This is a genomic window from Arcobacter caeni (assembly GCF_003063245.1).
Taxonomy (GTDB): domain Bacteria; phylum Campylobacterota; class Campylobacteria; order Campylobacterales; family Arcobacteraceae; genus Aliarcobacter; species Aliarcobacter caeni.
Genome location: NZ_MUXE01000003.1, coordinates 115,344 through 215,460 on the forward strand (window position 1 = coordinate 115,344; position 100,117 = coordinate 215,460).

General features: G+C 27.9%; 97 protein-coding genes and 1 tRNA gene (1 of these 98 running past the window's edge). 42 read left to right on the forward strand and 56 right to left on the reverse strand.

Features of this window, described 5'->3' with window-relative positions:
* Both B0174_RS03055 and rsmA read right to left on the reverse strand, forming a co-directional pair.
* Positions 1 to 807 carry the start of a ribonuclease J gene (locus B0174_RS03055; RefSeq protein ID WP_108558180.1) on the reverse strand. It extends 1,116 nt beyond the left edge of the window, so 807 of the gene's 1,923 nt are visible here — the first part of the coding sequence; the start codon lies at positions 805 to 807; its stop codon lies beyond the left edge, outside the window.
* Positions 794 to 1,588 carry a 16S rRNA (adenine(1518)-N(6)/adenine(1519)-N(6))-dimethyltransferase RsmA gene (gene rsmA, locus B0174_RS03060; protein WP_108558181.1) on the reverse strand — a complete coding sequence of 265 codons (795 nt, stop codon included), beginning with the start codon at positions 1,586 to 1,588 and terminating at the stop codon, positions 794 to 796. Before rsmA ends, B0174_RS03055 begins: the two co-directional genes overlap by 14 nt.
* Before the next feature lie 73 nt (positions 1,589 to 1,661).
* Here rsmA and hisF point away from each other — a divergent pair, with 73 nt between their 5' ends.
* From hisF to B0174_RS03130, 14 genes are all read left to right on the forward strand, one after another.
* Positions 1,662 to 2,423, forward strand: a complete 762-nt coding sequence (gene hisF / locus B0174_RS03065) for an imidazole glycerol phosphate synthase subunit HisF (protein WP_108558182.1) — start codon at positions 1,662 to 1,664, stop codon at positions 2,421 to 2,423.
* Position 2,424: 1 nt separating this feature from the next.
* Entirely contained in the window at positions 2,425 to 3,108 is a 684-nt protein-coding gene (locus tag B0174_RS03070; protein WP_108558183.1) for an SIMPL domain-containing protein, read from the forward strand.
* The gene (locus B0174_RS03075; protein ID WP_108558184.1) at positions 3,105 to 3,641 is read left to right on the forward strand and encodes a phosphorylase family protein; all 537 of its coding nucleotides are present in this window, start codon (positions 3,105 to 3,107) and stop codon (positions 3,639 to 3,641) included. The genes B0174_RS03070 and B0174_RS03075 overlap by 4 nt, the downstream gene beginning before the upstream one ends.
* Before the next feature lie 22 nt (positions 3,642 to 3,663).
* The gene (gene rlmN / locus B0174_RS03080; protein ID WP_108558185.1) at positions 3,664 to 4,746 is read left to right on the forward strand and encodes a 23S rRNA (adenine(2503)-C(2))-methyltransferase RlmN; all 1,083 of its coding nucleotides are present in this window, start codon (positions 3,664 to 3,666) and stop codon (positions 4,744 to 4,746) included.
* A 92-nt stretch (positions 4,747 to 4,838) separates the two neighbouring features.
* Positions 4,839 to 6,248 carry a glutamate--tRNA ligase gene (gene gltX / locus B0174_RS03085; protein WP_108558186.1) on the forward strand — a complete coding sequence of 470 codons (1,410 nt, stop codon included), beginning with the start codon at positions 4,839 to 4,841 and terminating at the stop codon, positions 6,246 to 6,248.
* Positions 6,249 to 6,301: 53 nt separating this feature from the next.
* Entirely contained in the window at positions 6,302 to 6,568 is a 267-nt protein-coding gene (locus B0174_RS03090) for an RNA recognition motif domain-containing protein (RefSeq protein WP_108558187.1), read from the forward strand.
* Between the two features lie 105 nt (positions 6,569 to 6,673).
* Positions 6,674 to 7,336 (forward strand): response regulator transcription factor, encoded by a 663-nt coding sequence (locus tag B0174_RS03095; protein ID WP_108558188.1) that lies wholly within the window; start codon positions 6,674 to 6,676, stop codon positions 7,334 to 7,336.
* A complete protein-coding gene (locus tag B0174_RS03100) occupies positions 7,311 to 8,465 on the forward strand; it encodes a sensor histidine kinase (protein ID WP_133174785.1) in 1,155 nt (384 codons plus the stop codon). The genes B0174_RS03095 and B0174_RS03100 overlap by 26 nt, the downstream gene beginning before the upstream one ends.
* Positions 8,466 to 8,533: 68 nt before the next feature.
* Positions 8,534 to 8,917, forward strand: a complete 384-nt coding sequence (locus B0174_RS03105) for a FixH family protein (protein ID WP_108558189.1) — start codon at positions 8,534 to 8,536, stop codon at positions 8,915 to 8,917.
* On the forward strand, positions 8,917 to 10,107 hold the full coding sequence (locus B0174_RS03110) for a TolC family protein (protein WP_108558190.1): 1,191 nt from the start codon (positions 8,917 to 8,919) through the stop codon (positions 10,105 to 10,107). Before B0174_RS03105 ends, B0174_RS03110 begins: the two co-directional genes overlap by 1 nt.
* Positions 10,104 to 11,108, forward strand: a complete 1,005-nt coding sequence (locus B0174_RS03115) for an efflux RND transporter periplasmic adaptor subunit (protein WP_108558191.1) — start codon at positions 10,104 to 10,106, stop codon at positions 11,106 to 11,108. The genes B0174_RS03110 and B0174_RS03115 overlap by 4 nt, the downstream gene beginning before the upstream one ends.
* Positions 11,109 to 11,110: 2 nt before the next feature.
* Entirely contained in the window at positions 11,111 to 14,209 is a 3,099-nt protein-coding gene (locus B0174_RS03120; protein WP_108558192.1) for an efflux RND transporter permease subunit, read from the forward strand.
* Between the two features lie 48 nt (positions 14,210 to 14,257).
* Positions 14,258 to 14,836, forward strand: a complete 579-nt coding sequence (locus B0174_RS03125) for a YceI family protein (protein ID WP_108558193.1) — start codon at positions 14,258 to 14,260, stop codon at positions 14,834 to 14,836.
* A gap of 40 nt (positions 14,837 to 14,876) precedes the next feature.
* On the forward strand, positions 14,877 to 15,179 hold the full coding sequence (locus tag B0174_RS03130; protein ID WP_228156407.1) for an HvfA family oxazolone/thioamide-modified RiPP metallophore: 303 nt from the start codon (positions 14,877 to 14,879) through the stop codon (positions 15,177 to 15,179).
* A 26-nt stretch (positions 15,180 to 15,205) separates the two neighbouring features.
* Here B0174_RS03130 and B0174_RS03135 read toward each other — a convergent pair whose 3' ends face one another.
* The 9 genes from B0174_RS03135 to B0174_RS03175 all read right to left on the reverse strand — a co-directional run bounded on the left by B0174_RS03135 (position 15,206) and on the right by B0174_RS03175 (position 22,837).
* Complete coding sequence (locus tag B0174_RS03135; RefSeq protein ID WP_108558195.1) at positions 15,206 to 16,564, reverse strand: MATE family efflux transporter; 1,359 nt, start codon at positions 16,562 to 16,564, stop codon at positions 15,206 to 15,208.
* An 18-nt stretch (positions 16,565 to 16,582) separates the two neighbouring features.
* A complete protein-coding gene (locus B0174_RS03140) occupies positions 16,583 to 17,845 on the reverse strand; it encodes a homoserine dehydrogenase (RefSeq protein ID WP_108558196.1) in 1,263 nt (420 codons plus the stop codon).
* Positions 17,846 to 17,854: 9 nt separating this feature from the next.
* Positions 17,855 to 19,069: an LL-diaminopimelate aminotransferase gene (locus B0174_RS03145; RefSeq protein WP_108558197.1), complete on the reverse strand. Its 1,215-nt coding sequence runs from the start codon at positions 19,067 to 19,069 to the stop codon at positions 17,855 to 17,857.
* Between the two features lie 3 nt (positions 19,070 to 19,072).
* Positions 19,073 to 19,885 (reverse strand): hypothetical protein, encoded by an 813-nt coding sequence (locus B0174_RS03150; RefSeq protein WP_108558198.1) that lies wholly within the window; start codon positions 19,883 to 19,885, stop codon positions 19,073 to 19,075.
* A gap of 14 nt (positions 19,886 to 19,899) precedes the next feature.
* A complete protein-coding gene (rlmB, locus tag B0174_RS03155) occupies positions 19,900 to 20,589 on the reverse strand; it encodes a 23S rRNA (guanosine(2251)-2'-O)-methyltransferase RlmB (RefSeq protein WP_108558199.1) in 690 nt (229 codons plus the stop codon).
* Between the two features lie 66 nt (positions 20,590 to 20,655).
* A complete protein-coding gene (gene rsmI / locus B0174_RS03160; RefSeq protein ID WP_108558200.1) occupies positions 20,656 to 21,468 on the reverse strand; it encodes a 16S rRNA (cytidine(1402)-2'-O)-methyltransferase in 813 nt (270 codons plus the stop codon).
* A 9-nt stretch (positions 21,469 to 21,477) separates the two neighbouring features.
* Positions 21,478 to 21,681: a 50S ribosomal protein L31 gene (rpmE, locus tag B0174_RS03165; RefSeq protein WP_108558201.1), complete on the reverse strand. Its 204-nt coding sequence runs from the start codon at positions 21,679 to 21,681 to the stop codon at positions 21,478 to 21,480.
* 80 nt (positions 21,682 to 21,761) lie between these two features.
* On the reverse strand, positions 21,762 to 22,637 hold the full coding sequence (gene miaA / locus B0174_RS03170) for a tRNA (adenosine(37)-N6)-dimethylallyltransferase MiaA (protein ID WP_108558202.1): 876 nt from the start codon (positions 22,635 to 22,637) through the stop codon (positions 21,762 to 21,764).
* The gene (locus tag B0174_RS03175) at positions 22,634 to 22,837 is read right to left on the reverse strand and encodes a hypothetical protein (protein WP_108558203.1); all 204 of its coding nucleotides are present in this window, start codon (positions 22,835 to 22,837) and stop codon (positions 22,634 to 22,636) included. Before B0174_RS03175 ends, miaA begins: the two co-directional genes overlap by 4 nt.
* An 89-nt stretch (positions 22,838 to 22,926) precedes the next feature.
* Here B0174_RS03175 and mqnP point away from each other — a divergent pair, with 89 nt between their 5' ends.
* Both mqnP and B0174_RS03185 read left to right on the forward strand, forming a co-directional pair.
* Positions 22,927 to 23,787 carry a menaquinone biosynthesis prenyltransferase MqnP gene (gene mqnP / locus B0174_RS03180; RefSeq protein WP_108558204.1) on the forward strand — a complete coding sequence of 287 codons (861 nt, stop codon included), beginning with the start codon at positions 22,927 to 22,929 and terminating at the stop codon, positions 23,785 to 23,787.
* 57 nt (positions 23,788 to 23,844) lie between these two features.
* Positions 23,845 to 23,921, forward strand: a tRNA-Arg gene (locus tag B0174_RS03185).
* A 222-nt stretch (positions 23,922 to 24,143) separates the two neighbouring features.
* Here the strand turns inward: B0174_RS03185 and B0174_RS03190 are convergent.
* The 6 genes from B0174_RS03190 to B0174_RS03215 form a co-directional block, all read right to left on the reverse strand.
* Positions 24,144 to 25,580, reverse strand: coding sequence for a catalase (locus B0174_RS03190; RefSeq protein ID WP_108558205.1), 1,437 nt, complete (start codon positions 25,578 to 25,580; stop codon positions 24,144 to 24,146).
* 78 nt (positions 25,581 to 25,658) lie between these two features.
* Positions 25,659 to 28,310, reverse strand: coding sequence for a sensor domain-containing diguanylate cyclase (locus B0174_RS03195; protein WP_108558206.1), 2,652 nt, complete (start codon positions 28,308 to 28,310; stop codon positions 25,659 to 25,661).
* Between the two features lie 96 nt (positions 28,311 to 28,406).
* A complete protein-coding gene (gene purT / locus B0174_RS03200; RefSeq protein WP_108558207.1) occupies positions 28,407 to 29,576 on the reverse strand; it encodes a formate-dependent phosphoribosylglycinamide formyltransferase in 1,170 nt (389 codons plus the stop codon).
* Positions 29,577 to 29,605: 29 nt separating this feature from the next.
* Positions 29,606 to 30,346: a diaminopimelate epimerase gene (gene dapF, locus B0174_RS03205; protein ID WP_108558208.1), complete on the reverse strand. Its 741-nt coding sequence runs from the start codon at positions 30,344 to 30,346 to the stop codon at positions 29,606 to 29,608.
* Positions 30,343 to 30,933 carry a dephospho-CoA kinase gene (gene coaE, locus B0174_RS03210; protein ID WP_108558209.1) on the reverse strand — a complete coding sequence of 197 codons (591 nt, stop codon included), beginning with the start codon at positions 30,931 to 30,933 and terminating at the stop codon, positions 30,343 to 30,345. The genes dapF and coaE overlap by 4 nt, the downstream gene beginning before the upstream one ends.
* Positions 30,934 to 30,991: 58 nt before the next feature.
* Entirely contained in the window at positions 30,992 to 31,540 is a 549-nt protein-coding gene (locus B0174_RS03215) for a spermine/spermidine synthase domain-containing protein (protein WP_108558210.1), read from the reverse strand.
* A 98-nt stretch (positions 31,541 to 31,638) separates the two neighbouring features.
* Here B0174_RS03215 and purM point away from each other — a divergent pair, with 98 nt between their 5' ends.
* Positions 31,639 to 32,634, forward strand: a complete 996-nt coding sequence (gene purM / locus B0174_RS03220; RefSeq protein WP_108558211.1) for a phosphoribosylformylglycinamidine cyclo-ligase — start codon at positions 31,639 to 31,641, stop codon at positions 32,632 to 32,634.
* A 40-nt stretch (positions 32,635 to 32,674) separates the two neighbouring features.
* Here purM and B0174_RS03225 read toward each other — a convergent pair whose 3' ends face one another.
* From B0174_RS03225 to B0174_RS03245, 5 genes are all read right to left on the reverse strand, one after another.
* Positions 32,675 to 33,703, reverse strand: coding sequence for a glyceraldehyde 3-phosphate dehydrogenase NAD-binding domain-containing protein (locus B0174_RS03225; RefSeq protein ID WP_108558212.1), 1,029 nt, complete (start codon positions 33,701 to 33,703; stop codon positions 32,675 to 32,677).
* 46 nt (positions 33,704 to 33,749) lie between these two features.
* On the reverse strand, positions 33,750 to 34,454 hold the full coding sequence (locus tag B0174_RS03230; protein WP_108558213.1) for a pirin family protein: 705 nt from the start codon (positions 34,452 to 34,454) through the stop codon (positions 33,750 to 33,752).
* Positions 34,448 to 35,230, reverse strand: a complete 783-nt coding sequence (locus B0174_RS03235; protein ID WP_108558214.1) for a DODA-type extradiol aromatic ring-opening family dioxygenase — start codon at positions 35,228 to 35,230, stop codon at positions 34,448 to 34,450. Before B0174_RS03235 ends, B0174_RS03230 begins: the two co-directional genes overlap by 7 nt.
* A gap of 20 nt (positions 35,231 to 35,250) precedes the next feature.
* Positions 35,251 to 35,817, reverse strand: a complete 567-nt coding sequence (locus B0174_RS03240) for a YceI family protein (protein ID WP_108558215.1) — start codon at positions 35,815 to 35,817, stop codon at positions 35,251 to 35,253.
* A 62-nt stretch (positions 35,818 to 35,879) separates the two neighbouring features.
* Positions 35,880 to 36,332 (reverse strand): MarR family winged helix-turn-helix transcriptional regulator, encoded by a 453-nt coding sequence (locus B0174_RS03245; protein WP_108558216.1) that lies wholly within the window; start codon positions 36,330 to 36,332, stop codon positions 35,880 to 35,882.
* Between the two features lie 169 nt (positions 36,333 to 36,501).
* Between B0174_RS03245 and B0174_RS03250 the strand changes: the two genes are divergently transcribed.
* From B0174_RS03250 to carA, 5 genes are read left to right on the forward strand one after another with little or no spacing between them, the layout of a single operon-like run.
* Entirely contained in the window at positions 36,502 to 37,608 is a 1,107-nt protein-coding gene (locus B0174_RS03250; protein ID WP_108558217.1) for a pyridoxal-phosphate-dependent aminotransferase family protein, read from the forward strand.
* 5 nt (positions 37,609 to 37,613) lie between these two features.
* On the forward strand, positions 37,614 to 38,459 hold the full coding sequence (locus B0174_RS03255; RefSeq protein ID WP_108558218.1) for an ATP phosphoribosyltransferase regulatory subunit: 846 nt from the start codon (positions 37,614 to 37,616) through the stop codon (positions 38,457 to 38,459).
* A gap of 2 nt (positions 38,460 to 38,461) precedes the next feature.
* Positions 38,462 to 39,712 carry an adenylosuccinate synthase gene (locus B0174_RS03260; RefSeq protein ID WP_108558219.1) on the forward strand — a complete coding sequence of 417 codons (1,251 nt, stop codon included), beginning with the start codon at positions 38,462 to 38,464 and terminating at the stop codon, positions 39,710 to 39,712.
* A 6-nt stretch (positions 39,713 to 39,718) separates the two neighbouring features.
* Positions 39,719 to 40,270, forward strand: a complete 552-nt coding sequence (locus B0174_RS03265) for a DUF507 family protein (protein ID WP_108558220.1) — start codon at positions 39,719 to 39,721, stop codon at positions 40,268 to 40,270.
* Complete coding sequence (gene carA / locus B0174_RS03270; RefSeq protein ID WP_108558221.1) at positions 40,271 to 41,389, forward strand: glutamine-hydrolyzing carbamoyl-phosphate synthase small subunit; 1,119 nt, start codon at positions 40,271 to 40,273, stop codon at positions 41,387 to 41,389.
* Positions 41,390 to 41,448: 59 nt separating this feature from the next.
* Here carA and B0174_RS03275 read toward each other — a convergent pair whose 3' ends face one another.
* The 5 genes from B0174_RS03275 to B0174_RS03295 are packed head-to-tail and all read right to left on the reverse strand — an operon-like array spanning position 41,449 to position 46,809.
* On the reverse strand, positions 41,449 to 41,925 hold the full coding sequence (locus tag B0174_RS03275) for a phosphatidylglycerophosphatase A family protein (protein ID WP_108558222.1): 477 nt from the start codon (positions 41,923 to 41,925) through the stop codon (positions 41,449 to 41,451).
* A gap of 9 nt (positions 41,926 to 41,934) precedes the next feature.
* Positions 41,935 to 42,825, reverse strand: coding sequence for a DNA-binding transcriptional response regulator (locus B0174_RS03280; protein WP_108558223.1), 891 nt, complete (start codon positions 42,823 to 42,825; stop codon positions 41,935 to 41,937).
* Positions 42,822 to 43,943 carry a bifunctional 2-C-methyl-D-erythritol 4-phosphate cytidylyltransferase/2-C-methyl-D-erythritol 2,4-cyclodiphosphate synthase gene (locus tag B0174_RS03285; protein ID WP_108558224.1) on the reverse strand — a complete coding sequence of 374 codons (1,122 nt, stop codon included), beginning with the start codon at positions 43,941 to 43,943 and terminating at the stop codon, positions 42,822 to 42,824. The genes B0174_RS03280 and B0174_RS03285 overlap by 4 nt, the downstream gene beginning before the upstream one ends.
* Before the next feature lie 59 nt (positions 43,944 to 44,002).
* A complete protein-coding gene (locus B0174_RS03290; protein ID WP_108558225.1) occupies positions 44,003 to 44,824 on the reverse strand; it encodes an HDOD domain-containing protein in 822 nt (273 codons plus the stop codon).
* 5 nt (positions 44,825 to 44,829) lie between these two features.
* A complete protein-coding gene (locus B0174_RS03295; protein WP_108558226.1) occupies positions 44,830 to 46,809 on the reverse strand; it encodes a hypothetical protein in 1,980 nt (659 codons plus the stop codon).
* 150 nt (positions 46,810 to 46,959) lie between these two features.
* Here B0174_RS03295 and thiC point away from each other — a divergent pair, with 150 nt between their 5' ends.
* Positions 46,960 to 48,312, forward strand: coding sequence for a phosphomethylpyrimidine synthase ThiC (gene thiC, locus B0174_RS03300; RefSeq protein ID WP_108558227.1), 1,353 nt, complete (start codon positions 46,960 to 46,962; stop codon positions 48,310 to 48,312).
* A gap of 96 nt (positions 48,313 to 48,408) precedes the next feature.
* Entirely contained in the window at positions 48,409 to 49,581 is a 1,173-nt protein-coding gene (locus B0174_RS03305; RefSeq protein ID WP_108558228.1) for an Mrp/NBP35 family ATP-binding protein, read from the forward strand.
* Between the two features lie 37 nt (positions 49,582 to 49,618).
* Here the strand turns inward: B0174_RS03305 and hisIE are convergent, their stop codons facing one another.
* From hisIE to B0174_RS03320, 4 genes are read right to left on the reverse strand one after another with little or no spacing between them, the layout of a single operon-like run.
* Positions 49,619 to 50,302 carry a bifunctional phosphoribosyl-AMP cyclohydrolase/phosphoribosyl-ATP diphosphatase HisIE gene (hisIE, locus tag B0174_RS03310; RefSeq protein ID WP_108558229.1) on the reverse strand — a complete coding sequence of 228 codons (684 nt, stop codon included), beginning with the start codon at positions 50,300 to 50,302 and terminating at the stop codon, positions 49,619 to 49,621.
* Between the two features lie 11 nt (positions 50,303 to 50,313).
* Positions 50,314 to 50,577 (reverse strand): hypothetical protein, encoded by a 264-nt coding sequence (locus B0174_RS12160; protein ID WP_133174786.1) that lies wholly within the window; start codon positions 50,575 to 50,577, stop codon positions 50,314 to 50,316.
* 31 nt (positions 50,578 to 50,608) lie between these two features.
* Positions 50,609 to 51,691 (reverse strand): SPFH domain-containing protein, encoded by a 1,083-nt coding sequence (locus B0174_RS03315; RefSeq protein WP_108558230.1) that lies wholly within the window; start codon positions 51,689 to 51,691, stop codon positions 50,609 to 50,611.
* Positions 51,692 to 51,736: 45 nt separating this feature from the next.
* Positions 51,737 to 52,657 carry a branched-chain amino acid transaminase gene (locus B0174_RS03320; RefSeq protein WP_108558231.1) on the reverse strand — a complete coding sequence of 307 codons (921 nt, stop codon included), beginning with the start codon at positions 52,655 to 52,657 and terminating at the stop codon, positions 51,737 to 51,739.
* A 138-nt stretch (positions 52,658 to 52,795) separates the two neighbouring features.
* Between B0174_RS03320 and B0174_RS03325 the strand changes: the two genes are divergently transcribed.
* The 4 genes from B0174_RS03325 (at position 52,796) to B0174_RS03340 (ending at position 58,494) form a co-directional block, all read left to right on the forward strand.
* Entirely contained in the window at positions 52,796 to 53,410 is a 615-nt protein-coding gene (locus tag B0174_RS03325; RefSeq protein WP_108558232.1) for a hypothetical protein, read from the forward strand.
* A 9-nt stretch (positions 53,411 to 53,419) separates the two neighbouring features.
* Complete coding sequence (locus B0174_RS03330) at positions 53,420 to 54,019, forward strand: SAM-dependent methyltransferase (RefSeq protein ID WP_108558233.1); 600 nt, start codon at positions 53,420 to 53,422, stop codon at positions 54,017 to 54,019.
* An 89-nt stretch (positions 54,020 to 54,108) separates the two neighbouring features.
* Positions 54,109 to 57,585 carry a methionine synthase gene (gene metH, locus B0174_RS03335; protein WP_108558234.1) on the forward strand — a complete coding sequence of 1,159 codons (3,477 nt, stop codon included), beginning with the start codon at positions 54,109 to 54,111 and terminating at the stop codon, positions 57,583 to 57,585.
* A gap of 54 nt (positions 57,586 to 57,639) precedes the next feature.
* On the forward strand, positions 57,640 to 58,494 hold the full coding sequence (locus B0174_RS03340) for a DMT family transporter (RefSeq protein WP_108558235.1): 855 nt from the start codon (positions 57,640 to 57,642) through the stop codon (positions 58,492 to 58,494).
* A 9-nt stretch (positions 58,495 to 58,503) separates the two neighbouring features.
* Here the strand turns inward: B0174_RS03340 and B0174_RS03345 are convergent, their stop codons facing one another.
* Entirely contained in the window at positions 58,504 to 59,103 is a 600-nt protein-coding gene (locus B0174_RS03345) for a DUF2238 domain-containing protein (RefSeq protein WP_108558236.1), read from the reverse strand.
* 101 nt (positions 59,104 to 59,204) lie between these two features.
* Between B0174_RS03345 and B0174_RS03350 the strand changes: the two genes are divergently transcribed.
* From B0174_RS03350 to B0174_RS03365, 4 genes are all read left to right on the forward strand, one after another.
* Positions 59,205 to 62,240 carry an Eco57I restriction-modification methylase domain-containing protein gene (locus B0174_RS03350; protein WP_108558237.1) on the forward strand — a complete coding sequence of 1,012 codons (3,036 nt, stop codon included), beginning with the start codon at positions 59,205 to 59,207 and terminating at the stop codon, positions 62,238 to 62,240.
* Positions 62,237 to 62,461 (forward strand): hypothetical protein, encoded by a 225-nt coding sequence (locus tag B0174_RS03355; RefSeq protein WP_108558238.1) that lies wholly within the window; start codon positions 62,237 to 62,239, stop codon positions 62,459 to 62,461. Before B0174_RS03350 ends, B0174_RS03355 begins: the two co-directional genes overlap by 4 nt.
* A gap of 151 nt (positions 62,462 to 62,612) precedes the next feature.
* The gene (gene rhuM, locus B0174_RS03360; RefSeq protein ID WP_108558239.1) at positions 62,613 to 63,473 is read left to right on the forward strand and encodes a virulence RhuM family protein; all 861 of its coding nucleotides are present in this window, start codon (positions 62,613 to 62,615) and stop codon (positions 63,471 to 63,473) included.
* 65 nt (positions 63,474 to 63,538) lie between these two features.
* Positions 63,539 to 64,678: an iron-containing alcohol dehydrogenase gene (locus B0174_RS03365; RefSeq protein WP_108558240.1), complete on the forward strand. Its 1,140-nt coding sequence runs from the start codon at positions 63,539 to 63,541 to the stop codon at positions 64,676 to 64,678.
* A 94-nt stretch (positions 64,679 to 64,772) separates the two neighbouring features.
* On the opposite strand, the gene B0174_RS03370 is transcribed toward B0174_RS03365, so the two are convergent.
* The gene (locus B0174_RS03370) at positions 64,773 to 65,927 is read right to left on the reverse strand and encodes an Opr family porin (protein WP_108558241.1); all 1,155 of its coding nucleotides are present in this window, start codon (positions 65,925 to 65,927) and stop codon (positions 64,773 to 64,775) included.
* Positions 65,928 to 66,063: 136 nt separating this feature from the next.
* Here B0174_RS03370 and B0174_RS03375 point away from each other — a divergent pair, with 136 nt between their 5' ends.
* From B0174_RS03375 to B0174_RS03395, 5 genes are read left to right on the forward strand one after another with little or no spacing between them, the layout of a single operon-like run.
* The gene (locus B0174_RS03375) at positions 66,064 to 68,472 is read left to right on the forward strand and encodes a molybdopterin-dependent oxidoreductase (RefSeq protein ID WP_108558242.1); all 2,409 of its coding nucleotides are present in this window, start codon (positions 66,064 to 66,066) and stop codon (positions 68,470 to 68,472) included.
* Between the two features lies 1 nt (position 68,473).
* The gene (locus B0174_RS03380; protein WP_108558243.1) at positions 68,474 to 69,040 is read left to right on the forward strand and encodes a hypothetical protein; all 567 of its coding nucleotides are present in this window, start codon (positions 68,474 to 68,476) and stop codon (positions 69,038 to 69,040) included.
* Between the two features lie 24 nt (positions 69,041 to 69,064).
* Positions 69,065 to 69,751, forward strand: a complete 687-nt coding sequence (locus B0174_RS03385; protein WP_108558244.1) for a response regulator transcription factor — start codon at positions 69,065 to 69,067, stop codon at positions 69,749 to 69,751.
* The gene (locus tag B0174_RS03390; RefSeq protein WP_165790382.1) at positions 69,744 to 71,396 is read left to right on the forward strand and encodes an ABC transporter substrate-binding protein; all 1,653 of its coding nucleotides are present in this window, start codon (positions 69,744 to 69,746) and stop codon (positions 71,394 to 71,396) included. The genes B0174_RS03385 and B0174_RS03390 overlap by 8 nt, the downstream gene beginning before the upstream one ends.
* A 52-nt stretch (positions 71,397 to 71,448) precedes the next feature.
* Entirely contained in the window at positions 71,449 to 73,077 is a 1,629-nt protein-coding gene (locus B0174_RS03395; RefSeq protein WP_165790383.1) for a sensor histidine kinase, read from the forward strand.
* On the opposite strand, the gene B0174_RS03400 is transcribed toward B0174_RS03395, so the two are convergent.
* Positions 73,074 to 75,623 carry an ABC transporter substrate-binding protein gene (locus tag B0174_RS03400; protein WP_108558247.1) on the reverse strand — a complete coding sequence of 850 codons (2,550 nt, stop codon included), beginning with the start codon at positions 75,621 to 75,623 and terminating at the stop codon, positions 73,074 to 73,076. The genes B0174_RS03395 and B0174_RS03400 overlap by 4 nt on opposite strands.
* A gap of 91 nt (positions 75,624 to 75,714) precedes the next feature.
* Between B0174_RS03400 and B0174_RS03405 the strand changes: the two genes are divergently transcribed.
* Positions 75,715 to 76,209: a hypothetical protein gene (locus B0174_RS03405; RefSeq protein WP_108558248.1), complete on the forward strand. Its 495-nt coding sequence runs from the start codon at positions 75,715 to 75,717 to the stop codon at positions 76,207 to 76,209.
* 16 nt (positions 76,210 to 76,225) lie between these two features.
* On the opposite strand, the gene B0174_RS03410 is transcribed toward B0174_RS03405, so the two are convergent.
* From B0174_RS03410 to B0174_RS03440, 7 genes are read right to left on the reverse strand one after another with little or no spacing between them, the layout of a single operon-like run.
* Complete coding sequence (locus B0174_RS03410) at positions 76,226 to 76,975, reverse strand: tRNA (5-methylaminomethyl-2-thiouridine)(34)-methyltransferase MnmD (protein WP_108558249.1); 750 nt, start codon at positions 76,973 to 76,975, stop codon at positions 76,226 to 76,228.
* 3 nt (positions 76,976 to 76,978) lie between these two features.
* Positions 76,979 to 77,422, reverse strand: a complete 444-nt coding sequence (locus B0174_RS03415; protein ID WP_108558250.1) for a methyltransferase domain-containing protein — start codon at positions 77,420 to 77,422, stop codon at positions 76,979 to 76,981.
* 3 nt (positions 77,423 to 77,425) lie between these two features.
* Positions 77,426 to 77,941, reverse strand: a complete 516-nt coding sequence (gene luxS / locus B0174_RS03420) for an S-ribosylhomocysteine lyase (RefSeq protein ID WP_108558251.1) — start codon at positions 77,939 to 77,941, stop codon at positions 77,426 to 77,428.
* A 42-nt stretch (positions 77,942 to 77,983) separates the two neighbouring features.
* Positions 77,984 to 79,078 carry an ABC transporter permease gene (locus B0174_RS03425; protein WP_108558252.1) on the reverse strand — a complete coding sequence of 365 codons (1,095 nt, stop codon included), beginning with the start codon at positions 79,076 to 79,078 and terminating at the stop codon, positions 77,984 to 77,986.
* On the reverse strand, positions 79,078 to 80,190 hold the full coding sequence (locus tag B0174_RS03430; RefSeq protein ID WP_228156404.1) for an ABC transporter permease: 1,113 nt from the start codon (positions 80,188 to 80,190) through the stop codon (positions 79,078 to 79,080). Before B0174_RS03430 ends, B0174_RS03425 begins: the two co-directional genes overlap by 1 nt.
* Complete coding sequence (locus tag B0174_RS03435; protein WP_108558254.1) at positions 80,177 to 81,877, reverse strand: ATP-binding cassette domain-containing protein; 1,701 nt, start codon at positions 81,875 to 81,877, stop codon at positions 80,177 to 80,179. The genes B0174_RS03430 and B0174_RS03435 overlap by 14 nt, the downstream gene beginning before the upstream one ends.
* A 5-nt stretch (positions 81,878 to 81,882) precedes the next feature.
* Positions 81,883 to 82,842 (reverse strand): HlyD family efflux transporter periplasmic adaptor subunit, encoded by a 960-nt coding sequence (locus B0174_RS03440; protein WP_108558255.1) that lies wholly within the window; start codon positions 82,840 to 82,842, stop codon positions 81,883 to 81,885.
* A 188-nt stretch (positions 82,843 to 83,030) separates the two neighbouring features.
* On the opposite strand from B0174_RS03440, the gene B0174_RS03445 reads away from it, so the two are divergent.
* From B0174_RS03445 to B0174_RS03460, 4 genes are read left to right on the forward strand one after another with little or no spacing between them, the layout of a single operon-like run.
* On the forward strand, positions 83,031 to 84,143 hold the full coding sequence (locus tag B0174_RS03445; RefSeq protein ID WP_108558256.1) for an MlaE family ABC transporter permease: 1,113 nt from the start codon (positions 83,031 to 83,033) through the stop codon (positions 84,141 to 84,143).
* Positions 84,143 to 84,886, forward strand: a complete 744-nt coding sequence (locus tag B0174_RS03450; RefSeq protein WP_108558257.1) for an ABC transporter ATP-binding protein — start codon at positions 84,143 to 84,145, stop codon at positions 84,884 to 84,886. Before B0174_RS03445 ends, B0174_RS03450 begins: the two co-directional genes overlap by 1 nt.
* The gene (locus B0174_RS03455; RefSeq protein ID WP_108558258.1) at positions 84,886 to 85,788 is read left to right on the forward strand and encodes an MlaD family protein; all 903 of its coding nucleotides are present in this window, start codon (positions 84,886 to 84,888) and stop codon (positions 85,786 to 85,788) included. The genes B0174_RS03450 and B0174_RS03455 overlap by 1 nt, the downstream gene beginning before the upstream one ends.
* Position 85,789: 1 nt before the next feature.
* A complete protein-coding gene (locus tag B0174_RS03460) occupies positions 85,790 to 86,362 on the forward strand; it encodes an ABC-type transport auxiliary lipoprotein family protein (protein ID WP_108558259.1) in 573 nt (190 codons plus the stop codon).
* Here B0174_RS03460 and B0174_RS03465 read toward each other — a convergent pair.
* The 15 genes from B0174_RS03465 to pstB form a co-directional block, all read right to left on the reverse strand.
* The gene (locus B0174_RS03465; RefSeq protein WP_228156405.1) at positions 86,357 to 87,394 is read right to left on the reverse strand and encodes an AbrB family transcriptional regulator; all 1,038 of its coding nucleotides are present in this window, start codon (positions 87,392 to 87,394) and stop codon (positions 86,357 to 86,359) included. The genes B0174_RS03460 and B0174_RS03465 overlap by 6 nt on opposite strands.
* 48 nt (positions 87,395 to 87,442) lie before the next feature.
* Positions 87,443 to 89,080, reverse strand: coding sequence for a phosphoglucomutase (alpha-D-glucose-1,6-bisphosphate-dependent) (pgm, locus tag B0174_RS03470; protein WP_108558260.1), 1,638 nt, complete (start codon positions 89,078 to 89,080; stop codon positions 87,443 to 87,445).
* Positions 89,081 to 89,343: 263 nt separating this feature from the next.
* Positions 89,344 to 90,312, reverse strand: a complete 969-nt coding sequence (locus B0174_RS03475; RefSeq protein WP_108558261.1) for a thiamine pyrophosphate-dependent enzyme — start codon at positions 90,310 to 90,312, stop codon at positions 89,344 to 89,346.
* A gap of 2 nt (positions 90,313 to 90,314) precedes the next feature.
* Positions 90,315 to 91,550, reverse strand: a complete 1,236-nt coding sequence (locus B0174_RS03480) for a 2-oxoacid:ferredoxin oxidoreductase subunit alpha (protein ID WP_108558262.1) — start codon at positions 91,548 to 91,550, stop codon at positions 90,315 to 90,317.
* Positions 91,550 to 91,963, reverse strand: a complete 414-nt coding sequence (locus B0174_RS03485) for a 4Fe-4S dicluster-binding protein (RefSeq protein ID WP_205663487.1) — start codon at positions 91,961 to 91,963, stop codon at positions 91,550 to 91,552. Before B0174_RS03485 ends, B0174_RS03480 begins: the two co-directional genes overlap by 1 nt.
* A gap of 10 nt (positions 91,964 to 91,973) precedes the next feature.
* On the reverse strand, positions 91,974 to 92,537 hold the full coding sequence (locus B0174_RS03490; RefSeq protein WP_108558263.1) for a pyruvate flavodoxin oxidoreductase subunit gamma: 564 nt from the start codon (positions 92,535 to 92,537) through the stop codon (positions 91,974 to 91,976).
* A 309-nt stretch (positions 92,538 to 92,846) separates the two neighbouring features.
* Entirely contained in the window at positions 92,847 to 93,500 is a 654-nt protein-coding gene (locus B0174_RS03495) for an HAD family hydrolase (RefSeq protein ID WP_108558264.1), read from the reverse strand.
* Between the two features lie 26 nt (positions 93,501 to 93,526).
* Positions 93,527 to 95,029, reverse strand: a complete 1,503-nt coding sequence (locus tag B0174_RS03500; RefSeq protein WP_108558265.1) for a peptide-binding protein — start codon at positions 95,027 to 95,029, stop codon at positions 93,527 to 93,529.
* Positions 95,030 to 95,133: 104 nt separating this feature from the next.
* Positions 95,134 to 95,523, reverse strand: a complete 390-nt coding sequence (gene rpsI, locus B0174_RS03505; protein WP_108558266.1) for a 30S ribosomal protein S9 — start codon at positions 95,521 to 95,523, stop codon at positions 95,134 to 95,136.
* Between the two features lie 5 nt (positions 95,524 to 95,528).
* Positions 95,529 to 95,948 (reverse strand): 50S ribosomal protein L13, encoded by a 420-nt coding sequence (rplM, locus tag B0174_RS03510; RefSeq protein ID WP_108558267.1) that lies wholly within the window; start codon positions 95,946 to 95,948, stop codon positions 95,529 to 95,531.
* A gap of 75 nt (positions 95,949 to 96,023) precedes the next feature.
* On the reverse strand, positions 96,024 to 97,409 hold the full coding sequence (locus tag B0174_RS03515; RefSeq protein ID WP_108558268.1) for a sensor histidine kinase: 1,386 nt from the start codon (positions 97,407 to 97,409) through the stop codon (positions 96,024 to 96,026).
* Positions 97,403 to 98,077 (reverse strand): response regulator transcription factor, encoded by a 675-nt coding sequence (locus B0174_RS03520; RefSeq protein WP_205663488.1) that lies wholly within the window; start codon positions 98,075 to 98,077, stop codon positions 97,403 to 97,405. The genes B0174_RS03515 and B0174_RS03520 overlap by 7 nt, the downstream gene beginning before the upstream one ends.
* Positions 98,070 to 98,519 (reverse strand): phosphate-starvation-inducible PsiE family protein, encoded by a 450-nt coding sequence (locus tag B0174_RS03525; protein WP_108558270.1) that lies wholly within the window; start codon positions 98,517 to 98,519, stop codon positions 98,070 to 98,072. Before B0174_RS03525 ends, B0174_RS03520 begins: the two co-directional genes overlap by 8 nt.
* Before the next feature lie 21 nt (positions 98,520 to 98,540).
* Positions 98,541 to 99,209, reverse strand: a complete 669-nt coding sequence (locus B0174_RS03530) for a phosphate signaling complex PhoU family protein (RefSeq protein WP_108558271.1) — start codon at positions 99,207 to 99,209, stop codon at positions 98,541 to 98,543.
* Positions 99,209 to 99,982, reverse strand: coding sequence for a phosphate ABC transporter ATP-binding protein PstB (gene pstB / locus B0174_RS03535; protein ID WP_108558272.1), 774 nt, complete (start codon positions 99,980 to 99,982; stop codon positions 99,209 to 99,211). Before pstB ends, B0174_RS03530 begins: the two co-directional genes overlap by 1 nt.
* Positions 99,983 to 100,117 lie beyond the last annotated feature (135 nt).

Genomic DNA, 100,117 nt, shown 5'->3' on the forward strand with positions numbered 1-100,117 from the left:
ATAATGTGCAATTCTATGTAAATCTGTTGGAAAACCATCAATTGGAGTATGATCTATTTTAAAATCTCCCGTATGAATCATAGTACCAGCTGCTGTTTTAACAGCAATACATGATGAATCAATGATAGAGTGAGTAACATGCATCCATTCAACTTCAAACTCATTTCCAATTTTTATAGGAGTTCTTTTTTGAATAGCTCTAAAATAACCTCTGTGTTCTCTCATTTTATGTTCATCAAATTTTGAACCAATCATTTCTAAAGGTAAAGAAGTTCCATAAACAGGAAATTGCATTTCTTTAAATAAATATGGCATTGCCCCAATATGATCTTCATGCCCATGAGTAATAATAATACCAACGATTTTTTCTTTTATTTCTCTAATATAAGTAAAATCTGGAATTAAAATATCAACACCATGCATATTTTCATCAGGGAAACTCATTCCAACATCAACAATAATTGCTTCGTTTTCAGTTTCAATAACCATCATATTTCCACCAATCTCACCTAATCCTCCAAGTGGAGTAATTTTAAGTTTGGCATTAGTATTTAGGTTTAATTTATAATGAGGATTTAATCTATCTCTATGTATTTTTTCGTTGATTAAATAAGCTTTTTTTAGATCAGTAATCCAACCTTCACCTTTTACTTGTTGTATTGCATTAGGATCTCTTGCTACTTTTGGTTTAGGCTTTCTTTTTTTGAAAGGTTTTTTAATTTCGCCCTCTATATTTTCTGGAGCAGTTTCATTTTGATTAGCTTCATTGCTAACAACAGCTTGTTCTTCTTTGTTAATTTCTTCCATCTTTTACCCTTGTATGCATTTGGCTATACAAAGATGAACTTACTTCATGAGGTCTAACATTATCATTAATATTTAATTCTTTATAAATCTCAAAGATTGTATCTTTTGATAATACAGAAGTAAGATTTTTAGAAAGTTTTTTTCTAGGCTGTACGAAACAGGCTTTCAAAAACTTATTAAAATCTTTATCAAGGTATTTATCCATATCTTTTTTGATATAAAGAATTGAAGATATTATCTTTGGAGGTGGATCAAAAGATTCAGGTGGAACATCAAAAAGTATTTTTGAATCAACGCTAATTAATTCTGTAATAATACCTAATGATGAATAGTCTTTATCATTAACTTTCGCAGTAAATTTTTCTGCTACCTCTTTTTGAACCATTACAATAATGTGTTCACAATTTTTATCTTCAAATGCTCTTAATATAATGTTTGTTGCAATATAGTATGGTAAATTTGCAATTAAGTCATATTTACCATCATGTAAGGTTTTTTGCTTATCCCAAGCAACTAAAACATCTGTGTGAATCAGTTTTAGTTTACCCTCTTCTATTTGTATTGCGAACTTAGACTTTAAGACACTAATTAAATCAGTATCAACTTCATAAGCAGTCATATCTTTGTACTTGACTAAATTTTTGGTCAAATCACCTAATCCAGGCCCAATTTCAACCATATAATTATTGTTGTTGGGCATCGATTGGATGATTTTATCCAAAATAGTTGTATCTCTTAAAAAGTTTTGTCCGTATTTCTTTTTTGCTTTTACTTTTTCCATAATTGCAAGGAGTATATCTGCTTTTAACTTACAATTAGATAAGATAATATTTAGTTATTAAGAAGGATTATATTTGAGTAGTTTTGCAAAAAGAATAATACCGTGTTTAGATGTTGATAATGGAAGAGTTGTAAAAGGTGTAAATTTTGTTGGATTACGAGATGCAGGTGATCCTGTTGAAGTTGCAAAACGATATAACGCTGAGGGAGCTGATGAGCTTACTTTTTTAGATATTACAGCTAGTCATGAAAATAGAGGGACTATTGTTGATATTGTAAAAAAAGTTGCTCAAGAAGTTTTTATTCCTTTAACTGTTGGTGGAGGAATTCGAAAACTAGAAGATATTTATGCCCTACTTAATGTTGGTTGTGACAAAGTTTCTATTAATTCATCAGCTGTTTCAAATCCAAATTTAATAAATGAAAGCTCAAAAAGATTTGGTTCACAATGTATCGTGGTTGCCATTGATGTAAAAAGAGTTGCTGATGGTTCATATCATGTTTTTGTAAAAGGTGGACGAGAAGATACAGGACTTGATGCACTAACTTGGGCAAAAGAAGTTACAAATAGAGGTGCTGGTGAAATACTTTTAACTTCTATGGATACAGATGGTGCAAAAACTGGATTTGAATTAAATATTACTGGACAAATCTCAAAACTTGTAGATATTCCAGTAATCGCAAGTGGAGGCGCTGGAACTATGGAACATATAAAAGAAGCTTTTGAATGTGGTGCCAGTGCTGCGTTAGCTGCTTCAATTTTTCACTTCAAAGAAATAGATATTATGGACTTAAAAAGATATTTAAGAGCAAATAATATTCCAGTTAGGATATAAAATGAAAAAGTTATTACCAATACTACTTTTACCAATTTTAGGATTTTCTTATGAATTAAATTTTAATAAAAACTTTTCAAAAGTTGTAAATCCTGATTTACTAACGACAAATATAACAATTAGTGTTGAAAAAAAAGATGAAAATAAAGTTAATATTGAAATTGAAAAGTTTAATGATTTTATAAAAAAAGCGAATGATATAGTTCTAAAAAATGGAAGTTTTACATTAAGTCCAAAATATAAATATCATGATAACAAACAAGAATTTGCAGGATATATTGGAAATTTAAGATATTTAGCTGAATCAAAAAATGCAAAAGATTTAAACAGTTTTATGGATAAATTAATTTCAATAAAAGATAATATAAAATCAGATGATGTAAACCTGAATATTTCAAATGTATCATGGAACACAAGCGATGATTTACAAAATAAAAGCTTTGATGATTTAAGATTAGAGGCTATAAATTGGATAGATAGTTATTCGAAATCTTTATCAAATACTATTACAAAACAATGTGAAGTTTCAAAAATAAATATTTTTGAAACAAATACTGGAAATGTAGTTTATGCAAGAACTGAAATGGCATATTCAAGTATGCAAAAATCAATAGCAGATGTTACACCAATAAGTAGTGAACAAAACATAACTATAAACCCAAATTTTATTTTGGAGTGTAAATGATTATATGTGCTGGAAGAAATGAAACATTTGCTTTTGCTCACCCTATTGGGGTGGGTTTGATTGAATCTGCTATAAACCTTACAAGAATGTGTTTATTTGATAAACCAGATTTTTTACTTTTTGTTGGAAGTGCTGGCTCTTATGGTGAGCATCAAATATTTGATATTGTTGAATCAAAAAGAGCATCAAATATTGAGCTTGGATTTTTAAGTCAAAGTGCATATACTCCACTTGATAATGTTTTAGAATCTGAAAATAAATTTGCAAGAAATGATACTATTGTAAACTCTTCAAACTATATATCAACAAATGAAGAATTATGTAAAGAGTTTAAAGAGTATGGAGTAGGAATTGAAAATATGGAATTTTTTTCAATTTTAAGTGTTGCAAAAGAGTTTGAAATACCAGTTGCTGGAATATTCGTAATAACAAACTATACAAATGAAAATGCCCATGAAGATTTTATGAAAAATCATGAAGAAGCTATGGAAAAATTAACAAAATATTTACTTGAAAAAAATATAATAAAATAAATAAAATACTGGATAAATTATAATGGCAAAAGAGGGATTACCATCTATTTACGATTACACATTAGATGAATTAAAAGAAAGATTAAAACCATCATTTAGAGCAAAACAAGTTTATAATTGGCTTTATAAAAAGTATGCAAACTCTTATGATGAGATGAAAAATATACCAAAAGAATTAAAAGAAGATTTAGAGGCAAACTATCCAATTGATGTAATGCAAATCATTAAAAAAGAACAAAGTAGTGATGGAAGTATAAAATATCTTTTTAAATTAAGAGACAATTTAACTGTTGAAGCTGTTTTACTTTTAATGAAAGAAAAGAAAAAAGATGAAGATGGAAATATAATTAGAAGTGAAAAATACACAGTTTGTGTTTCATCTCAAGTTGGATGTAAAGTTGGATGTAGTTTTTGTTTAACAGCAAAAGGTGGATTTGTACGGAATCTTACAGTTGGAGAATATATAGCTCAAATTGTAAATATAAAAAGAGATAATGATATAGCTGAAAACAAAGCTCTAAATATCGTTTATATGGGAATGGGTGAACCTTTAGATAACTTTGATAACTTTGTAAAAGCTGTTGAGATTTTCTCTGAACTTGATGGTTTAGCAATTAGTAAAAGAAGACAAACTGTTTCAACTTCAGGAATTGCAAGTAAAATCAAAAAGCTAGGTGAAAAAGATTTAGGAATACAACTAGCTATTTCTCTTCATGCTGTTGATGATGAGCTTAGAAGTGAACTTATTCCTATGAATAAAGCTTATAATATTGCAACAATTATTGAAGCTGTTAAAGCCTTTCCAGTTGATACTAGAAAAAAAGTTATGTTTGAATATCTTGTAATTAAAAATAAAAATGATTCACTAGAAGCTGCTAAAAAACTTGTGAGCTTATTAAATGGAATACAAGCAAAAGTAAATCTTATTTATTTTAATCCATATCCAGGAACAACATACGAAAGACCTACTGTTGAAGGAATGTTACAATTTAAAGACTTTTTAAACCAAAAAGGTGTTATCTGTACAATAAGAGAGTCAAAAGGTCTTGATATTAGTGCTGCTTGTGGGCAGCTAAAGGAGAAAGAAGCAAATGGGAATTCTTGAAATTTCATTACTTGTATTTATAGCAATTGTAGCAATAGTAACAGGCGTAGGATTTTATATACAAAACAAAAAAGAAGAGGAGAAATAATTTAATGGCAATTACAAGATTTGCACCAAGTCCAACAGGATATTTACATATTGGTGGGCTAAGAACATCACTTTACAACTATTTATGGGCTAGAAAAACAAATGGTGAATTTAGATTAAGAATTGAAGATACAGATACAGCAAGAAACAATGAAGAAGCTATGAAAGCAATCATTAGTGCATTTGAATGGGTTGGGTTAAATTATGATGGTGAAGTATTTTATCAATCAAAAAGAACAGATATTTATAAAGTTTATATTGATAAGCTTTTAGAAAATGGGAATGCATATAAATGTTATATGAGTAGAGATGAACTGGATAGCTTAAGAGCTTCTCAAGAAGCTGCGAAACAAAATCCAAGATATGATGGAACATGGCGACCAGAAGCTGGAAAAATCTTACCTAAAATCCCAGCAGATGTAGAACCTGTAATTAGAATCAAAGCTCCAACATCTGGAACTATTGAATTTGAAGATGGTGTAAAAGGTTCTATGAAATTCGATGCTAATCAAGTAGATGATTTTGTAATTGCAAGAAGTAATGGAATGCCAACATATAACTTTGTTGTGGCTATTGATGATGCTTTAATGAATATGACAGATGTAATCAGAGGTGATGACCACCTTTCAAATACACCAAAACAAATTGTTGTTTATAATGCTTTAGGATTTAAAGTTCCTAAGTTTTATCATGTGCCTATGATTAATAATCCATCAGGGAAAAAACTATCAAAAAGAGATGGTGCAATGGATGTTATGGATTACAAAAATCTAGGATATTTACCAGAAGCATTACTTAACTTTTTAGTAAGACTTGGTTGGTCAAATGGTGACCAAGAAATTTTCTCAATGGATGAAATGTTAGAGTTATTTGATCCATCAAATATCAATAAATCATCATCTTCTTATAATGGTGAAAAATTATTGTGGTTAAATAGTGAATATATAAAAGCTGTTTCAAATGATAGATTAATTGAAGAATTAAAGTTTTTTGATTTAGATTTATCTCATCACCCTAAAAAAACAGAACTTTTAGATTTATCAAAACAAAGAGCTCAAACTGTTGTTGAATTAAAAAAATCTATTACTGATATTTTAGATATTCCAACTTATTATGAAGAAAATGGCGTTAAAAAATTTGTAAAAGAAGATACAAAAGATTTCTTAGAAAAATATCTTGAATTGTTAGAAAAAAATAAGGAAGACTTATACAATATTGAAAATGTAGAAGCAATTACAAAACCATTTATTCATGAGTTTGGCTTAAAATTTCCACAACTATTTCAACCTATAAGAATAGCCTTAACAGGTGGAACACAAGCACCTTCTGTTTATGATATTATCGCAATATTAGGTTTCAATGAAGTTTCTTCTAGGCTAAAAGAAGCCTTAAAAAGAAATTTCCAAAATACTTGATTATTTAATAATAATCTGGCATAATAACTATACATTTACAAAGGACAGAATAGATGAATATTTATGTAGGTAATTTATCATATAGAATGAATGATAAAGAGTTAGAAGAAGTTTTCACAAAGTTTGGTGCAGTAAAAAGTGCAAAAGTTATCATGGATAGAGAAACAGGAAAATCTAAAGGTTTTGGTTTCATTGAAATGGAAGACTCAGCAGCTGGAACTAAAGCAATCGAAGCTTTAAACGGAAATGAAAATGAAGGTAGAACTTTAAGAGTTAATGAAGCACAACCTAGAGCTGAAAAACCAAGAAGACAATTCTAATCTAAAAAAGTAGTGGTTTACTTTATAATCACTACTTCCTTTTTATACAAATAAAATAATCAAAAACACTTTCTTTTTTATGTTATAATTTTTTCAAGGATTATTATGAAAATATTATTATTAGAAGATGATTTAATACTTAATGAAATTATAGAAGAACATCTGAAGTCTCAAGAATATGAAGTTATAACCGTTTTTACGGGATTAGAAGCACAAGATTTATTATACAGCCAAAAATTCGATTTATTACTTTTAGATGTAAATGTTCCTATTCTTAGTGGTTTTGAATTATTAAAAGAATTAAGACAAAAAGAGATTTATACTCCAGCTATATTTTTAACCTCTCTAAATCAAGTAGATGATATTGAAAAAGGATTTAAATCTGGTTGTGACGACTACATAAAAAAACCCTTTGAACTTAAAGAGTTAGATATTAGAATAAATAATATCAAACGACTCTTTTTGATAAATCCAAATAACTTAATTGAAATATCAAAAGATATATTTTTAGATAAAAAAAATCTTATGATTAAAAAAGAACAAAATCACATACATATAACCAAAAAAGAGTGTGAAGTTTTAGAATATTTAATGAATAATAACACTAAAGTAGTAAGTATTAATGAACTTAGTTTAAATGTTTGGGCTTATGAAGAAACACCGATTTCATCAACAATTAGAACATATATTAAGAATCTTCGCAAGATATTAGGCGATGAATATATAATAAATTTAAGAGGAGTTGGTTATCGATTTAACAAGCAGTGAAAAAAGCACATATCTTAGATTTTTATTATTATATTTAGGTTCTTCTTTTGTTTTAATGGTATTTATTGCTATTCTTTATTACCAAAATGAAAAGATACTTTATTATGATTTAACTAAATCAAATATGCAAAATGAAGTCTCAAAAATCTCATCTTCAATTATACTTTCTCACATGAGTGGAAATGAATTTAATAAAAATGAATTATTAAAAAAGAAAGATTATAAAATCTCATTTTATGATAAAAATAAAAATAAAATATTTGGAAATCTTGATGAAGATATTGATTTTTCAAATAAGATTATTGAAACAAAAAATAGTTTTATTTTAGTTGATGATTCTGTTTTAGGGCATTTGGATATATATTATATTGCTTTAAAAGAGAATAGATATTTTAAAGCAATAGAAAAATTAGAATTAAATATCATAGGTATATTTTTTGTTATTTATTTAATTATTGCAATTATTGGGTTCTATTTAGCAAGGTTATTTTTAAAACCAATAAAAGATGAAAGATTAAAACTAAATAACTTTATAAAAGATACAACTCACGAATTAAATACTCCAATAAGTGCTATTTTAATGTCAACTGAAAATGAAAATTTAAGTGAAAAACAAATAGAAAGAGTAAAAATAAGTGCAAGAAGAATCTCAGAAATTTATAATGATTTGACCTATTTATTTTTAGAAAATAAAGAAGCAATTAAAAATATTCAAGAGTTTAATTTGAAAGATTTGATAAGTGAGCAAATGCAATATTTAGAACTTATGTCATCAAAAAAGAAAATTATTATAAATAAAAAAATAGAAGATTTTGATTATAAAATCAATAAAGATGATTTTATTAGGATTTTCAATAACCTAGTTTCAAATGCGATAAAATATAATAAAATAGCAGGGGAAATAGATATTTCACTAAAAAATAATATTTTAAAAATAACAGATTCTGGAATAGGAATAGAAAAAGATAAAATAAATGATATTTATAAACGATATTTTAGAGCTACAAATGAACAAGGTGGTTTTGGAATAGGTCTAAATATTGTAAGTCATATTTGCAATTTTTACAAAATAAAAATCACAGTTGAATCAAAAATAAATGAAGGAACAACTTTTACTTTAATCTTTTAGTTTTCTACACACAAACTCCCCACAAAAAAAATAAAATACTCTTAATTTAATATCCAAGGAGTATTTCAATGCAAAAAATAATCAAAATAGTTTTAGGACTTTTCCTTACATTTACTTTTCTAAATGCAGAACTTTTAGAGCAAAATGGGCAAAAAGATGGATACGAAGTAATATTAAAATCATCAAAAGCTTTAGTTGTAGGAAGTAATGAACTTGTGATTTCATTATCAAAAGATTCAAAAGTTGTAGAAACAGCAAAAGTAAAAGCAAAGTTTTTTATGCCTGAAATGCCAGGAATGCCTTATATGGAATCTGAGGATAATGCAACTTTTGTTGATGGAATTTATAAAATGAATATTAATATTCCAATGGGTGGAACATGGCAATATCAATTAAAATTTAAAACAAATGATGGCGTTGTTCATACTGTTAAAGGTAGTGTGAATTTATAATGTTAAAAATATTACTAAGCACATTTTTTGTGAGTTCACTTTTAAGTGCTGTTACAATTGATGAGTTGGTAAAAAATAGTTTTGAAAAAAACTATGATTTGAAAAGTATAAATAAATCAATAAAAGTAGCAGAAGAACAAATAAAAGTTTCTAAAAATTGGGAAAATCCAATGCTTGCTTTTAAAGTAAATAATATTGGATTTAATAAACCTTTATCAAATCAAAAAGAGTATGGAGTTGAACTTTCTCAAGTTATTCCTATTGGGAATAAACTTGATATTGAAGAGAATATTGCTATAAAAGATAAAAATATCGAGATATTTAATCTAGAAGATAAAAAACTGGAGTTGGAATCAAAAATATATGAGTATTCATATAATATTTTGATTTTAGAAAAACGATATAAACTTATAGAAAATTATCAAAAAAACATAGAGAAACTAGAAGAGTTAAATACTTCTTTGTATAAATACCAAAAAACTTCTTTAAATGAAGTTCTAAAAACAAAAATATCATATTTGGATTTGAAACTTGAACTTGAAAATTTAAAAACAAAAATTGATAATTTATATTTGAATTTAGAACAAATAACATATGAAAAAATCCAAAATATAGATGAATTTCTGAATATAAAAGAGATAAATAAAACTCAAATAAATCAAGAACTTTTTAATACTCATCCAAAAATAAAAGTGTTAGAAGAAAATAGTTTAAAATACAAAAATATGGCATCTCTTGAAGAAGCAAAAAAATACTCAAATATAACTTTAAGTGTTGAATATATGCAAAATGATGAACAAGATTATGGAAATTTAACGGTTGGTATTCCACTTCCTTTATATAAAACTGAAAATACAAATGCTTTAAAAGCCAAAATGAACTCAAATGAAACAAACGATAGATTAGGTAGTTATTTGCATAATTTATCTTTGCAAACTGATGTTTATTTAAATAATTTAAATCAAAGTGTTAGAAATTATAAATTAATTCAAAAAGAGATAATTCCTCTTAAACAAAAAATCCAAGAAAATATAGAAAATTACAATAGTTTTGAGCTGATAAAACCACAAGAAAGCATAGAAAATCTAAATGAATTAATAATTTATGAAACAAAAGCTTTGGATGAAGCTTTGAAATATTATGAAAGTTATTCACAACTTTTATATTTTACAAATAAAGGTATAAAATGATTAAAAATATAGTTTTTATCGCCCTACTTTTTAATGGGTTTTTACAAGCACAAATTATAGATGCAAAACAGTTATTTAATAAAAAAATGACAAAAGTAACAAAAGAAGAAGTTGTTGTAAACAAAAGTTTTTATGGAATTACAAAAATAGATGAATCATCTTTGGTTGATATTGTAAGTAGATTTGATGGATATGTCACAAAACTAAATGCTAATAAAAAATATATGACTATAAAAAAAGGTGAACCTTTATATTGGGTATATTCCCAAGAAATTTTAAGTATTCAAAATGAACTTCAAGTTGCAAAAAATTTTAATCAAAATATTTATCAAAGTACATTATCAAAACTTGATAATTTGGATATTTCAAAAAGTGAACAAGAAAAAATAAAAGCTGGAAAAATAAATTCAAATGGTGCGGTGGTTACTTCTTCTATAAATGGTTTATTAATGGAAAAAAATATAAACCAATCAAGTGCTATAAATAAAGGAAATATGCTTTTGCAAATGGCAAGTTTAGACAAAATCTGGTTTATAGCATCTGTTTATCAAAGTGATTTAGAGTATATAAAAAAAGATAAAGAAGCAAATATAAATATAGATGGAATTAATGAAAAGCTAAATTCGAAAGTAGATTTTGTTTACCCAATTTTTGATGAAAAAACAAAAACAGTTGATGTTAGATTTGTTTTAGAAAATAAAGATTTAAAACTACTTCCAAGTATGTTTGGAAAAGTTGATATAAGTGTTAAAAAAGATGTTATGTTGACTCTACCAAAAACAGCAGTTCTAAAAAAAGCGGATAGTTTTTATGTTTTTATAGCTTTAGAAAATGGAGATTTTGAACCTAAAAAAATAGATGCAAAAAGAATTTCTTCAAACAAATATGAAATAATAGGTGGTTTAAAAGAAAATGATGAAGTTATAAATAACGCCCTATTTTTACTTGATTCTGATGCTGTAACAAATGCACTTTATGAATCTGATAAAGAGGATTGGTAATAATGGTTGAAAGTATAATCTCATATAGTATAAGAAACAAATTTTTAGTACTATTTTTAATCGCTATTTTAACAATAGCATCTTTTTGGGCTGTAAAAAATACAAATTTGGATGCCCTTCCAGATTTGTCACCTCCTCAAGTTATTCTTCAAGTTGAATGGAGTAATCAAAGTCCTAAAACTATTGAAGAACAAATATCTTATCCTTTGATTTCGAATTTAATGAGTTTGCCAAATATTCAAACAGTTCGTGCGATGACATCATTTTCAAGTGCAATGATTTATATTATATTTAAAGATGGAACAGATAATTATGATTCAAGAAGTAGAGTTTTGGAGCAACTTTCAACGCTTCAAGGAACATTTCCTGTAGGTTCAAGTGTACAATTAGGTCCTGATGCTTCAGGTGTTGGTTGGGCTTATGAATATGCTTTGAAATCTAATACTAAAAGTTTAGAAGAATTACGAACTTTACAAGATTATTATTTTAAATATGCGCTTTTGGGTGTTGATGGAGTTAGTGAAATAGCGTCAATTGGTGGATATGTAAAAAACTATGAGATAACTCTAAATCAAGATAAATTGGTTCAATATGATTTAAATATAAATGAAATAAAAGAGATTATTCAAAAAAACAATAGTGATAACGGTGGAAGAATTATTTTAGAAAATGGTTATGAACAAATTATCACTGCTCGTGGTTACTTAAAATCTGTAAGTGATATTGAAAATATCACTATTAAAACTCTAAATAATATCCCATTAAAAATAAAAGATATAGCTGATGTTAATATAACTTCAAAAGATAGACGAGGTATGGCTGAATTAAATGGTCAAGGTGAGACGATAGGAGGGATTGTAATAGTTCGGCAAGGAGAAAATCCTTATTCAGTTATAAAGGCTGTAAAAGAGAAATTAGCCACATTAAATGTTCCTGATGTAGAAGTTGTAGAAGTTTATGATAGAAGTTCACTAATAGATAAAGCAATTGATACTTTAAAAGGTACTTTATTTGAAGAATCAATTATTGTAGCTATTATTGCAACGCTATTTTTGTTTCATTTTAGATCTGCTTTGATTATTATAATAACTCTTCCAATAACGGTGTTAATTAGCTTTTTACTTATGAAAGCTTTTGGAATTGGCTCAAACATTATGAGTTTAGGTGGAATTGCAATAGCAATTGGAGCAATGGTTGATGCAACAATTGTAATGGTTGAAAATGCCCATAAATATCTGCAAGGAAAAGAAAATATTTCAAATGAAGAAAGAATTGAAATAATCATAAAATCAGCAAAACAAGTAGGTCGTCCAATATTTTTTGCTTTAGTTTTAGTTGTTGTTTCATTTTTTCCTATTTTTGCATTAACAGGTCAAGAAGGAAGACTTTTTACTCCTTTAGCATTTACAAAATCTTTTGCGATGTTAACGGGAGCTATTTTATCTATCACTTTAGTTCCTATTTTGATGATTTTTTTAATTCGTGGCAAAATCATGGCTGAAGATAAAAATATCTTAAATAAGTTTTTTATAAATATATATTCGCCATTTCTAAAAATGGCTTTGAAATTAAGATATTTAATCGTAGGTATTTATCTTGTTGTAATTGTTTTTGCTTATAGTGTTTATGAAAAACAAAATTGGGAATTTATGCCCATGATGAACGAACAAACTTTTATGTATATGCCAGTAACTCCTTATGGAATTAGTATTGATATGGCAAAAGAGTTGGCTTTGAAAACAAATATTGTAATCAAATCATTTCCAGAAGTACAAACAGCTTTCGCAAAAGTTGGACGAGCTTTAAGTGCTACAGATCCTGCTCCTCTTGCGATGATTGAAACAATAATTACATTTAAACCTCAAAATGAGTGGAGAGAGGGAATGACATATAAAAAATTAATGGAAGAAATGAATGAAAAACTTCAAATTCCAGGACTTATAAATTCATGGACTTATCCAATACGAGGTCGAATAGATATGCTTTTAACAGGTATTCGGACTCCTTTAGGAATAAAACTTTATGGAAATGAACACAAAACATTAGAAGAAACAGCAAAACAAATAGAGCAAAAATTAAGAAAATATGAGGGAACTTTATCAGTTTCATCTGATAAAGTAAATTCTGGATATTACTTGAATATTCAAATAAATGATGAAATGATTTCAAGATATGGAATAAATAAAAATGATGTTTTAGAAACCATTTCTTTAGGAGTTGGTGGAACTCAAATCTCAACTTTTTTGGATAAATTAGAAAGATACCCAATAACTCTAAGATTTGAAGCAAATCAAAGAGAAGATTTAACTGTATTAGAAAATCTTCAAATCAAAACAAATCTAGGTTTTCAACCTTTACGATTATTTGCAAATCTAAAATATGAAGAAGGACCATCTGTTATATCGTCTGAAAAAGCATTAAATGTAAATTTCATTTATATAACTCCCAAAGAAAATATTTCTATAAAACAATATAAAGATGAAGCAAACAAATTATTAAAAGAGATAAAGTTACCAAGTGGTTACTATTTTGAATGGTCTGGACAAAGTGAATATTTAGAACGAGCAATGGAGAGATTACTTTATATTATTCCTTTAACTTTTATGCTTATATTTATTTTGATATATTTAGCTCTAAAAAATATGACATATACATTGATTATATTTTTCACTTTACCATTTGCATTAAGTGGTGGAATAATATATTTAGATTATTTAAATTTTAATATATCAATTGCTGTTGTTGTAGGATTTTTAGCCCTTTTAGGAGTTGCCTCTGAAACTTCTATTGTAATGCTTGTTTATTTAAATGAAGCAATGATTGAATTAAAACAAAATTGTTTAAATATAACAAAAGAAGAAATAGCAAAAGCTATTTATAAAGGTGCTGTTTTGAGACTTCGTCCAAAACTAATGACTTTGTTTACAATTTTAGGTGGATTAATTCCTATTATGTATATTCACGGGGTTGGAAGTGAAGTTATGCAAAGAATTGCAGCACCAATGATTGGAGGAATGGTTACTTCAACTTTTTTAACTCTTATAATAATTCCAGCAATATTTTATATTGTTAGTATAAGAAATAACATTTCTACACAGTAATTAAACAAAAATGATATAGAATTAAGTAATTTAAAAAAAGGATTCAAAATGAAATTCATAACAAAAATAACAAGTGCTTTGATCTTAAGTGTTGGTTTAGCAAATGCCGCTTCTTATAGTGTTGATAATTCACATACAAATGTAGGATTTTCTGTGAAACATATGATGATTACAAATGTAAAAGGTGAGTTCAAAACTTATGATGCACAAATTGATTTTGATGAAGCTACAAAAAGTTTTAAAACATTTAGTGCAAATGTAAATACAGGTTCTGTTGATACTGGAATTGAAAAAAGAGATGACCACTTGATAAGTGATGATTTTTTTGCTTCAGAAAAATTTCCTAAAATGACTTTTGTTATGAAATCTTACCAAGCAGATGGTAATGAAGGAAAAATGAAAGGTGATTTAACTATTAGAGGTATAACTAAACCTGTAGTTTTAGAAGTTGAAGATATTGCTAGTATAAAAGATTTTCAAGGAAATAAAAGAGTTGGCTTTTCTTTAAAAGGAAAAATCAATAGAACAGATTATGATTTAAAATGGAATAAAGCCCTTGAATTAGGTGGTGTTGCAGTATCTGAGGAAGTAAAAATTATAGTTGATGTTGAAGCTGTACAAAAATAGTATATAATTAAATAAATAAAAAAAAGGAAACAAATTGAAAATGAAATTATCAGGATTATTATTAGGATTTTTACTTGCAAGTACATTAGCATTTGCAGCACAAGGTTCATGCGGAGCTGGAAAATGTGGTGCTGAAATGAAAAAAGAGATGAAATGCGCTTGTAATATGAAAGACAAAAAAGATAACAAATGTACTTGTGAAAATAAAGAAAAATGTACATGTGATATGAAAAAAGAGATGAAAGGTTCATGCGGAGCTGGGAAATGTGGCGCTGAAATGAAAAAAGAGATGAAAAATGAAATGAAAGGCTCTTGTGGAGCTGGAAAATGTGGTTCTAAATAATCACTTATAAGAGGTCTTTTGACCTCTTATAAACTCTTATTTAAAATCTCTTTTAATAGTTTATTCGTATAAATATAAGCAAAAATAGCCGCACTATAAATCATAAATAAAACCCCAACCCATAAATAAATAAAATCAAGTTCAAAATACTTCACTATTAAATATGCAATTATTAATTTTGCAAAGATCTGTCTATAAATCCCGATATAAAGAATCATCTTAGGTCTTTTTATGGCTTGAAGAGTTGAAATACAAACAAATAAAATAACATAAGCGTAAAATATCCAAATTTCAATAAGCAAATAACTTATCCCAAAATCAACTACAATTGGATTAGAATCAAATAATGAAATTATTAATCGTCCTAAAATTGTTAAAAAAATGATTCCAACAGTTGCTATAATAAATCCATATTTAAGAGATACTTTTAAAGTTTCAATCACTCTATCATATTTTTTAGCACCGAAATTATTTGATACAAGGGCTAATACAGCAGTACTAAGACCAAGTGCTGGTAAAAGCATAAGTTGTTCAACTCTGTACCCTATTCCATAACCAGCAACTGCTTGAACACCATAGTGTGAAACAAAATATGTCAAAATTAGTGAACCAATTGCCATTGTAAGCATATTTAGGCTTGATGGTATTCCATGAGAAAAGAATAATTTGTAAACTCTAAGATTTGGAATAAAATATTCTAATTTTTCAAAATGAATAAGTTTTGTTTGCAGAACTTTGTAAGATAGATAACACATATTTATTACTTGGATTAAAACAGTAGATAATGCAATTCCTTTTATTCCCATTGCAGGAATAAATAAAAATCCATACATAAATAAAGGATTTAAAACTAAGTTAGCAAAAAAACCAAATATTAAACTATTTCTATATGTTTTTGTATCTCCTGTGGCTATCAAAATAGCGTTTAGCGAAAAGTTAAACATAAAAAATATTGCACCAAATAAAATAGGATTTATATAATCAAGTGAGATTTGCAAATATTCATCTTTTGCACCTAAAAACATAAAAAGGGAAGGTGCAAAAAAATATCCAATAATACTTAAAATAAGACCAGTAAAAGGAACAAAAAGAAGTCCTTTATGGGCATAAATTGAAGCTAATTTATATCTCTTTTTACCAAGAGCATTTCCTAAAAGTGCTGTAATTGCTGAACTAAAACCATATCCAAAACCAATAATTAAGAAAAAAATCATAAATGATAAAGTTAATGCTGATATTGCTTGTGTTGAAATAAGTCCTGCATAAAAAGTGTCAACAACATTGTACATGGTATTAAAAAACATTCCAACACTAGCTGGAATTGCTAATTGTTTTATTAATGTTGGGATATTTTGTGTGGTTAGTGTTTGTGAATTTTTTCTCAAATGAAACTGAATAGAGGACTATTCTTCTATTCTTATCATGGCAGGTTTAGTTAAAATTACACCTGAATTTTCTAGTTCATTCATAGCTTTTATAATATCTTTTTCAATAGATATATGTGTAGTTAAAAGTAAATTAGCACTTCCATTTTTTAATGGTTTTTGTAACATTGCTTCAATTGAAATTGAGTTATTTCCTAAAATTGTTGCAATCTTTGCCAAAGTTCCAGATTTGTCTGCAACTTCAAGTCTTAAATAATATTTAGTTTGAATATTGTCTTTTGACATTAAAGTGATTTTTTCGCCAGGTTGATTTTCAAAACCAAGCATTGGTGAACCTTTCCCTTTTCTTGCAATGTCAATTATGTTAGCTACAACAGCAGATGCTGTTGCATCTCCACCTGCTCCTGCTCCATAAAACATAGTTTCACCAACTTTATCTCCAACAACAGAGATACCGTTCATAACACCATCAACTTTAGCAATCATTTTATCTTCTGGAATTAAAACAGGATGAACTCTTAATTCAATTTCATTTCCTACTTTTTTTGCAATTCCTAATAATTTAATAGAATATTCAAACTCTTTTGCAAATTCAATATCTGCTTTTGAAATATTTTGAATTCCCTCAATTAAAATATCTTCAGGTTTAACATCAATTCCATAAGCAATAGAACCTAAAATTAGGAGTTTATGTGCTGCATCAAATCCACCAACATCAAAAGTTGGATCTGATTCTGCGTAACCTAAATCTTGAGCTTCTTTTAAGATTTCATTATAATCAACACCATCATTTATCATTCTTGTTAACATATAGTTACAAGTTCCATTCATAATACCTTGAATAGATTTGATATGATTTGCACTTAATCCATCTCTTAAAGCATTGATAATTGGAATTCCACCAGCAACTGCTGCTTCAAATTCAAAAGGAATATCACCTGCTAGTTCTTGAAGTTCATATCTATGATATGCCAAAAGAGCTTTATTTGCAGTAACCACTGCTTTACCTTTTAATAAAGCTTTTCTAACTATCTCATTTGGTTTATCGATTCCACCCATTAATTCAACAACCACATCAATAGAATCATCATTTAAAACATCATCAATATTATCTGTTAATTTAATATCAACATCTCTTAATTTATGTAAGTTTGAAACTACCCCAAGAGTTACTACAATTTCTTTACCAGCTCGTGCTGTTATAATATTTTTATTGTCTCTTAAAATATTTGCAACACTGGCTCCCACTGTACCAACTCCGATAATTCCAACTCTTAACATATTATTTTCCTATTTCTCTAATGATTTTAAATATTTCTTTACATTTTTTGCAGCTTGTCTAATTCTTTTTTCATTTTCAATTAGAGCAATTCTCACATACTGGTCACCATAATGACCAAACCCAATACCAGGACTAACAGCTACATGAGCTTCTGTTAATAATTGTTTTGAGAATTCCATGCTTCCTAAATGAAGAGCCACTTCTGGAATTTTTGCCCAAATAAACATTGAAGCATTAGGTTTATTCATTTTCCAACCAGCTTCTTCAAATACTTCAAGCATTAAATCTCTTCTTTTTCTATATTTTTCAACATGTTCAGCAACACAATCTTGTGGACCATCAAGTGCAACAGTAGCTGCAATTTGAATTGGAGTGAACATTCCATAATCAAGCCATGATTTAATTCTTTTTAAAGCACCGATTAGTTTTTCATTTCCAACTATACAACCCACTCTCCATCCTGCCATATTGTATGATTTACTTAAAGTAAAACATTCAACCGCAACATCTAAAGCACCCTCGGCTTGGAAAATTGAAGGAGTTTTATATCCATCAAAAGTAATATCAGCATAAGCAATATCTGAGATAATATAAAATCTTTCTCTTTTTGCCATTGCTACTAATTTTACATAAAATTCAGGTGTAACAGTTGCACATGTAGGATTATGTGGGAAGTTTACAACAACAAATTTTACTTTTGGAATTGATTCATCTATTGTTTTTTGTAATCTTTGAAAGAAAATATCTTCATCAACTTTAAATACATCATCAAATGCTAATTCAAATTTATGAACAGCAGCTCCATTTAACATAAATGCGTATGAATGAATAGGATAAGTTGGATCCGGAACAACAGCCACATCTCCTACATTTACAATTGCTTGAACTAAATGAACATAACCCTCTTTTGAACCCATTGTTGCACATATATGTTTATTTGGGTCTAAAAAGTCAACATCATATTTTCTTTTATACCAGTTGCTAATTGCAAGTCTTAATTTAAAAATCCCAGCACTTACGCTGTAACCATGATTTTTTGGTTTTGCAGAAGCTTCGATTAATTTGTCTGTGATATGTTGAGGCGCTGGACCATCAGGATTTCCCATAGAAAAGTCAATTACATCTTCACCAGCTCTTCTCGCTTCCATTTTAATATTATTAACTTCTGCAAACACATAGTTTGGAAGTCTTTTCATTCTCTCAAATTCAATTTCTGGAAACACTATTTACTCCTTAGTAATGTTAATTCCTTGCTTCATATTAGCAAGTGTATATAAATCATCAATTTTAATATATTTTGTATTGTTAGGCACTTCAAGTCTTAAACTTTTATGCAAACTATTTTCGTCATAAATTCCAATTATATTTAAAGCTTCATCGTAAAAAACCACATTTGGATACCAAATATTACCACTTGCTGATTTTATTGTAATTACTTTTGCATTTGATATTTTAATCATATACGGTTTAAGTGTATTTTTTAAAGATAACTGCTTATTGTTTATTAAATCTTCTGCTCTATAAATTGAAGAATTACTCGTGTCTATTGAATAACTCCAACTATAGTCACCCTCTCTTTTAATATCAACAATTCTACAATTTATTGATTGTAGTTCTTGTGATAATCTGAGAGGGCTTATGGCGGCTGCGGTTTTTACCTGAATAGTCCATTTTAGGTTATTATTAACAACTATTTCTTCTTTTATAACAAAATTATGTTGCCCTAAAGCTTTTAAAATATCAGTAAGATTTTTTGATGATTTTTTAGGATATTTATTAACATTAAATGTAATAGTAACATTTTGAGTTGATGGAAAGTTTAGTTTTAATACGCCATTATTTGATAATTCTTGAATAATTTTAGTGTAGTCAATCTGATTATTTGTATAAAAGTTATCTTCATTGCTAAAAATATGTGTAATTAGATTTTTATGAGTGTTATAATCACTATTTCCCAATAAGTCTTTTATTTTCATATCTAAGTTTGCACTTAACAATAATACATTTAATGCGATTATTAAAATCAGGTTTCTTATCACTATGTTCTCTTCTTTTATCTTTTTAAGTTATAAATCAAAATACCAGCAGCAACAGATACATTTAAAGAATCAAATTCATGTTCCATAGCAATTGCAACTTTTAAATCTAGTTTTTTTGCAACTTTTGGAGAAATTCCTGTTCCTTCACTTCCTAAAAATAGAGCTACTTTGTCAGATTTTTCGATTTTCCCATATTTTTTTAAATCAATTCCATCTGTTGTTGCACCAATTAGTGTAAAACCAGCATCTATTAATTCACTTGCTAAATCAACCGATCTTGGATGTATTGAAAATGGTAAATCAAGTAAAGCGCCTGAACTTGTTCTTAAAATTCCTGAATCATTTACAGTTTTAATATCAGCTGCAATTAACCCTTCAATCCCTAAAGAATAAGCAGTTCTAGCAATGGCTCCAATATTTCCAACATCAGTTACACCATCTAATACAAGAATAAAATTCATTTTTTTAAATTCTTTAATATCTGTATATTCAGCATGGGTAAGTTTTAAAATGAAACCTTGGTGGTTCCCGCCTTTTGCTAATGCTTGAGCTTTTTGATTATCTACTTTGTAGATTTTTTTGTCAAGTTTGGCAAATCTTGTAAAAAGTTTTGAATCAATTTCTTTTGAAAGAAAAATTTCTTCAATTAAATGAGGGTGTTTTTCAAGTACATAAAGTACGATTTGTTTTCCATATATTATCATTCGGGGATTATATCTAAAAAATGTTATAAAACTCTTTTGTTTTTTGAGAAAGTATTTACTAAAAAATTAATTTTCTAAAAGTTTTTGATACACATCTTTTATTGATTGTCCTGTGATTTTTGCTATTAATTTAGCTTTTATTTTTGGAGCAATATCTAAAGATAAAATATCATCTAAATCAAGATTAAAACCAACAGTTTCTTTTGGTTCTATAATTACAACCCATTCACCTTTGATATTTATATCTTTAAATTTTTCAAATAGATTTAAAGCGTTATCTTTATAGCTATTTTGGTGAAGTTTTGAAATTTCTTTTGCTAAAAATATTGTTCTATTTGCATCTTTTATACTTAATTCTTCAAGTAATTTTAAAAGTCTGTGAGGTGATTCATAAAGGATTGCTAGTTTATTATCATTTAAAACATCATTTAATTTTGAAGCACGACTTACACCTTTGTGGTCTAAAAAACCATAAAAAGAAAAAGTAGTATGAGGAAATCCACTCATTGCATAAGCTGTTAAAATGGCATTTGCACCAGGTAAAACATCATAAGCAATATCATTTTTTATGCAATAATCCACAAGCGAGGCACCAGGATCACTAACGCAAGGCATTCCTGCATCACTTACATAAACAACATTTTTAGTAAAAGTTTCTTTTGTTAAAGATTGTAGAATATTATTTTCGTTGTGAGAATGAAAAGATTTGTATTCTTTGTTTGAAAAGTCTAGATTTTGTTTTTCACCTAAAAGATTTAGAAGTTTTTTTGTGACTCTTGTGTCTTCACAAAAAATAAGTTCCGCCTCTTCAAGGATTCTTAAAGACCTTATTGAAATATCTTCAAGATTTCCTATTGGAGTTGGAACTAAGCACAGCACAATAGTGTACTATTTAGCCATGTTATATTTGTTTTTGAATTTCTCAACTCTACCAGCAGCATCAACAAGTTTTTGCTCTCCAGTAAAGAATGGGTGACAAGAAGAACAAATATCAATTTTTAATGTTTCAACATTTGATTTTGTTTCAAACGAGTTACCACAAGCACAAGAAATTGTACAAACTTTATAATCTGGATGAATTTCTTTTTTCATACCATAATCCTTAATGTAATTATTGTTAAATAAAAGGTCAAGTCTATTGCAAGCCCTTTATAAAACTCTTGGGAACGGGATTATAACGAAAAATACTTAATAATATCTGAATTTAAGTTTTCTATTATATTGGATGTTTTATCTAAAAATTGAGACTTATTAAAAGTATTTTGTCTTTTTGCAAGTTTAGTTGTATTTAACGATATTTTTTCTTCTAATTCTTTCTTTGAAAGTTTTCCGTCTAAATACTCTAATGTTTCAAGAATACCAATAGAAGCCATACAATTTGGACTTCTTGCGTATTTTTTTTCTAAAAATATAACTTCATCAATTAATCCTGAATTTATCATAATTTTAGTTCGTAAAGAAATTCTATTTTTTAATTTTTCTTTATCCCACAAAATTTCAAAAATTTTCAAATCTTTTGCAAGTGCAATTTTAGGATTTTTTTCAAAATAAGAAGTAGGGCTAAGTCCAGTTTGTTTATAAATGGCATAAGCTTTTTCTATTCTATATCTATCATTTTTTTCGATTTTTTGCATATAAGCATTATCTATTGAATAAAGAAGTTCATAAGCTTCAAGAGGCGTTATATCAAGTTTGATTTTTGTTTCAATACCTAATGATAAACCATCAATCAAGGCTTTTAAATAAAATCCAGTTCCACCAACAATGATAAGATTTTTTTTATTTTCTAAAGCATAATCTTTTGCTTTTTTGTAAAGTTCAATAAATTTAATTACATCAAATTCTTGATTTGGATAAACTTCATCTATTCCAAAATGAATAATTTCTCCTCGTTCTTTTAATGTTGGTTTTGCAGATGCAATATCAATTTCTTTATAAACACAAAGGGAATCAAGAGATAAAATAATAGAGTTTGTTTTTAATGCAATTTCCAAAGATAGGGCTGTTTTACCAGAAGCTGTTGAGCCAATTATTGCTATTTCTTTCATTTTTTTACTTTTGAGTTATTACAATCTTCTAATTTTTGATTTAATTCATTTATCTCTTTTTCTTTTTGAATTAAGATTCTTAACAAATCTGAGACATCTTTTGAACCTGAATCTTTAACTTCCATCTGAGTTTTAGAAGTACATGCACTTAAACCAAAAATTAAAAATAGGGCGCTTAAAAGTAGGGCGAATTTAGACATTTGTAACTTTCATAATAAAATAAAATTGATTATAACGAGAAAAAGGTTAATTCTAATTTTTTAATAATATCTTAGATACAATCATTTTTATGAATAAGCTTATACAAAAACTAAACGACTTTAATGAACTTGTGATGTTCAAACATTCAATCTTTTCACTTCCTTTTATTTTTATTGCGATGGTAGTTGCTGCAAATGGTTGGTTTGGATTTAAACTTTTGATTCTTGGAATTTTTGCAGCACTAACAGCTAGAAACTTTGCCATGGGATTTAATAGATTTATGGATAGAGATATTGATGCTCTAAATCCTCGAACAATAAATAGACCAAATGTTGATGGAAGAATTTCTGATACACAAATGTTTCTTTTTGTAATGGCTAATGCTTTAGGATTTATAGCTGTTGCATATTTTGTAAATGCTTTGGCTTTATATTTATCAATACCAATTTTAATAATAATTGGTTCATATTCATATTTTAAAAGATTTTCATATTTAGCTCATGTAATTTTAGGTATTTCTTTAGGATTAGCCCCAATCGCTGGGGTTGTGGCTGTTAGTGAAACGATTCCTTTTTGGGCAATATTCTTAAGTATTGGAGTTATGTTCTGGGTTGCTGGATTTGATTTACTTTACTCTTTACAAGATATTGAAGTAGATAAAGAACTAGGACTTCATTCAATTCCATCAAAATTTGGTGTTGAAAAAACAATGCAAATTTCAAAAATATTTCATGCTTTAACAGTAATTTTTTGGCTTTTATTTGTGATTATCTCTGATAGTTCATATTTTGCATATGTTGCAGTAATCTTAAGTGCTTTGATGTTGTCTTATGAACATTATTTAGTAAATAAAGATTTCAAAAAAATAGATAAGGCCTTTTTTACGGTAAATGGTTACTTAGGAATAATATTTTTTGTATTGATTGTTTTAGACAATATTTTCTTTTAATTAAGTTTTTAAGTAAGGTCGTGATATAATCTCGACCTTATTTTTATAATAACAAGTGCGTCTGTGGCTCAACTGGATAGAGCTTCGGGTTTCGGCCCCGGCGGTTGTAGGTTCGAATCCTACCAGGCGTACCATTTCCTCACTAAAATCATTTATTTAACCCTTAAATCATCAAACAATCAAATCTTTTTAAATATAAAACCAAATTGATGTAGATGGAACAGTAAGATATGCAGTAATTAATGACTTACCATTATGAAGAAATATTGATAAGATAACAAGAATGGTAGATACAATGCTGTTAAAAAATATTATCTATATGCAAAGAAATTCTTTGCATATAGATTTTTTTATTTTTAAGACTTTACAGTCATTCCTAATGCTTTTGCAACACCAGCACCGTAAGCTGGATCTGCTTTTGAGCAGTTATCAATATGTCTTTGTTTGATAAACTCTGGTGCATCACCCATCGCTCTTGCTGTATTTTCAAAAAGAACTTGTTGTTGTTCTTTACTCATAATATCAAATAGCATTTTAACTTGTGTAAAGTTATCATCATCCATTTCCCATCTGTTTGCTCCACCATCAATATCAAGTGTTGGCTCAGCGTGCTCTTTTTGCTCTTGCCACTTCTCAAAAGAGTTTGGTTCATATCCAATTGTTGCACCTGCATTTCCATCAACTCTCATTGCTCCGTCTCTATGGTAACTGTTAACTGGACACTTTGGTGCATTTACTGGAATTAAATTATGATTAACTCCAAGTCTATATCTTTGTGCATCACCGTATGAGAAAAGTCTTCCTTGAAGCATTTTATCAGGTGAGAAACTAATTCCTGGAACTACACTTGCTGGATTAAAGGCAGCTTGCTCTACATCTGCAAAGTAGTTTTCAGGGTTTCTATTTAATTCAAACTCTCCAACTTCAATAAGTGGATAATCTTTTTTCAACCAAACTCTTGTTAAGTCAAATGGATTAAATCTATAATGTTTTGCATCTTCTTCACTCATTATTTGTATAAACATTTTCCATTTTGGGAAATCACCTTTTTCAATACTTTTAAATAAATCTTCTTGATGTGACTCTCTATTTTTACCAACTAATTCTTGTGCTTGCGCATCTGTTAGGTTTTTAATACCTTGTTGAGTAACAAAGTGGAATTTAACCCAATTTCTTTTATTTTCTGCATTAATAAAACTAAAAGTATGACTTCCAAAACCATGCATATGTCTGTATGAATAAGGAATTCCTCTATCACTCATTGTAATTGTAACTTGGTGTAAAGCTTCAGGTAAATTTGTCCAAAAATCCCAGTTATTTGTAGCACTTCTTAGGTTTGTTTTTGGATCTCTTTTTACTGCATGATTTAAATCAGGAAATTTTAGTGGATCTCTTAAGAAAAATACAGGAGTATTATTTCCAGCTAAATCCCAGTTTCCTTCTTCTGTATAAAATTTAAGAGCAAAACCTCTAATATCTCGCTCAGCATCAGCAGCACCTCTTTCTCCTGCAACTGTTGAAAATCTTGCAAACATCTCTGTTTTTTTACCGATTTGTGAAAATATTTTAGCTTTTGTATATTTTGTTATATCGTGAGTTACTGTAAATGTTCCAAATGCTCCAGAACCTTTTGCATGCATTCTTCTTTCAGGAATAACTTCTCTATCAAAATGTGCCATTTTTTCTAGATACCAAACATCTTGCATTAACATAGGACCTTTTGGACCAGCTGTTAATGAATTATTATTATCAGCAACTGGTGCTCCAAATGCGGTAGTGAGTTTTTCTTTCATTTTTTCTCCTTTAATACATTTACATATTCACAGGTTAATAAAACTATAGAATATATACCATTATTATAGCAGACTTAATTATTTTAGTATCACCTTATTTTTCCCATTTTCTTTTGCCACATATAAGGCTTCATCTGCTCTTTTGATTGTATCGTTTACTGGTTCATTATTTTTATATAGTGTTCCACCAAAACTACAAGTAATTACAGGAAGATCATCTATTTTAGATTCTTCAATAGTTTTTCTTATATTTTCAAGTGCAATATTAAGTCCATTTTCTGAAGAAATTTTTAATATCATAATAAACTCTTCCCCACCCCAACGAATTAATATATCGTCATTTCTTGAAGTTTTCCCTATAATTGATACAAGATTTATTAGAATTTCATCTCCTACATTGTGTCCAAATGAATCATTTATATTTTTAAAATTATCTATATCAATCATTGCCAAACCAAAATACATATCTTCACTTTCAAAAGTTTCAATGAGTCTTTCATAATTGTTTTCAAAGAACTCTCTATTATAAGCATTTGTTAATTTATCTCTTAATGTTTTTTCTTCTAATTTTATATTTTCAAGCATAGTGTCACTAATATCTGTAAAACTAACTATGTAAATAGCATCTTCAAATTTATTTATTGTTACTGAAAAAGCATGAGTTAATCCGTTTATTCCTCTAATTGCAACGACTCTTTTTCTATGACTTAGTGTTTGAATTATGTTAACCCAATTTTCATTTTCTTTTACTAATGAAAGATTAAAGAATTTTTCATCTTCTGTGAATAAATCACTAATACATTTATGATTTATTTTGTACTCTTCAATAGTTTTAAATCCCAAAAATTGGAAAAACTTTTTGTTTGCAAATTCGATATTTTTTCCAGTTGTTAAAATTACCATATTATCTTGAGTATCTATAAATTTGTAGAGTTTATCATAAGCAACTTTTTGTGCTGTTATATCACTAATTACACCTTCAAAATAAGAGTGATGTTCATCATTTATTAATTGAATATTGTCATTTATCCAAATAATTCTCCCATCTTTTGAAATAATTCTATATTCCAAATCGATATTTAAAGTATTATTTTTAAGCATTAGATTTATATTTTTACGAACCATTGTTAAGTCATTTATATGAATAATACTTGCAAATGATACAACACGATTAAATCTTATTTCATCAATTTTATAGCCTGTAATTGTTTCTATTGCATTATTTACATAAAGCATCGTAAAGTTATCATCTATTTTACATCTGTAAATCATATCAGGAATATGAGAAACTAAAGATTCAAATTGTTCTTTAGTTTTTTTGATTTTTAATTGGTAAAGTTTAATGCTTGTAAGGTCATGAATTGTTCCTAATGATTGGATTACCTCACCATATTCATCAAAAGTGTGTCGACACTCTTCTTCTACATATTTTATTTCACCATTTTTAGTAATAATTCTATGTTCAACTTGATAATTTGTTTTATTTTTTATTGAATCATCATATGCTTTACTTACTTTTTCTATATCTTCAGGATGAGTATATTTTATAAAATTCTCATAACTAGCTTCAAATTCTTTAGGTTCAAATCCAAAGATGTGATAAACTTCATCACTCCATCTAAGTTTCTTTTTCACAACATCAAATTCCCAATAACCAAGTTGAGCAATCTTTTGTACTTCTTTTAGCACTTTTTCTTTTTTGAAAAGTTGGGTTTTTGTTCTATCAATTCTATAAACAAAATAAATTACAAATAGTGTTAAAAATATTAAAATTGCTAAAAATAAGAAATATTGCACTATAAAATCATGTAAATCATTATGTTTATTTAAAACTATAATATATGCGACGGTTTGATCTGAAACTACATTTTTTATGGGTAAATAAGTTGTTATGTAATAATTATTCTCATAAAAACTGTAAAAATTAAAAATCTCTCCAGAATGAAGATTTTTTTTACTTTGGGTAGGATTTTTTTCAAAATATTCTTTTAAAATAGCGCCCATAGTTTCATTTTCATTTTCTGAAATACTTCTTTCATGATAAAAATCTTCATTAATAGAACATGAAATATAATTATCTTTTTCTTCTTTAAATACAGTATTATCAACAACAGATTTTTTTATTATAAATGATAAGTCACTTGAAAGTTCTTTTCGTAAATCATTCATAATTGATTCCATTGAAACAGAAGTTTCAACACTTCCTAGATATTTATCTTTGTATATTAAAGGATAAACAAATCTATAACCATTATAAATTCTACCTTCTTCAAAACCACTAATAGGTTTTTGATATTCATTTACAAAAGCAACTGTGTGTCTTACTTCTGCTAAATTATCTCCATATTTTGTGGGTCTATGAAATCTTAAAAAACTATCGTTATTTTTTAAATGAAAGTGGAGTTGTTTGAGTTTATAATCTTCCATATTGTTATACATATCAATAAGATGTTCATATAAATTTTTTCTTATTGTTTCTTGTTCTTCTATTGATGATGTATAAACATTTTCTAAAATACTTTTTGTTTCTTTCGTATTTAATTTATTAAAATAAATGATATTTGAATAAACTTTGTATGCTTCAATTATTGTATTGTAAGTAACTTCAATGATTTTCTTTTCTGCATCTAAATGCTCTTTTTTTCTATTTTCAATAAGTGTGAAAATTACATATGTGAAAAATAAGCAGATGAAGAAAAAAGAGAGTATAAAAATGAACTTTTTCTTCAAAATGGAAATCCTATAAAATAATAGAGATAATTATATCTAAATGTACTTGTGTAAGAGCTAAGTATGTTTATACATATTTAGCTCTTTATTTTGTGATTAATTGTCTTTAAAATTTCCAATAATTTCTTTTGCTTTTTGTAAAGCTTTATCACTTGAATCTTTATCAAAAGTAAGTGCCACAGCCATTCTTCTTCCCACATGACTTTGAGGTTTTCCAAATACTCTAATAATTGAATCTTTTGTAAATGATGAATCATAAATATCAATAGTTGGATTGAAACTATCTTCTTTTGCTTTATAAGCAGCACTAGCTCCCGCTCCATAAGTAACATATTCAATTGGAAGTCCCAAAACAGCTCTTACATGAAGTGCAAATTCACTAGCACTTTGAGTAATCATAGTAACCATTCCAGTATCATGTGGTCTTGGGCTTACTTCACTAAAATAAACATGATCACCTTTTACAAATAATTCAACTCCAAAAATTCCACGACCACCTAAACCATCAGTGATTTTTTTTGCAATTTCTTGAGATTTCTTGATAGCAACTTCACTCATGTTCATAGGTTGCCATGAGAAAATATAGTCACCATCTTTTTGAATATGTCCTATTGGTTCACAAAATACAGTATCAACACCGTTTCTAACAGTTAACATAGTGATTTCATAATCAAAAGTAATAAACTCTTCAACTATTAATTCACTTGCATCTCCTCTTGCTTCTTTTGCTAATTCCCAAGATTTTTCCAAATCATCAACACTTCTTGCAACACTTTGTCCATGACCAGAACTACTCATAACCGGCTTAATAACACAAGGAAAACCAATTTTTGAAGCTGCTTTTTGTAAAGCTTCAAAAGTAGTTACAAACTCATATTTACTTGTTGGCAGTCCTAAATTAAAAGCTGCAAATTCTCTAATATTTTTTCTATTCATAGTTTTATTTACAGCATCTGCATTTGGAATTACATGAAATCCTTCTTTTTCAGCTTCAAAAAGTGCTTGAATATTTATAGCTTCAACCTCAGGTAAAATAAAAGTAGGTTTTTCTCTTCTTATTACATCAAGAATTTCATTTTTATTTTTCATATTAATTGTGTATGATTTATTTGCTACAAGTTGAGCAGGAGCGTTGTTATAACTATCAACTGCAATTGTTTCAATTCCTAATCTTTGAGCTTCAATTATAACTTCTTTACCAAGTTCTCCACTTCCAAGAAGCATAATTTTAATAGAATCAGATTTTAAAGGTGCAGGGAATTTCATATTTTTTATCCTTATTTATTAGTTTTAAATTATATTGTTGTTGTAAAAACTTTTTTTACAGCACCTTTGAAATAAATAGTGCCATTTCTTAAAGAAAGAGTTAACTCTTCACCACTTTTTGGGTAAACAAAAGTTGTATTTTTTACAAGACCCAATTCATTTGCTCTTAAAAAACATGCAGCCATTCCAGTTCCACATGCAAGTGTTTCACCCTCAACGCCTCTTTCGTAAGTTCTTACTTTGATAATTCCATTTTCTATTTTTGCAAAATTAACATTTGCATTGTGTTCATATCTCATTTTTGCACATAAATCATGGTTGTAAAGTTCTAAATCATCTACAATGGTTACCAAATGAGGAACGCCAGTGTCAACTAAATGCCAAAGAAATCCACCTTGAATAAACTCTTCATTTATTACTTTTGGAGCAGTTAGTTGTGTTTCAACAATATCATTTTCAACAAAAGATTTAATAAGTCCAGCACCTGTTAAAAATTGCATTTCATTTGAAGATACAAGATTATTAAAAAATGCATAATGTGAAACTGCTCTTGTGGCATTTCCACACATAGCAGCATTACTTCCATCACTATTGTAAAATAACCATTTAAAATCAGCTTGAGAAGATGGAATTATTACAACTAATCCATCAGCTCCAATTCCCTCTGTTCTATTACATAATTTTATAGCATCCAGCGAATAATCTTTTTCTATAAAAGTGTGAAAAATGATAAAATCATTTCCACTTGCGCTGTATTTTGTATATGTCATATTATTTCTCCAATTATTCTTTCAACTTCTGCTTGTAAATGTTTTAGATTTTGTGAATTATCAATTACCATATCAGCTAATTTTCTTTTTTCTTCAATATCCATTTGATTTGAGATTTTTAGTTTTGCTTCATTTTCATCGATATTATCTCTTTTCATAAGTCTTTGGATTTGTATCTCTTTTGGAGTATAAATTACTAATGACTTTGAAATCGGATAATTCATTTTTTCAAAAAAAAGTGGAATATCAACAAAATAAGGTTTATTTTGTTCTTCAAATATTTTTGATTCTTTGATAATTTGTTCTTTGATTAAAGGATGAAGTAGGGCTTCTAGTTTTAGTTTATTTTCTTCATTTGAAAATATAATTTTACCTAGCTCTTTTCTTAAAACTTTTCCATTTTCCACATATTGTTCACCAAACATAGAAGCTATTTTATTTGAATTTTCATCCAATAATTTATGAGCAATCAAGTCAGCATCAATTGTTAGAAAACCGTGAAGTTTGAAGAGGTTACAAACAGTGCTTTTGCCTGTTGAAATTCCGCCAGTTAAGGCGATTGCGTTTTTAAATAAATCATTACTCATGGTAAATATTTTACAATAATAATGATTTATTTATATTTAATAGCAGCAGGAAGTAGAGTTATCTTTTTGCAATACCAGTTAAAGCTCTATGCTCTGCTGCTGGAAATACAAAAGAAGCCAGTTGAATTTCAGCTGAATAATAATCTAATCCATCAAGTAAATCAGCTCTTTGTAGGTTTATATCAGCAGTTGGATGGTATCTTTTTGAAGCAAGAATAGAAGTGTTATGACCAAATTTAAATGGCATAGCAATCCAGAATTTTGTTCCAACAAGTTTTAAATCGGCAAATAATTGGTCTTCATCTCTTGAAAAAGCTTTTGATGCAAAAGCGATTAAACCATCATCTTTTAAAATTCTTTCAATATTTGCCAATAACAATTCATCAATTTTAACATCAGTTAAAATTATTACATCAATATTTTTTTCATTCTTTGATGTTAATAAAGATACATCTCCAAATTGGATATTTGATACTTTTGAATGTTTAGTAGCTTGATTTTTTAAACTATCATTCGTAGTTCCAATAATTAGAACATTCGAAGCTTCTTTGTGTGTACACAATGGTAAATGCACCATCATTTCATTAAACGCGTTATTATCTTTCATTATATATAGTCCTTAATATTTATAAACATTTTGCTATAATACCAAAAAAAATTTAAACTAATAGTAGATTAGAAAATAGAATATGAAAAAGGTGAATAATGGCAACAGTTAGTTACAAAGATGCAGGTGTTGATATTGATGCTGGAAATCAGTTTGTAGAAAATATCAAACCTTATGTAAAATCAACAATGATTCCAGGAGTTCTTGGTGGAATTGGTTCATTTGCAGGTGCATTTGAATTACCAAGTGGTTACAAAAAACCAGTAATTCTATCAGGAACTGATGGAGTTGGAACGAAACTAAAACTTGCAATTGATGCAAAAAAATTTGACACAGTTGGAATTGACTTAGTTGCTATGTGTTCAAATGATTTATTATGTAACTTTGGAGAACCATTATTTTTCCTAGATTATTATGCAACAGCAAAACTAAATGTTGAAGAAGCTACTCAAGTGGTAAAAGGTATTGCTGAGGGATGTATTAGAAGTGAATGCGCACTTGTTGGTGGAGAAACTGCTGAAATGCCAGGAATGTACAAAGAGGGTGATTTTGATTTAGCTGGTTTTTGTGTTGGAATTGCTGAAAAAGATGAGTTAAATAGAATCGATAAAATCAAAGCAGGTGATACTTTAATTGCATTACCATCTTCTGGTGTTCATTCAAATGGTTTTAGCTTGGTACGAAAATTACTTTTAGAAAAATTAGGAATGTCTTTAGATGATGATTTCCAAGGAAAAGCACTTAAAGATGTATTACTTGAACCAACTAGAATTTATGTAAAAGAGTTCAAAGCAAACAAAGATAAAATCAATGCATTAGCACATATTACTGGTGGTGGAATTACTGAGAACTTACCAAGAGTTTTACCAGATAATTTAAAAGCTGTTGTAAAAAGAGCAGATGTTAGAGTTTTACCAATTTTTGAATTTATGGGACAACATGTAGAACTAGAAGAGATGTACAGAACATTTAATATGGGTGTTGGTATGGTTTTAGTTGTAAGTGCTGAAAATGTAGATTCAGTTTTAGCAAACACTGATGGATATGTAATAGGTCATATAGCTGATGGTGCTAAATGTGTTGAATTTATCTAGTATTTTTTAGATAAGAAGTAAAAAGGGTGAGGTTAAGAACTTACCCTTTTTTTATGTCTTTATAATATTTTAAAATCTCCACAACTTTTGAAGCATATCCCCATTCATTGTCATACCAAACTAAAAGTTTTATCATATTATTTATTGTGTTTGTGTATCTATGATCAATTATAGTTGTAAAATTCTCTTTTTTAAAATCACTTGAAACCAAAGGTTCAAAATTATTTAAAACTATGGGAAATTTTTGCGTTTTTTCAAAATCTTTAAATAAATTAATAATCTCTTCTTTTGTTGATTTTTCTTTTGTAAATAAAGTTACATTTATAGCTCCAACCGTATCTGTGGGAACTCTTAGAGAACTTGAAGTGATTAGATTTTGATTTATATTTGGAAGAACATAAGAACAAGCATTTATAGTAGTTGTTTTATTTGGAATAATATTTTGAGTAGAAGATCTACCTAATTCAAAGTTACAATCAACATTTCTTGTGGCACTTCCCACAAAACTTCCATCTAAAACCCTTTGATGATTTAATAAAGGATGAATTGTAACAATATCACCACATAAAATCTCTTTTTTTTCATTAATTAGTTTTAAAGCTGGAAGTAAAGCTGTTGCATTACATGAACTGGTCGAAATTATTTTATGAATTTTTGGATTAAGTTCTTCTTCATTTGCACCTAAAATTATGTTTATATCAGCTTCATTATTTGGATGAGTTAAAAAAATAGCATTTACAGGCAAACTTTTTAGGAAATTTATATCTTCTTTTTTGCCACTTGAATCAATGATTATATCAATATTTGTTAAATCAATTTTATTTAAAGAATCAAAGTTTGTGATTTTTATTTTTGATGTTGAATTTTGAATATAATCTTCTTCAACTATTCTAAACTTATCATCATATTTTCCATATGTTGAATCATAGTTTATAGAATAAACTATATTTTCAACATATGGATTTATTTCATTTATAATAACTATTTCAAAATCTTTATTGGTAAGTAACTGTTTTAAAACAGCTTTACCGATTCTTCCTACACCATTTAAAAGAACTTTTATTTTCATTATCTAACCTATACTTTTTAATTGAAGAAGTATAGTTAATTTATAATTATAGTTTAGCCATTTCAATAAATAAAAAGTGTGAATTTCCCAAAGCTTTTATCTCTATTTTTTCAATATCAAGGATTTCCATTGCATCACCATCATTTAAAGTGATTTCATTTACAGAGGAACTTCCCTCAATTTGTACAAAATAAACTTGTCGATTTTTTTCTATTTTAAAATCTAAAGTTTTATTTGTTTCTAGTTCACTAACATAAATATTTATATCTTGATAAATTTTTATATCAGCAGTTCCATTTTGACTTGATACGATATTTAAAAGTCTGTTTTTTCTATCAATTTCTTCAAATCTTTTTGAACCATAAAGTCTAGGAAGTCCAACTTTTGGTGGAACTATCCAAATTTGTAGAAGCCTTAAATCTTCTGTTTTATGAACATTATGTTCACTATGATATATTCCATCTCCAGCGCTTAAATATTGAACTTCACCTCTTTTTAAAGTCTCAGAATTTCCCATTGAATCTTTGTGGGTAATTTCACCTTTTACAACATAAGAAATTATTTCCATATTTGCATGGGGATGAGTATCAAATCCACTATTTGCATGAACAATATCGTCATTTAAAACTCTTAAAACTCCAAAATTCATATTATTTGGATTTCTATATTCTGCAAATGAGAAATGAAAACGGCTTTCTAACCAACCTAGATTTGATGTTCCCATATTTTCTTTTGGTAATTTTTTTAACATTTTATATCCTTTTTATTATCAAAAATAAAACTCTCCATTGAGATATTTGAATAAAGCATCTCACTATTAAACGACTTTCCTTTTTTATTTATTGCATTTCCATAGGCAATAAATAGTGGTAAAAAATGCTCTGTTGATGGATGATTTTTATAAAAATTAATATTTTTTTGAATATTTTTTAGTTCATCTTCTTTTGCATTTTCTATGATATTTACAATATCGTCATTAAATTTTTTTGCATAATCTTTTATATTTTGACTCATTCCTGAATCAGCCAAATTATGGGTAATCCCACCACTACAAATAACCAAAGCTTCATTTTTAAATTGTTGAAGAACAACTCCTAAATTTATTAGTTGTTCAATACTATATGAACTAGGAATACTTATTTGTAGTACTGGAATTTTAAGATGTTCATATATCAAAGCTAAAACATTCCAAACACCATGATCATAACTTTTTCTATTTTCATCTATTGAAATATCGATATTTTGTTTTTTTAATTTTTCAATTAATTCAAAAGTTAATTTTTCATCACTATTTATCTCATATTTTACTTTATATAATTCATCTTCAAAGCCATAAAAGTCGTACATTATTTTGTTTGTATCTGGATTTATAATTTTTAAATCTTTTGTTAAATAATGTGCTGAGAATATAATAATATATTTTGGCATTTCTAATTTTTTTGCTAACTTTTTAATACTTTTTTTAGATTTAATATCACTCAAAATTATATTTGGAGCACCATGTGAAATAAATAGTGTTGGATTCATTGTTGTAAAACTTTAGCTAATTACTTAGCTAAAATTCCTTCCATTGCTATTTGAAGTTTAATCTCTTCACCAACTGCAACACCACCTGTTTCTAAGACTTTATTCCAAGTGATACCAAAATCTTTTCTATTGATTTTTCCCTCAAGTTCAAATCCAGCTCTTTGTTTTCCCCAAGGATCAGTAATAACTCCACCATTTTCTAAACTAAGTTTGATGTTTTTTGTTACACCTTTCATTGTTAAATCACCATAAACAGCATCTTTTTCAATTTTTGTTGCTTTAAAGTTGATTTTTGGAAATTTTACAGCAGAAAAAATATCTTCAGATTTTAAATGCGTATCTCTTTCTTCATTTGCTGTATTAATTGAAGCTACAACAATTTCACCACTTAATGATTTTAAAGTATTTGTTTTTTCATCATATTCAAAACTTCCAGAAACATCATTAAACTTCCCAGTTACATTTGAAATCATCATATGTTTTACAGAAAAACCTGCATTTGAATGTCCTGCGTCGATATTATAATTTCCTGCGAATAATGCAGTTGAAACTGCAAGTGAAGCTAAACCTAATTTAAAAATTTTCATGTGTATCCTTTTTTATTATTAATTTTATTGTACTAATTAGTACTTTTTAAGCAAAAAAATATCTAATTTGCTTTGTAAACTTTATTTAACAAATCATATAAAGTATCTAACTCAACATCACTTAAAACCTCTAAGGATTTTGTTAAATTATTTGCATGATTTGGAAATACCTCTTCAATAATATCTTTACCTTTTTGAGTAATTGATAAAATTGACGCTCTACTGTCATTTGGATCTTTTATGGAAGTAATCCACTCATCTCTTTTTAAATTTTTTACTACAACTGTTATATTTCCAGGTGTACTCATAGTCAATTTTGTAATTGAGCCAATATTTAAATCACCCAAGTGATACAAAACTTCTAATACTTTAAATTGATTAAATGTGAGATTATGTTTTGATAAATAATTAACAGTTAAATTAGTGATTTTTAAAGATGCTTTCTCTAACCTAACAACTATTTTCATAGATTTATCAGTTCTTTCACCATAAGTTTTTAACGATTTTTTATTCATTTACATACTCCTGTCGAAATTATATTACTAATTAGTAATAATGTCAAGAGTATTTTGATTAAATTATAAAAAAAGCTTTTTAAATAAAAAATGATTAACCTTTTCATAATGATTTTTTGGGTAAAATAATTCGTTTTGCTATAAAGAATGAAAAAATAAGGATGTTAAAATGCTATTGACGCCAGGTCCAACTCCAGTACCAGAATTTGTAAGAAAAGCGATGGCTGATATTACGATTCACCATAGAACTGAAGAGTTTGAAGCAATTTTTAAAAATACTAGAGAATTATTAATTGAATTATATGATATGCCTGAGGTTGTAATGTTGGCTTCAAGTGGTACAGGCGCAATGGAAGCTTGTGTTACTAACTTGACATATAAAAAAGCACTTACAATTAATTCAGGAAAATTCGGTGAGAGATTCGGAAAAATTTGTGCTGCTTTTGGTATAGATTACACTGAAATAAAAAATGAATGGAATACTCCTGTGAGTGTTGAAGCGGTTGTAAATGCAGTGAAAGCTGATTCTTCAATAGATGCAATTTTTATTCAAATATGTGAAAGTGCAGGAGGATTGAGACATCCAGTTGAACTTATTGCTGCTGAGGTAAAAAAAATCAATAAAGATATTATGATTATCGCAGATGGAATCACAGCAATTGGTGTTGAAAAAATCGACACAACAAATCTTGATGCTGTAATTACAGGAAGCCAAAAAGCTTTAATGTTACCACCAGGTCTTGCAATAATTGGATTATCAAATGAAGCAGTTGCTAAAATAGAATTAAAACCAAGAGGTTACTATTTTAATTTAGCTACTGAAATTAAAAATCAAAGAAAAAATACAACAGCATGGACAGCTGCTACTACTTTAATCATTGGTTTAGGTGCAATTTTAGAAAAACTAAAAGCTGATGGATTTGATAAATTATTTACACAAACAGCATTAAGAGCAAATGCTACAAGAGAAGCTTTAAAAGCTATTGGATTTGATATTTATCCAAAAACTCCAGCAAATGCCATGACTACTGTTTATACTGAGCAATCAAGTGCAATTAGAAAAATATTAGAAAATAAATATAATGTAAATATTGCAGGTGGACAAGATCACTTAGCTGGTAAAATCTTTAGAATTAATCACATGGGATTAGTTGAAGATTTCGAAGCATCTTGGGCTGTAAATGCTGTTGAATTAGCATTAGATGATTTAGGTATTAGAACATTTGATGGAACTGCTAATAGAGTTTTTGCATTAAATATGTTTAAAGGAAACTAAGAATAATGATTTTTGAACACGAAATTCCAAAAGGAAGTCGATTATACTTTGGTTCAATGGCAAAAGCTAAGAGAAGATTAGAAAATCAAGTTTGTGATATTTTAGATGATTGTGGATTTGAAGAGATATTAACTCCAAATTTCTCGTATTCTCAACATCAAGCAATCGTAAATGAGAAAAAACTAATAAAATTTTCAGATGAACAAAATGAACAAGTATCTTTACGAGCCGACTCTACTTTAGATGTGGTAAGAATAATAACAAAAAGATTAGGTAGAACAACAGCTCATAGAAAATGGTTTTATGTTCAGCCTATTTTTTCTTACCCTTCAAAAGAAGAGTATCAAATTGGATGTGAGTGGATAGATCATCATAATATTTCTGATATTATGAATTTAACAGCAAATATTTTTAAAGCTTTAAAAATAGAGCCAATTTTACAAATATCAAATATTAATGTTCCCGTTCTTGTTTCAAAAGAATTAAATATTGATATCTCTTTATTTAAAAATGGTGAAATTGCTACACTATTTAAATTAAATTGTGAGTGGTTAAATAAACTTTTAAAAGTAAAAGATATAAAAAGTTTAGAAAATGTAATAAAAATTGTTCCTGAATCTATTAAAGAAGAATTAGAAAAACTTCTTTCAAAAGCAAAAGAAGTTGATTATGGAAATATTATTATTGCACCACTTTATTATGGGTCATTAAAATATTACGATGGCATTTACTATCGAGTAATAAATGATAATTTAACTTTATGTAAAGGTGGAATGTACTCAAGTGAAGGAATAAGCTCACTAGGTTTTGCACTGTATACAGATAATTTATTAAAAATTTTAGAGGATTAAGAATGAGCGCAGATATAATAGTTGGTATCCAATGGGGAGACGAAGGAAAAGGTAAGATAGTTGATATGCTTGCTCAAAAATATGACATGGTTTGTAGAAGCCAAGGTGGACATAATGCTGGTCATACTATTTGGGTTGATGGTGTAAAATATGCACTTCACTTAGTTCCATCAGGAATTTTAAATCCAAAAGCTGTAAATGTAATTGGAAATGGTGTTGTTTTATCACCTGAAAATATCATCAAAGAAATGAGTCAATTTCAAAATTTAGAAGGAAGACTTTTTATTTCTGATAAAGCACATTTAAATTTACCATATCATGCATTAATTGATCAAGCAAAAGAGAGATTAAGAGGTGCAAAAGCTATTGGAACAACTGGAAAAGGAATCGGACCTGCTTATTCTGATAAAATAAATAGAGTTGGACATAGAGTTGGTGAATTACTTAATCCTACAAAATTAACTAAATCTATTTTAGAATATTTTGAACAAAATAGAGCGATTTTTGATGTATTAGAAATTGCAACTCCTAATGAAAAAGAGTTATTAGAAGAGTTAAATTCTTATAAAGAAAAATTAGCACCATTTATTACAAATACAACAAATATGGTTTGGAAAGCACTTGATGAAAATAAAAGAATTTTACTTGAGGGCGCTCAAGGAACGATGCTTGATATTGACCATGGAACATATCCTTATGTAACTAGTTCAAATACAGTAAGTGCTGGTTCTTGTACAGGTTTAGGATTGAGTCCTAAAGATGTAGGAATGGTTACTGGTATTACAAAAGCTTATTGTACACGAGTAGGAAATGGACCTTTCCCATCAGAAGATTTTGGTGATGATGGTGAAACTATGGCTCAAGTTGGTAAAGAGTTTGGGACAACAACAGGAAGAAAAAGAAGATGTGGTTGGTTTGATGCCGTTGCAGTTAAACACGCTTCTAGATTAAATGGTTGTGACCAATTAGCTTTAATGAAACTTGATGTTTTAGATGGTTTTGCTAAAATAAAAATCTGCGTAGCTTATGAATTAGATGGACAAAAAATAAATTATGTTCCAACTTGTTTAGAAAATGTTAAAGCTATTTATGAAGAGATTGATGGTTGGGAAAGTGTTGTTGGAATTAGAGATTATGATAAATTACCAGCAAATGCAAAAAAATATATAGAGAAAATAGAAGAAGTTACTTCTGTTAAAGTTGGAATCGTTTCAACATCTCCTGAACGAGATGACACAATTATAAGGGGGTAAAAACGCATGAGAATGAAATTACATCATACACCGTATGTCTCAAGAAGAATTACAAGAGATTTGATTAGTTGTGACTTTGTTGAGGTTAGAAAAGAGAAGCACAGTATTGAAGCAGAAGTTGAAAGAATATTAGATGCTGATTTAGAAAAAGAGTTTGGTCTAGATGAAAAAGTTCAAGAAATTTTAGAAGCTCAAGAAGAAGAAATCGAGTATTTAAATGCAGATAGAAGACAACTTTTTTGGATGACTAAAAAAAGATTAGCTAATGATTTTGGCGTAATTTTAAATAATGAAGATAGATTTTCAGATATTGCCCACCAAATATTAGATTATTTATGGGAAGAAGATTTTATACATTATACATGTTCTGATAATCAAATCAAAAATGTAATTTTCGCTTCTTTAGATGACTTTATGAAAGGCTTTGAAAAAGCTGACCATGAAGTTATGGCTAAATTAAAAAATTATAAAAGAAAATTAATACCAGGAACTGATGATTATGATCTTGTATATCATAGATTATATGAAGAGGAATTAACAAAAAGAGGATTGATATAAATGCAAAAAGTATGGATATATTTAGAAAATGGGACTTTTTTAGAAGCGAAATCTTTTGGTGCAACAGGAACATCTGTTGGAGAAATAGTTTTTAATACATCATTAACTGGATACCAAGAAATTATTTCAGATCCTTCTTATGCTGGTCAATTTATTACTTTTACAATGCCAGAAATTGGAAATGTTGGAGTTAATGATAATGATATGGAAAGTAGAAAGTGTCATTGTAAAGGTGTATTAGTTAGAAATTATCATAGTGAATATTCAAATTACAGAGCTCAAAATGATTTAGATTCTTTATTAAAAGAACATGGAGTTTTGGGGATTTGTGATATTGATACTAGATATTTAACAAAAATGATTAGAGATGAGGGAGCTATGATGATGATAGCTTCAACTGAAATTTCTTCTAAAGATGAATTAGTAAAACAATTAAAAGCAAGTCCACGAATCGAAGACATAAATTATATTGAAATTGTATCAACAAAAGAGTCTTATGTTCATAAATCAGGTGCTTGGAATCATGCTATCAAAGCTTATGATAAAGCAGTTATGAGTGATAAAAAAGTTGTTGTTATTGACTTTGGAGTTAAAAGAAATATTTTAAATGAACTTGTTAACTCAGGTTTAGAAGTGGAAGTTGTACCATCAACTTTTAAAGCAGATGATTTAATCGCAAGATTTGAAGCAAAAGAAATAGGTGGGATTTTCTTATCAAATGGTCCTGGTGATCCACTTACTTTAATAGCTGAAAAAGAACAAGTTCAAAAACTTGTAGAGACAGATATTCCAATTTTTGCAATTTGTTTAGGTCATCAAATGTTATCAATCGCCCATGGATATGATACATATAAACTAAAATTTGGACAACATGGTGGTAACCATCCGGTTGCAAATAATGGAGTTGTTGAAATCACAGCACAAAATCATAACTATAATGTTCCTGATAATATTGTAGAAATTGCAGATGTAACACATTTAAATTTATTTGATAATACTATTGAAGGTGTTAAGTACAAAAATAAAGAGATTTTTTCAGTTCAACATCACCCAGAAGCAAGTCCTGGTCCTCATGAGTCAAAATATATCTTTGGCGAATTTGCAAAGATTGTAAAATAGACTTTTTAATAAAAAAAGGGGAAGTTTAGATAAACTTCCCCTTTTTTAATGAATTAAATTTATAATATAAACTTAGAAATCAACTGATAAACTCCAGCACTAGCGATTCCTGCTGCGATTCCGGCAACAATATCATCACCCATAACACCTAATCCACCTTTTACATCTCTGTCGATTTTTCCTATAAATGATGGTTTCCAAATATCAAATAATCTAAAAAATAAAAATGCTATTGGTGCCATGTATAAGATATTTGAACTATTAATTCCGCAAATAGATAGTGTAATCCACATTCCTGCTAATTCATCTATTACAATCTCTTTCCCATCATGCATACCTACTTCTTTTTCATAAATATCAATTTGTTTTATTGCAATTACGGTAATTAATAAAGACAATAAAAATAGAGTTGATACATGCAAAAATTCAAGTAAAAATAATCCAATAATCAAAGATACAAATGAACCCACTGTTCCTGGTGCTTTTGGGCTTAATCCACTAAATCCAACTGTTAAAAAGAATTTTCTTAAATTCATAATTTATCCTTATTTTTTCTTTTCAATATCTAGTTTTTTTCGTTTTTCCCAAAGAGATTTTCTTGAAATTCCTAGTTTTTTTGATAGTTCCGTATCTGGATATTTATTTTGATAAGAAACAACCATCATTTTCACATAATCATTTATTGTCATAATATTTGAGTTTCCGATCAGTTGATTTTCATTATTAAACTCTATTTTTCTATACGGAAATTCTAATTCAGTTTCTAAAGTTGAAACAACACAATTTTTGTCTTCGATAAATTTTATAACAGTATCTTTTGCATTCTTTTTTAAAGTATGAAAATCAGTAAGATAAATGATTGATTTACCTTGAATAACATTTACTTGTTTTTGCCATGATGTTGAAGTCAAAGAGACAAAATTAATAGGTAAATCCATTTTTCGTGAAAGTTCAAAAACTAACTTATCTGCAAATTTTTGAGAATTAGATTCGATTAAAGTTGGAAATGACGGAGGCAATAAAACATCTGTTGTATCAATTTCAGCCATTGTAAATTCAAAATATTCTTTTAATGTTTGTAACTCTCTTTTTAAACTTCTGCAATCTTTATAGTGATAAATTTTTCTAATTAATTCATCCATAATAAATGGTTTCATAATATAATCTTTTGCACCATCTTTAATAGGATTGGTAACCGTTTCATCTGAAATATAAGAAACTAAAAGCAGTATAATTGAATTTTCTGAATATTTTTTTATAATATTTTTGCATAAAGCAGATGGCAATGATGTTGATAAAAGAATAGTGTCGTAATCTTTTGTTAGATTATCAATATTTGGTGATTCAATATAATCACAACTATGTCCATCATCAAGCAATCTTGACACAACTTTTTGTGCTAGATAAATCTCATTTTCAATAATTAATATATTCATTTTTGCTTCCAATTATAATATTTCAGTGTAGCTATACTTTGAACAGCTACTCCCTCTGCTCGTCCTATAAATCCCATTTTTTCAGCAGTTGTTGCTTTTACATTAATAAATTGTTTTTCAATATTCATTAACGCAGCTAATGAACTTTTTATTTCATGTTTAAATGGATTTATTTTTGGTTTTTGTGCGATAATTGTTGTATCTATATTTACAATTTCATAACCAACATTGTAAATAAATCTAACAATATGTTCTAATAAAAGTTTTGAATCAATACCTTTATACTTTTCATCCGTATCAGGGAAAAATTCTCCAATATCTCCAGCTCCACAAGCACCTAAAAGTGCATCAATAATTGAGTGAATTAAAACATCTCCATCACTGTGAGCTTTAAATCCATATTCGTAAGGAAGTTTAACTCCTCCTAAAAACATCTCTTTGTTATCTTCAAAGGCGTGAATATCAAAACCTGTTCCTGTAAAAAAATTGTTTGATGGTGACTTTAAAGGAAGTTCATCTAATTCATTTCCTAAAGTTAGTTTTTTGCTTTCAATACTTCCTTGAATATATTTGATTGTTCCATTTATTGCTTTTATAGCTGAACTTTCATCTGTGAATTCAATTTGAGTATTTAAGGCATTTTTTAAAGTTTTTGTTAGGGAAAGTTGTGGTGTTTGGATTAATTTTACTTCATCTCTATTTATCGTAGTTGTTTCATAAATTACTGTATCAGTCACATTTAAAACAGGAACAATACAATCTGCATTTTCTTTTTCATCTAAAAGATTTTTAATTACACTTTGGGGAATACAAGCTCGTGCTACATCACTTATCATTACATATTTTGTTGTTACAAACTCTAAGCAGTTTAAAATAGATTTTTGTCTAGTTTGTCCACCTTTTACAAAAGTAAAATCATCTGTGAAATTTTTCATATAATTTAATTCATCTTCATGGGAAGCAACAATGATTTTATCAAATTGTGAAAATGAAGCTAATCTTTTAGTGACACTTAGCCATAAAGGAATATTTTCTATTCTAATCCATTGTTTTTTTGTTTTATGTTCAAACCGTGAAGAATTACCCGCGCATAAAACAATGAGTGTAACATCTAACAACAAAAACCCCTTTGTGTAAAAAAGTTACAAATTATAGTATATACTTACTTATGCATAAGTTAAGAATTTTGATTAATTACCTCTTTTATGACATCAATAGAGTTTACAAAATGTTCAATATCAAAACCATATAAACTTACTTTTTCTAAAGCTTTGTGAATATTCTCATCACTTAATGGATAACGAATATCACATAGGATTTTGATGATTTCTAAAATTTGAGCTTTTGTTTTAAATTCATTAGGACAAGATTCGATATTTTCTGTAAAGGCAATAGGAATAATTATATTAGGGCTTATGTTCCATTGTTTAAAAATATTAGCAGTAATTCTTGCACAACTATATCCTAGGAACTCTTTTTCACAAAAAGTCGTATCTTTAGTCTCTTCTAATTCCATTAGAAATTCTTCGGATTTTCTATTTTTTTGGATTACTTCTGAAATGATAAATTTGCCAACTTCTTGTAAAAATGCAGGTAAAAGTAACTCATTTCTCAAATCAAGATTTATATTTGAAACCCAAGTGTTTACAATATTACTTGCTAATGCACTAACAAAAAGAAAGTCTTCATTTTTTACAGCATATGCTAATAAATTGCTATTTATTGTATTTTGAATTGCACTGCCAATAGCAATTGAAATTGTAAAATTAATTCCAAGTAGGTTTATTGCTCTACTTAAAGTCTCGATTCTACTTTTAAATCCAAACATACTAGAGTTTGCAATTTTTAAAATGGTTACTATCATTAAAGGATCTTCTTCAATAATAGAAATCAATTTTTTAATATCGTTATTTCCAATACTTTTATATTTTTCAAGTTCAATTACACTTGATGGAAGTTGTGGTAAAGAGTTTATCTCTTCTAGTAAATCTTTTTTCATAAATATCAATACTTTATATTAATTTCATCATCTTCATTAATTAGAAGATTGTATTTTGTATCTTTTTCTTTAAAATTATCTAATACTTTGTAAATGTTTTCTCTAATAAAAACTTCATTTTCTTCTAAAACTAATAAAAAACTTGCTTTATATATAGTTGTAAAAATGAATCTAATCGTATATCTTGATAAAATAAGTTGATGATCTTCAAAACCTGTTTCTAAAGTAGTTAATTCTTGAGTTGTTTCAAAAATTTCAGTTTGACACAATCCATGAAATATATTATTTGAAATAAAACTTTCTAAAGAAGATTTAATCTCATCTATTAAAGTAGTCTGCTTAATTTTGTTTTTTATTATTGAAAATTCGTTTTCTAAACTTTTATGTTTAGTTTTTAAAAATTCATCTAAAATCAAATCTGTTGAGAGTTGAATATTATTTAAAATCTTAGAATTTAGCTCATTATATTCATTTAAAAGAATTTCTAAACCATTAATTTGTATAAAAGTAGCATATAATTTTTTTGCTTTTTCTAAATCAATTTGATTTGTTGAATAAAACAAAGAGATACTTAAATATATTTTTGAATAAATGCATAATAAATGAGATGCTATTTTATAGTCATTTACATAGGCATGAATTTTAGTCAAAACATCTTCAATTTCTGAATTATATTTGTATTTAATTGATTTATTTATACATAAATCAAAAATTGCTAATTTAAAATATTCATGATAATCATTTTTTATAGGATTATATTGTGTAAGTATTTGAGCAATATGATAATACTTATAAATAGGAATATTTTCATCAAAATATAAAAGTTGAAAAATTATCTCAATATTTGTACTTGTTAAATTATCTTGTGAAAAAATAAAATCATTAATAACTGAATTATAATCAAGCTTTTTCATAAAATCTTTATGTACTTCATAAGTAGTTAAAAGTGAATTTAAAAGATTATTTTGAAACTCTTCTAGGTTTGTTGCAATCACTTCACTTGGGAGATATAAACTAAAATTTTTATAATAAAACCTTAAAATCTTTTGAAAATATTCTGAATCAAAATATAAATTTTCATCAAGATTAGATTTTAAATCTTTTATTAGCGTTAAAATAAGAACTGAACAATTCTTTTTAAATATTAAAAATTCAAAAGAATCTATATTTTCATTTCCAAAATTACTATCTTTTGATAAAATATAACCATCTTCATATCTTTCAAGAACTAATAAATATTTTTTAAAAGTAGTTTTTAAATTATTTATATCTATTTTAATATCGTCATAAGAAAAGTAATATAAATATTTTCCTTGAATGTTATTTAGTTTGTTTAATTTATTTTTATCAAGTAAAATAGTAAATTTTATTATATTTATAGATTCTGTCATTAAATCAATAAAAAATTGAATAGATTTTTTTTCAATAAAATCAATAGCATTAAAACTACATATTAATGTAATTGTTTTTAATAATAGAATGTATGAATCAAAAGTTAGAGAAAATAGTTTTTCATCTTTTGAAAATAATTCTTGTAATTTTGTTTCATAAAACCTAAATATATTGGAAAGCGCATCAAAATCGTAGTTATTATATGACTCTAAAATCTTTTGATTTGTTCCAATACTTAAGATATGCAAAATAATATTAATGTCTTTAAAAAAATAAATAGAGTCTTTTTTTCTAATATTAAAAATCTTTTTTTCAATATAAAAATTTATATTTTCTTTAAATGTAAGATTTTTTAAAAATAAATCTTCTAAATCTTCTGGAATTTTTTCTTTTTTTATAAATAAAGTTTCGATGTAATTAATAGTATATAAGATGTTTTTTTCAATAGAACTTATTAGTTGGTTGTCATTTTCTAAGATATTATATTTTTCTAATATGAAATCTATTTGTTTTATACAATCTTGTTGTTCTAATTCTTTATTTGTATAAAAAGAAAAAGAAGCGGAGTTTATAGAATTTTTATCAATAATCATTTCTACTCCTATTGTATATTTGCTTTTATTATATAGAAAAGAAACTTATACAAATAATAATTTAAAAATAAGGGAAGAATTAAGGTTCTCTAAATATTTTTAGCTATAATCGATTTACATTTCAAATATAATAAACTATAGGATTTTAAAATGAGAACTTGGTTAGACAATCATAAAAACGACAAAATTAGAACTCAAATGTATTATGCAAAACAAGGAATTATTACGCCAGATATGGAATATGTGGCAAAAATTGAGAAACTTGAACCTGAGCTTATACGAGCTGAGATTGAAAGAGGAAGATTAATAATCCCTGCAAATGTTAACCATAAACATCTAGTTCCAATGGCAATTGGAATTGCATCTTCATGCAAAATAAACGCGAACATTGGTTCTTCTGCACTTGCTTCAAATGTTGAAGGTGAAATAGAAAAAGTTGATGTTTGTTTAAAATATGGTGCTGATACAATCATGGATTTAAGTACAGGTGGTGACTTAGATATGATTAGAACAGCTGTAATAAAACACTCAACTGTGCCTATTGGAACAGTTCCTATTTATCAAATTTTACACGATGTAAAAGACAAAATTGAAGATTTATCTATTGAAGTTATGTTAAAAGTTATTGAAAAACAGGCTCAACAAGGGGTTTCATATTTTACAATTCATGCTGGATTCTTACTTGAATTTATGCCTCATGTTGCAAAAAGAAAAATGGGAATAGTTTCAAGAGGTGGTTCTTTAATGGCTGCTTGGATGATGCATTATCATAGAGAAAATCCATTTTATGAAGCATTTGATGAGATTTTAGATATTTGTGCAAAATATGATGTTTCTTTATCTTTAGGAGATTCATTAAGACCTGGATGTTTAGCTGATGCGTCTGATGAAGCACAATTGAGAGAATTAAAAGTTCTTGGAGAATTAACTTTAAGAGCTTGGGAAAAAAATGTTCAAGTTATGATTGAAGGTCCAGGACATGTTCCTTTAAATCAAATTGAAAGAAATATGAAACTTGAAAAAGAGTATTGTCATGAAGCTCCTTTTTATATCTTAGGACCACTTACAACTGATATTGCTGCTGGTTATGATCATATTTCATCTGCTATTGGTGCAGCTGTTGGTGGATGGCATGGAGCATCAATGCTTTGTTATGTAACACCAAAAGAGCATTTAGGTTTACCAAATGCTGAGGATGTTAGAAATGGAATCATTGCATATAAAATTGCAGCACACTCGGCTGATATTGCAAGAGGAAGAAAAGGTGCAAGAGATATTGATGATGAAATGAGTGATGCTAGATATGGTTTTGATTGGAATAGACAATTTGAATTATGTTTAGATCCGGAGAGAGCAAAAGAGTACCATGATGAAACACTTCCTCAAGATGTATTTAAAGAAGCAGAGTTTTGTTCTATGTGTGGACCAAAATTTTGTTCATATAAAATAACTCAAAAAATTGTAAAAGAGCACGGTCAAGCAATGCTTGATATTGCAAACTAAAATTTAATAAAAATAGGATTAATAGCTATCAATTAAGACAAGAATTATCCTATTTTAATTATAATATTCAAAATATAAATATTAAAGGATTTTTCTATGGCAAATGTTGAAGATATTAAAAAAGAACTAGAAAATGTTAAGTATCCAGGTTTTGCAAAATCAATTGTTGAATTTGGATTTGTAAAAGATATTCAAGTAAATGGAACAAATTGTTTAGTTTCACTTGATATTACATCTACAGCTCCTGAAGTTGAAGCTCAATTAACAAAAGAAATCAATGCCTGTTTAAGTGCTATTGGAATGAATTTAACTCTGAATTTTAACAAACCTCAAGAAGCAAAACAATCAAGTAATAGTGTAAGTGGAAAAAATATTGCACCACAAATTAAAAAAATTGTAATGGTAAGTTCTGGAAAAGGTGGAGTTGGGAAATCAACTACAACTGTAAACTTAGCAGTTGCAGCTGCAATGCAAGGTAAAAAAGTTGGTATTCTTGATGCTGACATTTATGGACCAAATATCCCTCGTATGATGGGTTTAAATGGTAAAGAAGTAGAAGTTGTAGGAGACAAAGCAAAACCATTAAATGCTTATGGTGTTGATGTTATGTCTATGGGAATGCTAATGGAAGAAGGTCAAGCTCTTATTTGGAGAGGGGCTATGATTATGAAAGCCATTCAACAATTATTAAGAGATATTTTGTGGGAAGAATTAGATATATTATTTATTGATATGCCTCCAGGAACTGGTGATGCTCAATTAACATTGGCTCAAAGTGTACCTGTAAGTGCTGGAATTAATGTTACAACTCCTCAACATGTTGCCCTTGATGATTCAAGAAGATCTTTAGATATGTTTAAAAAACTTCATATTCCAGTTGCTGGAATTGTTGAAAATATGAGTGGATTTATTTGTCCTTCTTGTAATACAGAATCTGATATTTTTGGAATGGGAACTTGTGAAGCATTAGCAGTTCAATATGATACGCAAGTATTAGCAAATTTACCAATTGAACCAGCTATTAGAGAGGGTGGAGATATTGGAAAACCTATTGTTTACTTTAATCCTGAATCTATTTCAGCAAAAAGATATATGATTGCTGCTGATAAATTAATTGCATTTTTAGAAAGTGTTGATGATAATATTAGTAATTCAGCAATTCAACCAACAACACCTCCAGGTGTTAGTGCATGCTCAACGGCTGCTAAACCAAAAGAAGAGCCAAAAAAGAGTGATGAAAGTTGTGGTACTGGATGTGGTTGCCACTAGTAGTATTTAGATAAAAAGCCTTTTGGCTTTTTTCTAACTATTTTTCACTTCTTGAGTTTTTTTCTTCAATCCCAGAAATTCCAAATCTTCTAGCTAATTCTTGTTTAACTCTATCAGGACTAATATTTTTAGATGCAAGTGCTACTAAAACATGATATGTTATATCAGCAGCTTCATAAATAATTTCATCAGTATCGTTATCTTTTATAGCAAAAGTAAACTCACCTGATTCTTCAACTATTTTTTTAAGCATAGAGTTTTGTTTGCCTTGAAGAAGTTTTGCTGTGTATGATTTACTTGGATCATCATTTTTTTTCTCTTGGATAGTGTGATATAAAGTATCAATTATTCCATAAGCATTAGCTGTATTTATTTCTACATCACTTATTGTTTCATTTGTATTAAGGTTTGTAAAAAAGCAAGATTTTCTTCCTGTATGACATGCAACTCCTGATTGATTTACTTTTAAAAGTAATGTATCATTATCACAATCAATCAAAATTTCTACTATTTCTTGTAAGTGATTTGAACTTTCACCTTTTTTCCAAATTCTTTGTTTACTTCTGCTGAAATAGTGAGCAAACGAAGTTTTTATTGTTAATTCAAGTGCTTCTTGATTCATATATGCAAGCATTAAAACTTCATTTGTAGTTGCATCTTGAGTAATTACTGGAATTAAATTATCCATCTTTTCCCAATCTATTTTATTCAGTTGTTCCATAATCTTTTCCTTTAAAAATTTGTTTTAACATCGACTTTCCAGTAATCGATAGTTCTTTCTTCTTTATTAATATTCATATCAAATCCAAAATCATATTTTTCTTTATGTGCTTTTTCTTCTTCTTTTCTAAATTCTTTAGTTTCTTCATATTTAATAGTTTCATCATATTTTATTTCAGGTTTTATTATTACAACAGATTTTACCTGTTTTGCAGAAACAGTATTTGTTAGGATTAGAGAAGAAATGAAGATTAATAAAAAAGAGACTTTTCTCATGGTTTTAAAAGAAGTAGTTTCCTACTTCTTTTTATTTACTTATAATAGCATCTCTTGATTTGTCTTTTGTATCAACCCAAATATTTGGAGTTGAACCACCAGGAGTTAAGAAAATTTTTGCATCTTTGTTTTCTCTTAATGCTTCGTTGAATTTCCCTTGAACTTCAATTTGTTGCATATTTAATAAACTAGGAGTTAAAGATTCAGCTATAGATTTATTAGCAACAGCTTGTGCTTTTGCTTCAATAGTTACAGCATCAGCTCTACCTTGTGCTTCAATTCTTTTAGCTTCTGCTTCTCCAGTTGCTTGTGCAGCTCTTTTTTCAGCTTCTTGTTTTGCTCTTAAAACTTCGTATCTTACTCTTTCAGATTCTTGATTTGCAATTTGAACTCTTTCAATCTGCTCTTTAATTTTCTCAGGAAGTACGATTTCTCTTAATTGAACAGATTCAACTGTAACAGATGCATCTGCTAAATCAGTAACTTGTTGTTTAATTAAACTATCAAGCATTGTAGCAATTTCATTTCTTTTCATTGGAAGTTCTTCTGCATTGAATCCACCAACAACATTTCTTACAACATTTCTTACAACTGGATTTACTATCTTATCTTCCCAAGATAATCCCCATGTAGCAATAGTAGCAGGTGCTCCTGAAGCTGTAAGTCTATATTGAACTGTAAGTTCAATAGAAACAGGTAAACCTCTTGAATCAAGAACACTAATTGCTGGATTTATTTTAATACTTGCATCAAATCCACTCATTTCTTCAATACTTCTATAGTTTAAAAGTCTTACTTTAGTATCAACAATTATAACTTTTTGAAAAACTGGCATATAAAAATGGAAACCAGGATTTAATGGAACTTCATCATATTTACCTGTTGTTGCTTTAATCCCAACTTGTCCTGATTCAATAATTACAAATGGTTTAAACATAAAAAGTGCAGCAATAACAATAATAACCACATAAAACATTCCTGCTTTTTTACCAAAATTTTTGAAAAATTCAGGTGTCTCAAATGGAGGTTGAAAGTTTCCTCCCCCACTATTGTTGTTATTTCCACCACCGTTATTCTGTTGTCTGTTTTTAAAATAGTCGTTATCTATTGGCATAATTTCCCTTGATTTAATTATTTAGTTAGCTAATAATAATTAAGATTAGTTAACATATGTTAAATACTTAACATACTTTTCGTTTTTACCAGCTACTACATCAAAGTATGCTGATTGTATTTTTTCTGTGATTGGACCTCTTGATCCACAACCAATAATTCTTGCATCTACATCTCTAATTGGAGTTATTTCAGCAGCTGTTCCTGTGAAAAATGCTTCATCAGCAATATAAACTTCTTCTCTTGAAATTCTTCTTCTAATAACTGGAATTCCTAAATCAGCAGCTAATTCAATAACAGTTGCTTGTGTAATTGATTCTAAAGTATTATCATTTGGAGGAGTGATTAATGCACCATCTCTTACAATAAAGAAACAAGCACCTGAAGCTTCTGCGATATACCCTTGGTCATCTCTTAATAATGCTTCATCATATCCAGCTTCAACAGCTTCATATTTTGCCATTTGAGAATTTAGATAATTTGCAACTGCTTTTGCTTTTCCCATACCTGAAGTATTTGGAGTTCTTGTAAATGATGAAATTTTTACTCTTACACCTTTTTTAAGACCTTCTTCTCCTAAATAAGCTCCCCATTCCCATGCAGAAACTGAAACTTGTACAGGTGCATCTTTGTGATATAATCCCATAACTCCGTAACCTAAGTATACTAATGGTCTTATATAAGCACCCTCAAATAATTCATTTTTTTGCAATAATTCAACTTGAGCCTTATTTAATTCTTCAAGTGTAAAAGGTACATTCATTAGTGTCATTTTTGAAGAGTTTAATAATCTTTGTGTATGTTCATTTAATTTGAAAATAGCACATCTTCCATCAACAGTTTTGTATGCTTTTGTTCCTTCAATTGCACCATTTCCATAATGAAGAGTATGGCTTAATACATGTACTTTTGCATCATTCCAATTTACAAATTCTCCATCCATCCATATATATTTTGACTCAGTCATTTTATTAATTCCTAATAATTAAATTTTAATGATTATTCTAGCCAAGATAATATTAAAGTAAACTCTTAAGAATGGGATTATAAATTATTTAAGAGATATAAATGTAATATAAAAGAAAAAAATAGGAAAACAAAAAAGATGTTTTTAAAAAGAGCTTTTAATTTTTTAATTTTTATGAGTATTTCTCTTTTTTTAACAGCTTGTTCGGTTAGTAACAGCCAAGTACAAGTAAATCAAAAGAAAATTTATGAAAAAGAGCCAGTAACTCAAAATCTAAAAAATGAAATAAATGAAATTTTACAGTTGATAAAACAAAATAATTTAGCTTTGTTAAATAGCAAATATATTCATCCAATTAATGGTTACTATGAGGTTACAAAATTTGAACATAGAAATATATTTGAAATAAAAAATAATATTTCAAATATAGATAATCAAATTGATTCTTTTGAAATAAAAATAGAAAAAGTAACTTTTAATTGTAGTCCCTTAGATGATAGTTTATACGGATGGGATAAAGAAGGTGTGTTTTTAAATCCACAAACAATACCATATATTACAAAAATCATGGAAGAATCAAATCTCTTACAAGCAAATAGATTTAAAAAAGAAGAGATTGAAAAAGCAGATTTTATTGAACAAACAAGTTATGAAGTAACCATCCCTTACAGCCTAATATTTTATATTACAAAAATAGATAATAAATGGTATATAACTTTAATAGATAATGTAACAACAGATTGTAGTGAATAAAGGACAAAAATGAGCCAACAAATATTTTGGAATGGGAAGTTTTCAAAAGCTGATTATTTTTATGGAACAAAAGCAAATGAATTTTTAGCTTCAAAAATAAAGTTAATAAAAAATAAGAAAAAACTTTTGTGTTTAGGTGAGGGTGAGGGCAGAAACGCTATATTTTTTGCAAAAAATGGCTTTGAAGTTAGTGCCATTGATACTTCTGATGTAGGTTTATCAAAACTTGAATTGAGAAGTAAAGAAGAAAATCTAAATGTTAAAACTTTTTGTATGGATTTAAATCATTGGGAAACAAGTGAAAAATATGATGTTATTGTAGCTTCATATTTGCATATGTTTAAAGAAGAAAGAGAAAAATTATTTAGGAAAATTGAAGATTCTTTAAATCCAAATGCTTACTTTATTGCTGAATTTTTTTCTACAAAACAACTAGATTTTACTAGTGGCGGACCAAAAGATTTAGAGCTTTTATATACTATTGAAGATTTCAAAAATCATTTTTTATCTTGTAAAAAAGAGCTAAAAGAAGAGCTTGTAACTTTAAATGAGGGAATTGGTCATCAAGGTGAGGCTTGTGTTATTAGAGTAGTTATTCAGAAATTATAAACTTCTATTAACAAATTTTAACAAGAATTAAAGTACACTATCTAATAATAAATATCAAAAATAAATACGAAAAGAATATAGAGAAAATAATGTTAGAAACACTAAAAGAAACAATAAAAAACAGAGTTTTAATAATAGATGGAGCGATGGGAACACAGCTTCAAATTGCAGATATTAAAAAAGAACAGTGGATATATGAGGGTAAGGACTTAGAAGGTTGTAACGAACTTTTAAATCTAACAGCTCCCCATATCCTTGAAGATATTCACAATAGATATGCCCTTGCTGGTGCTGATTTATTAAGTACAAATACTTTTGGTTCAATGCCTTGGGTTTTAGAGGATTATGATATTCCTGAAACTTCATATGAGTTATCAAAATTAGGTGCACAACTTGTAAAAAAAACTGCTTTAAAATATAGTACGCCTGAAAAACCAATATATGTTTTAGGGTCTATTGGCCCTGGAACAAAACTGCCTAGTTTAGGACATATCAAATATGATGATATGTATGAGGGTTACAAAATTATGGCTCAAGGTTTAGCAGATGGTGGAACTGATGTATTCTTACTTGAAACTTGCCAAGATCCACTTCAAATAAAAGCAGCACTTCATGCTCTAACAGATACAGCTCCTCATATTCCTATTATGGTTTCTGTTACTATTGAGTTAAGTGGAACTATGCTAATTGGAACGGATGCTATGACGATTGCAGCTATTATGGCTCCTTTTAATATCTTATCTTTAGGATTTAACTGTGGAACTGGACCAAAACAAGTTCATAAACATGTTAAGACTTTAAGTGAAGTTTGTAAATTCCCAATATCAGTTCACGCAAATGCAGGACTTCCTCAAAATAGAGGTGGAAAAACTTATTATCCAATGGGACCTGATGAATTTGTGGAACTTCAAAAAGAGTTTTTAAATATAAATGGAGTTTCATTTTTAGGTGGTTGTTGTGGAACAACACCTGAACATATCGCTGCTTTAACAAAAGCAGTTGAGGGAATAACTCCTTTAAAACCTTGTGGATTTTTAAAAGCTTCATTGGCTTCACTTTTTGGAACAATGCCATTAAAACAAGAACCAGCACCACTTTTAATTGGTGAGCGTTCAAATGCAACTGGATCTAAAGCTTTTAGAGAATTATTAAAAGCAAATGATTATGAGGGAACTCTAAGTGTTGGGCAACAACAAGTGCGAGCTGGTGCTCATGTAATTGATGTTTCTGTTGGATTTGCAGGTCGTGATGAGAGAAAAGATATGGATGCGGTTGCTGCACTTTATTCTCAAAAAGTTGCGCTTCCTTTGATGCCAGATTCTACTCAAATATACGCACTTGAAGCTGCACTTAAACAAATAGGTGGAAGATGTATTATTAACTCTGTAAACCTTGAAGATGGTGAAGAAAAATTTGATGCTGTTTGTAAGCTAGCTAAGAAGTTTGGAGCAGCTTTAGTTTGTCTTGTAATTGATGAAGTTGGAATGGCAAAAACAAAAGAAGATAAACTAAGAATTGCGGAGCGAATTTTTGATTTATGTGTAAATAGACATGGATTTGATCCAGCTGATTTAGTGTTTGATATGCTTACATTTACAATAGGTTCTGGAGATGATGAGTATAGAACAGCTGGTGTTGAAACTATGGAAGCTATTCGTGAGTTTCAGATTTTACATCCAGAAGCTGGAACAACTCTTGGGCTTTCAAATATCTCTTTTGGACTTGATCAAAAAGCTAGAATTTATTTAAATTCTATTTATCTTGATCATTGTGTAAGAGCTGGATTAACAAGTGCTATTGTAAATGTAAAACATATAATTCCCTTAAATAAAATAAGTACAGAAGATAGAACAGCTTGTGATAATTTGATTTTTAATAATCATGAAAATGGTGACCCTTTATTTGCTTTTATTGAACATTTTTCAACAGTAGAAGCACAAGAAGAACAAACAGATGAAGAGTATCAAAATATGCCAGCACTTGAAAAAGTACAAATGCTTTTACTTGATGGTGACAAAGATAGACTTTTACCTTTAGTTGAAGAATTACGACATACCGTTCCACCTGAAACAATCGTAAATGAGTGGCTTATTGATGGTATGAAAATCATTGGGGAATTATTTGGAAGTGGACAAATGCAGTTACCATTTGTACTTCAAAGTGCCGAAACTATGAAAGCAACGGTTGATGCTTTAAATCCATATTTACCAAAAGAAGAAAAAGCTAGTGAAACAACGCTAATTATTGGAACTGTAAAAGGTGATGTTCACGATGTTGGTAAAAATCTTGTTGATATTATTCTTTCAAATAATGGATTTAAAGTTGTAAATGTAGGAATAAAAGCTGGTCTTGATACTTTTGTTGACAAATTACAAGAACACAATGCTCATGCTCTTGGAATGAGTGGATTACTTGTAAAATCAACAGCAGTTATGAAAGAAAATCTTGAAGAACTTCAAAAAATGGGAATAAAAATTCCTGTTCTTTTAGGTGGTGCTGCTTTAACTAAAAGTTTTGTTGATGAGTATTGCCGACCATTTTATGATGGACCGATTTTTTATTGTAGAGATGCTTTTGATGGTGTTATTTCTATGCAAAGAATCGAAAAAGGTGATGCAAATAATACAGCATTACCAGCAGATTTAATAAAAATTATTGATACAAGTGATAGAGTAGAAGAAGAAGTGGTTGTAATTCCACCTTATGAAGAGATTCCACTTCCTACAAAAAATACATTTATTATTCCTCCAATATGGGATAGAGTTGCACGAACAAGTGAACAACTCGATAAAGAACTTATTTTTAAATGGATAAATCATAGAGTTTTATTTAGACAAAGATGGGGATATAAAAGAGGAAAACAAGATTCTGCTAAGTTCTTAAAATATGAAGAAGATGTAGTTGAACCTACATATCAAGCTTTAAAAGCAGAATTAGTAAACAAAAATATTTTTGAACCAATTGCGATATATGCATATTTTCCTTGTATTTCATGGGATAATAAAATCTATATTTTTGATAAAAAATATTTATACAATTCTTTAGAAGAAGCAAAAAATGTACCACCTTTGAGTGAAGCTATAAAAGTTTTAGAGTTTCCACGACAAAAGAGAAAACCATTTAGATGTATTGCTGATTTTTTTGCAAATGATAGACTTGATGTTATTGCGTTTACACTTGCAAGTGCTGGACTTAAAATCAGTGATTATGAAAGAAGCATATATGATAAAGGTGAATTTGCAAAATATTACCAAGTTCACGGACTTGGAGTTGAGTTAGCAGAAGCTTTAGCTGAGGTTTTACATAAACAAATTAGACTTGATTTAGATATTGTGCCAAAAGAAGGACATACTTTAAATGATGTTCAAATGAAACAATATGTTGGTTGTAGATATTCTCCAGGATTTGCAGCTTGTCCTGATTTATCAATGAACAGAGATATTTTCGATTTATTAAAACCAGAAGAGTTTGGACTAGAATTATCAGAAACTTTCCAAATGCATCCAGAACAAACTACTTGTGCTATTGTGGTTACTCACAAAGAAGCAAACTACTATAATATTTAATTATTTTTACTAAGGATGTTTTTACATCCTTAGAATTTTCCATAGGATTTCATTTTGACAAACAACGCTAAAGGATTAGCTCTTACATCTTTGGGTGTATTTATAATGAGTTTAGAGTCATTATTTATAAAATTTACTACTGTTTCACCTTTTCTTTTTTCATTTTATATAGGAATATTTATGTTTGTTTCTATGGCTTCAACTTTAATTTTTAAGAAAAAAGAGTTTATACAAAAAGCTTTAAAAACATCTTTTCCTATGTTAATAGTTTGTGCTACTTTAATGGGAACTTCAAATATCTTTTTTATAACAGCTGTAAAAACGACGACTGTTGCGAATGTGGTAATTATTTTTAGTACAGCTGCACTTTTTTCTGCTTTATTTGCATATTTATTTTATAGAGAAAAAATCTCGAAAAATATAATTTATGCATCATTTTTTATGTTTGTAGGCCTGTTTATAATATTTAATGACAAACTAGAAATTGGAAGTATTAAAGGGAATATTTATGCACTTTTATGTACAGCTTTTTTTGCTACTTCTTATGTGATTTTATCAAAATATAAAGAGATGAACAGGGTTGTTTTAACAGCATTTAGTGGAATAGCCCTGAGTTGTATATCAATATTTTTTTGTGAAAACTTGGTAATTGATTTAAAAACATTGACAATTGTAATGACTATGGGATTATTAATAAGCCCGATTTCAAGGGTTTTAATAGGTAATGGTGCGATTTATATAAGTGCTAGTGAAGTAAGCCTTTTAATGATTATTGAAACAATGATGGCACCTATTTGGGTTTGGATATTTTTAAATGAAGTTCCTAGTTCTTATACATTTATTGGTGGAAGTATAATAATTGCTACTTTAATTGTAAATTCTATTTATACTTTAAAAAAAGGGGAATAAATTCCCTTTTTATTTTCCTTTTAGCTTAGTTAATTGAATATTGTGATAATTTCGCAATAAAATCAAAGCCAAAATAGAACCAATCAAAGCCCAAGCCATATCACTTTGAGTATCCCAAATATATCCTTGTGTTCCTAAAAAATCATCTGCACCATCTCCTGAAAAAATGGCAACCCACCACTCTACAAGCTCATAAAATGCTGAAAAGCCAAGACAAAAACATATTATGAAAAAGTTTCTCCAAACTTCTATTGTAATTATACTTTTTCTTATGATAATCTCTCTTGCCACCATAGCTGGAATAAAACCTTGTGCAAAATGTCCCAACTTATCGTAGTTATTTCTATCTTGATTAAAAAATTCTTTTATAAAATCAAAGGCAGGAACTTGGGCATAAGTAAAGTGACCACCAACCATTAAAATAATGCAATGAATTAAAATAAGCGTATAAACTAAAGGTGTAAGTTTAAATCTTTTGTAAGTAAAAGCCAAAATAACAAAAGCAATCATTGCTGGAGTTACTTCTAAAAACCAAGTAAACAAATCTTTTGGATTAATAAGTGACCAAATAAAAACACCAAAATATATAAATAACCAAACTCTAAACATTGTAATCCTTTTGAAATTGCTAATAAGTTTATTTGCAAGGAATATTTTATATGATAAAATCTAATATATCAGTAAATTATTTTTTATAAGGTTAAGTTTTTATGTCTATGTTTCAAAGTTCAGTATTAAAAAGTTTTTCTCAAGATGAGAGTTTAGTGGCTCTTAGATGGTTGCAGTTTCAAAAGTATTTGGCAAAAGTTGAATATATCAAAACAGTAAAAGAAGAAAAATATCAAGATGGATTTCTAAAAGATATTTTTGAAAACTGTTTAGGTTACACACTTGATATGACAAATCCCTCAGATTTTAATCTTGAACGAGAAAAGAAAAATGAAACCGATGGTAAAAAAGCGGATGGTGTTATTTATGTAGATGGCAAAATCATTGGAGTAATCGAACTAAAAGCTCAAGATACAAAAAATTTAGACAAAATAGAAACACAAGCATTTAACTATCACGCTTCTCACTCAAATTCTAAATATATTATTATTTCAAACTTTGATGAACTAAGATTTTATATAGATAAAAAAACAGCTTATGAGAAATTTTCTCTTTTTTCTTTGACTTATGAAGAGTTTAAAAAACTTCATTTATTAATATCATTTGAAAGTATCAACGAGAATATTCCCTTAAAAATCAAAGAAAAATCAGCAAATTTTGAAGCACAAATCTCAAAAGAACTATATAAAGATTTTTCAATATTTAGAAATCATTTGTTTGAAAACATCATACAAAACAACGATAATACAGACAAATCAACACTTCTTCGACTCACTCAAAAACTATGTGATAGAATCATATTTATTTTATTTGCAGAAGATAGAGGACTTTTAACAGCGAATACTATAAAAGAAATAAGAGAAGAGTTTAAAGCTCAAAAATTCACAGATTATAAACTTTATGATATTTATAAATTTTATTTCAAAGCAATAAATGAGGGAAATGAAAAACTAAATATTCCAAAATATAACGGTGGATTATTCGCCCTTGATACTGAACTTGATAGTTTAAAAATAGATGATTCTTTCCTTGATATGGAAGCTCAAAAACTAAGTGATTATGACTTTGATAGTGAAATATCTGTAAATATCTTAGGACATATTTTTGAGCAAAGTTTAACAGACCTTGAAGAACTTCAAGCAAATATTGATAATGTAGATTTTGACAAAACAAAATCAAAAAGAAAAAAAGACGGAGTTTTTTATACACCTGAATACATCACAAAATATATAGTTGAAAACACTCTTGGAAAAATGTGTAGTGAAAAAAGAGAAGAGCTAAATATCACAAATGTAACAGCACCACAAAATCCAAAAAAACTAAATAAAACAGAACAACAAATAAAAGAGAATCTTGAAATATATAAAAACTGGTTATTCGATTTGAAAATCCTAGACCCAGCGTGTGGAAGTGGAGCATTTTTAAATCAAGCCTTAGAATACTTAATCAAAGAACATACTCAACTTCAAAATGATTTAGCACTTATGGGCGATTTATTCGCATCTTACACAGTTGAAGAAAGTGTTTTAGAACACAATCTTTATGGTGTAGATATAAATGAGGACGCAGTTGAAATAGCGAAATTATCGCTGTGGTTAAGAACGGCTAAAAAAGGAAGATGTTTAACTAATCTTGCGGATAAAATAAAATGTGGTAATAGTTTAATAAGTGATAAATCTGTTGTAGATAATGCTTTTGTATGGGAAGAAGAATTTAAAGAAGTGTTTGAAAATGGTGGGTTTGATGTGGTTATTGGGAATCCACCGTATGTATCTACAAAACAAATAGATAAATTTTATCGTGATTATTTTTGGGATAAATATTCAGAACTATTAATATCCGAAATGGATTTATATGAAATTTTCCTATATGATAATTTAGTGTACAAGCTAAATGATGGAGGAATATTAGGTTTTATAACACCTAATTCTTATTACACAAGTAAAAGTTTTGAAAATCTTAGGAAATATTTAATTGATAATACTCATATAATTGAAATAATAGATTTTCCGTATAGATTTTTCCCTTTTGAAGATGTTAATACTGAAACATCTATTTCAATATTAAAAAAAGCAAAATTATCAGATACACAGATTACAAAAGTTTCTATAGCTTCTAAAGAAAATATTAATAAAAGTTTATTAATTGATAATAATGCAAAAATAAATGAAAAGGAATTTTCTCAAAATAACTTAAAAACTTTTTTTGATAATAAAATTATTATCAATCAAACAGATGTATTAATAAAATTACTGAAAAATGAAAGAATATTTGGAAATTATTTAGAATTACATAAAGGTTGGATGAGTATTCCTACTAAAACAAATATAAATGGACAAGTTATTGATAAAGGAATATTTGTAAAAGAAGAATTAGACATTTTTCAAATAGGAAACCTATGTCATAAATATATAGAAGGAAGAGATATTCATAGATATAATATAGATAAAGTAGAAAAATATGTAAATATAGAAAATATTGATAATAAAACTAAAAATTGGCATTTTTCAAATAAAATAATTCTTCAAAGAATTGTAGGACAAAATAAAAATAAGATATTTGCAACTTATGATAATAGTTATTATATAGTATTTCCAAATGCAAACTTAGTAAATATTATAGATGAAACTCTTGATATTAGATTTTTTTTATCAATATTGAATTCAACATTAATTAGTCATTTTTATAATGTATATTTTGGAGAGTCTAATACAAATCTCACAAAACTTGCTTTTGAAAGTATTCCTATTCCTGATATTTCAAATATTATAAAAGAGCCATTTATCCAAAAAGCAGATTTAATGCTAGAACTAAATAAAAAGCTCCAAGAAACAAAACAAAACTTTCACAATGAATTAAAACTAGAAAAACTAACAAAGAAACTACAAAATTTCGAAGAACTAGAATTTGATGACTTTGTAAAAGAATACGCAAAAGCAATAAAACTAAAATTCACAGACAAACTAGAAGAAAGAAATTTCAAAAACAACTGGAAAGCTCTTTTTGAAAATGATAAAAAAGAAGTCCAAGAACTACAATCACAAATCAATAAAACAGACAAAGAAATCGACCAAATGGTTTATAGACTTTATGATTTAACGGAAGATGAAATTAAGATTGTGGAGGGTGTTGAATGACTGAAGTTTTTAAAAAGTATTGGTTATGGTTTTTATTACCATTAAGTATTATTATAATTTATAGTATTTTCTTGTATCTAGTTTTCCCAATTAAAACACTTGAAAATACAGGGCAATTAGGGGATAGTTTTGGTATTTTTAATTCTTTATTTTCAGGATTTGCATTTATTGCACTTGTAATAACTATTCGTTTACAGCAAAAAGAAAATAAATATGATTAAAACCCCTAATTTAAGGCTTTTTTAGAAGTAATTTTATTTTATAAAATAAATAAAAATCAAAAATAAGAAAACAAAAATAACAAACTGCAATATTTTCAAGTTCAAATCAAAAAAGTTTATATAATTCTTCTATAAATTTCAAAGGCTAAAAATGCAAGAAAATAAATCAAATATTATAGTTTATAATGATGGGGAATTAGAACTAAAAGTTTCTCTTGAAAATGAAACGGTATGGTTAAACAGAAACCAAATAGCTGAACTTTTTGGAAGAGATGTAAAAACCATAGGAAAACATATTACTAATGTTTTTAATGATGGTGAGCTAAACAGAATTGCAGTTGTCGCAAATTTTGCGACAACTGCAATAGATGGAAAAATATATAATATTGAATACTATAATTTGGATGTTATTATTTCTATTGGTTATCGTGTAAAATCACAAAAAGGTGTGAGATTTCGACAATGGGCGACATCAGTTCTTAAAAACTATATTCAAAACGGCTTTGTTATCAACTCTGATAAGATTACAAATGATAGGTTTGTATCTTTGGAAAATGAAGTGAGATTTTTAAAATCAAAGGTAGAAAATATTTCAAATACCCTTGAAAATAAAACACTAAAACCAAAACAAGGAATATTTTATGATGGACAAATATTCGATGCTTATGTTTTTGTAAATGATTTAATAAAAACAGCAATTAGTGAAATAATCTTAATTGATAACTACATTGATGAAACAGTTTTTACAATATTCTCGAAATATCCAAATATTAAAATCAAAATTTATACTCAAAATATTTCAAAACAACTCAAACTTGATTTTGAGAAATATCAAAAGCAATACAAAAATATAGAATTAAAAGAGTTCAAAAATTCTCATGATAGATTTCTGATTATTGATAAAAAAGATATTTATCATTTAGGAGCAAGTCTCAAAGATTTGGGTAAAAAGTGGTTTGCTTTTTCTAAATTTGAGATTGAAAATCTAAAAATATTGGGAAAATTAGAATGATTAAAATCCTTTAGAAATGTTAATTATCCTATAATAAGTCTTCAAAATTATTATAAAGGCATATTATGAATTATACATATTTTAATCCAACTGCAATAGAGTTTGGAAGTGGCAAAATTAGCTCGATAGTTAATTATATTGATAAAAAATTAAAAGTATTAGTTGTTTATGGTGGTGGAAGTATCAAAAAAAATGGTGTTTACGATCAAGTAAAAACAGCACTTGAGGGTTACACTTGGTTAGAATTTAGTGGAGTTGAACCAAATCCATCTCTTGAGACTTTAAATAAAGCAGTAAAAATTATCAAAGATGAAAAAATCGATTTCGTTTTAGCTGTTGGTGGTGGTTCTGTTATTGATGGAAGTAAATATTTAGTAGCAGCCGCACTTTATGATGGTGATGGTTGGGATTTTTTAGATGGTTCAAAACAAGTGCAAAAAGCTCTTCCTTTGGGAGCTATTCTAACTCTTCCAGCAACAGGAAGTGAATCAAATGCAACTGCTGTTATTTCAAAAAAATCAACAAATGAAAAAAGATATTTTGGCTCACCTTTGGTTTATCCAAAATTTGCAGTTTTAGACCCAAGTGTTATGATTACTTTAGATGATAGACAACTAGCAAATGGTTTAGTTGATGCTTTTGTTCATACATGTGAGCAATATTTAACATATCCAAATAGCTCACTTTTGCATGATGGTTATTCACAAACTATTTTAAAGGGTTTACATAACTTATCATTAAATTGGGAAAATAGAAGAACAGCTTTATGGCAAGAAAATCTTATGCTTTTAGCAAATCAAGCACTAAATGGCTTTATTGGTTCAGGTGTTCCTCAAGATTGGGCAACACATATGATAGGACATGAAATTACAGCATTTTATGGACTTGACCATGCACAAAGTTTAGCAGTTGTTCAACCATATCTTTTAAGAGTGATGATAGAAGATAAAAAAGAAAAATTGCTTCAAATGGGAAAAGAAGTTTTTAATATGCCTCAAAATTATGAAATAGTAATTGAAGCAATTGAATTTATGTACCAAAGTATCGGAGTTCCTACAAAACTAAGTGCATATAAAACAGATAATAAAGTAATACAAAATATCACAAAAGCACTAGAAACACATGGTATGACAGCCCTTGGTGAAAAAGGAAATATTACTTTAGATAAAGTAGCTAAGATTTTAGAAATGTCTATAAAAAATTAAATTCTAAAAAGTAAATTTTTATAGAAAATACCCCTAAGTCGAAATTTTAGGAGAGTCTTTATTTTGACACTTAGGGGTATTTAAATTTTATAGATTAAAATATATATGCGATTGTTGTATTTAATTGTTGTAAGTTTGTAGTGTTCGCATCACTATTATCTTCATTTGTAAATGCATAACCGATATTTAAATCTAAATTTTTAACAAGTTCATAAGTTCCCCATAGATTAAACTCAGATTTTTTGAATTCTTCATATTTTGTGATTCCATAAAGTGCTGTAAGTTTAACATCTACGATTTTTTTACTTAACATTAAATATGTAGTTCTCGCATCTTTTAAATAAATTTGATCACCTTCTTCAAAAGGATTTATAGTTTCACCTGCAATATATTTAAACTCAGCGTCTTTATCAACTTGGATATAACCTAAAGTTGTTTTAAAACCTGAAATTGTTGCAAAGGTTGTAAGTTCTGTGATATTACTATTTTCAACATTATTCACATCTTCATTTGTTTGTGCATAGTGTGCCATTGCTCCAAAATCAATATCATTAACTTTATTTTTAAAGTTTAATTTTCCACCATAAATATCTTTTAATGAGGGTGCTGTTAATCCATAAGCTTTTGCAGAGATATTATCAGTGAAGTTTTGTGTGATTCCTAGTTTATATAAACCACCATTTTCTGGGTTTACTTGTGTCATTGGTCTGTAATCTCTTGAGCTTACTCTTCCTTGTCTATTTGTCCAAATCATCTCAACATCTGTATCATTTAACTTTGTGAATAAACTAACTGCATCTTGTGTTTTATCTATCCATTCAGTAGAAAGTGCTTGACGACCTGCTTTTATATGAAGATTTTCTAAATCATAAGAGATATAAGCATTTTCTAAATCAGCATTTCTATTTTTCCCTGTTTCATAAAATCTTTCACTTGCATCACCAAAACCTGTACTTGTTTCTTTATGAGAGTCCCCTTCAAATAAAGTTTTATATGCTCTAAATCCTACTACTGCACCAAAATTATAAAAATCTGCAGTTTTATAATTAAGTCCAATTGAACCAACGCTATATTGTGTATCATGATAATAAGCATTTAAATCTTTTTTTAAATCTCTTCCCTCATAAGTAGCACTTAAATCACCTGATACTTTTCCATTACTTAAAGCTTCACCTAATGTATTTGCACTTAATACACTTGATAATGATATAGTTGCCATCACAACCAAACTTAGACTAATTTTTTTCATATTAACTCCTTTAATATTGGGAAGCATAACTCAAAAAAAAAGCAAAATAATCGAAAAAAGAAATTTATTTATTCGATTATTTTGCTCTTTTTTCTTGTTACCATTCTCTTATAACAATCCAATAAAGGAAAAGAAAATGACAAATTCAAGAAGAGACTTTCTTAAAAAAGGCGCTTTGGGAACAGCCGTTTTAGCAATAAGTGGAACTACAAGTAGTGTAGTTGCAGGTATTTTAGAGTCAAAAACTATAAAAATTCCCCACGCTTCTCACTTTGGAGCATTTTATGCCCATGTTAGAGATGGAAAGATTGTAGATATTACTTCACAATTAGATTCAGACGCAAACCCAACAGTAATGACAAGAGCATTAGCAGATAGAGTAACAAGTGATTCAAGAGTGAAATATCCAGTCGTACGAAAATCTTACCTTGAGGGGAAAAGAAATGGTGCTTTAAGAGGAAAAGAAGAGTTTGTAAGAGTATCTTGGGATACAGCTCTTGATTTAGCTGCAAATGCAATTAAAAAAGCACAAAAAAATGGTGGAAACGAAGCTATCTATAATGCTTCTTATAGTGTTTGGTCACATCCAGGTGCTTTTAAACCAAATGTTCTTGCAGGAAGATTTTTTAACCAAATTGGTGGTGCTGTGGCAACTGCTGGAGAATATAGTAATGGTGCCGCTGGTCCTGTAAACACAACGGTTGTTGGAGACATGGAAGTTTATTCTATTCAAACAGCCCATGAACAAATCATTGCAAATACAAAAGTAATGGTTTTATGGGGAGCTGATTTATATAAAACAAATAGAGGTGGATATTCTGTACCAAACCACAGATGTTATGATGCCTATGAAGAGTATAAAAAAGCTGGAATTAAAATGGTTTTAATAGATCCTATTTATACAACAACAGGACAAGAATTCAAAGCTGATTGGATTAAAATAAGACCAGGTTCAGATGTTGCTATGATGATGGGAATGATGAACTACTTATATAAATCAGGTAAATATGATAAAGAGTTTTTAGAAAAATATACACATGGGTTTGATCAATTTTTACCGTATCTTTTAGGTAAAACGGATGGTATTGATAAAACTACTGCATGGGCTGAAAAACTAACAGAAGTTCCTGCAAAAACTATGGAAGATTTAGCAGACCTAATGGTATCAAATAGAACTTTCATAGCTGGAAACTGGGCAATGCAGCGAGCTGAACATGGTGAACAAGTGGATTGGTCTATTATTACCCTTGCATCAATGATTGGTCAAGTTGGACTTGCAGGTGGTGGATTTGGATTTTCTATGCACTATGAAGGTGGAGGAGATGCTGCTTCTGGAAAAAGAACTGTTGGAGGACTTAGTCAAGGAAAAGGTGGAGCTGTAAATCTTACTATTCCAGCTTCAAGAATGAGTGACTTGATTAATAAACCAGGTCAAACAGTTTCATATAAAGGTAAAACAATTACTTATCCAAAAGTTGAATTTATGTTAAGTGCTGGAGGTTCTCCAATAGGACACCAACCAAATGTAAATGAACTAATTGAAGCTATGAGAAAACTTGATACTATTGTTGTTTTAGAGCCTTGGTGGACACCAACAGCTAAAATGGCTGATATTGTATTTCCAGCAACTACAACACTTGAAAGAGATGATATAGCTTCTGGAATGTCATATTCAAATGATAGAATTTATGCCATGAAACAAGTAGTAAAACCAGCATATGAAGCAAAAGATGATTATGAAATATTTACTTTATTGGCACAAAGATTTGGAACTGAAAAAAAATATACAAGAGATAGAAGTGTAAAAGATTGGATAGAAGGTCTTTATTCAAAATCTTATGCAAAAAGAGAAATGAATATATCTTTTGAAGAGTTTTGGGAAAAAGGAAGTGTTCATTATGAAATTCCAGAAGAAGCTAGAAAGTATGTAAGACACGAAGAGTTTAGAAAAGACCCTGTTAGTAATCCACTAAAAACAGAAACTGGAAAAATTCAAATTTTCTCAGATAAGTTTGCAAGTTATAATTATGATGATTTTAAAGGGCATCCTATGTGGTTTGAACCAAAAGAGTGGTTAGGAAATAAAGAGTTAGTGAAAAAATATCCACTACACTTAGTTTCTCCACACCCAACATATAGAATTCATACACAATTAGATAATACTTGGGTTCAAAATGTACATAAAGTTCAAGGAAGAGAACCTATTAGAATTTCTCCAAATGATGCTAAAAAATTTGGTGTAAGAGATGGAGAAGTTGTAGAAGTTTATAACGATAGAGGAAGTATTTTAGCAGGGGTTGTTGTAACAAATACAATTAGAGATGGCGTTGCAGCTATTGAAGAGGGAGCTTGGTATTCGCCTGAGGATAGTTCACAAAAAAGACCAAGATGTAATTCAGGTCAAGTAAATGTTTTAACATCATCAAGACCAACATCACAAATGACAAATGCAACATCAGCTAACTCAAACTTAGTTGCTATTAGAAAAATAGATGTTCTTAGTCCAAATTTAGCTTATAACCCACCAAAAATAAAAGGAGCTTGAGATGAAAACGATTTTACAAAAATTATTAATAACATTAGTTACAATTAGTACTTTTTCACAAGCCAGTGAAAATAATATGTTTGTTTTTCAAACAACAGATGTTAAAATAGACAATAATAAAGCAACTCTTTATATAGGAACTCCTGTATCAATAGTGAAAAATGTAGATGATAAAAATGTTTTAGTAGAGTTTTCAGGGATTTCATTTGAAGATAAACTTTATACAAATAAAGATAAATCTCTTTTAATGGCATCAAATGATAAAAAACCTTTTGGAAAAGATGGGGAAGAAAAAAAAGTTCAAGCTATTATTGAAAAAGGTTATTTGACAAAAGATGTAGCTGAGGTTTGGGAAGAACACGAAGAATATTATTATGAAACATGTACTCAATGTCACGCAGCTCATCAAACAAAAGAACATACAATGTTAGAATGGGATGCGATTTTAGGAACTATGAAAGGTTTTGCACAACTTTATGAGGATGAAGCTGAATATTTAGCAAGATACCTAAAAGCAAATGCAAACAATGGATTTAATCCTGATAAAAAACAAGAAATAAAAAAATAAGACTTAAAAGCAAAGGAAGAGAATATGACTAAAGAGATAATTGAAAAACTACAAAGTTTAACTCTTCTTTATGCTGAAGATGAAGAAGGTATTAGAAAAAATATCGCAGATAGTTTAGGTTATTATGTAAAAGAAGTTCTTGAAGCATCAAACGGTCAAGAAGCTTATGAACTTTATGTACAAAAGAGACCTGATATTATAATGACAGATATTCATATGCCTATTTTAAATGGAATTGAGTTTGTAAAAAAAGTGCGAGAAACTGATAAAACAACGCCGATTATAATGATAACAGCATATACAGATAAAGAGTATTTATTCCAAGCAATTGAGCTTAAAATGGAGAAATATATAGTAAAACCAATCGAACTTGATGTACTTTTTGAGGTTTTTAAAAAGTGTCTGGATACGATTGCTTTTAATAACAATATCCTTTTAGGAGTAGATATTGACTACTCTTACGATTATGATAAAAAAGAGTTAAAATACAAAAAAGAGATAATACTTTTAAACAAAAAAGAGCTTAGTTTTTTTGAACTTTTAATCCAAAACCAAAATAGAATGGTAACTTATGAAGAGTTACAAACTAAAGTTTGGATTGATGATATTATGACTGATAGCGCACTTCGTTCGCTGGTTCGAAATCTGCGAAAAAAACTTCCAACAGATATAATATTTAATCTTTCAGGTATTGGTTACCGTTTTGTATAAAATAGTTTTTTTACTTTTATGCTTTGTAAATTTATCCTTTTGCCAAGATTATATTGTCCCAAAATTTGAATTTAGAAAAGATGAAAGTTCTAAAAATCTAGCCCAACAACTACATCCAAAATCCCACATAAATATCTTTTTACCCTCAATTCCTTATTCATACATTGCAAAAGCCACAAATTCAGGATTAATTCGTTCTTATGATAATGAACAAACTTGGGTTTATGAACTTGCAAAATCCCATCAACAAATTGATGATTTTACATATATTTTTGAATTAAGGCAAAATCTAAAGTTTCAAAATGGGCAAGATTTCACTATGGAAGATGTGGTTTATAATCTAAACTATTTTAAAAAATATCCTTTTTTATATACAAATATTGACAAAATAGACTTTGATGTAATACCACTTGATAAATACAAATTCAAAATAGTTTTAAAACAAAAATATGAGATGTTTTTAACAGACTTAGCAAGAGTTTATTTTTATACAAAAGAGTATTTAGATACTTATAAACCAATAGGAAAAGAAACAGGAACAGCAAATAAAGCAGCTGGTGCTTTTGGAATGGGACCTTATATTATAAAAGAAGGTTTCGCTATGGGCGAGATGCAAAGTGAAAAACTACAGCTTGAAGCAAATCCATATTATTGGAATAAAGAGTATCCAAAAATCAAATCAATCACCGTATATACGCAACTTGATATTGAAAAAGCCATAGATGATATAAGCGATAAAGAAGGTGTTCTTGATTTTGTACCAATTCCTTTTAATAAAAAACTAGACATTATCCTTTCACCTTATGCCAAATTGATTGTTTCAAAATCAACAGATAATTTTGTAATATTTTTTAACCTAATAAATGGAAATAAAAATCTTCAAAATAAACAAATAAGACAAGCACTAAATCAAGCTTTAAATCAAGAAAATTTACTAAATTTTGTATATAAAAAAGAGGGAAAAATATCGCCATTTGCAGCATCTATAAATTATCCAATAGTTAAAAAAATAGCAAAAGATTATAAGTTTGAAGAGATAAAAATGACAGAAGAGGAGATTTTCAAACTCTTAAATGGACTAAATTTAAATATTTTTACTCAAGATAAATTTATGTTTTTATTAAAAGGAATAGAGTTCCAACTAAAAAAATATGGAGTAGTTTTTAACTATACAATCACAAATAGTGAAAAAGATATTTATAAACAACTCTTAAGTACAAATACAAATAAAAATACTCAAGAGTGGGATTTATTAGTTTGGGGAGATGATGACTGGTATTATCAAAATCCTTGGAGTGTATTTTTTATTTATGAAACAGCTGGTGCTTGGTCAACTATTGGAAAAGATGATTTGATGCAAGAATATATAAAAAAGTATTTCAACTCAAAAATTGGAAGTTCAGAATATGAAGAAGTTACAAAAGATATACTTTTTAGAGCAAAAGATATGGCATATACTCTAAGCGTTCCCTCGCCAAATAAAGTAATTGCAGTTAATAAAGAAGTTATTTACAAACCATATCAAGGTGGAATAATTCCTCTTTGGCAAATAGAAATATCAAATAATCATTGGTCGTTAAGGCAAGGAAAACCCTATGATGAGAACTCAAAAAAATCAATGAAAGCATTAAGAATAGTAGAATAATATGAAACTAATAAATAATATAAATATAAAATATAAACTAGGAATTTTGTTTTTGATTTTATGCCTATCAATTGGAACTTTGGCATATAAATCAATAAATATAAGTGAACAAAATAAAGAAATTTTAAAAGAAGTTCATAGTAGTTCTCAAGAGGTTTTGGAGCTTCAAAATAATAAAATCACACCACTTTATAAAGTAAGAGAATTAACACAATCCCTTGTAATGGCTCCAAATAAAACTCTAAGAATAGATATTGAAAATAATTTAAATGAGTTAATAAAAGCTTTAGATGTAGAGTTTGAGCTATTTTCTAAGGATAAAAAAACTATTGTTGAAATGTGGAGTTCATATAAAATACTTATACAAGAGATAAAAAATGATTTAAATGAAGGTTTTGAAGAAGCTGCTTATATAAACGAAACAACATCAAGCAGACAGCAGTTTAATATACTTTTAAAAGCACTTTTAGACATACAAACAAACTCTTTAAATAATTCAACACTTGCTTATAATAATGCAGTTATTCAGACAAAAACTATAAAAATAGGAACACTTACTTCAATTATTTTTATACTTTTAATTTCTACAATTATTGGTTGGCTGATTTCAAATAATATTGTTACATCAATTTATGCTGTTCAAAATGGATTAAAAGATTTTTTTGATTACTTAAATCATAAAAAAAAGAGCGTAAAAAAAATAGAAATAAAATCAAAAGATGAATTTCATCAAATGGCAACAATCATAAATCAAAATGTTTCTATTACTCAAAATAATATTGAACAAAATATCGAGTTTATTAAAAATGCCACAAAAGTTCTAGAAAATATCGAACAAGGAAATCTAGGAACAAGAATCTCAAAAGATACAAATAATGAAGCACTAAATGAGCTAAAAATCGTGATAAATAATATGATAGATAACTTAGAATTCAAAATCCAAGAAGAGATAAATAAAAGATTAGAGCAAGAACAAATTTTAATCCAACAATCAAAACTAGCTTCCATGGGAGAAATGATAGGAAACATAGCCCATCAATGGAGACAGCCACTAGCTCAAATATCTGCAATTCATATGAATATGAAAGTTACATATGATTTTGATAAATTCACAAAAGAGTATATGGAATCTAAAATAAAAGAGGCAAATAAACTAACAGCTTATATGTCACAAACTATTTCAGATTTCCAAAACTTTTTTAAACCACAAGGAGAAAAAGAGGTTTTTAGTATTGAAAAAGCTTGTAGAGATGCCTATTTTATTTTAGAATCTTCATTAAAAGCCCATGGAATAAAAGTCATTTTTCATATAACTCAAGATGTAACAATAAATGGATACAAAACTGAATACTCACAAGTAATCCTAAATCTTTTAAGTAATGCTAAAGATATTTTAATAGAAAGACAGATTAAAAATCCAAAAATAGAGCTTGAAATAAAAGATGGAAATCATTTTGCACTGGTAAAAATTAAAGACAATGCAGGTGGAGTTGATACTTCAATTATTGATAAAATATTTGAGCCATATTTCACAACAAGACACCAAACCCAAGGAACGGGAATTGGTCTTTATATGTCAAAAAATATAATTGAAAGAAATATGCATGGATATATAAATGTAGTAAATGTGGAAGATGGAGCTTTATTTACTGTAAAAGTTGATAAAGAAATAAAGAACTAATTAACACTTTGAATTGGAAGAACTATCTTAAATAAAGCTCCCATATGAGGTTTATCTATGTGGGAAAATTCACAGTTTTTTACACCAATAATTCCTTTTAGATGTTTTTCAACTAAAAGTTTACTCATATAAAGTCCAATTCCAGTACCTTTGAACTTATGTTTTGTTGTAAAATATGGTTCAAAAACTTTATCAATAATATCGTCTTTTATTCCACCAGCATTATCTTTTATATCAATGATTATAAACTCATCCTTTTTAGATATATCAATAAAAATATATTTATCTTCTTTTGAGATACTTTTTAGAACATCTTTTGCATTTGAAAAAACATTCATTAAAACTTGGATAAGTTCATTTTCTAAAGATAAAAATTCTAAATCTTCAATATTTTTTATAACTTGAATCTTATTTTTAATAAAACTATCACCCATTAAATCCAAAGCTTTTTCTACAACACTATTTATATTTATTATTGAATGTTCTCTTTTTTGATTAAAAAAGTTTCTAAAATCATCAATAGTATTTGATAAATACGAAGTTGCTTTTTTTATGTGATTTATTGCTTCAAAAAACTCTTCATCACTTAATGTACTAAACTCTTTTTTAACTTCCATTCCAGATGCCGCAACACTTATTGTTGAAAGAGGTTGTCTCCATTGGTGTGCAATATTTTCAAGCATTTCTCCCATTGAAGCCATTCTTGATTGTTGGATTAAAATTCTGTTTTTTTCTTCATTTTTTTTGATTTCAATAGCTATTTTTTCACTTAATTGAGAATTTAATTTTTTTAATAAATATTGTCTATAAAATAAAACTAGAATAAAAATAAAAATAATTGCAACTGCCATAACCTTATAGAAGAAGTTATAATCTAAGCTATTTTGATAATTTACTGAAATCCATCTGTTTAAAATCTCTTGTTTTTGAGTTGGTGAAATATCATTTATTGCTTTATTAAAAATATCATTTAAAATTGGTTCATCATTTCTTGTTCCAACTCCTAAATTCCAAATTTCATCAAATTTTCCCGATATTTTTAATTGACCAATATAGCCATTTTGAATGTGGTAACCAATAGTTGAAAGCGTATCTATAAATCCAAAAACTTTTCCTTTTTGAACAAGATTTAGTCCTTCTTGAATATCTTTAACATCAATAAAGTTGATATTTGGATATTTCATTCTAAGGATTTCTCCGATTGCATAATCTTTTATAATGGCTAGTTTTTTATCTTTTATTTGTGAAAAATCATTTATAAAAGGAGCATTTATATCAGATGCAATAACTAAAGGAATACTGAAATATGCAGTTGTAAAATTTAGATATTTTTCTCTTTCGGGAGTTGTTCTAATTAAAGAAAATATATCACAATCTCTTTTTTGTCCTAACTCTAAAGATTCACTCCATGTTTTTGTAGGAACTAAAGTAATAGGTATTTTGATTTTATCTTCAATTATTTTTATGTAATCAGCCGCTATTCCTATATGTTTGTTTTTTTCAATTTTTTCAAAAGGCATCCAGTTTGGATCAACACACATTTTTATAGTTTTCTTATGTTCTAAATAGTTTTTTTCATTCTCATCTAATAAGAAATTATTCTCATGATGTTTTGTATAAATAAACTCTTCTGAATTTATTTCATTTTTAATTAAACCTAATACTCTGTAAGTATTTATTATTAGATTAAGTTTTTCTTGGGTGATTGTTCCAATTTTTCCATCTTTATCAAAAGCTAATTTTTTCATTTCATTTGCTTCAAAAATAAGATGTTCTAAACTTTTATTTTGTGGATTGTATTTTTCATAGATTAATTTTGCAATTTCGTCAATATTATTAAAAGCATATTCCCAACCTAAAATAGTTGCTCTATAAAAATCTTTTACAAGTTTTGGATTATTTGAAGCAAAATCTTTTGTCGTAAAAATAATATCTTCATAAAAATCAAAACCATAATCTTTAGGCTTAAATATTCTGCTGTTATATCCTTTTTCTTTAAGTAAAAAAGGCTCATTTGTAATATACGATAACATTAAATCGGTATTTTTATTTATTAAATCATCAATATTAAAAGAGTGTTCTAATATTTGTATATCAGAGATATTGATACCCTTACTTATAATCATAGATTTAAGAGTTGCAAAATCTTGTTGATCTTTTGTAATCATTATTTTTTTATTTTTTATGTCTTCAAGATATTTAATATTAGAATTTTCTAAAGCAAGAAGAATTATAGGAGAAGATTGGAAAAGTGTACCTAATAAAACAATATCTTTTCCATTTGATTTGTCGATTATTAGGGAACTTGAACCTATCCCAAAATCGGCTTTATTATTTATAACTTCTTCAACAGCATCTGTATTATTATATTTTTTTAGTTCAACCTCTAATCCAGCATCTTTATAAAAACCTTTTTCAACAGCTGCGTAAAATCCAGCAAATTGAAATTGGTCAAGCCAAAAAAGTTGAACAGATGTTTTTTGAAGATTTGAAGCATTTAAAAAAGAAAAAATGCCTAATATGAAAATAAACATTAACTTTTTCAAGACACTCCTTTTTAAATAATTTAATCGTTAATTAACGCAATATTATAACAAAGTAAGATAAAATACGAATTATTAAATTTAGGAATATATTATGTCTAAAGAAAAAACATTTAAAAATAAGCTTTTAGAGTATGTTTATACTATTTCTAAGCAACCAATATTATTAAAAGATTTATTAGTTGCAAATAGACAACACAACGATGGAATGCATGTCGACCCAGCAAAATTGGGATTTAGAATAAGACTTGTTAGAGCTTATCAAGTTTATATAGGAATTGTATTAGCAATAATAGTTCCAATTTCACTTTTAACTCATAAGCCTCTTGTAAAAATTGACCCACATATTTCTATTTTGGGTGCTATGGCTATTACTGCTGCTATTTTTATTGGATTCAATTTTTTTAGAGATAAAATGAGAGATACAATGACTGAAGAGTTGATAATTAGATCATGGAAATTACATTTTCCATTTTTTTCTTATGAAGATTATTCTCAAAAAATAGATGAGATTTTTGAAAAATCTATAAAAGATGAAATTTCAAAAAGAGATTTAGAAAAGTATATTTTAGAAAATCTTTCAAAATAATAAGTAGTTTTTAAAACTACTTATCGTGAAGTGCAACAGCTTGTCTATTTCTTTGTTTTTTTAATTCCATATCCACAAACTTCCCAACTAAATCTTGTTTTTGTCTAAAAGCCAAAGTGATTTTTCGTTTTATCGGTCGATGTTCATAGATAAAAAATCCAGCTTCATTCATACTAAGTCTAATTGGTGTCGCAACTGCGTAAGAACTCATAATACAATCACTTTTACAAAGTATAAAAATATCATCAAAATACTCTTTTGTCCAAAGTTCAAAGTTTACCTCACTTGAAAAAGCATCTTGATAAACTATGTCAAAAGAGTTTTTACTTAATGATTTTATATACTTTCTAGCATCACCAATAAAAACTTCTATTTTGATTTTATCATCTTCATATTTTCCCGTTTTAGCAACTGCTTTTATAATATGTTTTATATCTTCAAACTCTTTTGGGAACTCAAAAGTTTCCAAAGATTTTACTAAATTTCCATCAAGTTCAGGTGAAAAGATATTTAGTTTTATATCAAGATTATTTTTCAAAATATAATAAATAGTAGAAAAAGTGTTATATCCAATACCAAAACAAATATCCAAAATATTAAGCTCTTTTTTGTTTGCGTGATATGTAAAAGCTGGAATTATATGTTTTGATAAAGCTTCGTTTATAGCTCCGTCATCAGGATTGTGATAGTGTTGATTGTACTTTTGTGAAAATAGTGTATTTGAACCATCTTTTGTGGCTACTAGAGAGTTTATATTATTTTGCAAAATTTATAAGCCATTATCCCAATGGTGCATTTTTTTTGCTGTAAAAATATAAAAATCATCAAAAAGTTCAATACAATTTGGTGCTTGAAAACCAATATTTTCAAGTAAATCTAAAAGTTCATATTTATTATCATTTGAGATTTTTTCTAGGATGATTATATTTCCTGAATTTTCAAGAGCTTTGTACATAAGTTTTAAGATTGTTTCTTGATTTTTACAAAAAGATAAAATATCTCCTAAAACTACATATTCGAACTCTCTAGATGTTGCTTTTAGTTTCGCTGAATCTTCATCTATGAAGGAAATATATTTTATATTTCCTTCATTTTGTGTTCTTACTTCTTCTAAAGCTGAATCAATTAAATTTAAAGAGTTATCTATATGAAGAATAGAAATATTTATATATGGAGAAAACAACTCTTTAAAAAGATTCAATTTCTGAAGCACTTTTTAGTTTCCTAAAGCTTTTAATTTATCATCACAAAGATATAACTCTTCATTTGACATAACACCGATTTTACAAGATAAAATATCTTTAGCTATCTCTTTTGCTTCATCAAGTGAATGCATTGCACAAGTTCCACATTGGTATTCGTTTAGTTCTGGAATATCATTTTGTGATTTAACTTCAAGTACATCTTTCATCGCTTTTTCCCAAGCCGTGGCTACCGTTTTTTCATCAGGAGTTCCTATTAAACTCATGTAAAAACCAGTTCTGCAACCCATTGGAGAAACATCAATGATTTCTACAGTATCAGAATTTAAATGATTTCTGATAAATCCTGCAAATAAATGCTCTAAAGTATGGATACCTTTTTCACTTAACATTGATTTATTTGGCGCACAAAATCTTAAATCAAAAACTGTAATATTGTCACCTTTTGGTGTTTTCATTGTTTTAGCAACCCTAACAGCAGGTGCTGGCATAATCGTGTGGTCAACTTTAAAACTATCTAATAATGGCATTGTAATTTCCTTTTTTTAATAAGATTGGATTGTATCAAAAGTTTATTGAATCTTTTTCCTAAACATCCACGAAGCAAAAAATAAGGATACAAAACCTAAAACCAACATTGGAACTATTTGTGCTATTGCCATATCAAAACTTATATCTTTTAGAAAAACGCCTTTTAGTAAAATCAAGAAATATTTTAGTGAGATAATATCTGTAAATGGTATGAGCCATTGGGGCATATTTTCAACGGGTGTTGCAAATCCTGACATCAAAATATATGGAACCATTAGTACAAATGCTCCTAGGATTCCTTGTTGTTGGGTTGATGAAATGGAAGAGATAAAAAGTCCAATTCCAACTATTGAAAATAAAAATGAAATCAATCCTAAAAAAAGTATAAATATAGAACCCACAAATGGCACTTTAAAAAATATTATTGCCACAAGAAATATGATACTTGCTTCCACAACACTTATCAAAAGTGGCGGAATAGTTTTTCCTATTATCAAAATAGTTGAAGAAAGAGGTGCTACTAAAAGCTGCTCAAAAGTACCCAGTTCTCTCTCCCTTGCAACTGATAATGCTGTTAATAATAAAGCCACCAACATAGATAAACTTCCCATGAGATTTGGAAGTATCCACCAAAAATTGTCAAGATTTGGATTATAAAGATTTCGACTAACTATTGTATTATTTATAGCTTGTGAATTTACGACTTTTGAAATGGCAGTTTGTATATAACTTTGGGCAATTTGTGCGCTGTTTGATTTTCTTCCATCGCCAATGATTTGAATATCTACTTCTTCGTTTTTAGCTATTTTTTGAGCGAAGTTTTGAGGAATGGAAATAGCTAATATTGCTTTTTGGGTATCTATGTACTCTTTTAGTTGTTCTTGACTTTCTAATTGGTAAATATTTGTAAATGAATTACTGTAACTTAGATTTCTTATGATTTCTTGACTTTTTGTGCTGTTATCTCTATCTAAAACTGCAATATCTATATTTTTTACTTCTAAAGTAACCGCAAATGAGAAAATAAAAAGTTGCATTAAAGGTGGAATTATGATAATTGTTCTTGACTTTTTGTCACTCCAAATGGCTAAAAACTCTTTTTTCATCAAAGCTAATAATTGAAAAATCCAAAGCATCAGTCTAACCTTTTTCTAGTGATTTTTATGATTATTACAAATATAACTGTTCCCACAATTAATAAAGAAAAGAGATTTGGAAGAATTACTTCATAAATATCTCCACTTAAAAATATACATTGTAAAACTTCTATAAAATATCTAGCTGGAATAATATGAGTTAAATACTGAAGCCATAAAGGCATACTGCTGATTTGAAAAATAAAACCAGAGAGTAAAAACGCAGGTAAAAATCCAACTATTAGTGCAGCTTGAGCTGCTACAAACTGATTTTTTGATAAAGTTGAAATCAAAAGACCCAAACCTAATGATGGCATTAAATATAAAGCAGAAGCAAAAACAAGTAAAAAAACAGAACCTCTAAATGGTATTTCAAACCAAAATATTGCAATCAAAACACAAATGGACATGGAAATCATCGCAAGTATAAAATAGGGCAGAAGTTTTCCTAAAAGTAGTTCCATAATTGTAATTGGTGTTGACATAATGGCTTCCATCGTTCCTCTTTCCCATTCTCGAGCAACCACTAAAGCCGTTAAAAGTGTACCAATTAGCGTTAAAATAATGGCAATAGAACCAGGCAATAAAAAATAAGAACTAAGAAGTGGCGCATTAAACCAATATCTTGTTTGAATATCCATAGATGCGCTTGTTGATTTTTTGGCAAATCCCTCTTGAATAAGCCAATTATTCCAAACTCCACTTGTATATTTTTGAACAAAACTTGCAATATTTGGTTCACTTCCATCTGCTAAAACTTGTATTTTTGTATTTTGTGTTTCTAAATCTTTTGCAAAAGTAGCAGGAATTACGATAATCGCTCGAATAGTTCCTTTTTGAAGTTTTTCTTCAAAATCTTTTTTATTATTTCCAACTTGTACATTAAAACTATTTGACATTCTAAAGGCATCTAAAAAACTCAAAGAGTATTTTGAAGATTGCTCAACTACAACTCCCACAGGAATATTTTTTGAATCAAGTGAAATCGCATATCCCATCAAAAAAAGTAACATCAAAGGTAAAATAACTGCTATTAATATAGAGCTTGGATCTCTTAATATTTGGTAACTCTCTTTTATAAAAAGTGCTTTGAATCTTCTAATTTTGAACATCATCACTTCTTTTTATAAGTTCAATAAATGCTTCTTGCATAGTTGCCGTTGGTGAAATTTTGAGGATTAATTCGTGAGGAGAATCAATTGCTATTGCTTTTCCCTTGTAAATCAAAGCTATTTGGTCACAATATTCTGCTTCTTGCATAAAGTGTGTGGTAACCATAATCGTCATTCCTTTTTGTACCATCGCATAAATATGATTCCAAAACTCTCTTCTTGTGATTGGATCAACTCCACTTGTAGGTTCATCCAAAAAAAGTACAGCAGGATCGTGCATAACAGCACAAGCTAGGGCAAGCCGTTGTTTGTATCCTAGTGGTAAATCTTTTGCATGGGTATTTTTAAACCTAAGTAGGTCAAAAATATCTAGCATATTCGCTATTTTTTTACTCTTCTTTTCAAATTTTAATCCATAAATTCCCGCATAAAATTTTAGATTTTCATAAACACTAATATCCGCATAAAGTGAAAACTTTTGAGACATATAACCGATTCTTCTTCTGGCTTTTAAAGATGAATCCATAAAGTTATAACCCAAAACACTAGCTTCTCCGCTTGTCGGTTTTACTAAGCCACAAAGCATTTTAAAAGTTGTAGATTTTCCAGCTCCATTTGGTCCTAAAAGTCCAAATATTTCTCCTTTTTTTATATCAAAACTAATATTTTCAGTTGCCACAAAAGAGCCAAATTTTTTTGTAAGATTTTTAACTTTTATAACAGTATCTTCTTGAGTTTTTATAGGTTCAATTTGTTCGGCTAGTTTTGAAACACCATCAAAGTTGGCTTTTAAAATATTCATAAAACCATCTTCAAAAGTTGGAATTGATTTTTTATAAATACAATTAGAAGCTTTTATATCTTCAAGTTGTGGCAAAAGTTTTGACTCATCACAAATGAGTTTGATACTATTTCCTAAAATCAAAGCATCTTTTATATAATCATATTTTAAAGCTAATTGAAGAGTCTCTCTTTTGTCTTTTATTTCGCCAATTATGTCAAAAACTCTATCTTTCATACTATCTTTTAAAATATCTGGATTACCAAAAAAAAGAATATTTCCCTCATTTAAAAGTAAAACTTCATCACAAAGTTCAGCTTCATCAAGATATGCTGTACTCCATAAAACCGTCACATTTTCTTTTGTGAGATTTTCAACCATACTCCAAAGTTCTTTTCTGGAAATTGGATCAACTCCAACTCCTGGTTCATCAAGAAGTAGAAGTTTTGGTTTTTTTATCAAAGCACTTGCTAAGCCTAACTTTTGTTTCATTCCACCTGAAAGATTTTTGGCTAAAAAATCTTTAAAATCATACAGCGAAGTAAAGTGTAAAAGTTCATCTATTCTATTTTGAAGATTATCCAAAGGAATTGATTGTAAATCAGCAAATAATCGCAAATTTTCTTCCACAGTTAAATCTTCATATAAGCCAAATTTTTGTGGCATATATCCTATTTGTTCTTGAATAGTTTGTATATTTGTATTTAAATCTAAGTCTAAAACTTCTACTTTTTGAGCTTGAAAACTCAAAAGTCCACTAAGTATTCGCAAAAGTGTAGTTTTTCCAGCACCATCAGGTCCTACAATTCCTGTGATTTTATTTGGTTTTATTTCTAAAGATATATTGTTTAATGCTTTTTGTTTTTCAAAACTTTTTGAGAGATTTTTTACGCAAAGTATAGACATAATAGTTATAGATTTATTTCAGGAAAAGAGATGGTTACTGGCATTCCTTGTTTTAGATTATCATCAACATTATTTACAATGATTCTAAATCTATAAACCAAATCAGTTCTCAAATCCTCTGTTTGTACAGTTTTTGGAGTAAATTCTGCAAGTGGTGAAACAAAACTCACAACTCCCTCATAGGTTTTATTGCTATCTGTTTTGATTATTGCTTTCATTCCCTCTTTTACAATACCCAGATATTTTTCACTTAAATAACTTCGTACCCAATAATCATCACTTTTTGCAATTTCAACAATGGTTTGAGGAGTATTTACGATTGAGCCAATTTCAAAAACTTTTGTGATGATTGTTCCATCAACAGGAGAATATAAAACCGTATCATTATAATTTATTTGTAAAATATTTCTTTGTGCTTTTAAAGATTCAAGAGTAGCCTTTGCACTTAAAATATCCTCTTTTTCATAACCATTTTGAAGTTGTTCTAAAGAGCTTTTTGCATATTCATATTGAGCTTGTAAATTTAAAGATATGGCTTTTGCGTCATCATAAGTTTGCACAGATATTGATTTTGTTTTTGATAGTTCTTCTGCTCGTTTGAAATCTTTATTTGTTTTATCAAGATTGCTTTTTACTTCATTTAATTTTGCTTTTGCTTTTTCTATCTCTTCAATACGGTAACCTTTTTCAAGTTTTGCAATTTGTATTTCTTGAAGTTTAATTTGAGCATTTATTTGGTTTAGATTTTCTTTGAAAATAGAGTTTTCAAGAGTGGCAATTATGTCACCTTTTTTTAGTTTTTGACCCTCATCAAAGTTTAAAGTCTCAACTCTTCCCGAAACTCTAAAAGCTAAAGATACGGTTCTAACATCAACATTTCCATAAAATTTAGTCTCTTTTTTCTCTTGAAAACAACCAGTAAAATAGATTAGACAAATAGGTAAAAATAGCAGTAACTTTTTCACAAAGTTCCTTTATATAGGATATATGAGAATAGTATAGTACAATAAAAATAAATCTGTAATAACGCAACAATATTTGTCCTAATTCAAAATAGTTTTTTGTTATTTTTTAATCTTCTTTGGCTAAACAATATGTTAAAATCAAGGGATAATATTAATTATCAACAATTATTAAGGAGCTAAATAGTTTTATGGAAGATTATAGTTTTGAATTAAAAAAAATAGATAATAATACTTTTGAACTTTTATTAATAAATGTATGGAATAAAAAAACTTTAAATAAAAATATTCAAGCCTTAAATAAATTAGATATAAAAAAGAACTCAAAACTTATCGTAAACTTCGAGAACCTAAAAGAGTGTGATAGTGCAGGAATTATCTATTTTATCTCTTTTATTAGAACTTTTTCTGAAGAAAATATCACTATAAAAAATCTAAACTCTTTTGAAAAAATGTATAAATTTTATGAAAAACATTATCAAGATAAAAACGAAGTTTTAAAAAAAGAAAAAAATCTAATAGAAAATATTGGTAAAAAAACTTATGAGATTTATCTTTCAAGTGTAGATTTTATGAATTTCCTAGGGAAAGTTTTTTATTATTTTATTTATTCTCTTTTTAATCCAAGTAAAATGCGACTAAATGCAATGTTGAAATACATTGATACTTCTGCTTTAAATGCACTGCTTATTGTGGGAGTTACCTCTTTTTTGGTGGGTGTAGTAATTGCGTATCAAGGTGCGGTTCAGCTTGAAAAATTTGGGGCAAATATTTTTATAGTTGAGATGATTTGTATTACGATGTTTCGTGAAATAGCTCCTTTGGTAACTGCTATTGTAATCGCTGGACGAAGTGCTAGTTCTTATACTGCTGAAATTGGAGCCATGAAAATAACAGATGAAATAGATGCTATGCGAACTATGGATTTTGAGCCAACAATGTTTTTGATTTTGCCACGAATTTTTGCTTTGGTTATTTCCTTGCCTTTATTGGTATTTTTTGCTGATATGTTAGGAGTATTTGGGGGAATGGTAATAGCTTATGCAGATTTAGATGTGACATTTACAGAGTTTATAAATCGAATGGGAGAAGAAGTTCCACTAAAACATCTTTTAATTGGTGTTTTTAAATCTGTATTTTTTGGAGTTGCTATTGCACTTATTGGATGTTATAGAGGATTTCAAGTTCAAAATAATACTACAAGTATAGGAAAATATACAACTATGAGTGTTGTCAATGCTATTTTTGTAGTGATTGCTTTAAACGCGATTTTCTCAGTGATTCTAACGGAAATTGGAATATAATGGAAGCCGTAAAAATAATAAAAGTAAATAATCTATCTACAATTTTTGGTGAAAACATAGTACATAAAGATATTTCATTTAGTGTAAATGAAGGTGAAATTTTTGGAGTATTAGGTGGAAGTGGTTCTGGAAAAAGTGTTTTAGTAAAACAAATAGTTATGTTGGACAAAATTCAAAAGGGAAATATTGAGCTTTTAGGAAAAGATGTTTCAAATGTAAATCTAAAAGATATTCAAGATTTAAAACAGCAATTTTCTTATTTATTTCAGTTTGGAGCTTTGTACTCTTTTTTGAATGTTATTGAAAATATAAGTGTAATGTTAAAAGAATATACAGATTTACCATCTGATTTAATAGAAAAAATCGCATATACAAATCTAGAAATTGTAGGGCTTCCAAAAAGTTGCGCATTATTATATCCCTCTCAGTTAAGTGGTGGAATGGTAAAAAGAGTTGCCCTTGCAAGAAGTCTTGCAATGCAGCCAAAGGTTTTATTTTTGGATGAACCAACAAGTGGATTGGATCCATCAAGTACTCAAAAAATAAATGAATTATTGCTTTATTTAAAAAGTATGTTGAATATCACAATAATCGTAATAACCCATGATTTAGAGACTATAAAAACAGTTTTGGATAGATTTATAATATTAAAACAAAAGATAATCTTTGATGGAAATATAACTGAAGCATTAAATTCTAATGATGAATTTATAAGAGATTTCTTAACAAATAAAGGTAAATAATGGATACTAAAATAAATTTTTTAAAAATAGGATTATTTGTAATAGCCCTAGTGATTTCACTTTTGGTTATAGTTTTTTGGTTGGGAAAATTTGGTTTTGAAAAGAAAAAATTTGATGAATACTCAATCTATTTTAGAGAATCAGTTTCTGGATTAAACATTGGTTCTTCAATAAAATATAAAGGTTTTGAAGTTGGAAATGTTCAAGAAATAAAAATAAATCCACTTAATTCAGAAGAGATACAAATAAATATTCTTATTATAAAAGGTACTCCTATAAAAGAAGATAATTATGCAGTTTTAGGAAATGTAGGGATTACTGGACTTAAATATATTGAGTTAAAAGGTGGAAGTAATGATTCAAAACTTTTACACCAAGACCAAAATGGCTTTAGAATAATAAGCTCAAAACAATCTGATTTATCAACTTTGGTTGATTCTACAACAGATTTAACAAATCAATTAACGCAAGTTTTAGCTCAAATGAAAAAACTTTTGGCAGATGAAAATATAAAAACTATTTCGCAAATATTAGATAAAACACAAAATAGTATGAGTAACATAGAACAATTTAGCTCTTATCTTGTAAATAATGAAAAGAAAATTGATGAACTTCTAAAAAATATTTCAATTCTGACAAAAAATGGAAATAAATCTTTTGAAAGCATAGATAAATCAGCAAATAGTTTTAAAGACTTAACAAATCAAATATTAGTGGAAATTAAAAAAGGAAGTTTTGATATAAATGATATGTCAAAAGAGAGTTTTGATAAACTAAATAGTGTTTTAAATAACCTAGATTCAACACTTTTACAAACTCAAACTTTGATAGATAATTTAAATCAAAGCCCAAGTGATATTTTATTTAAACAAAAAAATATAAAAAATGGACCAGGAGAATAATATGAAAAATCTTTTTTATCTGTTACTAGTAGTTTTAATATCAGGATGTTCGCTAAAACAAGAAGTTGATATAAATAGTTATTCTATTGATTTTAATCCAAAAAATAGTAGTTATAAAAATATTGGAAAATCAATTTTAATTGAAGAACCTTTTGTAAATAAAAGTTTTAATTCAAGAGCTATTTTTTATAGTACAAAACCATATTCATTTGAAGAATACGCAAAAAATAAATGGATAAATCTTCCAAGCAATATGATTCAAAACTCTTTATTGGAAACTTTACAAAGTAGTAATATCTTTTCTTTAGTTTTACAAGAAGATACAAAAATAAAATATGATTATCTTTTAAAAACAAATGTAATAAAAATCTATCATGAAATAAATGGCGATAAATCTTATGTAATCTTAAAAGTAAAATTTGATTTATTAAAAGATAAAGAACTTGTAAAAACTTTTACTTATGATAGAAAAGTTTTAGTAAGCAAAAACAATCCTTATGAGTTTGTAAATAGTTTAAATAAAACATTTGATGAGATAATACAAGAGTTGTTAAAAGAGATAAGTAAATTATAATTTTTTGGCAATAATTGGAGCTAAATTCATAACAATAAAAAGTCTCATAATATGATGAATCGTAATATATGGCACATTTGCACCTACAAGTAAAGCTATAAGATTCATCTCTGTTTGACCACCTGGACTAAAAGCCAAAAGAATTGAAACTATTGGAAAACCAAAAAAATAGTAAGCAATAAAAACAAAAATACTAGAAATAAAAGCGATAATAATAAAGTGCCCAAAAGTTCCCACAAGTGTTTTTATAATTGTTTTTAACTTAATACCTCTAAAAGTAAAACCTATAATTGTTCCAAAAATTACTTGAACAAATTTGATTAATTCATCGGGAATTAAAGTATGAATAAAACCACTACTGTGAACAATAATACTTAAAATCATTGGACCAATCAAAAATGCAGCGGAAATTCGTAGTTTTTTAGCTAATAATGCTCCAAAAACTCCAATAACAACCAAATAAAAAAACTCTAATAAATTTGTGTCTTTTATAGATTTTGTGATTAGTTGGTTACCACTTATATCTAAATGAAAAACATATTGAATAATAAAAGGCAAAGTTAAAACTACAAATAAAAGTCTTGAAGATTGAACCAAAGTGATTTTTGAAGTATCAGCTTTTTGTTCTTCTCCTAAGATTACCATTTCTACAACTCCACCTGGAGTTGAACTAAAAAAAGCAGTTTTTCTATCAAACTTTAGAACTTTTACATAATAATACATTCCTGCAAATGTAACGATAATTGAATAAGGGATAATCAATAAAATACTAAATATATAAATATGTAAAAACTCTAAAATTTGCGGTGTAAAAGCACTTCCAATGATTAACCCTATAAAAATTCTAGCAGGTGCTGAAAATATTTTTGGATTTAAAATAGGAAGATTTTCAAATCTCATAGCAATGGAAGTTGTAAAAATAGCTCCTAAAAGCCAAGGAAGAGGAAGATGTAAAAATATGAATAAAATAGAACCAAAAAGACCTATGAAAAGTGCAAGTAACATTTGAGATAATTGTTGCATGTTTATCATAGATTTCCTAGTTTAGTTGTTTTTTCAATTAGTTAAAAAAGTATAGCTTTAAGCTTCTATACTTTTTGTAACTAAATCTTGAGCCTCTTTTATAAGTAGTTCTAAATGCTCTTCGTCTATAAAACTTTCTGCATAAATTTTATAAATATCTTCAGTTCCAGAAGGTCGTGCTGCAAACCAACCACTTTTTGTTGTAACTTTTAAACCACCAATACTTGCGTTGTTTCCACTTGCATTTGTATAGATATTTTCTATTTCTTCACCTGCTAAAGTTTTAGATGTAATATCTTTTACGCTAAGGTTTTTTAGTTTTGCTTTTTGTTCATAATTTGCAACCGCATCAACTCTTTTATAATAAGCTTTACCAAACTCTTTTTCAAATTCTTGATAAATAACACCTGGGTCTTTTTTTAGTTTTGCAGTAATTTCAGCCGCTAAAAGATTTAAAATAATTCCATCTTTATCAGTTGACCAAACACTTCCATCTTTTCTTAAAAATGATGCACCAGCGCTTTCCTCTCCACCAAATGCTAAACTTCCATCAAATAAACCCTCAACAAACCATTTAAATCCAACAGGTACTTCATAAAGTTTTTTATCTAAAGATTTAACAACTTTATCAATCATTGAACTTGAAACTAAAGTTTTACCAACTCCTAAATCATTTTTCCAAGATTTTCTATTTGAAAACAGATACCAAATAGCAACAGTTAAATAATGATTTGGATTCATAAGTCCTACACTTTTTGTTACAATTCCATGTCTATCAAAATCTGGATCATTAGCAAATGCAATATCATATTTATTGGCTAATTGTATAAGTGAAGCCATAGCATACGGTGAAGAACAATCCATTCTTATTTTTCCATCATGGTCACACGACATAAAAGAAAAAGTAGGGTCAATAACTTCATTTACAATATCAAGGTTAAGACCATATATTTCATTTATTTTTTTATAAACTTCTAAACCAGAACCTCCAAGTGGATCTACACCAATATTTAGATTTGCATTTTTGATAAGATCCATATCAATAATAGTGTCTAAAGCTTTTACATAAGGCGTTATAAAATCAGCAATTTCTAAAAATTTAGATTCATATATTTTTTCTTTTGCGATGAATTTAACATCTTTTAGACCATCTTTTAATATTTCATTTGCTCTTTTTTCTATAACAGATGTAACATCAGTATCAGATGGTCCTCCATTTGGAGTATTGTATTTAAATCCACCATCACATGGAGGATTATGTGATGGAGTTATAATTACACCATCATTTAAATCTTTTGAATTCTTATTTGATTCAATTATTGTAAAAGACATAACAGGAGTTGGAGTATATGTGTTTTTTGGTGCAATTTTACATTGAACTTCATTTGCTAAAAAAACTTGTAAAGCTGTTATTTGAGCAGGTGTTGATAAAGCATGAGTATCAATTCCTATATGCATAATACCATTTATTGCTGCATTTTTTCTATATTCACAAAGCGCTTGAGTGATTGCTAAAATATGCTCTTCATTAAAACTTGATTTTGTAGAACTTCCTCTATGTCCAGATGTTCCAAAACTAACTTTTTGACTTTGAACATTTATATCAGGCTTATTAATATAATAAGCTTCAATTAGTTTTTCAATATTTTCTAGTATTTCTTTAGGTGCTTTTTTACCTGCTAAATTATTTATCAAGTTTTATCCTTTGCTATTTTAATTGTTTTTATAAAAAGAATGATTATTTTATCGAAATTGCCCTTTTATATGATTTCTAAATAAAAGATTTAGCATTATTTGAAGAATTATTTAAATAAATTGAAACATTTATTTTAGAGTAAAGGGAAAAAGAAAATTCCCATTTCAATAAGAAAACAAAATATGAAATGGGAATTGAAAAAAATTGTTAGAATTTATGAGTTAGATTTAAAAAAGTTTTTATTTTCTTACAAAAGAAGAAATTACATTCTAATTTCTTCTCTTTTTTGTAAGAATACCCATCTTTCGTCTATTCTTTTTTGCCACTCATCAATTAAATATTCATATTCAGGTTTAAATAAGTGTTTAAATCTTGGTTGTGCACCTAAATAATCCCTAACAGGAATGATATTTTTTGGTCTATAAGTGATGTTTAATTCTCTTCCATCAATGATTTCATATAATGGGAAAACAAGTGAATCAACTGCTAAATCAGAAACTTCGATAGTTTGATTTGGAGCAAATTTCCACTCAGTTGTACAAGCACTCATTGCATTTATAAATACAGGTCCGTGTGTATCAAAACCTCTTTGGATTTTTTTAACCATATCTTTCCATTTATTAGGAGCAACTTGTGCAACATAAGGTGCACCATGAGCTGCCATAATTGAAACGATATCTTTCTTTTGTCTTTTCTCACCATAAGAGTGAGATCCAGCTGGTGCTGTTGTTGTACTTGAACCAATTGGTGTAGATGAAGATCTTTGACCTCCTGTATTTGCGTAAACTTCATTGTCTAAACAAACATACATAAAGTCATGACCTCTTTCAAAACATCCAGAAATCCATTGGAATCCAATATCATAAGTAGAACCATCTCCACCAAATGTTACAAATTTTGGTTGAGGAGTATCTGCACTAATTCTTCCTTTATTTCTTAAAGCTTTGTTCATTGTCTCAACTCCTGCCATTGCAGTTGATGAGTTTTCAAATCCAATATGAATCCATGAACAATCCCATGAAGTATGAGGATAAATAGCTGTACAAACCTCTAAACATCCTGTAGATGCAGAAACCACTAAGTTATCATTTGTAGCATTTAAAACTTCTCTTACAATAATAGAGTGCGCGCAACCTGGACATAAAAGATGTGAACCCTCAAATCTTTCAGCTGCTGTTGAGAATGATTTTAAATTTTTAATCTCTTTTTGTGTATTAACAAGTGTACTCATTTTTATATTCCTTGCGTTTCATAAAAGCTAAGTTCTGGACCTCTTACTCCAATAAATCTTTGGATTTTTCCAGATAACTTACCTTCTTTTGCTTCTTTATCTAAAGTTCTAAATATATCTTTTAAACCAGCAACAGTCATATCTCTTCCACCTAATCCATAAATTAAATTAGAAACTAATGGTCGAGCTTTTGTATTGATTAATGCTCCTGAAACTTCATTAAATAAAGTTCCAACCGTTCCACCAGGTGCAGATCTATCCATACAAGCGATTGCTTTTACATTTTGTAATGCAACTGCAACTTCTTCAAGTGGGAAAGGTCTAAATACTCTTGGTGCTACAACCGCTGCATTAATTCCTTCAGCTTTTAATTGATTAATTGCTAGCATTGCAGTTTCAAAAGTTGAACCTAAACATACAATTGCAACATCTGCATTTTCTAAATTATAAGATTCAACAAGTTTATATTCTCTTCCTGTTAATTCTTTAAACTGCGCAAATGTTTCTAAGATTACTTTTTTAGAACTCATTAATGCAGCATGTTGTTTTGCTTTATGTTCAAAATGCCAATCTTGCTCTGTTTGAACACCATGAGTTACAGGTTTATCAAAGTTTAATAAAGCATTTACTTGTAAGTAATCACCTACAAATTTACAAGCAACATCATCTTTTAATGGCGTAACATTTTGAGCTGTATGTGAAGTCATAAATCCATCTTGATTAGAAATAACTGGAAGTCTAACTTCTGGATGCTCAGAAATTTTAAATGACATTAAAGTCATATCATAAGCTTCTTGAGGTGAAAATGCATCAATTGAAATCCAACCAGAATCTCTTGTTAAATATAAATCTGAGTGGTCACCATTTACATTTAAAGGTGCAGCTAAAGCTCTATTTACTAAACATAACACAACAGGAATTCTCATTCCAGATGCTTGGTATAAAGTTTCAATCATAAGTGCTAAACCTTGTGAAGAAGTTGCTGTTGCCACTCTTCCACCAGCTGCACCTGCACCTATACATGCAGACATTGCTGCGTGTTCAGATTCAGTCATCATTACTTCACCATCAATATATCCATTTGCATGAAACATTGCATAATTTTCAACTGTAGCAGTTGAGGGTGTAATAGGATAAGCAGCAACAACATCAACATCAGCTTGTCTTAAAGCCTGAGAGTTTGCCATGTTTCCATCCCAAACTTCTACCCCTTTTAATTCCATAATTCTCTTATTCATTATTCTTCACCTTTTTTCTTTTTCTCAGGCCATTTACCAAGTGCATCTTCAACTGTTTCATATTCATTAAACATTAAAAGTGATTTTGGATTTGTAGGACAAACGCTTACACATAATCCACAACCTTTACAGTGTTCGTAATCAATACCTTTCATCTCTTTATTTCTAGCAATAATAGATGTATCTGGACAGAATATCCAACAATTTTGACAGTCAATACATGTTTCTGAATTCCAAACTGGTTTAATAACTCTCCAGTCTCCAACACTCATACTTTTTGAACTTGTCTCTGAATACATTCTATCTTCAGGTTGAATATCTGCTATATTATAATTTATATCTCCGTTAAATGTGAATAAAGCAGCACCAGGTACTAATTCATCCCATCCCATTTCACTTATTGGTTTACTCATCTTTTATCCTTTAATGAACTTCATCGTAAGCTCGTTGGATTGCAATCATATTTGCGTCAATAACATTTTGAGGTAACTTTTTAAGTACACCTTTCATTTTCTCTTTGAAGTAATCAAGTTCAAACATTCCGCTTACTTTCATAAATGCACCAAGCATTGGAGTATTTGGAATAGCTTTTCCTATAGTATCTCTTGCAATTTGAAAACAGTCAAGTACGAATACTCTATCTTCAATTCCTTGTAAAGTTGGAACTAAAGAAATCAATTCTTTTTTCTGTAAGTGTGTAGTTATTATATATTTTGTTGTATCTTTACCATTTGCAGTGATATTATCTGTAATAGCTAGACCTGGATCTAGTATAAATACAAAATCAGGTTGCATATATTTTTCATGGTTTAAAATTGGTTCATCATCAATTCTATTATAAGCCGTCATAGACGCACCTCTTTTAGCTGAACCATAAAAAGCAAAAGCTTGAACTTGTTTACCCGTTTCAGCAACAACAGAACCAAGACCTTTTGCACCTGTAACGGCACCTTGTCCTGCACGGCTATGCCATCTAATTTCTAACATAGAGGCTCTCCTTATTATTAATATTAAATCTAACTTAAAAAATTCAATTAGTCTTTAGTATTATAAATAATTTTAGCTTAAATAAACTTTTATTTATTGATTCTACTATTATATAATGATAGTAAAATTAAGTTTTTTTAAAAGAAAAATTAATTCTATAAATTATTCATATCAAATAAAGTACTATTCTATCGATATATTTTGTATTATTATAGAATAATACAATTATAAAATTATTATAGAACTTAAAACTTGTATTTTAATATTAAATCTGAATTAATTTATAATATTAAGCTATTATTAATAATATTAGAGGCTTTTAATGTAACTTATTGCACTAAATGCATTAGGTTTTATAATATTTGTGTATTTTAGTAACTCTTCTTCTTGTCCATATCCACATAAAACACCAATTGAATTTATATTTGCTTCATTTGCTGCAATTAAATCTAATTTAGTATCTCCAATCATCCAAACAGTATGTTTATTTTTATCATAATTCATTTGTTCAAGTGTAATTAAAATGGGTTCAGGATGTGGTTTAGGATTTTGAACATTTTCTCTTCCTGTTACTATTTCGAAAAATTGTGCAATATCAAAATGCTCTAATAAAGGCATTGTATACATTCTTGTTTTTGTAGTAACAACACTTACTCTTGCAAATAAAGAAGCTTCATAAAGAGCTTCATAAGCATCTTTTAAAAGTGTAGTTTGCTCTTTTGAAATGATTTTATATCTATTTTTATAAGCATCAACAAAATCCCAAACTTTTGATTCTTCAACTCCTAATTCTTTGTACATAATATCAAGAGGATAACCAATTAATGATTTAATAGTTTCATCATCACCTTTAAAATCAAAATTTAGTTCTTCAAAAGAGTGATAAAATGTCGAAACTATTGCATCTGTTGAGTCTATTAATGTTCCATCTAAATCAAAAAGTATTATTTTATTTTTATCCATATTTTAATTGTCCTTCAATATTATATTTATTCTTGTATTTCCCAATCTTTTTGGTTATGCATTATTCCTACAAAAGATGGTTCGATATTTTTTATATTTTTATTTATAGCAGAGACTGAATCAGGAATATATAGAAATAAATATGGTAAATCATCACTTATAATTTTAAATATATCTTTATAAATTTTTCCTAATTCCTCTCTATTTACAGTGTTATTGCCTTTTTCAATTAAATTATCTACTTCAGGGTTTGCATAAGAAACAAAATTAAATCCACCTAATTTACTACTTGAGCTGTGCCAAATAGGAGAAGCATCAGGCATTAACGCCATTGACCAACCAAGAAGTACCGCCTCAAAATTTCTTGGATGAACAACTGTATTTAAAAATGCTTGCCACTCCATAACTCTAATATTCATTTTAATTCCAGCTTTTTGTAGTTGGTATTGCAAAATTAAAGCTGCATTTATTCGTATATCATTTCCAGTATTTGTCACCACTTCAAAAGAAAAAGGATGATTTTCATCGTAACCTGCTTCTTTTAAAAGTTCTTTTGCTTTAGTAATATCTTGAGTTATAGTTTTTATTTCTTCATTATAGGCAAAAGAATTTGGTAAAAATGGACCATTACAAACTTTTCCATAACCAAAAAATAAAATGTCAACTAACTCTTGTCTATTAATTGCTAAAGATAAAGCTTGTCTGATTCTAATATCTTTAAACTTTTCATTTTTTAAATTAAAGCCTAAATAAGAAAAACTAAAACTTGGTTTTTGCATTATCGTATAATTGTGTTTAAAATTATCATCAAGTTGCCTATCAACTTGAATAGGATCTAATCCACCAAGATCTAATTTCTTTTGTTTTAAATATAAAAAAGAAGTATTTGGATCTGGAAGAAATTTATATAAAATCTTATCAATTTTTGGTTTTCCCTCAAAATATTTATCATTTGCGATAAGTTCAATATCTTGACCTTGTTTAAACTCTTTTAATTTATATGAACCTGTTCCTATTGGATTTTTATTAAATGAACTTGTCATTAAATCTTTTTCATCTTTTAAAAGATGATAAGGAAGAATTCCAACCATCCAAGTCTCTAAAGCTTTAAAGTAGGGTTGTTTGTATATAACCTCAATTGTATAATCGTCCAAAGCTTTTACACTTTGAACTTCTTGAAAATTTGATTTAATAGAATTAAATACTTTTGGATCGATTATTTTTTCATAAGTAAAAATCACATCTTTAGCTGTGAATTTTTCTTTATCATGCCAAAGTACATCTTCTTTTAATTTAACAATTAATTTTGTAGGAGTTTCAAATTTATATGATTTTGCTAAATCAACAGTAGGATTTCCATTTTTGTCATATTTAAATAAACCATTAAAAAGCCAATCAGATATTTCACTACTTGCAGAATCATTTGCTAATATTGGATTTAGTCTGCTAGGACTTGAAGACATTGATAAGTTTAAAGTACTTGCGCTTAAATAAGCGAAGATTAGTAGGTAAAAGGTTAATAATTTCATAGGGTATTGTATAGTCTTTTTATATAATAATGCATAAAAAAAGGAGCAACTTTCGTCGCTCCTTTTGATAAAAAGAAAAGCATTTCTCTTTTGAATTCCAAAAATTATCTTTTTGAGAATTGAGAAGATTTTCTTGCTTTTTTCTTTCCGAATTTTTTTCTTTCAACTGATCTTGAATCTCTAGTTAATAAACCATAAGGTTTTAAGATAGCTCTAAATTGCTCATCAAAAGCAACTAATGCTCTTGAAATCCCATGTCTAGCAGCATCAGCTTGAGCTGAATAACCACCACCAAGAGTTTTTACAATAATGTTTACAGAAGTTTCTTGTTTAGCAACATTTAATGGTTGCGTAACTCTTTTTTTGATTGATTCATGTCCACCTAACCAAGCGTCAAGAGTTTGACCATTGATTGTTAATTGACCATTACCATTTTCTAGCCATACTTTTGCTACAGCTGTTTTTCTTCTTCCAGTTGCATATACTTTTGCCATTACTCTTATCCTTTAATTTGCGCAGTATGAGGATGTTCACTTCCTGCATATACTTTTAATTTTTTTAACATACCTTTTCCAAGAGTTGTTTTTGGAAGCATACCTCTAGCAGCTAGTTTGTATAATTTTTCTGGATTTTTTTCAAACATTTCAGACATTTTGTGAGTTTTTGTACTACCAAAATAACCTGAGTGTGTAAAGTAATTTTTACTTTCTAATTTTTTACCAGAAAATCTTGCTTTTGATGCATTTATAATAACAACAAAATCTCCGCAGTCTACATTTGGTGTAAAACAAGGTTTGTTTTTCCCTCTTAAGATAGTAGCAACTTCTGTAATAATTCTTCCGAATATTTTATCAGTTGCATCAACTACTATCCAATTTCTTTCGATTTCGTTAGCATGTGCCATTTGAGTAAATTTCATTTATTTTCTCCGCTTTTTTAATGAGGTGCAATAATAGTGTAGTAATTATTAATTTATACTTAAATTAAGTGTATATTAATAATTTATTGAAAATTGTGAACCATTTTTAAATTCAGAGTCTATTTTTAGGGTGAAGTTGTGTAAAGATAGTACTGATTGTACTATAAAAAGTCCTAATCCAAGAGAGTTATTCCATCCATTATTTGAAATTCTATAAAATTTTTGGTTTATTTTTTCCAACTCTTTTTCTTCAATTCCAATACCTTTATCTATAATACAAATAGAATTTTGTGAAATATTTACAACTATTTCATCTTCTGAATATTTTAAAGCATTTTCTATTAAGTTAGAAATTGCCATAGAAATCAATGTTTCATCTACTTTTAGAGTTATATCTTCGCCTTGAATTAGAATTTCTCTATTTTTATATTTGTCCTTTAAATCACTAATACAAGTTTCAATTAATTTTTTCATAGAACAAGGTATTAAAATTAGTTCTTGTTTTCCTTCTTCAAGTTTAAGCGTTAATCTTAATTTATCAACGATATGAGACATTTTATTGGCATTTGAATAAATCTTTTTTAGAAATCTAGTTTTCATAAGTTGTGGCATTTGTTCATCGTTTAAAATGGTTTCAGTATAACCTGAAATAATTGCAATTGGATTTTTAAATTCATGGGAAATTGCAGATATTATTTCATCTTTTTGTTTATTTGCAAGTTTTAATTTCGCATTTTGTTTTGCTTTTTGTTTCTCTCTTTTTGAGAGTTTAATTGCAACTTTATTTAGTAATTTTGAGATTTTATAAAATTCATAAGTGTAATTTGAATCTAAAATAAAAGAAGGTTTTTTGTGGGCTAATAAAGTTAAAAAATGAAGAATATTATCCGTCTCTTTTTTTACTCTAATACTAATAAAATAAGTGGCTAAAAAAGCAATAATTAGAAAAAATGTAATAAATAAAAAAATTCCAAAGGTGAGACTGATAAAATTATCTGTGATAATACTTATATAATCCGCCATTCTTATGTAATAGATTTTATTTGAAATTGTTATCTTTTTTGCAATATATAATAACTCTTTATCAATAGTTTCAGATTTTCTAGTATCTTTTCCAATGATGTTATTTTTGGCTTCAATTATCTCTTTTCTATGTAAATGATTTTTGATTAAAGATAACTCTTTATCACTATCTGCAATTACAACTCCAAATTCATCAATAATTGTGATTCTAAGTTTTAGTTTTTCATGTAATTCATGGATTATTTCAGAGGTATTTCCAAGATTGTCTTCATTTTTAAAAACAATAGATAAGGTATCAATATTTTGAAGTAGATTTTTTTCAACTTGATTTATATAAATATTTTTCGACCAAAAATAAGTAATAATGCTTAAGGTTAGAAGAATAACTAAAAATATTGCAATGTATGTTCTAAGAAAAAGTTGATGAATCTTTAACAAAAAATATAACCTTCGCCTCTAATTGAACGAATATATTCTTTTTTTGCATTTGGGTCTATTTTTGCTTTTAATCTTTTGATGGCAACATTTACAGTTTTCTCTTTTTTTTCAAAAGAGTCTTGCCAAACACTATTTAATAAGTGTTCTCTTGAAAGTAAAATATCTTTATTTTTAATAAATTCAAGTAATAAATCATGTTCAAGATGCGTTAATTCTATTTCCTCATTATCAATATAAAATTTTTTATTTGAAGATTTATACATAATATCTTTTACTTTTAGAACATCTACATCTTTTGAACTTCTTTTTATAACAGCTTTTATTCTGGCACATAACTCTTTTATATTAAAAGGTTTAGTAATATAATCATCTGCATGATTATCAAATCCATCAATAATATCTTCATCTTTATCTTTAGCAGTTACATAAATAACGGGATTTGTATATCCTTGTTGTTTTATTTCATTTATAAAGGAAGTTCCCTCAATTCCAGGAAGATTTCTATCCATTAAAATTAAATCAATTTGTTCTTCATTTAAAACTTTTCTTACATTTTTATCAATTTTTAGAAAACCAATTGTTTCATAACCCTCTTTTTGAAGAGTGTACTCAAGAAGTTCTAAAATATCTTCTTCGTCTTCTACTATTAAAATTAATTTATTATTCATCAGAATTCGACTCTTTTGTTGTTATAACTTTTTTATTTGGTCTTTCATCTTCGTATTCAATTACTGTATCTTTTGAGATTTTTATAATACCAGGTGAGAATTTTATAGCAAGAATTCTAAATATAAAAAATACGAAAATTACAAATAATAAAAATGTAATATCAAAGTAATCTCTATTTTTATTTGTAGTTAAAATAATTACATCACGAATTAAAAATATGACAAAAATGTCAATAACATATCTAAGTCGTAAAGTCTCTTTTTTGATAAAATCAGAGACCATTTTTACAACTTCCATGATAACTATAAATTCTAACATAAGAATAATTGCTTTGTAAAAGTCGATGCTAGAAATTAATATTATTACTAAAATTAACATTGCAGCAAGGACTTCAAAGTTTGTGCTGAAGTAGTTTTCGATTTTATTTATAGCTTTTTTCATGGAAAAATTATAACATAAATATCATGATTGTACCATGTCACCGCCAACTTGAGCGAAATGCAACAAATTAGCAATAGAAACAGCACGGTCAGCAATTTTCTCAAGTCTTCGTAAAGCACTTAATATATCAAAATACTCTTTTGATAAATCAAGGTTTTTTGAAATCAATTTTAAAATATTTTTTTCAATCATTAAATATAAATCATCAGTTTTACTCTCTTCAACTATAACTCTATGATATTTTTCTTCAATATGATTTGCATTTGTTTCATCAAGTATTGAAATAGAAGTTTGAAGAGATAAAAGTGCTGATCTTAATAGTGGAACAGCATACTCTAAAATCATATTTGTATTTAAATCATCTGAATAAGATTTTTTGAACATTTTTGCAAAATCTTTAGCATTTGAACCTGTTCTTACTAATTCATTTGTGATTTTTAAATATGAAACCAATTGTCTTAAATCTTTTGCTTCTGGTGAATATAAAGCCAAAGTTGTAACAATGATATTATCAATCTCATTTGATCTTAACAATAATTTTTTTTCAGTTATTTCAACATTTTTTAAATCATCGATTTTTTTATCTTCTAAAGCTCTTAAAGATAATTCTAGTGAATTAACAACATCAATACCAATTTTTGATATTTCTTCTTTTATATTTTGTAATTTTATTTCGTATGGTCTTAACATTATCCGAACCTTCCTGTAATATAATCTTCTGTTTTTTTATTGTGTGGATTAACAAAAATAGTTTGTGTTTCATCATATTCTATTAATTTTCCTAAATGGAAAAATGCTGTATAATCAGCAACTCGTGCCGCTTGTTGCATATTATGCGTAACAGTTATGATTGTGTAATCTTGTTTTAATTCAAGCATTAAAGCTTCTATTTTTTCTGTTGAAATTGGGTCAAGTGCGCTTGTTGGTTCGTCCATTAAAATAACTTGTGGTTTAATAGCAATAGTTCTTGCAATACATAATCTTTGTTGTTGTCCTCCTGAAAGTGAAGTTCCTGGTTGTTGTAATTTATCTTTTACTTCATTCCAAAGTCCAGATTTAATTAAAGAAAGTTCAACTAACTCATCACAATCTCTTCCTTTTCTTACGATTCCATGTTTTAGTGGAGCGTAAGCTACATTGTCATAAATTGATTTTGGAAAAGGATTTGGTTGCTGAAATACCATTCCGATTTTTTTTCTAACACTTACTTCATCCACATCTTTATCATAAATGTTTTTATTATCAATTACGATTGAACCATCAATTTTTACTATTGGAATTAAATCATTCATTCTATTTATACATCTTAAAAATGTAGATTTTCCACAACCAGATGGACCAATTAGTGCTGTGATTTTATTTTCATATAAATTAGCAGTAATATCAAAAAGTGCTTGATTTACTCCATAATATAAGTTCAGATTTTTTACGGCTATTTTTGTTTTATTATCATTTTCTATCATTACTTTTCCCTCGTATAATTTTCATATGAATAAATAATCTAGTTTTTAACTAAACTATATATTCTTTTAAGATTGAAGTACTAACTTCAAATCTTTAATTTTTTACAGTTTATGACTTTAGATAAAACAACATTT

Bases quoted from the DNA above. Each gene is read 5' to 3' on its own strand.
- rsmA (WP_108558181.1), bottom strand. From the start codon at position 1,588: ATGGAAAAAGTAAAAGCAAAAAAGAAATACGGACAAAACTTTTTAAGA.
- B0174_RS03070 (WP_108558183.1), top strand. From the start codon at position 2,425: ATGAAAAAGTTATTACCAATACTACTTTTACCAATTTTAGGATTTTCT.
- B0174_RS03075 (WP_108558184.1), top strand. From the start codon at position 3,105: ATGATTATATGTGCTGGAAGAAATGAAACATTTGCTTTTGCTCACCCT.
- rlmN (WP_108558185.1), top strand. From the start codon at position 3,664: ATGGCAAAAGAGGGATTACCATCTATTTACGATTACACATTAGATGAA.
- gltX (WP_108558186.1), top strand. From the start codon at position 4,839: ATGGCAATTACAAGATTTGCACCAAGTCCAACAGGATATTTACATATT.
- B0174_RS03090 (WP_108558187.1), top strand. From the start codon at position 6,302: ATGAATATTTATGTAGGTAATTTATCATATAGAATGAATGATAAAGAG.
- B0174_RS03095 (WP_108558188.1), top strand. From the start codon at position 6,674: ATGAAAATATTATTATTAGAAGATGATTTAATACTTAATGAAATTATA.
- B0174_RS03105 (WP_108558189.1), top strand. From the start codon at position 8,534: ATGCAAAAAATAATCAAAATAGTTTTAGGACTTTTCCTTACATTTACT.
- B0174_RS03110 (WP_108558190.1), top strand. From the start codon at position 8,917: ATGTTAAAAATATTACTAAGCACATTTTTTGTGAGTTCACTTTTAAGT.
- B0174_RS03115 (WP_108558191.1), top strand. From the start codon at position 10,104: ATGATTAAAAATATAGTTTTTATCGCCCTACTTTTTAATGGGTTTTTA.
- B0174_RS03120 (WP_108558192.1), top strand. From the start codon at position 11,111: ATGGTTGAAAGTATAATCTCATATAGTATAAGAAACAAATTTTTAGTA.
- B0174_RS03125 (WP_108558193.1), top strand. From the start codon at position 14,258: ATGAAATTCATAACAAAAATAACAAGTGCTTTGATCTTAAGTGTTGGT.
- B0174_RS03130 (WP_228156407.1), top strand. From the start codon at position 14,877: ATGAAATTATCAGGATTATTATTAGGATTTTTACTTGCAAGTACATTA.
- B0174_RS03140 (WP_108558196.1), bottom strand. From the start codon at position 17,845: ATGTTAAGAGTTGGAATTATCGGAGTTGGTACAGTGGGAGCCAGTGTT.
- rlmB (WP_108558199.1), bottom strand. From the start codon at position 20,589: ATGATAATATATGGAAAACAAATCGTACTTTATGTACTTGAAAAACAC.
- rpmE (WP_108558201.1), bottom strand. From the start codon at position 21,681: ATGAAAAAAGAAATTCATCCAGATTATAAAGTTTGTACAATTTCTTGT.
- miaA (WP_108558202.1), bottom strand. From the start codon at position 22,637: ATGAAAGAAATAGCAATAATTGGCTCAACAGCTTCTGGTAAAACAGCC.
- B0174_RS03175 (WP_108558203.1), bottom strand. From the start codon at position 22,837: ATGTCTAAATTCGCCCTACTTTTAAGCGCCCTATTTTTAATTTTTGGT.
- mqnP (WP_108558204.1), top strand. From the start codon at position 22,927: ATGAATAAGCTTATACAAAAACTAAACGACTTTAATGAACTTGTGATG.
- B0174_RS03190 (WP_108558205.1), bottom strand. From the start codon at position 25,580: ATGAAAGAAAAACTCACTACCGCATTTGGAGCACCAGTTGCTGATAAT.
- purT (WP_108558207.1), bottom strand. From the start codon at position 29,576: ATGAAATTCCCTGCACCTTTAAAATCTGATTCTATTAAAATTATGCTT.
- dapF (WP_108558208.1), bottom strand. From the start codon at position 30,346: ATGACATATACAAAATACAGCGCAAGTGGAAATGATTTTATCATTTTT.
- coaE (WP_108558209.1), bottom strand. From the start codon at position 30,933: ATGAGTAATGATTTATTTAAAAACGCAATCGCCTTAACTGGCGGAATT.
- B0174_RS03215 (WP_108558210.1), bottom strand. From the start codon at position 31,540: ATGAAAGATAATAACGCGTTTAATGAAATGATGGTGCATTTACCATTG.
- purM (WP_108558211.1), top strand. From the start codon at position 31,639: ATGGCAACAGTTAGTTACAAAGATGCAGGTGTTGATATTGATGCTGGA.
- B0174_RS03225 (WP_108558212.1), bottom strand. From the start codon at position 33,703: ATGAAAATAAAAGTTCTTTTAAATGGTGTAGGAAGAATCGGTAAAGCT.
- B0174_RS03230 (WP_108558213.1), bottom strand. From the start codon at position 34,454: ATGTTAAAAAAATTACCAAAAGAAAATATGGGAACATCAAATCTAGGT.
- B0174_RS03235 (WP_108558214.1), bottom strand. From the start codon at position 35,230: ATGAATCCAACACTATTTATTTCACATGGTGCTCCAAATATAATTTTG.
- B0174_RS03240 (WP_108558215.1), bottom strand. From the start codon at position 35,817: ATGAAAATTTTTAAATTAGGTTTAGCTTCACTTGCAGTTTCAACTGCA.
- B0174_RS03245 (WP_108558216.1), bottom strand. From the start codon at position 36,332: ATGAATAAAAAATCGTTAAAAACTTATGGTGAAAGAACTGATAAATCT.
- B0174_RS03250 (WP_108558217.1), top strand. From the start codon at position 36,502: ATGCTATTGACGCCAGGTCCAACTCCAGTACCAGAATTTGTAAGAAAA.
- B0174_RS03255 (WP_108558218.1), top strand. From the start codon at position 37,614: ATGATTTTTGAACACGAAATTCCAAAAGGAAGTCGATTATACTTTGGT.
- B0174_RS03260 (WP_108558219.1), top strand. From the start codon at position 38,462: ATGAGCGCAGATATAATAGTTGGTATCCAATGGGGAGACGAAGGAAAA.
- B0174_RS03265 (WP_108558220.1), top strand. From the start codon at position 39,719: ATGAGAATGAAATTACATCATACACCGTATGTCTCAAGAAGAATTACA.
- carA (WP_108558221.1), top strand. From the start codon at position 40,271: ATGCAAAAAGTATGGATATATTTAGAAAATGGGACTTTTTTAGAAGCG.
- B0174_RS03275 (WP_108558222.1), bottom strand. From the start codon at position 41,925: ATGAATTTAAGAAAATTCTTTTTAACAGTTGGATTTAGTGGATTAAGC.
- B0174_RS03280 (WP_108558223.1), bottom strand. From the start codon at position 42,825: ATGAATATATTAATTATTGAAAATGAGATTTATCTAGCACAAAAAGTT.
- B0174_RS03290 (WP_108558225.1), bottom strand. From the start codon at position 44,824: ATGAAAAAAGATTTACTAGAAGAGATAAACTCTTTACCACAACTTCCA.
- B0174_RS03295 (WP_108558226.1), bottom strand. From the start codon at position 46,809: ATGATTATTGATAAAAATTCTATAAACTCCGCTTCTTTTTCTTTTTAT.
- thiC (WP_108558227.1), top strand. From the start codon at position 46,960: ATGAGAACTTGGTTAGACAATCATAAAAACGACAAAATTAGAACTCAA.
- B0174_RS03305 (WP_108558228.1), top strand. From the start codon at position 48,409: ATGGCAAATGTTGAAGATATTAAAAAAGAACTAGAAAATGTTAAGTAT.
- hisIE (WP_108558229.1), bottom strand. From the start codon at position 50,302: ATGGAACAACTGAATAAAATAGATTGGGAAAAGATGGATAATTTAATT.
- B0174_RS12160 (WP_133174786.1), bottom strand. From the start codon at position 50,577: ATGAGAAAAGTCTCTTTTTTATTAATCTTCATTTCTTCTCTAATCCTA.
- B0174_RS03315 (WP_108558230.1), bottom strand. From the start codon at position 51,691: ATGCCAATAGATAACGACTATTTTAAAAACAGACAACAGAATAACGGT.
- B0174_RS03320 (WP_108558231.1), bottom strand. From the start codon at position 52,657: ATGACTGAGTCAAAATATATATGGATGGATGGAGAATTTGTAAATTGG.
- B0174_RS03325 (WP_108558232.1), top strand. From the start codon at position 52,796: ATGTTTTTAAAAAGAGCTTTTAATTTTTTAATTTTTATGAGTATTTCT.
- B0174_RS03330 (WP_108558233.1), top strand. From the start codon at position 53,420: ATGAGCCAACAAATATTTTGGAATGGGAAGTTTTCAAAAGCTGATTAT.
- metH (WP_108558234.1), top strand. From the start codon at position 54,109: ATGTTAGAAACACTAAAAGAAACAATAAAAAACAGAGTTTTAATAATA.
- B0174_RS03345 (WP_108558236.1), bottom strand. From the start codon at position 59,103: ATGTTTAGAGTTTGGTTATTTATATATTTTGGTGTTTTTATTTGGTCA.
- B0174_RS03350 (WP_108558237.1), top strand. From the start codon at position 59,205: ATGTCTATGTTTCAAAGTTCAGTATTAAAAAGTTTTTCTCAAGATGAG.
- B0174_RS03355 (WP_108558238.1), top strand. From the start codon at position 62,237: ATGACTGAAGTTTTTAAAAAGTATTGGTTATGGTTTTTATTACCATTA.
- rhuM (WP_108558239.1), top strand. From the start codon at position 62,613: ATGCAAGAAAATAAATCAAATATTATAGTTTATAATGATGGGGAATTA.
- B0174_RS03365 (WP_108558240.1), top strand. From the start codon at position 63,539: ATGAATTATACATATTTTAATCCAACTGCAATAGAGTTTGGAAGTGGC.
- B0174_RS03370 (WP_108558241.1), bottom strand. From the start codon at position 65,927: ATGAAAAAAATTAGTCTAAGTTTGGTTGTGATGGCAACTATATCATTA.
- B0174_RS03375 (WP_108558242.1), top strand. From the start codon at position 66,064: ATGACAAATTCAAGAAGAGACTTTCTTAAAAAAGGCGCTTTGGGAACA.
- B0174_RS03380 (WP_108558243.1), top strand. From the start codon at position 68,474: ATGAAAACGATTTTACAAAAATTATTAATAACATTAGTTACAATTAGT.
- B0174_RS03385 (WP_108558244.1), top strand. From the start codon at position 69,065: ATGACTAAAGAGATAATTGAAAAACTACAAAGTTTAACTCTTCTTTAT.
- B0174_RS03405 (WP_108558248.1), top strand. From the start codon at position 75,715: ATGTCTAAAGAAAAAACATTTAAAAATAAGCTTTTAGAGTATGTTTAT.
- luxS (WP_108558251.1), bottom strand. From the start codon at position 77,941: ATGCCATTATTAGATAGTTTTAAAGTTGACCACACGATTATGCCAGCA.
- B0174_RS03425 (WP_108558252.1), bottom strand. From the start codon at position 79,078: ATGCTTTGGATTTTTCAATTATTAGCTTTGATGAAAAAAGAGTTTTTA.
- B0174_RS03430 (WP_228156404.1), bottom strand. From the start codon at position 80,190: ATGTTCAAAATTAGAAGATTCAAAGCACTTTTTATAAAAGAGAGTTAC.
- B0174_RS03435 (WP_108558254.1), bottom strand. From the start codon at position 81,877: ATGTCTATACTTTGCGTAAAAAATCTCTCAAAAAGTTTTGAAAAACAA.
- B0174_RS03445 (WP_108558256.1), top strand. From the start codon at position 83,031: ATGGAAGATTATAGTTTTGAATTAAAAAAAATAGATAATAATACTTTT.
- B0174_RS03450 (WP_108558257.1), top strand. From the start codon at position 84,143: ATGGAAGCCGTAAAAATAATAAAAGTAAATAATCTATCTACAATTTTT.
- B0174_RS03455 (WP_108558258.1), top strand. From the start codon at position 84,886: ATGGATACTAAAATAAATTTTTTAAAAATAGGATTATTTGTAATAGCC.
- B0174_RS03460 (WP_108558259.1), top strand. From the start codon at position 85,790: ATGAAAAATCTTTTTTATCTGTTACTAGTAGTTTTAATATCAGGATGT.
- B0174_RS03465 (WP_228156405.1), bottom strand. From the start codon at position 87,394: ATGATAAACATGCAACAATTATCTCAAATGTTACTTGCACTTTTCATA.
- B0174_RS03475 (WP_108558261.1), bottom strand. From the start codon at position 90,312: ATGAGTACACTTGTTAATACACAAAAAGAGATTAAAAATTTAAAATCA.
- B0174_RS03480 (WP_108558262.1), bottom strand. From the start codon at position 91,550: ATGAATAAGAGAATTATGGAATTAAAAGGGGTAGAAGTTTGGGATGGA.
- B0174_RS03485 (WP_205663487.1), bottom strand. From the start codon at position 91,963: ATGAGTAAACCAATAAGTGAAATGGGATGGGATGAATTAGTACCTGGT.
- B0174_RS03490 (WP_108558263.1), bottom strand. From the start codon at position 92,537: ATGTTAGAAATTAGATGGCATAGCCGTGCAGGACAAGGTGCCGTTACA.
- B0174_RS03495 (WP_108558264.1), bottom strand. From the start codon at position 93,500: ATGGATAAAAATAAAATAATACTTTTTGATTTAGATGGAACATTAATA.
- B0174_RS03500 (WP_108558265.1), bottom strand. From the start codon at position 95,029: ATGAAATTATTAACCTTTTACCTACTAATCTTCGCTTATTTAAGCGCA.
- rpsI (WP_108558266.1), bottom strand. From the start codon at position 95,523: ATGGCAAAAGTATATGCAACTGGAAGAAGAAAAACAGCTGTAGCAAAA.
- rplM (WP_108558267.1), bottom strand. From the start codon at position 95,948: ATGAAATTTACTCAAATGGCACATGCTAACGAAATCGAAAGAAATTGG.
- B0174_RS03520 (WP_205663488.1), bottom strand. From the start codon at position 98,077: ATGAATAATAAATTAATTTTAATAGTAGAAGACGAAGAAGATATTTTA.
- B0174_RS03525 (WP_108558270.1), bottom strand. From the start codon at position 98,519: ATGAAAAAAGCTATAAATAAAATCGAAAACTACTTCAGCACAAACTTT.
- B0174_RS03530 (WP_108558271.1), bottom strand. From the start codon at position 99,209: ATGTTAAGACCATACGAAATAAAATTACAAAATATAAAAGAAGAAATA.
- pstB (WP_108558272.1), bottom strand. From the start codon at position 99,982: ATGATAGAAAATGATAATAAAACAAAAATAGCCGTAAAAAATCTGAAC.